Origin of the sequence: Algoriphagus yeomjeoni (genome assembly GCF_003259505.1) — a bacterium.
Classification (GTDB): Bacteria; Bacteroidota; Bacteroidia; order Cytophagales; family Cyclobacteriaceae; genus Algoriphagus; species Algoriphagus yeomjeoni.
In genome coordinates, this window is the sequence record NZ_QLLK01000010.1 from 1 (window position 1) to 115,343 (window position 115,343).

Below are 115,343 nucleotides of genomic sequence, written 5' to 3' on the forward strand. Positions count from 1 at the left end.
TAACTATAGGTCTGGTTACCGCAAAAAACCAGTAGTGCCAGCCAATGCATTTAATGACCCAAACCATCCAAGTCTTTAAAATAATACTCCACCTTCTCATTTCCTTTTTCTTTCAACCCATCCATCTGAACCAACTCCTTCACTTCCTTTTTGATCTCCCTGAAGGAACCGATCTCAAAGCCGATCTTGAGCTGAACCCTGCTTTTGTACAAACTTGACTTTTCGTCAAAAAATGGATCAACGGATCCCATCACCACAGAGCGGATTACCTTACCTATAGGGATGGCTCTACCAACCGCGAAGCTGGATGCCCAAGCTTTTCCATCGAAATTCCTTGATTCATATCCCGCAGGATTGGTGATGGTCACCTGATTGCGGTTTACCGTGCCCTGAGCAAACCAATTCCATTTACTGAAACGTAAGCAGGTAAATACACCGAACCCTTCTCTTCTGAGTTGTTCATCGGCATCAAACTGCTTTTTCCAAGAAACCCCTCCCAAAATGGATAACTGCTGGGAAAAGGAATAGGAAAGTCCATAATCAAACAGCAACCCATCCCCAAAGGAAGTCAGCGGATCATACCAGAGAACCATACCGACACGGTGAAAAAATGGTTGTCCAGCCAGTTGATTTGTTTCAAAAAATTCTTCCTTTTTCTTATTAATGTCAGATGAAATAGTCTTAATATTCCCAAGGGAATCAACTTTCAGTTTGGAAAAATCTTTACCTGCCTTTTGAATGTATTCTTCACTGATATGCCCAGCTTTCTCGGTTGCAAGTGCTTTGGCTTGATCAAAAGGCACTTCAGAAGGCAATCCATTTTTGGGCACAGCTCCCACAACACACCTCCAACAGAAAACTCAGAAAGCGCCGAGCCTCGAAGAAAAAACACATCGTACAACACCCCAGAGATGTGCGCCCACAGTGGGCACAAGACACACACAGGGCAGAGCCCCGAGAGATTCGCAGTACTCGGAAACAACAGAGACCACAGCACACACACACCTCAGATAGGCCAAAACCGCGCTGGAAACACACACACCCGACAAAAGGTGTTTTGCACAACATTCCAGATCGCCTCCCCGAAGATACCCACACACAAAAACACGCTCCACAGCGTTACGCTCCCCTGCCAAAAAACCGCTGCGCCTCTCACTTGCCACAAGGAAAAGACGCTAACACGCCGGACACTCTCACGCGATATCCCCCAAAGCTCTGAGAGCTCACACCACAGAAAAACAAAAGACTTCAAGAGAGTCAAGATCCGCGAGAGCTCACACATAAGGGAATCATGCGACGGAGGGAAAAGCAGAAACAGAATGAGAAATCCAAAGTAAGGGAAGCCTAGAATGCAAGCCACGACACAAATAGAAAGCGAAAAAAAAAGAGGAGGAAACCATGAAGGAAAGAAAAAAAATAAACTCTGAACGCACAAAAAATAGGACGAAACAAAGAAGAAAATAACAAAAATAAAAACATTAATCAGGACAGAATTGTCAAACCAAATAAAAATACAAAAATAATTTAAAAGAAAAGGGGAAAGTTATCTATCTGAAACGTAACAAATACGTCCAGCAAACCTTGAACTCCAACCGCAAAACACAAGATAAAGAAAAAAACAGAAACAAAAGACAATTGGAACACACTACACATACACCGATGCACGTACCCCTACACCAACAGGGAGAAATAAAAGCCTAAATTCACATCAAGGAAGAAAAAACACACCTACCCCAACGGAACGGAACAGATCGTACAAACAACGCATTATCAAAATCAACCAAACGACTAAAATAGGAAAACAGGCCAACATCAACTCAATATAAAAAGAAAAAAAAAAAACCCTACCCAATGCAAAAAAAACCAAAACAAAGAAAAAGAAGAAAACCAACAAAATCAAAACCAAAAATAACAAGGAAAAAACAATCAGCAGCTAAAGCGTTGGCCACTACACCAAAGACCAGAAAACCAAACCAAATTGATCGACCCTTTACATCAAATAAAAAAAATAAATTAGAGAACTCATCAAAACCAAATGCCCCCACAACAAAATACGCCATACTAAACAAAAGACCCAAAACAAAATCAACACCAACACCAATTGAAACATCAAAGGGCGCGCCATAAGTACAAAATACTATAACAACAATGACCAATATTGAAACCCAAAAAAAACAATCACCAACAACACCAAAAACCAACAAAAAGCATTCTAAAAAAGGACCACACAATAGGCCACTAAATGACACAGCATAACCCAACCAATCCACCAAACAGAAACAACTTAAAGCCATAGAATTAAAACCAGTCCAGACAAAGGGTGAAAAATTAGGACCTACAGCGCAAACTGATCCAGAAGCTCTACTACAACAACTCAACCTGCAAAGACTAACCCGAAAAGTATGAAAACCACCACAACCACCTCCACAAACACCATCACAAACACAAACCCTGAACCGCCCAAATATACCAAAAGCTGGCAAAACACCGCAACAGAAAAATCGCAAGGGGGAATAAAAAGAAGAACTGAACCCAAAAAGCCACCTCACCCGACCCCAAAAACGACCCACACCAAAAAACCAAGATAAGGTACAGTCACACCAACCCCACCTACTCCTACACAACTACCCAGCCAAAGAACACTTCCAAAATCACGTTGAAATGCAAGTAACAAAGAAAGAAAAAAAACACCAACTGCCCGGAAAAACCTGAACAAAAAAGCCGGAACAGAGGCAAAAAAACCCCCATCACGGCCCGCAACCCACATCAAAGAAAGATCAGTAAATACAACGGGGATATCAACCCCGAAATCGTAAGCGAGGAAAACACAACAAGAAAACACCAAAGGCTCAACAACAACCCAGAACACGAGAACAGAAACACAAACCCCAACCCCATAGACAAAATACTGAACAACAAAAAACTCAAACACTTCCTCCACAAAAAAGAAGAACCGATGCAAAGGAAAAGCAAAAACACAAACTAAACCAGCTATTCTCATCCCAAATGAATAACAACAAGTCAACTGAACAACAAGAACAAAAAGACAAACAACCACTAGAAGACCAAAAAAAACATTCGAAAAACCATCAATGACGACAAACGACTCCAGAAAACCATTTCTCCCGACCCACAGGGGCTTAAAAAAGAGAACATCACTACCCCCTGCAGCATGAAGCACCAAAAACACTACCCACTCAGAAAAGACACCAACAAAATCGAACAAAACCGAAACTAAGAAACTATCAAGAATCTTCCTAACGTTAATCCCTGCCAAAAACAACCTTGGCACCGACAAAAGCAAAAATGAAAGAATAAGAAACCCCAATAGAAAACAAATAACTAAACCCAGAATATGACCACCAAACAACAGGATAAACCCACCTATAAAAAAACTTACTCAAATAACAAACCCGCAGCATGCTCCAAAAAAGAGAACCACCAAACCCACCAACAAAAGAAACCCTGAAAGAACGAATTACACTCAACAAGGTCCCAACACCCGCACACGGCAACCCTCCAACCAAAACACCGAACCCCCCCAAAAAAGATCGGTGACCACAAAACCCAAAAGTCGAAACACAAAAATTGGCCAAAACTCCGTAAAGACTACTCCAGAAAGTACAGACACCAAAAGGCATATCACCAATCATGTCACCCAAACTCCCAGAACCAGACGGACCAAAACCAAACAATCCACCTAGAAAAACACAAAAAAAAATACCCAAATATCAAAAAACAACATACAACGAAACACCTCGGCAAAAAACGACAAGAACACACTAAATACATAAACAAACCCACCCAGAAAGACAATCAGAAAGAAAACACCAAGAGTGAAAGTCGTACAACAAAACATAACCCCCTCGGCATCAAAAAAGCACCCAATCAAATGCAAAACCACGACAAATCCAATCAAGAGGGGCAACTCATACAAAGTGGAAGGGAGAAACCCAATCCCCGAAGTCGCCCAACAAATCAAAAACACCCCATCATCAAACCGAAACACCATACATACAGACCCCCCAATCATAAAACCAGAACACCCCAAAGTAAAACAAATCCCATCCGCAATACAAGTAAACATATGCCCAGAAAAACCAAAACTCAAAACCCAAACCGGACAGTAACAACCACCAGAAGAAATAGTCCCTTTCCTACACAATCACAGAACACAAACGCATCAACAACAAAATGTCAAACCAAACGACCACCGAACCAACGCCCACCACAAAGAAGTGCAAAAAGCAGCAAAAGAAAACAGAAACAACCTCTTCCAAAAATCAAAACAAGACCCAAAAATTCTCTGAAAAGAATCCCTAGCACACTTCAAATCAACCCCAGAAATAATCCCATAGAAAATACAGCAACCAAACCCAAAAACCCAAAAAATCCACAACACAAAAGGACAGCAAAACCGAGAAAGGAAGGAAGCATAAAGAGGAGGCAACCAAACCACGCGAGTGGACTAACAACAAACAGTCCAAAGCGCACACCAGTCTTTCCTGACCAACAGCCCCAATAAAGCAGACGAAAACCGCACGATAGTTTGTGCCAGCCAAGAATTTACCATCTACCTGAAAGCACACAATCGCTCCCCAAGAGAATAACTAGAGACGTCAAGGACATAAAAAGCTGACCCTGCTCCCACACAACCAGGAAACATAACCTCAAAACTCTGTAACAAAATGCCACGAAAAGCACACTCCAGAGTACGATACCATCGAAAACCCCAGCGATTAAGCGACTGCATCCGGAGCATACATCCTCGACAAAAAAAAAAGGACACCTCCGGCAAACAATAACCCGCTCAAACTACCCACATGATCCTAAAAGTAAAACTCCCCCCAAAAACCATCGACGCCGGCAAATAAGCGCACAAATTAAAAGAAAAGGAAATACAGAACGCAGGCAAGCAACACCATATACAAGAAGGAACAAAGCCACTGGATCAAGCCGCCAAGGCTAATGAAAAACCGCTGAGACAATTTAGAACATGGGCCACAGTAGGCAAAAAGAAACTGCGCCAAACTCTAAAAAATAACCTCCCAAGGCAGACAGAGAGAGCCATAGCAAAGCACGGGAAAACCATCCACCACGAGCGACACCAAAGCCCCCCACTCATCGCAACCACAACCCGCCCTAACCCGGCACAAAAAAACTCGAGCAAGACAACGCCGACCAAGATCGTTAAACAGAACCTAGCACAACCAACGAAAAAATATATGAAAAAAAGACCCTAAACAATCAACAACACAACAGTCCAAGGAACAGCTGAAATACATACATTCCATCCAACAGACATTAACATAGAAACCAGACGTCATTCCCGAAACAAAAAATAGAAAGGCCACACCCAAGGCAAAAAAACTCGCCCAGGACAGCCTAAAAGCACGGTCATAAAAAGAATTGTAAGCCCTAAAAAAAAAGAGAACACCACAAAAAGCCTGCCATCCCCAGCAGACACGCGAGAAATAAACAACGAAGCATGGCCATAAACCCCCAAATAACTAGCAAAAAATCGTCCGGGTACAACCACAAATCAACGAACATAATAAGCGCTGGAACCAACCCCGGAAAACACGGTAACTCCTTTGTTAGATCCCGACCAAGAATTCCCAGGAGCAGAGTTTTTCAGTACCTTCCCAACAGGGGAATTCTCATAAGAAATTCTCTCAAAGAAATTGGCTTCCGATGAATAAATTGTCGACAATCTAGAGTTATAAGAAGACCCGGGAGTCTGAACAATTTTACCGGAATTTGTTGTTGAAGGATAGGGAGATAAACCATATTTGGACCTTCCATAGGCATCATATACAAATGGCCTCACCAAATCTTTTCCTGTTGGTGAAACCTGATAAAACACCTCTTGCAGGGGTTTTCCCAGCCCATCTGTATAATAAGTAGTAGTTAAAGCCTGCTCTTTAGTCGGGTTACTTAAAATCAATTCTATGGGAACTTTAAAGGCCCATTCTCTAACTACATTGATATTTGCGGTCGAAGAGATAGAAGGAATCGATAATGTCTCCGGACTTAAAGCAGTTGAGGTAGTAATGCTAGTGGGTAAATTCTGTCCAAGAATCAATCTAGGCAATAAAAGTAGAAACCCCATAATTAACTTTTTCATAATCAATAATTAAAAGCTGCTTTGTATTGATAAAAAAACTGTTTATACCGTTCATTAAAGCCGTTCTTGCTCATCACCAATCTTCTTTGACTATCGTAGGAGTAATTGCTTGGCAACATTTCCTGTGAATTTTCATACGCCAATCCTACAAAAGGAATATATCCAAACGTTTGCATTCGAGTGTTTGCTGGCTGTAACCTAACCTCATCGACTAAAATACCCGAGCCTTGAATCAGTACAGAAGTAACTCCGGTGAATTTATACTGATAAATCAACCAACTCGAGTTAATATCCGAATTGGAGATTCCTGAATCAGAAACGGTTGTAGTGCCCTTTTTAACAATTAAATTTGGGGTTTCACTTCCATTTTTCTTAACCGCAAATGTCAATACATAGGTTAATGAAGAGTTCAAACCAGATTTGGAGATTGAATTGGAAGAAATAGCAAAAACCGTTGAACCCGTGAATGCAGGTGTATTCAAGGGAGTAGAAGGAATAGTATATGTCCATCCTCCTTTGAAATTACTTTCGAAACTGGTATAAGCCAAATCTGTATCAGTAGCATTGAAATTTGTCAGGAATACTACCGGCTTTGAATCATAATGATCATATAGAATTTTGGTTTTTACCTGATTATCCCTAATTAAAGTAGGGTAATTTTTTGTGTTGTATGATAAAACTTCTGATACAAGCCTTATTCCTGTACTTAAAACCGGATTAGACAGATTTAAACTATAAGAGCTACTTGGATCTTGCAAATCAATAGTATAAGATTTAGAATGAACCCTTTTACTATTAATTGATTCAAGTGGAAAGTAACCTCCTCCAACAGTATATTCAGTAGTTCCTCTAATCTTTTTATCCAAAAATAAAATCGGCTCTTTATACAAAGTATAATTTCCTTGTGTTCCTATTTCATCCGTATAATAATAATATCTACTTTTTGCCTCTCCACTGGTATTAGTATCTCTGAATACTGCCTTGGTGGTTTGGCTATTAAGTGAATCTATCGAAAAGAAAACATTGGTTTCAAATACTTTCCCACTTCGGAATATCTTCTTTGTTTCTTTTGTCTTTGAGACTAAAGCTGATATATACCCATATTTGAAAAGATTATAAACAGCGGGCTTAAAAAGCCATTGTTGTCCCGGTTCCACTTCAGCTCGCTCCCTATTTAGTTTCATTCCAAAAGAATAAAAAGAACTTGGACCTGCACTTTTTTGAAACTGTGTATTATTGGTGACAAACGTTTTGTACTGATAAGCAGTCTCCTCAATTTTCTCCAAAGCCCCTCCATAACCTTTGAAGGTTTCAGTTTTTGTTGGGATTCCATAGGTCCAATCATAGTTAATGCTAGCAACAGAAACTGAAGGATTTGGTACGATATCACCAATTTTCGAAAAATGATAAACTACCTTGCCCTGAGAGCCGTCATTCATAATCTCTTCAACTCTCGAATAAGAAACACTATAGGTTTTTCCCATAAATTGGGATAACTGATCGTCACTTGATACCATAAAAAATTGACAATCCAGCTTGTAAGGTCCCGTGTCTAAGTCATGCTGCCATTGATTCTGAGCATCAATAAAATTCACAGAGCTTTGTAAATTATCAATGAGTCCTGAAGAATTCGATGTTCCTTCTGAAATATATTTATAGTCCTTATAATTAGCTAAAACGTTTGAATCGGTATAGGAATTAATTCTTTTTATCCTTACTCCAGGACCAACCTTATTTAAATTAGAAAAGTAAACTAGGTTCTGCTCATATTCAAATGTTGAATAACCACCTGTTGGATAATTTATTCGGTTCAACATCCCAGCTGTTACCCTACTAGCTTGCGGCTCCCTATTTGCCCCGTTGGGATTATGGGTAGAAACAGTCGGAATAGCACTATAAACATAATTGTAAATGTGATATCCGTAATAATCTTGGTCATAGGACAACCTAGGAGAAAGATTACCATTATACGCAAAAGAATAAATCTGATCAGTATCAACTGTTACCTGATCTAATTTCAGTCTTTTATCCCAGGCTGTTTGATGGTTCGGTCCCGTAGTACCTGAAGAAGAAGAATAGGAAGTTGAAAACTCGATTTTCTTAACCGGGCTTACATCACCCATATTATAAACTTCAAGATACTGAAGTGCTTTTGCACCTGGTAAATCTTCCCTGGTCCCATCACCGGTAGATTCAGTTTTATATTTAAAAATTACCTGCTCATTCTCAGAAGTCTCAATTCTGATAAGCCTTTTCCCGGAAACTGAACTTTCTTGAATGCAGTTAACATCAATTAAGTTATTATCTGCCTGGCATCCATTTCCTGTAATCCATGAATACTTTTGTTCTGTTCTGTTAATTGCATAGGAATAATTCTCATCCTCATAAAAGAAATTAATGACTCCACCTTCCTTTGATTCTACTTTTGATAAGTAATAAGAATTATTATAGATTCCAACATTGACACATCCTCCGGATTCCAAATAAAGAGAGCCAGGGCATCCAGGAGGCAGATAAGTAGTTTCAACTACATCAAAAGTATATTGCGTATAATTTTTATCAATTACCAGATAAGAATTCCCAAGATCCACTATAGTCAATCCTGTATAGGGCACTTCCCTATAAACGTCTTGATAAACTGGAACCATTACTCCAGAATGGCTGCCAAAATTAAAATTTATAACATCAGGTTCAGTATCGACACAGTTATTCAATCCATCATGTGCCCACATGTAATCAACATTATTCCTACTATCTGGAAAGGAAGTGGTAGTCGTATGAGGATTAAACGTTGAAAAATTAGTAGGAAGCTGAACATAATCCCCCCCAATTTTATTTGCAGTATTAGCTAACACACCAGAGGCATTCAGTGCCCACCCAAGACCTACATTTGAAGAAACCTGATTCACCTTGATCCCGCCACCGTGGTAAGAGAGTCCTATATTATGTGAATACCCATTTACAGTAACAGTATGAATAGGAATTCCGATGTTGGCAACCCCTGTAGAATGATTAACGGGGGTCTCACCAAACTGTCCCAAAGAAGCCATTTGAGGAGAGGGTGGGACTTGCATCTTTCGAAAAGGTTCTACTGAACTAAATGGCTCTGAAAACATATTCATTGTCAAAGCCTCTTGTTCTTTCTTTACTGTATCAGATTTTGCCTTATCAGTTTCTTGACTAGAACTTTGCGCCCAAGATGTGCTAACACATAAGCTAAATACAATAAAAAGTGTTGCAAAAGAAAACAGTATATTCCTATTCATATTTAGACTTTATTGTTATACATCACAATAGAAATCAAAATCCTGATTATAAAAAAATACCCTATACAAGGTATTGGAAGTGTGAGTAAATTTACATCAAAATATAAAATGTTAAATACTGTATATATAAGGCTAAAAAGGCACTTTATTTTTAAAATGACTGCAGACTGAATTATTACATAACTCATTTGTAATCAGCGTTAAAAATTTTAGCATTTTTTTTGTTAAATATTTATTTTCTGCCTAAAACTCAATTTTATCAAAACATTCAATTGGTAATTGAATCTCTCAACAAACTTTAGATACTTATTTTCGATTTTTCTAACTATAAAAAGCAGGAAGCTTGAGTTATACAAAAAAATTAGTTAGAGTGACAAAAATGACTTTACAAAAAATAATTGAAACCTCACAGCCCTAGCAAAAGTAAAATTGCAATAGCTACTCAATCACTTTTAATACTAAAAAGCATCAACAGAAGTGCCTATTAATTCAATAAAAAGAGAGCCTTAGAGCTCCCCTTCATCTGCAAAGGAATAATAGCCTTCAGTTGTAACAATAACATGATCTAGAACAGGCAGATCCAAAGCCTTACCTATTTCCACCAATCTTCTGGTCATTCTTTTATCCTGATCAGAGGGCAACAGGTTTCCGGAAGGATGGTTATGGCTTACAATAATCGACTGGGCACATCCTTTCAATGCCGCACCAAAAACCAGTTTGGCATCCACAACTGTGCCCGCAGTTCCTCCTTTTGAAATCGTACAAATCCCCAGTACCCTATTGGCTCGGTTAAGCAGCATGACCTGAAAATGTTCAGCCAGCTCCAGGGTATCCTTATCCCAAAAGCTATATAGCACTTCATACACCTGTCTGGAACATCCTACTTTTGGGCGTTGGGATGATTTTACTTTTGGACTATAGCCCAGTGTAATTTCTGCTACTTCATTGAGATTGATAATTTGATTTACAGCTTCCATGATAACTACGTTTAAGTTAGAAATTATTTAGGATGCCATACACAGGTGTACCGGGAGCAAGGAAGCAGGAAACGGAATAAATAGCGCAGCGCAGCAAGCGGCTTTATGCCGTAGTCTGCTGACCGCCCCGACCGGGACGCCTAGCTTTGTACCGAAATAATAAGAACCGGAACTTCCCTCCTATTCAACTCAGTAATTCTTGAAATCTCAAAAAAACAAGACACAAAAAAACCCGGTTTATAACCGGGCTTTAAAGTAAAACTTCACCAACACTTAAATTAAGGCTAACAACCCTACACCTTCACTCCCTTCGATTTCCTCTGGGCCTCGGGGATCTTTTCAGCCACAGCTTTAGCCTGGTTTTGGACTTCTGTCAAATCACTGTTTTTCATTCGCTTTCCTTCCCCATCATAAACATTCATTGTTTTGTACTTAGGATTGGCCTCCAGCAAAAACCTCGAATCACTGCCTATAATATCAACCTCGTGGCGGTTTCCTTTCTTCAGGCTGTAAAGTAACAGGCTAAGCTGGTCTGGTGACCCCATGTTATTTAAAGGAAGCTTCTGTACCGTATCCTCAAGTTTAAACCCATAATTCTGGTGGTATTGGGTGACCGGATGCTGTCCCTTCTCATCCTTACTCCCCAAATCCAACTGAAGCCAGGCATTGTATCGTTCCCCCTCTTTGTTGAACAGACTTTTATAAATTGCTCTTCCTTCCAATAGATTGAAGGCTTCTTTGGCTGAAACCCCCTGATTTTGGTAAAATCGCTGGGACTGCTCTTTCCCTTCAGGCGTACTTAATTTGGCATCAAAGCCATTATAATAATACCTGCCCTCATCCGACTTTCTAAAATGTAAGCCGTACTCTAGTTTTTTATCCCCAATATCCTTGGTCAGGTTCAGCTCAAAATCGCTTTTCTTAGCCTTGACCTGTTTCTCCAGTTCTTTGTTTAGAGTCTCTCCGAATCCTGAGTATTTCAGTCGGTCCTGTAGCTCCTGTATGTTTTCTTTGATTGTCATGATTGGGTTATTTTTGGTTTGAAATTAAAATGGGTTGAACCTGAAGTAGTTTCTTCCCTGATAGCTTCACGACCGGATTGCGGTCACCATTGCTTTCAAAAACCTGAATGGAAAGTTCCTTTGCATCAGCTATAGTAAACCGGGGAAATGCAAAAACAGCCACACCTGCAGATTTACCGGCAACGCCTTGAAAAGGACTGAATGAAATTGGCTCGATGGATACTTCTCTGATTGCCGTGCGTTTTGTCTGCTTTTTGTCCTGAACAGTAAACCTCCATTTTTTTGCCAGGTAGTCCACCCAACTTTCATTTTCAACTGCCAGTTGAAAAAACAGTAACCCGTCTTTTTCAATTAGTTCTCCCAATCCCAGCCGGACCATACCCCTCTTTTTTCCCCAGAACAATCTATTGGGAATCCACTGAGACATTTCATTGATCACAGCAGAAATATCAGCCGCATTCATAGCCGACCCTTCCAACAATGCATTGGCATATTCGACCTCTTGCTGCTTCCCGATATCTATAGGTCTGGCATCCGGATAGTCTGTGAAGTCCACTGTAAAAGGATACAGCTTTCCTTCGCTGGTTATCACATACATGCTGGTAGAACTAAAATACCTTATTCCAGCTTTCAGCTTCAGCACGTTGGGAGCGGCCTTATCCTTTTCAGAAAGCACGGCCGGACTTCCAAAATCCGCACTGACTACCTCATAAGGAAAAACCAGCACCGTAGTTTTGTCCCATCCGATCTGAATCGGATAGGTTTCCATCTGTGCCTCCTGAACGAATTGGGCACAACAAATCGGGGATAGCGCAAACGCTATCAATACCATAATAATTCTCATAGAAAATGCTTTTAAAGTGAACAGATTAATTAACAGCCTGATCAGCCAATAGCAGTGGGTGGCCTGCCTTGACCATTACCTTGACCAGTTTTGCTTTTTTAGACAGGATGCCTTTCACTGTTTCCATCCCGGCCATGGAGGCCTGCGCCTCCCAGGAGGCTGACATACCCATCCTATTCATGGACTGTATTCCATCACCTGCTCCCTGCTTGACTGCATCACGGGTGATGGCATTGGGAATCCTTATTCCGGGAAGTGCATCCAGATCCACCACTTCCATATCAACTGGAATGATCAAGTTCCCGGAACGGATACTCCGTACTGCTATATTCAGCCGTTCTCCGTTCAATGTGCAGACTCCGGTTATAGGCGTTCCTGCTGAAAACTCCACCCCATCTATGAATAGGGACTGGGTCAGTTCCATTTCGATGGAAGCACCCGATACCACTTCCTGATCTTTGGTCACTTGGGCAGCAATAGCAGGCCGAACGCTTGCAAAGGCTAAGGGCTTTTTACTATCCAGTGAATAGAACCCATTTCGTTCTCTCCCAGAATAGGCAGATTCCTTAGGAGAATCCGCTTGCGTACTATGTTCACCCAGACTGACAGAAAAAACAGTTTCCCCCTCCCGTTCATGTATCTGTGACATGCGATCATGAACCCGTTGCGGATGCTGTACATCCAGTAATTTATCCAGCATGGCATCAATCCGCTTCATCTCAGGGTCTTCTATTTCAGGGGCTGTAACGGTTGCCATCAGAGCTTCCAGCTTTTGTAGATCAGGATCGGCAGAAGCGCTACCCTGCTCCGGTGATTCAGCTGAGACAACCTCCTGACCGACGGGTTCCTGCTGCATATCCGGTTGGTTGAGTAGTTTTTCCAGGACAAGCAATTTTTCCTGCACCTCGTTTTCGGTTTCCTGAAGTGTACTTTTCTGTCCTGTGTATGCAGTAGAACGATATAAAGTATCCTCCTTCTCTATTGCACTATCAGCAAAGGGATCCATCCTCCTTTGTTCCCGTACCTGCGAAGCCCTTTTTTCCGCATGTTCATAGGATTCCAGTTTATTCAGCACAATCGATTCTACTTGGGCTTCCGGCAGCGTCATGTTCAGTCCTTTCTGCTGTTCTCCTATACTTGGTTCACCGGTACCTCCTCCCATAGCCCAGAAGGCTAGGCAAAGGAATGGTAGGGTAAGGATGGGAAGTACAAGCAAAAATTTGCGTTCTTTTTTCTGTTTTTCAGTTAGCTGTTGCATGGTATGGTTTAGTTATTGGTTTAAAGTTTTTGGTTCATAGTCAAGGGAGTCGAAGTAAATCAGCGGAGGTTCCCATGCGGGAATACGCAGGGAAGTGGTAGTTTCTATGGACATTTCCAGTATCAAACTACCCCCTAGCACCGCTATACAAAGCAGTATAAACAGGAGTATCAATCGCTTTTTAGCGGGCTCCGGGATTCGATTGACCTTTTTAGAAAACAGAGCAACATATTTTTCAAGAAAGGCACTTTCCTGAATTGCGGAAGAAACAGGTATCCCCAGTATTCTCATCGCTTTTTCACCGTTATCGTTTCGTTGGAAAGGGTTTCCCAGTTTTCAATCAGAAATCCATGGGGATTCTGATCCGTGCGGTCAATGTGCCGCAGCCTTCCTTTGGTGATTAGACTTCTGGTCACCACCGAAGTAGGCCGGATGATCTTTTGCTTTCCATAAAACCTGAAATCAAAAGGATAGGAATCAATCGAGATACTCACACTGTCCGTCTCCACGGTCTGATTCATATTGGCTGATACGATTTGGGTGTAATAGCCCCCTTCCCGCAGGTTGTCATAAACGCTTTTGGCAGAACCATCCGCCAGATAAAGGCTCTTGGACACTTGCTCCCTGATGAAGTTTTCATCCGGACTCAGCGTAAAGAAATAATGATGGAACATCCTCACGTGATCCCTTGCCTCTACCGGTATGTTTTCTTTTTTCGTAGCAGAAAAAGCCTCCAATGCTTTTCCTTCTGCCAGGATAAAAATCCGTTCCTGTGCTGCCTGGGTTGCCTCCATTGCCCTCATCCCCAGGTAGCCTGATAGGCAGAGTGAACCCAGGGTAACTGCATAGGATAGGTATTTGACATGGCGGAAAGCAGTATCCAGATTTTTGAGATTTTGAAACATAGTACCTTATTTGATGACTTGATGAATAACCTGGGTTCCACCCAACGCACTGGACTTGGCTGCCCCTGTGGCAGAATTAAGCAAACTATCCCTACCACCCGGCTGCACGATAAATCCAGCCACATTGGGAACCGTCATATAACCGATAATGGCAATAACCATGAAGATCAAGTAGCCTAACGAAGAAGTGAAATCCCCATCCAGTACCATCATATTGAGTTGGATTTTGGCGATGATTGCACCAAAGATATTGGCTACCGGGAGCCACAGGGACACATTGATGTAGCGCGCAAACCAAGCTGCCAGGGTATGCTGGAACCCGTCAAAGACAGAAAGACCAAAGACGAGCGGACCAAGAATGGACAGTACGATCAGCTGAAAGGTGCGGATGGTGTTAATACATAAGGCAGCGGCGAAAAACAGCACCTGCAAAAACTCTGATATCAGTTTGCTGACAATGGCTCTTAGATTAAAAACAAAAACCTCGTTTGCCAAGCGCTCAAAAAAGCCCATGTCTTTCAGGTTTTCAGGGTATTTTTGCTCACCACTATCGAGCAAGTGGTTGATATAAGGCTCAAGCTGTTCAGCCTCCATTTCATAGATATGATTGGAAATAGCTTCGTTCGTTCCTTCCACCATTTCAGCTGTAGCCCTGATGATTGGGCTCATGGTTCCATTAATCACCGCCAATACCTGCGGAAAGAGCATAATAGCCAACCCTATGGCAAAAGGGCGAAGTAAGGGATACATATCAATAGGTTCCGAGCGGGCAATATGACCCCAGACCCGCATGCTGATATACCAGATGGCCGCAAATCCTGCCACCGCTCTGGCAACGGTAATCAGCCCATTGGCCAATGGAATCATTTCTTCGTAGAGTTGATCCAATACCTCATGCAGGCCTTCGACACTTCCGGAAATAGCCTGTGCCTGGACAGATCCGGTGAGTAGGAATACCATTCCCACCAGTAAAATGGCTTGTTTCCTCATGGTTTTATTCCGTTTAATTCCAAGATTGACTTTCGTTCATTTCTAACCCTGTTCCGTTGAATTCCAAGTGAATTAATCTCTGTGTTTATATCCCGCAGAGAGACCAACAGACCTGACATTTCCACATGCAGGCGATCAATGGCTTCCAACCGTTCGAAGTCCGACATGCGCAGCTCCCCTGCGGTAAGAATCAGTACCAGCTCATCGAGGTTACGCAGGGAAGCCTTAAACAGCCCTTCATACATTTCTGCCAGATATGCGAGCTCAGCAGCAGTAAAAGAATCTCCCTTGCTAACCTTCGTATAGGTGGATTTATATTCGCCCAAAATCCGCTGCTGGTATTGGATGATTTCAGCTACACGGTAGTACGTTCTGACCTCAGGGCTGACTTTAAGGAGTTCATTCAAAAATGCCTCGTGGAGCTTGAAATTACCTTCAGCTATTCCTTTCACCCTAGAATATCCCTGCTCCAGAACAAAATACCCCTTATGCATTTGGTCCAGGATTTCCTTTAGCTGCATCAGCTTTTCGTAATTCAGCAAAAGCTGTGTAGCCTCATGGGTCTGGCTGTTCCCTGGAGAGGGATGCAGCAACCCAAGCAGCAGCATCCCCAGCCCAATGACCTGTTTGATTTTACCTGACATCATAGAAACTGTTTAGTTGTTGGTGTTGGGTTTCTTTTCGCTTCCTATGCAAATCCAGTGACCGGATTCTCCCGTTGTAGACATTCAAGCCTTGAAAAAGCTGTTGAATTCCCGCGTACAATCCATCTATCGCAGCCAGCCTTTCCCCATCATCCATAGCATAAGAATCCGAAGACAGTAACTCATGGAGCTCATCCATGAGGACATCCGCCTGCGCTTTACTTCCCCTATTGAATCTATTGACAGCCATTATCTCTCCCTCTTCCAGCATGCTTTGATCAGCCAGAAATCTATCCATCCAATCCACCTCCCTGTTGATCTGCCTATATACATTCGGTATTTCCAGCGCAATCGGGTAATCCCGGACTAGCGGATGAACTGCAACCAAATTCCCGAAGTAGTCGGTGTGCAGTGAGTATTCACCGGCCTGAATGTCACCGGCCAGACTCCATCCTGCCTTGGCTATTTCATATCCCTTTTTTGCCACCTCCAGATAGGCAGACAGTGCAGCTATCTGATTGAGTTTGTAGCTGGTCTGCAGCTTTTTCTGCTTAGTCCACTCCTCCAGAGTCTGGGCGGTTACACACGGTCCAACACTCATCATTACCAGCAGGAGAATCACCCTGCTTACTCTCCAGGAATAGTTATTTTCTATCCAAATCATAGTTCTGTTTTAGGTTGTTGAGTGGCAGTAATTCACGGGAACGGATCAGGCGCATATTCCTTGAATTATGCGACCTTAAATCCACGAGATTTTTGCGGATTCTGTCCTCTGCCAGATGAAGGGAAGCCAGCCGGTCAGCATCATTCATCTGGGCGGTAAATGAAGTCATCACCCCGCTCAGGTGGCTGAGATTCTGTATAGACTCCTCCAGGATTTGTTGATATATCCCTGAGATCAACTTCTTTTCTTCCCATGCCAAAGCAGGAGAATTGTTGATCATTCCCCAGGTAGTTTGATACTCCCTGACCAACTGTTTTTGCATAGCGGCAATATCCCGCACCCGTTGAAACTGTGCGATGATCCGCTTGACTTTCCAGAGTTCCTCAAAGAGTTCATCGTACTGCTTTCGCTGATTTTCATTCCACTCTGAAATCTCTGAAAGCCTCAGCTCACTCAGTTTATTCTCCAACACCTTCTGAGCATTCTGAAGCCAGATCGTCTGGTTCTGCAGGCGCTGGATTTTCAGATCAATTGCCTGGATGACCTTTTTCACCCCAGCCTTTATTACTTCCAAAATCACAGCGATGGGAACGGCAGCTGCTTGCTGCATGGGCAATGCAGTCAGACTGATGACCAGCGGCAGGACTACCATCACAATTCGTTTTCTGATTTTCATAGCTAGTTGATTTCAAGTTCTTTCGAGAGTACCTCAATCGCCCTTTTTCGGCTACCGTATTTCTTGGTCAATTCCTCAACCCTCATTTTCTCCCGCTCCTCGGTCGTATAAGTGAGGTATTCTTCCGGGCTCACTTCCACCCTGTACACCTTTTTATAAATACTGATATATACTTCCTTGTAATTCCTGCCTGGCTCTTTGGCTTTATTCATCGATAGAATAATTGCCTTCTCCTGATCAGTCAAACCCAACAACTCCTGGATGTCCTTAAACTTGTTTTGGTACTTGCTCTGATCCAGCAGGATCTTGACATCGGCATTGTTGATGATCGCATGTTTGATGATCGGGCTGGAGATGATGTCTTCCACTTCCTGGGTCACCACAATGGCTTCCCCAAAGAATTTCCTGACCGTCTTGAACAGGTACTTGATGTACTCTGCCATCCCTTCCTTTGCGATGGCCTTCCAAGCCTCCTCAATCAGGATGATCTTTCTGACCCCCTTGAGCTTGCGCATTTTGGAAATAAAGATTTCCATGATCATCAGGGTCACCACCGGAAAGAGGATGGGATGATCCTTGATGTTATCCAGTTCAAAGACGATAAAGCGCTGCTGCAGCAAATCAAGATTTTCCCGTGCATTCAGCAGGTAATCAAATTCACCACCCCTGTAATATGGGCGCAACACGTACATAAAATTGTCCACATCGAAGTCATGCTCCCTGACCCCATCCCGCTTTAAAACCTCCCTGAATTCCTTACTCAGGTAGTCATAAAAAGTATCGAAGCAGGGGAAGAGCTCCAGGTCATTTTCCAACAGCTCAAAATATCCCGACACCGCATTGGAAATTGCGACATACTCTGAGCGCCTGAATACCTCATCCTCTTTTTTCCACAATGCAATGAGCAGGGTTTTGAGACTTTCCTTCTTTTCGGTTTCCGGCCGCTTTCTTCCTTCCACATGAAAGGGGTTAAAGCGGATGGGATTGTCCTGCTCGTAGGTAAAGTAATATCCCCCGATCAGCTCACAGAGTCCATGGTAAGAATGCCCCACATCCACCAATACCACATGTGTACCCTGTTCATAGTAAGAGCGCATCAGGTGATTGGTGAGAAAGGATTTTCCCGATCCTGAAGGCCCCAAAACAAATTTGTTCCGGTTGGTGATCAGCCCTTGCTTCATCGGCTCATCGGAAATATCCACATGGATAGGATACCCGGTAATCCGGTCTCCCAGCCGAATTCCGACCGGACTTCGGGAACTCCTGTAGTGGGTTTCCAGATTGAAAAAGCAGGTAGCCTGTGCAATAAAGGTGTCGAAGGTTTCATTCACCGGAAAAGCAGCTTCATTTCCCGGAAGGCCTGCCCAGAAAATCTGCGGTGCACCAACGGTTTCCTGTTTGGGCACCACATTCATTTTGGCAAGCGCACCCGCTGCCAGATTTCGCAGCATCCCTACCTCCTGGGATCTATCAGTCCAGCACATCACATTAAAATGTGCCTTTACTGCCTTTCTTCCTGTGGCAATAGCCTCATTTAAAAACTCCGCTGTAGCATCCCGTGCAATGGCATTCTCCCTGGAATAGTTGGCCAGAGATTCCAGTCGTTGCCGCTTGGATTCCAGGGCTTTCAACTTCTTTTGGTGATCTTCAACAAACAGAAACTGGTTATAGATATGATTACAGGGTAGCAAGGCACAGACAGGCGTGGAAAAACCGATTGGAAAATCCGTCTGATCGGTTCCATAGGGTTCATAAGCTTTATGGGGACTTACTGTGGAAGGCAGATTATCCACCTCCCCCAAACTATAGAGCTGTACATACTTGCTTCCTATTTTCCACTCCGGCTTGAACTGAATATCCTGAAGTAGATCCACCTCTCCCAAATTCAGGTATTCCTCCAAAACACCCGGCTTCCACGGGGTTCCCGCCAGTTGTTCCCCATTCATGCGCCTCAACCCAATTCCTGCATCCCCAAGAATCTGGACAAGCTGGCCAAGTACATTCTGAAACTCCTCCAGTACATTAACTTCCAACAGTTCTATCGGAACAAGCGTTTTTCTCAGCAAATTGGAAACAGCCGAATTCCCCAGCTTATTTCCCCTGGGTCTTTTGGTGATATACAGTAAACAGCGGTGGTTAAGATGCGGCCGTTCCGCAAAGAAGCGCTCACTGGAAAGGGAATGGAAGGAATGATCCTGTCCTTCAAACTTTCCCTGATATGCGGCATCTGTAAACCAGTCCTGCTTGTGCAGCACGGTATTTCCTGGCAGTACCCCTACAGCCTTATTCCAGGCATGATGCACCCCTTCGAATCCCGCAGCACTCAGGGAAAACAGTTCAGGCAATTCCACCTCAAAGGCCGCTGTCATGTCCCCCACCCGGGAAAGGATCAGCTCATGCTCCACTTTGTAGATTGGAAATAAATTTTCTAAATCCATGCTCAGCGCTTGATCAGGTTATAAAAGATTTTTCTACTTCTGATGACCACACTGGCTGGCACCTGATTTTGGGCCATTTTCTTCATCAGACCATATTCCCCATAGGTAGCACTCAGGTGGAACACCAGTACAAAATCCGCTGTTGCCAACACTACAGCCACTGTCAGGCACAGATACATGGACACCCCTAGAACATACCCGATTGCAAAAGCAATCAGTGTAAGTCCCAGTCCTGCTGCCAGGTATCCGATGTACTGTGCTTTGAGTCCCTTAAACTCCATGGGCTTGTTGATGCCTCTATTGACAGGGTACTTGATCATGCTATAGCTTCTTAACTAAGGTTCAGAATAAGATAGAGTTGGTAATCGCAATGTGCTCAAGCGGAACGCCAGTGCTCAACAGGCAGCTATGGGGATTTGCGGAAGGTTATTTTCTGCGGATCTTGGAGGTCTTGTTGAAGTAGTTTTTGATTAGCCACAACAAACTCAGGCAGTCCCGATTTATCCAGTGAGGTAAGTGTAGCCTTACCCGCTTTTTCATAAGGATGCATCTTAAGGAAGTACTCGTCACTCAGTCCGTACTTTCTGGCCATCCCTACCGGATCCAGCCCCAGTTCATCCGGAATTTCCACCAAGACAGCATTCGTCGGCAAGGTTACCATGTCCGAAGAAGCATGCAGAATGGACCGGCTTTCAATATCATAGAAGAACAGGTAATGTCTTCCATTTGGAGCCGTCACCATTTCATCGAGTGAAAGCTTTTTGTTGGGCAACTCCACATTTCGGAGTTCATTGAGCCTCAAATCAACCGTATATGCGTGTCCTGCAATGTCAATTTCCGGAAGTATCCCCATTTTTCGCTGTTTGAGCAGATCCATATCCAGCATAGTTTCAGACACCAAAGAAACTCTGAAGTACTGTGGCTACCACGACCAGAAACACACAGGAACCAAACCATGCGGCAGCGACTTTTCCGGTATCCGGTTCCCCGTTATTCCATTTGTTGAAAACCTTGACTGCGCCAATGAGTCCAACTATGGCACCTATGGCATACATCAATCCTGTACCCGACTGAAAATATCCACGTACCTGCTGGGTGGCCTCGTTGATGCCCGCATTTCCGTCCTGGGCTTTCACCATTCCTGCGAGTAGCAAGAAGTACATAACACTAATCCATTTAGTAATCCTTTTCATCGAATGTGAGTTTAGTTGGTTTGAATAATCAGTTTGGTTAGGTATTGAACAGGGCCAGGAGATCCTCTTCTCCAAGATCTACCTGTTCGGCCTTGGCCACCAACAGCAGGTGGTTCAGCAGTATTTTGCGTGCCGTGTTGGAATCAGGCAATCCATAGTGCCTTACTTTTTGACGAAGGAGTTGAATCAATTCAGCTTTTGTCTCCGCATTGGCCATCAGTTCAGGGTCTATTTCATCCAACAACGCATACAGCTTATCGATGGAAGAGCGCTTACTTTCAGCCCTATTCTTACCCTGGTTACCCAGCAGTCCCATTCTTTTTCCCTTTAGCAGAAAACCGGAAATATCTGACCGGAAGTAGCGGAAAACTACAACCCCATAGTAGCAAGTCAGGACTATTCCAAGCAGTTTAAGAAAGACTCCCCATGAAACATTTTCCAGCATAAGCGTTTGATTTTGTGGTTACAAACCTGCGCCGGAATCAGAAAAAATGTTCACACCGAATTCCGAAGGGGGAGAAAAAAAAGATAAAAAATCAGTCTTCCCCCCTGCTGTTCAGATCTGTATTGTCCATCCAACGTTCCAGTTTATCCTTCATGCGGTCCAAAAATGTAGTCCTGCTGTTTTTTCGGATACGGATTTCCTGAAACGTACGGTAGAACTGGGAAAGATCCTGACCGAATACCCGCTCCAGGTGTGTAGCAATATCCCGGATGGAAGCATTGCCGTTGTTAACAGCCCCGGTAGCTTTCAGCGCATAGGCAAGTTCGACCAAGGCTGCCTTGGTAGCTGTCCATTTAAGTGTTTGGCTCTCCTTCTCTGTCTTGTTTTCCAGTCGGCTAATTTCCTTTTCCAGAAATCCGTCTAGCTCACTGTATGCACGGAATCTCGCAAAGACTTTTCCAGCAGGGGTACAATGGCTATCCCCAAGCGGTAGCGGAGTCACGATCAGCAGCGGAGCATCCACTTTATCCCGGGTAAAGAACTGAATATCAAAATCCGATCTTCCAAGACTCCAGTATTCATATAGCAACTGATATCTTCGGAAAAACAACCGAATCGGAGCATACTGCTTAGCAAAATGCCTGATTCTGTCCTTCCTTCTTTTTGGCAGAGTGGAAAGAATGTAATAGAGCTCACCAAAATATAGGAGCTCGGCTTCAAAGCCCGGTCTGATCTTCTTGAAAAACGCTACCTCTGATTCAGGAGAATTAAAGGTTTCTTCAGCTTTTACCTGGTCGCAGTAGTTACTGACAATCAGGTAGGATTGTTCTGCCGCACGAAGTGGGTTACTGGTAGATGACCCTATAGCCCCTACCTCCTCCTTCATCCTTAGATAAAGCAGGTTAAAATGTTCATTAGCTATCATGTTCTGACAATTTTATGGGAACTAATCCCTGGTTAAAACTGCCCGCGGGTCTGAAAATCAGTAGGCCTGAGTACCCATTCAGGTACTGTACAAACATAACTTCTGCACAAAATAAACTCAAAAAAACCCTATACAGAGAACATGAATCAGGTGATTAGCTGGATGAAATGGTATCACATCAGGATGAAAACTAAACTAGCATAGTTAATTAACTATAAAACCTCCACACATCCCAAACAACAAGCTTTAGAAACCCGACTCCTAAAGAATAAATAATGGCTTCCAGACGGCCATATCCCAAAAAAACCAAAGAGTTTATTAACTTATAAACTAGTACTTCCTCATCTTGGGAGGCTCACTATTGTTTATTCCGGTCTGCCAGGGGCCGCAACGCTGTTGATTTTGGCTAAAAAAAACATTCCCGTTAGATATAATGATCAGGTAATCCGGACTCTGCTATGCATAATCGCCGCATTTCTTGTGGGGATGTATGGGACAGGCGCACGTTACCTGGATTCACTTTCCAACACCTCCTTTTTCATTAAGTTGTTAGCAGCTTTTTTGATAGCTGGGTTCTTTATTGAATTTGTCCACAGGGTAACGGTACAATTGGATAAGAGCTATGATTGGAAGGAAAAACCTCTTGTCAGGTTGCTACTTCAGTTTGCTCTGGGGATGTTGCTTCCTGGGATCATCGATTTATTCTTTCTATCTATCTATCAGTGGTATTTTGGAATAAATACGATGTATAAAGATCCCAGTGCACAAAGCTCCTTTCCAGTAATGGCATTACCTGTCTTTCTATTCAATGTCTATTATCTTTTCTACTATCACATTTTAAGAAATAAGCAGGATAAAGAACAAACACCTTCATCCAATGAAATACTGTTGGTCCAACAGGGAACAAAAACGATCCCCATCTTTCTTACAGATATCAGGTTCATTTATCATCAGAATCGCATGAACTACCTAGTCACTTGCGAAGAATCAAAATTTTATCTCAATGAGACGCTGGATGAACTGGAGAGGAACCTGCCTCATAGGGATTTTTTCAGAGTAAACCGAAAAATGATTATCCATTACAGGGCATGCCTGAATTTCAAATCTAACGGTCATGGTAAATTAATTTTAAACCTAGAGCCCCCCTTTGCAGGAGAAGTGACAGTGAGTCAAAACCGATCCACCCAATTTAAAGAATGGATTAAACGATAAATACCCTGATACAAATCTCATATCAAAGAATTACCTAACTCCTGTTTTCTTATGAACTGTAAAATCATTTTTCTCAGAAGAAGAAAGAAAACAGAGAAAATCACTAATTTATATATCAAAATATACTTTTACTGTAAAAAAATAATAAATGTATATATTAATAGACAAAAATAAATTTTACAGGCATCCACCTAATCTAAAGAAAAAAGTAAATTAAAATAAACTTTTAATACAATAAAACGTATTTTTGCTTACAAAAATTAACATATTGATAAAAAAACAAACCCCAATGCTTACTTTCAATTTCATAAAAATAGAAGACCTGAAAAAGGAGCTAGGCAGTCTTATCAAGAAAATGCGAAAAGCAAATTCTTTAACCCAAGAAGGCCTTGCAGAAAATCTGAATCTCTCCCGGCTCACTATCCAAAAAGTGGAATCCGGTAAGAATTTCAACTTTGACACCCTGCTACTCATTTTTCAACATTTCAACCAATTGGAGAGCTTCTATTCCTTCCTAAAAGAAAAATCATCTGAATACAACAAACCAGACTCATTGTATTAATGCCAAAAAACAATCTTATCTCGCTTTATTGCTTTGGGCAGGAAATAGGTAAAGTTGGTTTCGATGAAACCAAAAACATTTCTTTTTTCCAATACAATCCAGCTTACCTCGAATCAGGTAAAATGATCAATCTATTCCCTGAAAAACTGGGAATTATCAAAAGAATAGTCCCAACTCAGGTATTTAAAAACTATAGCAATGATACATTCCGTGGTCTCCCTCCCATGATTGCTGATTCGCTTCCAGATATGTTTGGGAATATCATTTTTAAGGAATGGCTGGAAAACACAAAAAAAAACTTTTCCAAAATCACTGTATTGGAACAATTGGCATATGTATCCAATCGTGGCATGGGAGCCCTGGAGTTCAGGCCAGGAAAAGATATACCAAAGGATATTACAATTGACATTGACGAAATTGTTGAAGTACTTATAAAAGTTTTGGACACCAAGGAAAGAACTTCTGCAGTTATCCTGAACCATGAATCACTATTGACCTTATTTAAAATCGGATCCTCAGCAGGTGGAGCCAGACCAAAAATCCTGATTTCTGAAAACAAAGAAGATGGATCAATCATCCCTGGTGACCTTAATTATTCGGATCAATACTACCACTATCTGGTCAAACTCAATTTAGATGAGGTTCCTTATAACCGAGAACTCATCGAATACTGTTATTACTTAACAGCAAGAAAATGCGGAATTGAAATGATGGATTCCAAAATGATTGAAGGAAAGCATTTCGCAACCCAACGTTTCGACAGGGTCAATGGAACAAAGAAACATGTCTTGACCATATCAGGTCTAACCGGATGGGACTTTACCCAAATCAATTCAGATCAGTCTACTTACGAGAATATTTTCAACTTATTACACTATTTAAATTTACCTCAAGTAGACTCGGTACAGTTATTCATGAGAATGGTATTCAATATTATCTTCTGCAACAAGGACGATCATTTGAAAAACCAGAGTTTAATCTATAATGAAGAAAGCGATGACTGGAGGCTGGCACCAGCCTATGACCTCACTTATTCGCTCAACCCTCAAATCAACTATAAAAAGACCTATCGAGCCCTGTCAGTCAACGGTAAAAAATCAGACATTCAATTTAAGGATGTTCAAACGGTTGCAGAAAAATTCACGATCAAAAACTATAAGAAGATCATCCTGGAAACACAAGCATTGATTCCATTTTGGGAAAGCAAAGCCAAGGAGCTTGGAATCCCAGACTCAATTCTAACTAGAATTTCAAGGGATTTCAAAATCCTATTGTAAATACTGTTCCTGGGAACCACAATCTGGTGTCAACAGCTGCCTGAAGACGCAGCCAAAAACTCTAGGACATAACATAAATTGCCTTGGATAGAATTAATAAATCCATCTAATAAAATTGACTCCTCCAATTAAAAAACAGATCCATTTTTAAAACCACTTATTTAGGAATAATCTGTCAGCTTTTATCCCAAAAATAGAAACTTAAATATCCTACAGCTCCCTTTTCCTCTGTTAATTTCACCGAAAACCCCACCGTCTTCACCGGAAATGTCAGGCCGATTGCCAATTCAGCTAGGATTGAAGAAAATTATCAATCCACTATGTCATTTCTATACCGACTCCCCCTATTCCATTTTGATCATGAACAAGATGCTGTTTTAGATCAGCAATGGAATTTCATTCTCAGTGCCATTAAACTTTCCTCAATTGTTTTTCACAGGGAATTGGAAGGAAAAACAGTATCAGAGCTGACCCATAAACAACGGGTTAAACTTCGAAAATACCTGCTCAGAGGTCGCTATCGTCCTACCCCGTTCGGTAGGTTTGCAGGCGTGGGACTAGGCAGCTGGGCCAAAGAAATAACCTTAGATTTCCCGGTTCAGGCTTCTGAAATTACTCAGGGCCACGCAGATGAAAATAGTAAACCATCCGAATTTCCTGCAGATCCTTTGCATTCCAATTATAAGCTGATTCCTGGAATTCAAATTAAACAAAAGCATTATCATGCCCTTATTTTTGACCATAAAAGCCGTAGCTGGAAAGGATGCAAGCTTCCTGTCAACCCCCTATTTGATGCCCTGCTCAAAACAATGTCCACGGATTCTATAAACTTCACTAAATTCCAACAATTGATTTCTCCCAAGCAGTCTGGTATATCGGGCGAAGAGGCAAAGCTCCTATGGAATCAAGTCCTGTCTTCAGGTTTCCTTTTTCCAGAAAATCCAATCAAAGATCCTACTTCCGGTGTGGATACGGTGGTAAAAAACCGACTCAACTTACCCGAAACCCTAAGGGAACAGCTGCAGCTTTTTACTTCTTCAGTAGGAAGTCTATTTTCAAAGGAAGAAACTCGTTACATCAGGGATTTCAAGAAATTCTTTACCACTCAATTTGATGACAGACATATCCTTTTAAATGAGCTAATGACCCATAATGGCTTTCTGTCGGGCCAATTTTTGCAAGACGATACAGTTGGTAAAGAAGACGATATCATTTCAGCCATTTTGTCAAAGCATACACAGGCTTCTATTGACCTACAGCAGTTCTTTCCAGCTAAGGACCTTGATACCGACATCCACGATGTACAGCTCCTTTTCCGTTTAGATACTATGGGCAATCCTATTATAGAAAATATAGTCTGTAACCGCCCCTTCGTCTATACCGGGAGGTTTAACAGAAACCCTGAAATCAAAACACAAACCCAAAGGATCAAAAACAGAATATTTATAGATCCTGAGGTAATGTATGCCCATGTCCAGCTTCTCGAATCAGCACCGATCCAGCATATCTGCAATGTCGACAACATCTTTGCCTATGAGATCACCCCCTTTGAAGCAAAGGAGCCAAGCCAACTGGCGTTTAATGAACTCTACATTGGGATTCGGGATACCCGTATCCAACTTATCCATAAGCACACTGGCAGGCAGGTAGTCCCTGTTATTTTGCACCCGCTCAACGGTGAACAAATCACCCACCCTATCCTCAGGCTACTTTGGGAGACAGCCCATCAGTGTAGATTCAGATTCCTACCCTACCAGAGTAGTACCCTTTCCCAACTCCCGTATTGCCCACAACTGAATTGGGGGAAAATTTGTCTTCAAAGCAGAAAATGGAAACTGAAAAAGTCCAATGTTCCCAGTCTTTCAGCACTCGGGCAACGACTGGATCAACTACAAATACCACCTCAAGTACTGGCTGGCCATACAGACAGGGAACTTTTGCTAAACCGTTACATCCCCGAAGATCTAAAAATACTCTGGCAGGAGCTTCAACGGGATAAAATGCTTACCCTGAATGATCCGGCATGGTACCCCTCAGGCCTTTTCCATTCCGATGACGGTACCGCTGCCTTTCCACAGTTTGTGTTCCAGCTTTCCAGACCCCAGCCTTCGCACCAACCTTTAAGCTCATTTAATCCTATAACCCATACCCGGAAAAATTGCATTTGCTTTACAAGCACAGTAAACCCTACTGAACTCCCTGAAGCCTTAGAGCGACTAGTCTACTTCATGGGTGAACCTCAGGTCCATTCCCGATCCCCCCTGTGGTTCTATTTACTCTATGGGAAAAACGGAGCCACCGAAATCCGTCTACGGGTGCTGGATATAAATGAAGAAGATAGAAAGGTCCTACTCCTCCTTTTTTCCGAGTTCTTTTTCCAAAATGAACTGAATTGGAAAACAGCTCCTTATTTTCCTGAAACAGCTAAATACGGCGTTAAGGGATTGGAAACTTCGCACCAACTTTTTCACTTGGAATCCCTATTTCTATCCGATAAATCCAGCGGAATGCTTTATCTAAACTATCCGGCAAAGTACAGGGAAGATCTGCTTGTCCAGTTATGGAGAAACATATTTTCACAATCCCCTTATCTCTCCAGCATATTTGAATCGCTTAAATCGGATGTAAAACGCATGCCTTTTGAATCAGTAAAGGAGTATAAATCATCCTTTAACCCGTATAAAACGATGAAAACTTCGGAGTTTAATTCATTTAAATACCTTGAGATAATTACCGGCCATGAACATTTTCATGCCGAAGAAGATTCATCCCTATCCTTGGTTTTCAACCACCTGCACATGATGGTCAATCGGTTTTTTCCTCTGGAAACACTGAATTTTGAACGTAGAATAAAATATAGGCTTTACAGGGAAATTGGAAGAGAAATTTATGCCCATGAACAAGGTGTACAGGCAGAATAGATTCAGGTTAATAGTGAAGCCTCTCAGTTAATTCTTCTGTTTTCAAAAATCCGTCTCACATCTTCCTTATAACTCCTGCTCATGGCTATCCTATCCCCCGAAACAAGCTCACATTCCTCCGGGTAAAGGTTTTTAACTTTTAGAATATTGACTGCATAAGATTGGTGTACTCTAACCATATACCTGTTACGTAGCTTTTTGAGACTTTCCAAAAATGGGGAAGTCAGCACGAATTCACTTCCATCTTCCAGTTTAACTGTGGACTTTTTGTTTTGCTGCTCCATATACAGGATTTCCGACGGCTTGTATACCTGTTGCCTATAACCCAACTTATCCCCCACTACATTATAGTTGTCCTCCATCTCCTTTCTGACCCAATACAGGGAATCCAATTTCTTTTTAGCCTTTTCCAGCACTTCTGCTAGCTCAACAGATTCAGGTGGTTTGGTCAAAAAACCTAATGCATCCACCTTATACCCAGACAAAGCATATTTGGAATGTCCCGAACAGATAATCACCGGAATCCCGGAATCTATCAGCTTTCTGGATAATTCCAATCCACCCAGTTCAGGCATCAGGATATCTGTTATCAGGATGTCCGCCATTCCATCCCGGGCATATTCCAGCCCCACGAGGGGATCAACGGTAGCAAACCCTACCTCAAAACCCGGAAGCATGGAGATTTCTACGGCCAAGAGTTCCAGGACATGCTCCTCATCGTCAATCAGACCAATTTTATACTGTTGTTCCATAGTTTATAGTCAGTAAAAGGGAATAATTTGATTCATCCGATACTACTTTGTTATAAAATCCATCGCCGAATTCATGTCTCAGCACACGAAAAACAGAAGAAGCTCCAAAGCCTGTACGGGGTTTTTCCCTACTGTTTTGAACCTTATTGGTGATGCAAACTGTAAACAGCCAATTTCGGGTAGCTTTTTCCCGGACAAGCTTAAACTTAATCAAACAAGGATGCTCTTTATCGGTATAGTCCGCGTGAAAAAATACATTTTCAACCAAAGTTAGCAGGCATAACTTGGGCATGGGTAACTCCTCTGAGATAGGAGGAACCTCAATAGCTGCATCTAGTGAAAGCTGAGGGAACCGCATGCGTTGAATCTGAAGGTATTCTTCCACTGCTTTTATTTCTTCATTGAGAAAATTAGGCTCTTCAAATTCCTTGAAACTGTACCTGAGCAAAGATGTGAGCTTGGAAAATTCAGCGGCCAGGGAAGGAGAAAGTTTGATGATTTTTGACAGATAAATACTTAATGAATTCAATACAAAATGGGAACTCAGCTGCATGGATCTGTGCATAACCTTCAATTGTTCGTGCTTTATTTCTATTTCATATTTACTCTTACCCAGTTTAAGGATGTTATAAAACGCCCAGACCACGGAAGTTAAAATCAAGAAATTAAATAGCCGGTTAAATTCACCTACGAGAAAACCTTTGGTTAAGGGGAGGGTCCCCAAAAACACATTATGCACCAAAAGCTTTATCCCTACCAATAGGATAAGCAACAACAGAAAGTATATTATCGCCCTAATTCGCCTTTTCAGGATAAAGTACTCGGGAAGGACGAGTTTAAAATAAACTGCGCAGATCAGATATCCCGCTATAAAATGGTACTGAGCCATTAACCAACCGTCAACCTCACCAAATTCTATAAAGGTTGATAGCAAATCAAGCAGCGCGTAACTAAGAAAAATTAGAAAAAGTAAATAGAGTGGCTGTTTGCCAGGCTTGAAAATTAGGTCAATTACACCCAAAACCCTGCTCTTTTCACCTAAACGCCCAGAGTTCAGCTGGGATTTACTAGTTTCCATCGTACAAAAAATTACATCTTATGATCAACAAACAAACAATGGAGGAATGTCAAAAAGCACTGCTCTCCATCCGCAAAATCAGTTATCAGGAAAGTAACAACAATGCCCAAGGCCGCGTGACCGGTAGCTTCTTCAGGGAATGCCGTACCACCATTACTCGTGTATAATTACTACATCCTAACTGGATTGATTAAGAAAGACTTCAACTGAAGTCGCCAGCTGTACCGGAAATTTTGAAGGTAAACCACTATCCAAAAAATAATCCGGCCCTCAAAGACCTGCCTCAAGGCAGGTTCTTTTTTTACACGACCTTTAGCCCAGCTGTTGCCTTGCTAAAAATCCCCATATACTTTTAGACAGCAAATGGAAAAATCCAAAAGCATTTGAGTTTATTGTTTTGCAGCTTCATCCACCAATACAGCTTGATTCCGGCAGACATATCAACCTACTGCAAACATAACCACCTGATCATTAACTGGAAGAATCACGCTTCTATGAAATGACTAGTGCAAAAATGTATATGTGCTTTAGAGTAACTAAGTTAATCATTATAACTTAGTATGCAATACTACCTCCCCAATTCCTGACTTTTTACAAAGAACTAATCCACTAACCGTGAAACAATTACGAGTGCACCCCCGAAAACCGGACTTATCTCCCAAGCCATGAATTACCCTAAAAAACAGTTCAAATAGGAAGAAAGATGACCAATTGCCTGCAAGTTTCACCGATAACCCTACCATGTTCGCCAAATTCTTGCTTTTGAAATCTGATTCTCCCGACATTTATCATAGTACAAAAGAGAATAGACAAGCAGGTTTACTTATTGATTTACAGATTATTAAATCAGAATACAAACGTATAAAAACCTAGTATTCAAACCAGCCATCACGGATTATACCCAACAAAATGGACTTACTCTCAAAATTACCTTCGGCACTCCTCATTCTACTCTGGATCTATACCGGGCTGGACAAAGTCTTGCGTTGGGAGGCAAGTAAAAACGCTTTTCACAATCAGACCTTTCCTGTAGAGCTGGCAGATGTATTGGCCTATGCAGTACCAATCACTGAGTTGCTGATTGCCTTACTCCTACTCTTTTCAGTTACTAGATGGTGGGGACACCTCGCAAGTATCCTCCTCCTCACTGTCTTCACTACCTATGTGGGACTGATCTGGGTAGGGGCTTTTCCCAGAGTCCCCTGCAACTGCGCAGGGATTCTAGAAAGTCTGGGCTGGTTAGAGCACTTGATTCTAAACTTACTATTCATCGCATTGGCAGTAGTCGGACTCAAGCAGTCCCAAAACAAAAAGCCCGAGGCAGTTGCCCCAGGCCTTTAACAAGTTGTTAAGCTTTAACTAGTGCAGAAACATTAATTTCTGCGCAACAAATTTAAACTAAAATTCTAATAATCTATACATAACCACAAGAAAATTAGAACAATAAAGGGCGACGGTGCTGAACCCGCCGCCCACAGCCCACAAATTCTAAAGCACGGGCTGCAAAAAATACCAAAAAGACAAAACCTAGTACCACAAGTCAAAGGAAATTAAATCATTAGTACCGTACTGCTTCTTCCTAACGCAGGGAGCTGGAAGACCTGCAAACACTCGGCAGTACAGGGATCCGAACCGATTCCCAAAACCGGGACTACCCGGACGGTTCACAGACTGAACCGGAGTTCTTGGGTGGCTTCCTCATGGAGGATGATGCCCTCGGAAGGAACTCCTGATCAGTGGAACTGAATACAACCATGTTCAACCGGGAGGCAACTCCCTTAACCAACACGATTATGAAATCAATAACAAAAATGCTCCCTGCACTGGGATTAGTATTCGGGGCAACTCTGGCTATGGCCATGAATTTCGCAGATCCCTCCAATGCCAATGATCCTAAATTCGGATCGGCAAATGGTGAGGTTTATAATGTAACCACCCGGACTATGGGGCCGGGAGCGCTACAGTACCAATGCAATCTTTCGCAAAGCGATTGCCTCTATGAGGATTCTGATTTGATCACTCCTATTCCTAGCAGTGAAGGTCAGTTTGTTCCGGGTAGTGGTCTGACTCCAATTGAGGATTAATTCAATAAACAGCCATTGGATTGTTTCCAATGGCTGTTTCATTCTTTTATAGGGCTTCATTTCTTTCTTGTTCATTCAATGGAATTTCCAGGAAGTAATTTTCGGGTGAAGTTCCGAGATCATAGGTAACTCCCTCAACTACCCGAGGAGCAACCCCGGACCAATTTTGATCTTTCAAGAACCTTCGCATATCGGTCCATCTCAGGATTCCACGGTAGATCATTTCTTTTCTTCTTTCCTCTAATACTATTTTTAAAACAGACCCCACATTTTCAGCCGTGTAAGGGATAAACGTATCCTCATAAAACCTTGATTCAAGAAGGATATTAAGCGTTTGAAGTGCCTCTTCTTCCCTTTCCTTACGTGCAAGTGCCTCAGCTTTTATGAGATAAAGTTCCCCGGTGGTGATCCCCGCAAACACCAGATATTCCCCTGAGAAATTACCCGCAAAATTCACTCTTCCCAGTTGATCAGGAGCTGTAAAATAGAGGTATTTACGGATATCATTTTCGTCATAGGAATCATAAACCACCTGATTTACAAATGTTAAATTCGAATACATGTAGCTTTGGGAACCAGCTAAGATATGAAGTACGACTTCTTCATTAAATCTCGGTATGGGATAAGTATAGAGTGTAATGGGAAGATTCGACAAATACGAATTTGAATTCAAATTCATGAGATCAGATTTGATCGAAAGCGCTTGATTGGCAAAATTGAGCGCTTGATCGTATCCACCGAGCTGAAGGTAAATCCTTGCCAACAAGCCATAACTGGCCACCTTGGATGGGCGTAGGGCATCCACAGGAACTTCCGGCAGTAAATCCAGCGCCTTAATCAAATCTTCGATGATTTGATCATATACTTCCCCGACTGTTGATTTGCCTTTTGGTGCTGAAAAATCAGGCGTAAGCATCAGGGGAACTCCATCTTTCCCAAGATCTGCCTGAGAAATCAGAGGATGGGTAAAGATCTGAAGCAACTCAAAATAATTTTGGGATCTGAGATAAAGCGCAGCCCCTTTTATTCTATCCAGTTGGGATTTTTCAGCTTCATTGGCGGGAGTTATTTTTTCAGCTTCTTCCAGCACCACATTAAACTTGAAGATATTCCCATAAGCAAAAGACCAGGTTGGCATTGATCCCTGAGCATCACTCAGCTGCCTTTTCCACAGGTATCCATCCCTAATATTATCCGGTAAAGCCAACAAGCCATCATCCGTAATGAAGATATCGTCGGATAGTATCAACCCGAAACTATCTGAGATATTCACCCCATCTACTGCATTTAGAATACTTTGCAAGTCTTCAACAGATTTAGGAACTACAATAGTTTTGGAAGGTTTTTCATCCAGAAATCCCGAACAAGATGCAAAGGAAAACCCAAAGATTATCACTAGTAGTATGTTAAGTTTATACGTTCTCATGTTTGTAGTATTTAGATAGTTTGATCTGAAGCTGTGTCGGTTAGCAATCTTCATATCAGTAATTAAAAATTGACTCTAAGCCCAAAAGCGATACTCCTGGCCGGGGGAATATTCTGAAAGTCCGGGTCGATATCGTGTTCGGTTTTCTTCCAGATTATCCCAAGGTTATTGACATAACTGTAAAGTTCAGCGTTGAAAAAAGGTAACCATGGGTGTGTACCTCTATCAAGTCTATAAGCCAGGCGGATATCCTGAAGGCGTATATGATCACCTCTTTCGGCTAAGACTTCGGCGTTGTTATAAATGAATTGTCTGTTGGCATTGACTCTCAGGTCTGCAGGTAAACCGGGGATGGAAGTGGTTACTTCGTCACCAGCGTTCTGCCATCTCGTATCGAAATCAGCATGTGTTATTCTACCATTGAGCAAAGCGGAATAGTCAACCGAGTTTCGTCGGAAGTAGTACCCCAATCGATAGGAAACATTCACTGACAGGCTGATGCCTTTGTAGGAAAGCGTATTCCGAAGGGCACCAAAAGAAGTTGGTCTTGTAGACCCATGAAAAATTAAGTCTTCGGGACTAGTTCCCCTTCTGATTCCCCGATAATCGGTACTGGGTTCGTCGTCAAGAATTCCTCTGGGTTGCCCGGTATCTGGATCGAGTCCCCCCCATGGAAAGCTGTATAATCCAAAAAGCGGATTGCCAGTGACCGGAACAGTAAATAGACCCGAGACCATTTGATCGACTTGGGGTTGGATTTCATAGTCAGTTACTTCTTCCTTGAGGTGGCTAATAAAGAAATTGACATCCCATTGGATTGCTCTTTGAAGAGGCCGTGCATTAAGGGCAATGTCAAAGCCTTTGGTTTGGGTACTGGCAAAATTCCCTCTGAAGATACTCTCACCCAAGGAAGGCGCCACCGGGATATCTCCAATGAGATCAATCCCATCTTTGATGTAGAATTCGATAGACCCATCCACTACATCATTTTTGAGGCTAAAATCCAGCGCTGTATTCCACATCTTCACGCGCTCCCATCTCAGGTCAGGGTTGGGTGGATTCTGGATAACCGCTGCCCGTTCACCCGGGTTTTGGGAAAAAGAGGCGGTGATGAAATAATTAGCCGTAGTAAATGCCGAGGTGGACCTGTCCACGTTTCCATTGTATCCGAAAGTAGATCTAAGCTTCAGGTAAGGAAGGAACCCTGATTGAAAGAAATTCTCTTCCGATAGCACCCATCCCAAACCTGCTGACCAGAGCGGCACAGCCCTCATATTGGTATTGACCCCAAAGAGGTTTGAGGCATCCCTTCTGGCACTTGCCGATACGATATACTTTTTTTGATAACTATATGAGGCATTGGCGAATAAGGAAATAAACCGGTCAATGGTACCTGAATGGCTGTCCCCTCTTGGAATGGTTGAGGAGGAATTGGGATTAATCTGAAATCTGGTTTGGTAATCAACCGGTAGGCTTAACCCAAAATCATCATCGTAACCATAAAAAAGGGACCCGGTGGACAGGGTTGAAACGTCCTTCATTTCCCCACCAACAATACCATTGAGTTGGTGCACTCCATTCCAACTTGGGCTGAAGGTTAACTGCCCTCTTAAATAATTTCCGGTTGACTTTGTTAACCGTTGATTTAAAGTTCCTCCTAAGGGCACTGGGTAAGATGGGGATCCCGCATCATCAAATTGTGTGAATCGATTGATCAACCAACGCACATCATAACTATCACTTGGTTTCACCAGCCGGGTTTCTCCTGTATTGTTCCAATATTGATGCAGTAAACTCGCCTTTATCCAAGGGGTAATCCGGTATGCCAACGTAGTATTCAACCGAAGGTCAAGTTGGTCTCCCCTATCCGAGATTAACCCGATTTCATTGAGGGGAACAAAGCTGCCGTCCAAGAAGCCTTGTTCCGGAAGAGCAGAAACATAACGCGTATTGAAATCCCGGATTACCGGCAAAGGATTTCCCGATTCATCGACGAGTCTTTCATAAGGCCCCATGTCCGGTAGGGTATTGCCAGTTTGGCGGCTGGATTGTACCAGCGAAACGGAACTTCCTATTTCCAATTTATCCTTTAGAAGTTTCCAGTCATTTTGGGAATTCAGGGTAAACCTTCGGTCTTGGTTTCCCGGGATTTCGTGCAGGTTGAAATCGGTACCCAAAGAAATATTGTAGCGATGTTTTGCTGATCCCCCATTGATATTGAGACTATACTGTTGATTTTGGGAGGGTCTATAGAAATGGCTTAATAGCTGTTCCCTACTGTCATATGTATTGTAAGCTTCCAGGAAATTGTTTTTCTCCTGTTCGGTAATCTGGCCTTCCCTAAATGCCAACATAGCCTCTACTCCCGGAGAAAGAGGCGGTCGTGCTGACTGGTTAATTCTGCTGTTGTATGAGCCATTGTCAAAGAGTTGTTGCTCAACAGCAATAAAATCACCAATAGCCATCTGCGGTCTTGCAAAAAGGTCTGGCTTCTCTGTTATGTTGATATTGGCATTGAGGCTAATATTCATAGGACTGTTGAAGGCCCCTGACTTTGTTTTGATCACAATGACACCGTTGCCGGACCTAGCTCCCCAAATAGAGGCTGAAGCCGCATCACGGAGCACAGTGATGCTTTCCACATCGTTGGGATTGATGTTTTCCAGGGGTCCATCGTAAGGAAAATTGTCTATGACGATGAGGGGTTGAGTCTCAGCGAACAGGGTGCTTCTTCCCCGGATACTTATCGCATCATTACTGGATCTATTTCCCCTGTTGAAAATGAGACTGGGAGTAACATCCTCTAATCTGTCAAGTAGATTGGTGCTGACTTTCCGGTTAATCAGCTCCTTATCCACAGAAACATAGGAACCTGTTGCCCGCTCCTTGGGGATCTGTTGATACCCGGTGGACAAGACAGTGACCTGATCCATGTCGGTTATAGCGTTTTGGAGATACAGTATCCCGTCTTCCATTGCCTGGAGTTCGGATGCTGTCAACTCCACTGTTTCAAAACCTATAAAAGACACGACCAGCACGGAATTGGGAACTAGTCCAGACAATTCAAAGCGGCCATTTTGATCTGAAATGGCAGTCTTTGTCCCTTCTTTTTCTTTGATTACTGCTCCGGCAAGCGGGGTATTCCCTTCTAAAGAGAACACTTGGGCGACAATGTCAACCTGGTTTTGCTGAGCCCAGACGGCTCCCAGCAAAAAGGTCAATAGAATGGTGAGGTATGTTGTTTTCATCATATTTTAGCTTTTAAAATCCAACGCAGCCCACCAAGGGCAAACTGCGCTGCATCCTGTTTATTTGGATTGGTTGGGTTTTGATTCTGCATTGATGGACTCCAGGTAGTGGATTAGCTCCTCACTTAAATCAGGGATATTCCCGATATTTTGGACAGTTCCATCCTTGTCCACCACCATGAAGGTTGGGAAGTAGCGGATGTTGTAATACTCCATAAAAGGATGAGGTGGCCCAGGAGCATTGAGGTTTAGACTTTCTTCGGTGGAATAGTTGCCTGATTCAATGTTGTTGTTCCATCTTTCCGGAAGTCTATCATGAGATATGTACACAAATTCAATGTCTTCATCTTCGGTAAAGTACTGTTCGGTTGGCTTAATGAGCGATTGATATGCATTGGAGGAAAACTGACAACCGGGAAGCCAGAAGCTAATAAGTAGCGTTTTACCCTGAAGTGAGTTGAGCGAGATTTCATTGCCTTGTCGATCAACCAGCGGGATCTCAGAAATCGTCTGGCCTATGCCTTGGGCCGAATAAAGCCTGTTGATCTCCTCCTTTACCCAAGGCGTTTGAATCTGATCCAATGCCAATTCAAATTGCCTGTTGCTATTCTTAAACAGACGGTAATTTTTAATGATGTAGATGGCATAGACCTGGTCATGGACTTCCTGCGGCAGGTGACCCAAAAGATGCCGGAAGGGCTCTTTGGAAAGTGCCGACTCAATGGCAAGTTTCTGGTAGATATACTCAGGAAAATAAGCAGAGTGCTTTGCTGCTGCAGGTATAGGAATATTTTTGCCCAGGATCTTTTCCTGAAAGAATTCCCGATGGGAACTGTCTTCCATGTAATAGGTGCTGAATTTGAAAACCTGGTCAAAATGCAGTCTGCCTATCAGGTCAGCCCGGAGGATTTCAAGGAAATCTTCCCCTACTTTTCCCTGATAGAAATCCAGGATATCAAATCCCGGATGGGAACTGATGTCCATGGAGAATATATTTTCCAAATGGCTTAAGCCAACCGGCCCGGGACTGACAAACTCCATTTTCCTACGAATGGAAGACTGCTGATTTTTTATATTGAGAATAGAAAGGGAATCTTCCGTGCTATAGCCCCAGTAATCTGAATCCCCTGTAAACATGGTAGGATTCTGATCGTAGCGGTAATTTTCATAGGCATTGGCGAGTTCGTATTGAACCCTAAATTTCTCCGCAGCAGGACCGGAGAAAAGCATACGGGCATTAACAAAATCCAATCTGATACGAACGCTGTCACCCGGCTCGACCAGGAATCTATCCAAATAGGTAAACTTATTGAACCTGAGACTGAGTCTGCCATAGCCACTGATGGGTTTGGATTCCCATTGTCCCCGCATCGTAGCCCTGGAACCATCGTACATGGTGCCTTGACTTAGTTCAAGTTGGGCTACCTCAGGAAGCGGAAGATCATTCTCATTGAGGTAGGGATCCCAAAGCTGGAATAGCAGGGAATCAACAGACTCGATTCTCTTGGTTTCCACATAGACCACCACCGGGGCAGCTTCCCCCAAAGAGGCAGAAGAGCGAAAGCTCTCCTGCCCTGGGAATCCAGACTGATAAACCAAATCCTTGTCTGGGGGTGAATCCGCACCTTTACTTTGTGCTGTGAGTGTGCTTCCGTATAGGCATAGCGATGCCAGGAAGCATGTGAATAGATGTTTTTTCATGCTTTTACGATTTTAAGCTGGAAGACCGGAGACGGGAGACGGAAGCTTGTCTCGCTAAGCGGATTCGAAGCGGGTTAGCTCCTTTACGCAAGGATGGAAGTGGGAAGTCAGAAAGCTCAAGGATGAAAGCTGAAAGTAGATCTTCAAACTCTTGACTTTAGCTTCTTGGCTCTAACTTCTTAACTCTTGGCTCTAACCTCTTGATACCTGCTACTAGCTACTTGTTACTTATCACAAGACATAGTTTTTCCACCTTAGCCTAAATGGCCAACCAGCAATAAATAAATACTAAGAAATGTGTCAGCTCTACCAGCTATTCTAAGCTTGCTGACGTGAGTGTGTAGTAACCGATCTGCTCAGGGATGTGCACCTCCCCTTTCACGGTCTGAAAAATGAATCCTCAGATCGGATTCTTGGGCTTCAGGGGATACAGGCGATCTGATGCGATGATGCCCTGTACCTCTGGAAGGACGTAATAGGTATTCTCTCCAATACTGAGCCGGGGAGAACAAACTGACCCGCTTACCCTCAGAGCATACCCTTCCACCCTGTGGATCTTACAGGATACTGTCTGCAACAGAAAAGGAAGTAAATCAATCATGCTCGTTTTCATTAGAAATGAAAAATGGTAAAACGAGTCTTTGAAGATTGAGGGGAAGCTATGACGGGGCTCCTATCAACCGCATCGCAGGGTTCCGACACCTCATGAAACGGAATATCGATAGGTGCCCACAGTCATAGCTATGCAAATATAGCATAACAAGACTATGAGCAGTTACCTACCGTCTCGTTCATGATAACAAAGGTCGGAATTTGCGATCGAGACTCTTTAATAATTGCTCTTTTAATACTCCAAGAAATTGATTCTTAGAATTATGATGATCTAAATTTCTAAAAATAAAATTTATCAATCAAGAAAAAGTTTACTTTTTACAGTAAACTTTTTTATCCCTTCGGGGATGGGAAATAGTAACGAATTAACTCATCAACAGAAAAAAGAAAGATTATTGGAATTAATCGATCTTACTGGATTTACTTTCTTAGGATTTGAAGTGTTTCTCAAATACAAGAGCGAAGGGAAATATATGAGTGCGATAAAAAGTGGTAATAAAATAGTTTCCAAATTTCTACCTAAAAAAATTGAAGATGCTTTTGGCTTTGAAGAAGGAACATTTTTCGATTTAACTAAAGAATTTGATCAAGAAAAGATACAAGGGCCTATTAAGAAATTTTTAAAGAATCATTCCAAAGCAGATATTTCAAAATATTTAGCCACTGAAAAAGAACATGTAATGGTCATAAAGAGACTGATAAAGGAAGATTTCTTTAATACCAAAAGAACTTCTCAGGAAATTCTTCAAAAATTTGAGGAATTAGGATACTTCTATACCAGTAATGACCTGTCTTATAAGTTAGTAAACTTAGCCAAAGTAAAGATGCTCCAGGTAGAAAAATCTATCAAAACTCTTAAAAGTGGGGAAGAAGGTGATAGGCCTATAAACCATTATTGGGTGAAGAAGGAAAGGGAATAGGTATTAGTTCTTTATATCACGTGATTGGATAAATCGGGGAAATATTTTGGCACAAAACTGTATTTTAACCATTAAAAAGAAAATAATATTGGTAACTCAAATGAGTGCTTATGAACTTTAATCAAACACCTTTTTCAAAGATTTTTCCTATTTTTAAATAAAATGACTCTTCAAGAATTAATTGATCTCAAAGTAAGGTTTGAACCTTACTTAAATGATGGTGACTACACTTTTATTGGACCTAATGACTTAAATCTATTGTCTGGGTTTATTGCCAATGTAAATTTTCTCGCCCCTGCAAACTTTTTTGCAACCACATTCGGCAATTCCCTTAGAAACCAAGATGCAGTATTGATGGCTCTTTCACAACTTCAATCCCATACTCAATTTCGAATATTTGTGGTTCTTGGCGACATGGAAAAATCAGGAGTTTTAATACACTCTACAATTGAAGAATATTGTAACCGCAATAAGATCGAATTCCTATGAATTATTCTCAAATCTATTTTCAAAAAGACCTTGATGTTCTTACTGCTGAAGACTTAATCTATTTTTTCAGCACACCACAGAAGGAAACTCAATTCCTAGAATTTAAGAGCTCAAGAGAGCGGAATCCAAACAAGGTTTTCTCTAACACACTAAAGCCTGGAATTTGTTCTTTTTTGAATTCAGAAGGGGGTATCTTAATCTATGGAGCTCCAAAAGAGAACAAGAAAAATCCAGACAATCCATTTCAAGGCGAGATAGAGCCATACGAAAATGGATTTCTCGGCGAACACGATACTATTATCCGTAAAATATCCGGAGGTATTGTTCCTATGCCTGTTGGTGTCCGATTAAAAGAGGTGGAATTCCCTGACGGATTTGTAGGTGTTTTTGAGATTCAGCAAAGCCAAACAAAGCCTCATCAAACGGACAATGTTTACCAAATTAGAATCGATGGGCAAAAAACACCTGCTCCGCATTATTTAATTGAAGCAATGATGAAAAGAATTACATTTCCCGATATAAAAGCTTATTTAAAGATTGATAGTGCTATTCATCAAAAGGAAAACACCTTTATTTTTTTCAATGTTTATTTAATTAATTTTTCGCCATTCCAAAATGGAAAAAAAATAAGAATTAGAATAGGTGTGGCAGGAAGCGTATTTCTTTTAAAAGCCCCCGAATTCGATATAAAAAAGAGGAGAAAATCATTAGATTTCGAAGAATTTCAAACAGTAACACTAGGTGAACCAATTCAAATTTCTCACCAGATGATAACTAGTTTAAGGGCTCTCCAAGAGGAACCGAAAATTGAAATTATAATAACTTTTCATGGTGAAAATATCCCAGCTAGATTAACATCTTACATTTTAGACGCTTCAAATCTAATGAATGCTGAATCCCTTTCTCAAAAAAGCAGTCTTAAACTGGAGGTGAATAATATGTTTTTCTCAGATTATCAAAATTCTATTGGTGTTTCTCATGAAGAAGCCTTGAAAAAATCTCTCGGAATTGATTTCTAAAAAATCAATACAAGGGGAGCGTTCCAAGAAATTTAAAAACTGCTGGAATATAATTGAGAAAAAGCAACCTACGAGAGCCTAATAAGATAGTTTAAGAGATCTGTTCCACCCCGCATTTCCATATAGGGTTAGGTCGATTGAGGGTGTAATCTGAACTTTACTCATATTCAATTTCGTTTCTTTAAGTAGACCTTAAATGTTGTCGGCCTCATTAATACTTCTTCTTCCAACGCACTTATGACAAAGAAGTCTGCTGTATTGGTTTCTTCATCGTAGTTGTAAAGCCTGTAAATGAAATACGACTCTTGGTTCTGTTCGGCAAATGTCTTTTCATTGATTGTATAATCGAAAGGTGTCAGACTTTTACCCGATGTTGTCTTAACCTCAATGTATTTTGGTTTCCGCTTTTCGTCAAAAGAGAGAATATCATAGCCCTTTCCATCTTTCACAATTTCTACTTGTTCGGATAAATCCTTATAACCAATATTCTTTAGGCGCTGGATTTCATATTGTTTGACAAGTGATTCACCTGCATCACCGATTTCCTTTTTGTCAATGGACTCTTGAATAAAGTCTTTTTCAACTCCACCGAAACTTGGACTGTATTCCGGTAAAATTAAATGTCCATTTTTCGGAGGTTCTTGAGGTCTTAAAAAATTTGAGAAAATTTCTTCAGGTTGTGAATCACCCCAAGCTAAATTGATCAGCTTGTCGTAAACATGTAGGTGTTCGGAAATAAATGAAGCTGTTAAGTTTAACAAGGTATCCCAATCGTGGCTTTCTAATTCAGCAGCTGGAATAGATTGCCATCGTAGTTCCTTTGGAATGTTCTTGTCAACAATGTCTTTTTGCTTAGCACTTAAATGGGAATTCTTTTCGAAGTAATAATCTAGCTTGTAAACCAGTTCCTTATTTTTGCCATCAGCACCAATAGTGAAGAAAATGTCCTTATTATCGTCTCCTTTACGATAAATTCTAGCCCAAGTGTAGGGTTTGAAACGAGCAACACGAACTTTGCCATTTGGTGTGTCTTCCCAACCCTTCTGACTCCACATTCGCCAATTAAAAGTATCTAAGCCAGGAATTGACTTGGCTAAGTGATTAGACCAATATTGGGTTTTTGTACCGAGCGAGTTCATGATGTAATTCTTGGCGGCCACATGCTCTGTGTCGTCTTTGTCATAAACTCTATCTCTCCAATCTGCTAAGAAGTCAATTTCTGATTCTGTGAAAAAACTAAGCTCATGAACTATCTTTTCATCGGCTAATTCTGCAAAGGCCTTGTAGTTTTCTGGTTTCTGCCAAAAGCGCTTACATTCCTCAATCTGCGTGAAGCCGTAAAGTTCTTGACTGAGTCTAGAGGCTTTACCGATTTCTAGCTCTTCACACAGATTGTAAAATCCGTAACCGTGATCATTCTTTTGTTTGTAAATTGCAATAGAGCTGATTAATGGTCTACCATGTTCATGCTCAAAAGCCGAAATCTCGCCAAGCGTTTTACTTAGAATCTGTCGTTGTGACTCCAAATCCAAGTCCAACCCCAGTATTTGGCCAATTGCTTCATAATAGATTGGCTGTCCTTTAACGCATTGGTCAATTAAAAACTTCCTGACTTCCTGATTCATGAGCGTATGATTTTTTTCATTTTTTCAGTAATGAAGTACCCGCCAGTTTGAGCTGCAGATCCTTTAAACTCAATAAACCCGGCTTCACGTAACTGTTCTACATATCTTTCCATAGTTCTTTCGCTACCTAGTTTGGTAGTTTCTTTGTAATCAGGTATTCTTTTACCTTCATTGTTAACTATGGCTTGAAGAAGAACGGAAAGTTTACCTTTTGTAGCTTTCGTAGCTCCGTCAATAGCTCCGTCAATAGCTCCGTCAATAGCTCCGTCAAGTTTAGAATTGAGAGAATCGTCAAAAGCTCCGTCATGTGCTCCGTCAGTAGCTCCGCCAAGTTTCACATTAAGAGGAAAAGCGAGCTTTACACTTGTTTCTGTAGTAGTCCATTTAGGTACTTTAAGCCCGGCAGCTTTACAGGCATTCATAATCTTTATAGTACCTCTGCCAATCTTCTCTATGTAGCCTCTTAAAAATACCATGTGGGCTATGTCAGGGTTTACCGGAAGCGATAAGTGACTCTTTTTAAGCTCTGCCGCTTTCAATGGGGATTTACCTGAATTGAAGACTTCAATTCTGTCGCTGTAAATGATAACAGCCATAGAGGCTGAGGGAAAACTGTAATCCCGATGCACCAAGGCATTCATCACGGCTTCACGTAATGCCGACATTGGCACCACATAATCATCCTGCCGCTCCCATTCCTTTTCACTGAATTTTCTGGTAGTTCGTAAATGCTTCTCGAAGAAGTCCTGAACGTTCAAGATGTTCTTAAAAAGATTACCATCCAGAATTTTATCATCCACAAACTCATCAGCCGTTTTTCCTTTTTCGAGAAATGCTACTCGAACACGCGTTTGGGGAATAAACCGAGCAGGATTCTTAGCAAAAAGTACCACGGCTGCATTGGTAAAATGTCCATTTTGAAAAAGGCCGAAATGGCTTAGGAAGTCAATCGGATTCTTTTTGCTTTCATCCAATTTACTTTCATTGATGGATCGGTCAATTGTCTTTTGGATTTCGTTAATATCCAGATCTTCCAATTCCACACCCAATGCCATCTGGCGCTCCCAGTGCAATTCGTCTATCTGACGATTGTGGATCAAGTCTGAAATCTCTTGTGACGTGGCTTTAACGGTGCTTTGCCCTCTGCGGAAATAGATACTTCCGTCAAAAATGTAGGGTTGCTTCGAGCCAGCCCATACTTTTAGCAATAAGACTTGCTTGCCACCCACTTGCTCTACAGAAACCATTACCGGTGCTTCCGGAATGATGGTCGTGTTCAGATATTGGTTAAGTTCCTTTTCCCAATTTTCAGCATCAGTAATGCCGATCACTTTTTTATCGTCAGAAATCCCTATAACCACCTGACCACCTTCATGGTTGAGAAAGCCACAAATGCTTTTGCCTATAGCATCTTTGCGAACAACCTGTTTAAACTCAAGCTGATCGCTCTCCCCTTGTTTCAGGAGGCTTTTTATGAGTTGTTCGCTATTCATTGTTATTCAATTTATTCAATTCATTCATGCGTCTGCCCATATTGCTGAACTGGGTCTTTAGAAAATCATATGTCTCAGGTGTTTTAAAAAAGGGATGAGCCCAATGCGATCTCCTTTTGTCAGAGTCCAAGTGATTTTGAATGGCCTCATTGTACATGTCAATCACTTTGATACTATCTAAAACTGATGTACGCTGAATTTCAAAACCCTTTCGATTTCCTTCGGTATCAAACATGAATTGTTTCATTAATTGCCGAGTGTACTCGATGTAATGGTGTGAAATAAACCATCTTGGCTTATCAAGCTCTATGGCCTTTGAAAACTCCTTATGAGTAATGCCTGAGCCATATCTGGGAAAAATGATACCGAGAAACAAGTCACAATCTTCTACTGCTTGCAAGCAAGCTTCCTCATTAGAAACTCCGATTGGCACATAAACCGTCCCATTTTTTGACATCACCACTTCATAGCCATATCCTTTTAAAATGGCATGTATCTGATCCAAATCACTTTCTGAACCATATACCGTAGAAGACACCATTATTTTTAGTTGTGCTTCAGGCATGGCTTATATTTCTGTTTATTCATTCTCTTTTATTTCTGTCCAGAGTTGGCAAAAAATAGCTCTTTTGGCTTTTCTATGATGGCTTTCGTGTTGGCAAAAACCAAATGTGCTATTTTTGCGGTCGGCTTTTTCTGCATGGCCTACAATCGGGTCAGGCAAGGGAATTTCACCCTCACCTTCCCACAGAACCTTGCTTGAGACTCTCACCTCACACGCCTCTTCATGTTTATAAATCGCCTAGAACTAAAAGCACTTAAGGTTGAACCAATTTAAAATAGTTTAACAACCTTAATTTTAATTACCACACCAACATAGTGAAAGTTTTCTCTTATTAACTCCCCTAACTCAAATTGGTCTAAACCCTTCATGTCATAGGTATTTTCAAAATTCGAGAATTCGCCGATCGATTCACAAAAAAAATCGTAAGCTAACCTGCTTTTAATTTCATGGCTAAAATTACAAATCACATTTTTAGCTCTGACTTTCGCTGAATCAATATCCTTCTGTATCTGCTCTAAACTTTCAAATATATTTTTTTTGTAAATGTAGACAAAGTAGGCACTTGTGATCGAAGATCTATCAAACGCCTTTAGATAATCTAACAATCGTATCAAATCATCTTCAACTAATATCTTTTGTGGATTTATCAATTTGACTTCTATGGGGCAAATTGCCTTGAAATCCGAATTATAAATTGCGATGTCGATAAAACCAGATCTTTCTATTTCCCATTTGTTGTAGAAACTTGGTTCTGTTATGAAATCCCCAATTTCATAACTTCTCTGATGAAATTTTTCAGTTCTTGCTTCTAATTCAATCTTGTAGTCAGGAAAATCAGATTTGATTTGGGTTGCAATTTTATATTTTAATAAGTATTCTGGTTTCAGATTAGCATAATCAAAGCCTCGCAACTCAATATTTACAGTAAATGCATTCCTTAATCCTTTTAAAATAGACACTTCCATATATATTCGATTTTTAAGAGTTGGGATATTCAAATCGCAATAAATGGCGGAGTGGGATTTGTATTTCCAAATTGATATCCGAAGCAATTTGTAATTGGCTGTTCTATCCCATCCTATCCTTCTTCCCGATTTTCGGAACAAGCTCTGAAGAAAAGGGCACTTGTTTATTATTCATCAAGATATCAGAATCAAAAGGTATTTGATACTTCCCGGATTTAAGCCCGAATGTGAGATAAAAACTTGAGTAGTATCCACATCATTTCTTGAAGATATGTCATGTATTTGGAAATTTAATGTTCTTTGCGAGATGTGGGTACAAAGCATGAATTCTTTCCTTTTTTTCCTCTGTATCTGCCTTGTCAAGCATTCTTTGATACACATTAGACCTTAAATAGTGAGTATCGGCACCCATGTAATAATAGTCAGAAATAAAATCAGCAGTTAGTTCAAGCAGGTATGTCATTTCGATCAATTTTGGCACTTCGAATAGAATTACTGTATCATCTTGAGGATTATCATCATATTTAATGAAATGTTCTTTAAAGTCTCCTGGAATTTTACCAAGATGTTCTACAAAACTATAAAGTGGTTCAAGTACCGATATTTGAAAGAGCGAATCATTGTGGCTGTTGCTAATCATCGCTTCTACAGTTTTTTGGTATAACAAAGATAATTTATGGGATTTTGGAGCTTGGGTACCTGTTAACGATAAATAAGCCTTGCAGAAAACTTCCACATAGAAAGCTAAGTTGTGATAGATAGCTGGCGACAAATTGGCAAGAAGCCCAAAATTATAGGAATCGATATCATAAACCCTTTCGTCTTGAACGACTTCAATAGACTCTTTTAGAAGCATTGATATTACCGTATGTTGATTTAAACACGAATTTACAGCGCGGTTGGTAGTCGACTTGTTTTTTGCAATTAAACCCACGGTACTTATCCATACATAGCCAAATTCGCTTTCACTTATGTGAAGTTTTCTATTTGCATCGAAATGATAGTACTTGGTCGTAAAGTCTTCATAATTAATCCTTAATGATCCCAGTAGCTTAATAAAAAAATCTCTTTCGGAAAATTTAAATTGATATGCAAATTGTTCTCCCTCAGAAATTCTGGTAATTAATTCTTCCAAATGGGTTTGATCAGATACCAAAATAAATTCTTCTCCCTTTTCCGTTATGAACTCCATTTAATATAATTTGTCATGTGTCGTTACTCTTTACCAGTCAATGCCATATGCACACTCTCAGTCACAAATTCGAATTGAGAAATGGCTTTGTAAGCATTTACTTTAGTACCATAAGCATAATCAGCTCCATGGAGGATCTTATTCCTACTTAGAACATTTGGATACCTCAGGTATTCGTCGTTAGAGAAGCGAAGTCCAATAATGTCGCCATTGCTCACTGCATCAATAATATGGGTCATCATTGGAACGACTTTCAGTTCTTGACGCCGTTTAACTACTCCTGCCATCTTAGATTTAGGTTTTTTTGAAAAAAGGTCTTCACCGGTTAGCTCCCTAAATAGACCTTCCGACAATGTTAGAAAAAGTGGAATCGATGCCAAATAGTTGCCTTGCCAATGTGCGTTGAAAGCACTGTTGATCATCTTCCGTCTATGGGGAAATCGTTTTCCAGCTTGCCATTGGATTCTAAGAGCGGCCCAGCGTAGCTTTCTGACAAAGTATTTGTCCACCTCATCATCCCCGAGTTTAATAAAAGGGATCAGATCATTAGGATGCATCCATAAACGAATGTGCCAGCCATAATCTCTAAGAAGAACATCAGAAGCCTCACCCCATTCTTTAGGCCACTTGTGATGAACAGCGTTATGAAATAACAACAGGGTACTCTTAAAGTTGCTAATTTCCTCTTCAGTCAAAGTATCGTAGCCGTCTTTTTCTATTTGAGCAAATGTCCTACTCATATGTAATATATGGTTTTGAAGTTAAGGCCGGTGGGTAATAATAGTTAATATATCCTGAGATCTTAAAAACCTTAGAAAGGAGAGCTTTGGTAGATAAGAACAGCTACACGAAGGGGGAAATATTAAAGATTTGAAACCCTTTATTAAGGTATTTTTCAAAATCCAATCGCGGAATCATTTACTTTCCCTGCTTATGCTTATGTGGCTTCAATGAAGGGGTATTCCTAGGAGTATCCTTATTATCTCGTTGCCGTCTGTCGGGTTTTCCTGTTGAATCTGCGATTCTCTTTGGTCCTGGTTTGATACCGTTTCTAGTTTCCATGATTTGTGTGATTTGGTACAGTTTACCTTTCTGATAATGATAAAGTTATGGGAATCTGTAGAGGAATTTGTAACTCAATTCACTTATAATGACAATTACTGTCTCACAATCAGTTTTAAAAAAGCAGCTTTTCTACACTCAGGTATAATCCGGAGACCTTACCATTGAATGTCATACACTGCATCATCCTCATCCATATCAAGTTCACCCGGATCACATCCCAATTCTTTAGCTTTTACTATAAGTTTGTTTCTAATAGTCTTGTATGCCACAGTTCCCTTTACTCCCCCTTTCATCAGTTCCGGCAATTGATGAAATGCTCTTTTACCCCCTTTGAGCTCAAAAAATTTAAGATTGGCCAATCTCATAAAATAATATAGGTAGGGATTTGAACCATCAAGAGATTTGCCCACATAAGTCAGCATCAGTTGACCCGTTTTACCATCGTATTCAACTAAAGCCATCTCTGTCCAATATTCTAATTGAAGAATTATTGCGTCCACGAGTTTATTCATTGGATGGAGGGATTTCTTTTGATTGACAAAAGCTATAAAATATAGTAGCTGGACCCAAGAAATTTGACAACCAAAATGTGACTCTCTTTCAATAGAAAAATGGCTGTTCTCCCGGATTAATCTATCTCCTTGTTCCGCATGGCGAACTTCATATAAAAAAGCACTTAGAATATTCTCGGTTAATTTGTCATCATCCAAATCCCACAAGTCTGAAAAAACCTGGTACATTATCCTCAAATCAGCGGAAGTCCCCCATAGTTCTACACCTACACCTCTTTTGGTCGGATTTAAATAAAACATCTATCTATTAATTGAAAATTTAGACAACAATTTTAATCTGGAAAAGTACTTCTTCCAATCCTCGGTGCTCTTGGTTTTGGTAGGATTATTAAGATCATTATAAAAGAAGACCCGGCGAATTAAATCAGTATTATCCCTTTGAACCATTTCAAGGCCGCATGCCATCCCAATCAAGTCAGAATCCTCAAGACCAACAAACTTACAACCCAAGCGATGTTGTAATATGGGGAGAGAATCATGATCAACAAAAGTCAGTTTTTGATCCTCCAATGTCTTGAAATAATTATTGAATGATGTCCAATAACCTTGATCTGATTTTTCTATCCCAAAAGGCATATTACTTCTAAAGAACCGCGACTTCATAACACGTGTAAATTATTTAAGACCATACCGCCTGTGATTCAATTTTTCAAATACCTATTTTCTCCTTTCAATACAAAAAAATGAAGATACTTTTTAAATCTCTCTTTAAGAATTTCGGCGGGAAGCCCAAGCTGTATTAATAGGCACAAACTACAAATAAGCTCTATCCTCTTGGAGTAAACGCCTAATAAGCGCTGTGGAATAATTAGAGGATCATTATCTCTTGATTTTAAGTTATAGTGTGAAAAATGGTTTCTAGTCTCTATGACTTTCTTTAAAAAGATTTCATTATCAGGAATAACTTCCCAAATAATGTCATTAAGAATTACAAGCATTGATTCAAACTTCTTCCATAATTCACCCTTTTTTTTTCCACCTGTGGACTTTGGATCGATTTTGACTTTTATCTCCAAAATTTTATAAAACATTTCTACACCATGTATGGCATTCATAAAAATTTCACGTTGATTGACTAGCGTTCTCTCACCAGAAATCCTGTAATATTCATTAATAGCAATTTGATTTTCACTGAAAATTCTAAACCAATTGTCGAGAATTGAATTTGAATATGACATAACCACTTCCATATTCAGAAAAATATTGTGGTCATTGAAAGAATTGTAATTCAATTTCAATTTATTCTCGTAAGTAAAAATTTCCTGGATTTGATAATCCCCAGTTTTAACTGTTGTTTCTACTATCCCACATTCATTACCTATAAAGCATTTCAAAAGATGCTTAACCGCTTCTCTAAGTTCTAAAGCCTTTACCAAAAGGATCGGAGAACTAAATACTAATGCAAGCCTTGGCAATGGATAAAGAACCATTCTATTAACTTTCTGCAATGAGTATGAAATTTCATGACCTAAAAAAACTTCCATTTCATCAGACTGAAATAGAATCGTTTTCTCCGGCACATCTACTTGAATATCCAACCTTCCGAATGTACCATCATCAGACTGCTTAACATCAATTGGAGTTTTGTTACTCCATTCATCTATATATTGTTGCCTAATATAAAGAGCCTCAATTTTCTTCTCTTTTTCAAGTAAATGAATTCCTCTCACCAAAAATTTACCAAATAAGCAAACATATGGTATCCCACTTCCCAAACGGAAATTCTCAAGCTGCAAATAAAACAAGGAGAAGTCTCTTCCATCTTCGAATTGCCCATGCAAACAATCCACAGGATTATGAAAATTTAAATCAGAAAACAACTGACCAAATGCTGCGATATTCTTCCAACATTCAACCTTAATTGGTTTACCATTAACAACTGATATTGTACAGGGAGCTTTTTCTTCTGGATCATCAGGACTCCATAAGTAGGCTCGCCATTTTTTATCAGGCTTTTCGTAAGCCTTCGATAAATCAATCTTTGAGCTCATTTATTCAAATTATTAGAGTTAAACCCTCCCTCAACTAAACTTAATATACAGCCAACCTCTAATTAGAAGATTTCTAAACCTTAACTAAAAAGCTTCTAAAATTAAAGTCAATCAAAAAAGTATAGTCTCTTCTTACTTAAAACCAATTCAAATTCTTCCCTTAAACTTTTAATTTTTTGATTTGTAGTATGGAACATATCTTGAGCATAAATCAGGGGCTGAATTGTTCCTCCACGAACAACATCAGCTTTATAATTCGCATGGGACTCACGGTACTCTCTCCACCTATCCATACATTCATCAAATAAGTCATGATTAAAATCTAACATAGGTTCATCTTCAAAACTTTTAGATTTTATTTCCGAAATAAGTTCCTCCAATTCGACTTCCTTCTCCTCGAATCTTTGTCCGGATAGAATATTCATGTCCGTCTGCGTCTCTGGAGCGTCGGGATACAAAAACTCATTGATCAATGAATTAGATTGCTCTAAAAAAGCCTTACAATTTTGGTAGTCTTGGATTATTTCATCATAATCCACTTTGTAACCAGTAGGCGATTCATGGCAAAAAATATGTCTAATTTTATACACCCGATCAACGCTTTGAAAAATTTCACCCGCTCTATCAACAAAATCACTTCTAAATGCATTTTCTGATTCAAATCGCGATTTCTTTTTGAACTTTTTCAATTCCGAAATAAAATCCTTCCCTATCAAAGTAGTAATGTTTGAATTAACATCCTGCAAATTGTTAAACGGCAAAATATGAGCAATCAACTCACCTATGGTAAGAGATTTGGCTTGCATAGCCCCCAACACGTCAAAATCAAGTTTGATGTTTTGGGCTTGGTTAAATTTTTTAACATTATCACTGAATGGGCTGCCAAAATCAACCAAATCCCGAATTGCTGATTTAAAAAATGCTTCGAAACAGGCAACCATTGAAATAGGGATATAGCGAAGGAGTTCATTTTTAAATCTTCCATTATTTTCTTCTAAATCCTGTATTGCACCATCAATCCTAAATACCCTCTGCATATAGTCATATCTAGAATTATGAAAAGATCTAGATTTTACTGAATGAATCTCATTTATCAGGTTTCTCTTTGACATAAATAATTTTTAAAAAACAATTTCAAACTTAAACTCTACTTCTTAATTCTTACCCTTGAAATGGATAATCTCTTTGGACTGAAACCACTTAGTTGTCTAAATAAAATACTAGCAGCAAGTTGTTAGAGCTACTTTCCTCAATCAAGCCCATTCCTAAACGTCCCATCCAAATTCAATCTACTCTAACCTCCCAAATAATTTCATCTAGTCTATCAGCCAAAATTTTCATAGAAGCCAATACATCCTGTGGTAATGGAAAGTCTCCATAAACCAATCCGCTAAAATCTCTAGAATAAGTAGGCTCCAGTTCTTTCCATACCTCCTCTACATCCGCAAAAATCAAAGCCTCTTTAGGGTGAAGATTCAGCCAGGAATTGTTACTTCTATATCCTATCACATCGTCCTGCCCTACCCTATTGATCATCACTTCAAAGTCCGAGGATAGTATAAAAGCCCTGATATTTTCCTCCCCCAATATTCTATGTAAATCATAAAGATGACGAATCTTCATTTTCAGATCAGCTATGGGGTTTTCAGAATGGCTAAAGCGGACTAAACTCAATATCTTTTCGCACACGGTTCTTTTCACATCCAGTACTTGAACAGTAAATGGTTCTAGACGATACTGAGTAATCAATTCATTTTGATTAGTACTCCTCATCATATCATAGATAAAAGAGTTTATTGTCTGCTCGTGAAATGGTTCATAGTGACCTAGTGTAGAAGACTCCAAAATTACTTTGTCTCTGACCTGCCCAAATTTCCCTGAAAAAATCATCGGATATTCATGGGCAGTCTTTCTGATCATCCCCAGCTTATTGGTTACTCCCACAATCTCAACTTCAGGCATCACCCTCTCCACAACATTATAAATAGCTTTCAGTTTGCCCTTCAACTTACTGCCCGACTCCCCTTCTTTAGAAAGAACCACCAAATCTATATCCTCAGAGAATCGCTCTATCAACCCATAACATTTTGAAAGTGCAGTACCTCCTTTAAAAACCACCTCTGTGCCGATTGGATCAGAAAAAATAAGACTCAGTGCTTTAGTCACCCAGTAGTCTTTTTCCACATAGATATCCAATATCCCCATTTGCTCTGCTGTAAACCGAACAGCCTCTCGGAATAATGACGGATTTTCATGAAGATTCATATAATATTCCAATTTTGAGAAGTGGACAAAACATTTCCTGCACCAGGAAGCTGATATTGAGTAATCGGATTGAGCGATTTCTTAAGCATATTCAAATATTCAATACGTTTGAGTTGTTCCAAAATAGCCCCCAATAGCGCCCGGCATGAGGGAGGGTATTTTTGAGACAGGCGAACCAGTGTTTTCACTTCCGATTCATTCAATTGCGAAATCAATTCAATAAATCTGAAACAGGATTCAGAGATGGTGGCATCAGGGATTTTTTTGACATTGCGCATTGCATCCAATATCTGTAAAAGAGGGATGTTTTCCTTCGTAATGGTATTCCGCTGACGAACGAAGGAAATTTTATATCTCCCTCTTTTGAATTCAGGCCTCACCTCATTCTTACCGATCTGAATAAGATTTCCAATCTGGGTGGACAATCCGAGTTTCGCATAAATACTATACCCCGTCAGATACCCTGTGACCTTTCCGTCTTCCTCCAACAAATCTTTGACAATCTGATATTGAGGAGGTGCCAATTCTCCAAAAGCTGTTTTCTCGGGCTTGAAGTATTTTCCTTTCGATAGTTTGTTAATTCTACCTGCGGACACCATCCGATTCAATGCTTTGATGACAGCCTCTTTACTTTTCACCTCCCCCATAAAATCAGCATAGGTGAACACATACCCTTTAGAGAGCCTATCAATGCTATCTGCTATATAATCAGTGATTTTCATAAGTTTTATACACCATCAAAAATACAAAAATGTCCAGTTTTTTAATTAAAAAACTGGACATTTTAACATTACAATTAAAAATAAAAATCATTTTTGGAACTTTTTCCTCAGGAACATCTTTATACCGACGCAAGCGTCGGTATAAAGATGTTCCTATTGGTTACCAAACACCGGGCTGGTCTAGACCAGCCCGGTGTTTGGTAACCAATGAAGCTTAATTCTAAAAGTGTACGAGAATAAGTTAATATTTTTTCTCTGCTTCATCACTTGAAATCCTTATAAATCTTCCAACTCACCCTCGTAAAATTTCCCATTTATCCTTATAATCAAGAATTTTACCCTTCATTATTCGTTTTTGCCCACTGAAGTCTGTCAATAGTGTTACCACATCTTGGCTTGGAACAATAAATATTTCTGGAATTACTCCAACCTCATCAAACTTATTGTTATAAACTACAAACACTATAAAGTGATTGTCTCGCGCTATTACATTGTTGACAATTAATGATGAGTATCCTCTAACCGATTTAACATCGATAGATAAAGTTTTTTGATCGTTAAGAACAACTCTGATATCAATTGACTTTTTATTCCCTTGACTTAAGTGTGCCTCTAATCCTAGCCGATATAATTTATGGAGAACCAAGTATTCACTAGCAATTCCTGTATTAAATGCATTTGCTCTTTCTATCATCTCTGATACCTCTTAAAATTCTCCGCCTGCTCAAAAATCTCTTTGTAAACTTCATCCCGATCTACAGGAGGATAGTCGTTTTCTGCCAATAGAATAATCAGATCCACCTTCAGCTCTGCCTTGATATCATCCCGCTTGCTCCAGTCGGTGTATTTGGCTTTGTCATCGACTACATCCTTGACCAACTGAGCCAGGTGAACCAGCTTATCCTCGGGATAGACAAAATCATACTTTCTGGCCAATTCCTTGAGAATATCATAAAATGCCTTTTCCTCAAAGTCAATTCCCAGCTCGGTAAATGACTCCTTCTCCTTTTTCATGGCATAGTACAGGTCGATAATCTCATTGGTAAAGTCTTCCAATACTTCACTTCGCAAGACATCATCTTCCTTCCGCTCATTATATTTCTCCACCAGATGCTGCATCTTTTTGGAAAAGTCCACCCCCTTGATCTTATTGATCCGCTTGAAGTCATCTATGGCTTTGGCCAATAGCTTTTGCAGCAATTTGATCTTGGTATGGGGCAACTTGATCTTATCGATCTTAGCCAGGTAGTCTGCCTCAAAAATATCCACCTCTTTCTGCTCATCTTCTTCCAACTTAAAAATCTCTTCTACTCCTTCGCTCTGTATTGCTTCCTGAATCATTTCCCGCACTTTGGCATTCATCTGATCCGTATCCGGAGCTTCGCCCTTGGTGAGTTTAAAGACGATGGAGCGCACGGCGATAAAGAAATGAATCTTGTCTTTTTCTTCATTGGTAAAGGCTGCAGAACCTGAGCAAATATCATAAGCCGCCTTCATCCGCTTCACCAGATTCATAAAGCGCTTTTCCAGCTTTTGTGTCAACTGAACAAACTCAGCAGCTTTATTCAAAGTATGCAATTGCTCCAGCGGTGAACCACTAAAGTATTGCTTGTAATCAAAGGAATGAAAGATCGCTTCCAACAAGTCCACATGATCTTTCACCACAATGATGGATTGCTGTATATCCTCAAAGTTCTGGCTGTCAATCGTAGAATACTGCTTCAGGGCCAGATTCATCTGCTTCTTGATCCCGATGTAATCCACCACCAAACCTTTTGACTTTCCTTCAAATTTCCGGTTAACCCGCGAAATCGTCTGAATCAAACTGTGTTCCTGTAGCGGTTTATCGATGTACATGGTATCCAAAAATGGCACGTCAAAACCTGTGAGCCACATATCCACCACAATGGCAATCTTGAAATTACTCTTTCCATTCTTAAACTGACGGTCAAGTTCCTTACGGTAATCCTGCGTACCCAAAAGATCCCAAAGATCTTTCTCATCATCCTTGGTTCGGGTCATAACCATATTCACCCGAGCCATTGGCTTCAATTCTTTACGGTCTTTTTCTGTCAACTCCACTCCTTGCTCTGCGAACAAAACTTCTGCCCAAGCTGGTCGCAAACCAATGATCTGCTGATACAGCTGGTAAGCAATCTCCCGGGTGCTACAGACAAACATCGCTTTACCCAAAAGTGTACTTCCCTCTTCTATTCGAGTTTCGTAGTGTTTGACAAAGTCTTTTGCGATAGCTTCTATTCGTCCAGAATCACCGAGAATCGTCCGCATCTGCGTGATCTGTCGCTTGCTTTCATCGATCTGGTATTCGTTCGAGCCAGCTTCGGCGACACTGGCGTAGTAGTTCTCGATTTCCTGAAGCTTTTGATTTTCCAGCAAGACCTTCGCTGCTCTTCCTTCATAGACAATCCTCACCGTGATCTCATCCATCACCGACTCGGTCATAGTATAGGTATCCACGATCTCCCCAAACACATCCATCGTCGCATCGATTGGCGTACCGGTAAAGCCCACATAGGTGGCATTCGGCAGGGAATCATGGAGGTGCTTTGCAAAGCCAAAACTCTTCTTCACGCCTATCTCCGTCACCCGAACCTTCTGATCCAGATTGGTCTGACTGCGGTGTGCCTCATCCGAAATACAGATCACATTGCTTCGCTCGGTAAGCAGTTCGGTATCTTCATTAAACTTATGAATCGTGGTCAAAAACACTCCCCCGCTGTTTCTTCCCTTCAGTTCTTCCCGCAGCTCTACCCTACTGCTCACTGACTTGATCACATTATCTCCGATAAAACCCTTGGCATTGGTGAACTGTCCGCTCAACTGATCGTCCAGATCGGTGCGATCCGTAATCAACACAATCGTAGGACTGGCAAAGTCCACGCTCTTCATCAGCAGTCTGGTGAGATAAAGCATGGTAAAACTCTTCCCGCAACCCGTCGCACCAAAGTAAGTTCCTCCCTTGCCATCTCCATGGGGAAGCTGATGCAACTTGATATTCTCAAAAAGCTTAGTCGCCGCATAGTACTGGGGATAGCGGCAAACAATCTTCTCATCCTTCTTGGAGCTATCCGGCAGGTAAATAAAATTATGGATAATGTCACAGAGTCTATGCTTGTCCAGCATTCCCTGAATCAGCGTGTACATAGAATCTATACCATGCACCTTGGTGGAGAGACCAGTCTTGGGATCGATCTCCTGATCCAAACCTGCAATCTTCCGCCAGGCATAGAAGAACTCATACGGAGCAAAAAAACTTCCTGCCTTGGTATTCACCCCATCCCCGATCACGCAAAAGGCATTGTACTTAAATAGATCCGGGATATCCTTTCTATACCGAACCGTCAGCTGACGATAGGCTTCATGGATTCTTACTTCCTCCCGTATGGTTGACTTAAACTCAAAAACCACCAGTGGTAAACCATTTACATAGAGGATGCCATCTGGGATACGCTTCTCAAATCCCTGAATCTCCAACTGATTTACTATCTTAAAAATATTATTATCAGGATGCTCGTAATCGATCAGGGAGATAAAAATATCCTTCTGCTTGTGATCTTCCCGCTTCAGCAGAAAACCATCCCGCACCCAATTCATGATCGTCTTATTCGTCTCATAGAGATCCGAAGCTGGCAACTTCTCCAACTCCCGGATAATCCCAAAGATCTCCACCGGAGTGATCTTCTGATCTGCATACTTCTTCTGTAGAAATGCCTGCAAATCCACCCGAATCAGAACTTCCTCTTTGCCCCTGCTAATCTCCTCACCCGGCACATAGGGATAACCCTGCACTTCCAAAAGCGAGATAAAGGCCTGTTCAAGTTGGGATTCGGTGAATTTCATTATTTATTGAAAGAAAAGCTCCAGATATTAATAATTAGCAATAACTCGATATTTGTTTTTGTTCCAGCGACTAGTGTCAAAACTCCGTATAAAGGATCTTTTCTCTAATAATTCAAAGAATTTTTTGTTCAGTGGATGTATATCATATGTTGGTTTGTGTTGTTTTTCGAACAACTCAGAATAATACCCATCAGAAGTTAACAATTTAGAAAGCGAGCGAATTTCAGCTATATCGAGTTTTTCCATGTGAATGATCAATAATTTGATTTTTGACTCCCAATAAAAATTATATTTAAACATAAATTCAAGTTGAGAAAAACTTAAGGGATAGTACACGGAGTTAGCCAAAATATCACATGCTCTTCTAGCTATTTTAAGGTCTTCTATTAAAAGACTTTGGTCCATTTCTTTGATTATTTCAAATTTTATGCTTAAATCTAGATTATTTGATTCTAAAAGCTGTACAATTTCTTCTGAAGAAACATCCAAATCAGAATAGCTTTTTAGGAAATCAATTTGAGATCCTTCAAAAAGCCTTATTCTAAGCTCGGGATATATTTCAGACAATTTTTCAACTCCATCAATATCTAAGTATATTAATTTTGAATCAATTGCAAGTTTTACTTTCTCTTCAGAAAGACTCCCATAATCAATCCAAGAATATTTAAAAGGAATAGATTTCCTAATTGCCGCAAAACTTTCAAAACTTAGGTCTTTTGAATTAAGAATTGTTTCTGACAAACTTTCAATCTCATCATTTGTTACATTACTAACAGAGTTAATTTTTGTATCTGCTAATTTTTCAAATACAACTGGATTATTTAGATAAGTCACCAATACATCATCTAAACCTTTATCTTTTTCCAGAAATTTAAAATAGTCAAAAACATTTACCCAATAGGGAATTATTTTTAATTCATTTAATAATAGTTTCTTTACCTCTAAATTAGAAATATCAGAAAGTTGTTCAATAAAACCATTTTGTTTATTAATAACAATATGTTTTAAATCGAGATATAAATCAGGGTTATTTAAAAGATCTAAAATTGCAACCACAGATTCTTGAACAGATTCACTACTAATTATTAAAACATTTTTCACAAAACTATTTATATTCACCTTAACGTAATGCAACAATGAAAGCAAATTGGAATTAAAAATAGATGTATAAACAGAGTCTATATATAAATCTTTATCTAATAGGACTGAAATATTATAAATATTAATTTCATAGTAATTATTATCATAAATATAATCAAAAATCCATTTATTTTCCGAGCTTTGTTTTTCAATCTTAAGAAACTTAAAATCTAAATCATCTATAATTTTTTTAACTTTTTTCGTATTCTCAGACTCACTAACAAGCTTAAAAAAATTACCTCTTTCTTGAATATAGTCAATCAAATTATAAGACCCACTATTGAATCTTATTATATCATCTATTTCACCATACTCAATAATGTTTCCAAAATAACGATCTTTTGTTTCATAAGAAAAGTTACTACTTATTATATTATCCCAGAACCCTTTCCAGATTGCGCACAAATGATAAAAGAACTCTTTAAGGTATTTACCTCTATTTATATATTGATATATAAAGCTAATACCATCTTTATTCTCGCTACTTAAAAATATGAATATATTTGATCTTTGATTATCAAAATTATTCTTAGAAAGAAGTTCATCTAAAATTTCAAAATTTAGTATAGATACTCTTTTAAAATACTTAAAATTAATTTTTTTTATTAAATTTTCAATTTTATTTAATTTATAATCATAAGGAAGTTTTCCTCCGGTTAAAAGGGTATTGTAAAATTTAAAGTCACTTTCTGTTATGCTTACATCGTGAAAAATCGAAATGTAATTTTGATAGTTTTCATTTAAATATCCATTGATAATCAAATTCTTTACTAAATCATTAGCAGTGCATCCAAACAAAAAATCTTCTAAAGATATTTTTTGAAAAATATCTGCCAAACTTAAAGATTCAAAATCAATTATATCTTTATTTAATGTTTCTAGTTTATTCCTTAAATTGATAAGATTTTTATCTTTATTTCTAATTACTTCCATCCTCCCCTTGTAGGATTTCTCAGAGTTGATTGAGTTTTCAATCTCTGAGAATCTTAAGGCACCTCTTTTTTTTCTGTAATGAGTGTCAGAATGAAATTGAGTAAAATAATAGGACACTTCATTTGATTCAAGTAATTGGTTGAAATTTTCTTCTTTAAGTAAATCTCCTATTGGAATCAAAATTGACAATGATATCTCAGAAATATTTGGATAGGTTTCTATAATTTTTGAAAAATATAATCTTTTCAAATTCTCCACACTCTCAATTTTCTCCTTTTCTATTTCAATAATTTTGTTTTCAACAGATTTAATTTCGTTTATTACCTCTGTTTTTATAGAATCAAGATATATATTTTTATCCGTTAGTACTTGATATAGATCACCTTCATTTCTATATAATTTTGCAAAGTCTTCAGGGAATAGATTTTTATATGTCACCAAAGCGAACAATTGATCTTGATTTAAATCAGGACTCATACTTTCTTTAAATACATTATATTCTAAAAAGATATTTATCAATAGCCTCATGTCAATATCATTAATAAAAGTCATTACATCATCAGTAAATTCAGAGGAAAGTGAATTCTCCAATCCACTTTTCCGAATTAAAGTAGTTAATTGTTCAGAAGCATTTGACTGATTAATAAATGGGATTATTGGAATAATTAAGTCAAAAAATTTAACCCTTAAAGTTTTATCAGTTAGGACTTCGTCTTTAACTGCATAGATAAATTTTATATTTCTTTTGTTTTTAATAGATTCAAAATTATTTAAAAGTGTATTTATTTCTCTTAATTTTGTAAATATTTGTGTATTTTCAAATCTATCAAGGTCTTCGAATATTATAGTATTAAAGTTTGTTTTCTCAAAGAAATATAGAATTTCCTCTAAATGCTCATTAAATATTGATTTTATTGTTTTCTCTCCAATCTCAAACTCTCCTTTTATATTCACTTTATTTATCTTTGAATTCGACCATATTCTAATAATATCCTTCATTATAAATATCACACCTATAATAAAAATAGTATAAAATAGAAATGTTGTCCATTCAAAGTTATCATCAAATTTCCAGTTTATAGGGTTTAGCCACTTTAACAAGTCAAAGTTAACTATAGCAAACGCTGAATAAATCCAAAAAATTAACATCGATGAAACAAAGCTTAGTTTTCCCCATCCATATGTTTTAATTCTTTTAAATTTGGAATCTGGGATTTTTGACGGATCTACGTGATAAAATATTTGTTGTAGAATGCTTATTTCTAACTTTTTCTCAAGTTCATCTTTATTTGAATCCTCTTTAAATGAAGCTAAAGAAATATTCAGATATTTAAATTGTGGGTTTAAGTGTTGAAAAGTTTTAATTATTGTACTCTTTCCTGAGCCATAATTGCCTGTTATAGCAATATTTAATATATCCTTGTCCAACATTGCTTTCTTCAAATGCGACAAGTATGGATTAACTAATTTTAGTTCCTTTTCTTCCAATAGTATCTTTGGAGCCATTGAGAGGATTGGAGGATTTTCTTCGATCTCCTGTTTTAGAATGGGCTCATTTAGATTTCTTGCTATTTCAAAGGTGTTTGTCGCTAGAAATTTTCTTACATGGAAATAAAGGGTATTAAAAAATTTCTTCATATCTGACATTAGTTAAAATTTTGAACACGCAACCTCCCACTAATCAACTCAAGCAATAATCTATCTCGAAGTTGAGTAAGGGTTTCTGATTGGAAGTTGTTCCCCTCTTTTTTTGAAAAATACTTTGAAATTAATGCTTCGAATTCTGAAAGAATTTTTGAAGTAGGAAGAAGAATATCCATAGCATTTAATTGTGCAGTTGTCATACTCGGCACAGCGGAACCTTCATTCATTTCACTAAAATTCAGTTTATTCACTACGTAGAAAAAGTACTTCACGAAATCCTTCTGATTCATTTCAGTATAGAACATTGTATCAACAGACCAGAACGGTTTGTTGACATACATTACATTATCTAAGGTGCCTTTTCGAGGAATTAGAACTGATTCATTCTCAAATAATGCCTTTTCAACATATCTCATTATACCACCAGAACCAAAGCAAGGAATATCTCCTTCTTCAAGTTTCTTGTGATCTTTGCCATACTTGACTTTTACTAATTCTTGAAGCTTCTTCACCTCCCACCCCTCAGGAATCCATTTCCCCAGCGTTTCATTAAAGACAAAAGAAGACGGAAAGAGTGCGGCGAGCTCAGGGGACTTTGTGATTAGTTTCTTTGAATTTGGAACAAGCGCTCGCTTCTCCGCCATCGCCTGCAATTCATCAGGGATTTCTTGATTTGATGCCAGTGCATTATCCAGCACCGGATCGAAGTCCACAAACCAGCTTTTAAACAAGGCTTGCGCCATGGCTTCCAGCGTTTGATTCATCTGACGGTTTAGCTCAATCTTATCATCCAAAGTCCCTAAAATATGGGCTATGGCTTTTTGTTCGGGGAGAGGGGGTAATGGAACTTTTAGTGTCGATAAATCAGAACCTCTTATTCCAGATTGACCTGCACCTTGCTCTGTAATCGTATAAATTAACCCTCGACCATAAGGACTTTTAAAAAGATAATGATAGTATAGTGGGTATGCTTTTTCTTTAATTAAACGCACTCTTATTAGATGTGATTCAAAGGTAATATCTTCATCATCTCGAATAAAAATCGAACATTTTCCAGCCCCACTCAAGACCAATGACTGTCTGGCAAACAACAAGTCCCCTTGTTCTAAAAGAGAAGTTTCACATTCCTTTTCCGTAATAGGAACTCTATCCGTTGGAGTATTTACAAATTGGTCATAGGCAAAAATCTCGCCCATATTTATGAATTTAATCCCTTCTCCTCGAATTTTGGACGGTTTGGATAGACCATTCCTAGAAGGAACTAAGTAAAGCTCCCCGAATTTAATATGATTAGAAACTTCACTCATACCCCAATACCTTTAAATTCTCCCGAATAGCCAGATCTAATTCTTCAGCTTGAGCCATTTGCTTTTTCAGTGTTACAGTTAGCTCGGTCATTTTATCCTCGAAGTGTATGCCGTCGTCGTCTTCCTCGGCTACGCCTACATAGCGACCGGGAGTCAGGACGTAGTCGTTGGCTGCGATTTCGGAGAGGGTGGCGGATTTGCAGTAGCCGGGGATGTCTTCGTAGGATTCCGTCATTGCGAGCGCAGCGCGGCAATCTGTTCCATCGAGAGATTGAGATTGCTTCGCTCCTTCGTCGCTCGCAATGACGTTTCTCCAAGAATGGTAAGTAGAAGCAATATGCTCGATATCCTCTTTGGTCAGTTCTTTTTGGGTGCGGTCAATCATGCTGCCGATTTGGCGGGCATCGATAAAGAGGGTTTCTCCTCGCCTATCCCGAAATTCCTTTTCCGGATCTTCTGGATGTGGTCTTCTTGTCTTGTTCTTGGTCACAAACCAAAGACAAACCGGAATCTGGGTGGTATAAAATAATTGTCCTGGCAAGGCGATCATGCAGTCCACCATATCCTTTTCTATCAGTTCGCGTCGTATATCTCCTTCCCCTGAAGTATTGGTACTCATAGAACCATTGGCAAGAACAAAGCCGGCAGTTCCGTTTTCGGAAAGCTTGCTCAGCATATGCAGAATCCAGGCATAGTTGGCATTCCCAGCCGGTGGCGTGGTGAATCCCGCCCAGCGTGAATCATCTTCCAGTTCGCTTTTTTCCCGCCACTGACTTTGGTTGAAAGGTGGATTGGCCATGATGTAATCGGCCTTAAGATCAGGATGCTGGTCTTTGAAGAAGGTATTGGCAGGCACATCGCCAAGATTGGCAGAAATGCCACGGATGGCAAGATTCATCTTAGCCAGTTTGTAAGTAACTGCGGTATATTCCTGTCCGTAGATGGAGATATCCTTGGTATTGCCCTGATGGCTTTTGACGAATTGCACCGACTGCACAAACATCCCACCCGAACCACAGGCGGGATCGTAGATCTTTCCCTTGTAAGGTTCCAGCATTTCGGCGATCAGATTTACGATACACTTTGGGGTATAGAATTCTCCCCCGCCCTTTCCTTCTGCTGCCGCAAAGCGACCGAGGAAATACTCATAAATCCTTCCCACCACATCCTCTTCCTCGTCTCCTACGGTGTCGATGTTGTTGATTGTATCCAGTAGCGCGGCTAGTTTGCTGGGATCCAGATTGAGTCGGGAAAAGTAATTGTCAGGCAATGCGCCCTTCAGCGAAGGATTGTTCTTTTCGATGGTATGCAAGGCAGTATCGACGATCAAGGCGATATTATCCTGCTTGGAATTGGCTATGACATGGTTCCAGCGGCTTTCCGGAGCCAGAAAGAAGACATTCTTCATATTGTAGAATTCCTTCATCTCCAGGTATTTCTCCTTACCCTCAGCAATCAGTTCGGCCTTTCGTTCTTCAAACTTATCCGAAGCAAACTTCAGAAATATCAGGCCCAGTACTACGTGTTTGTATTCGGAACTCTCTACCGTTCCTCTTAATTTATTGGCTGAATCCCAGAGGGTTTCCTCCATGGATTTTTGATTCTTTTGGGCTGCTTTTTTAGCCATTGGTGGCATGGGTATTTATTAGGATACTACATTAGCATCGGAATTTCCGGTAAGCCAAAAAACTAAGCTCACAATTGATTTAAAAAATTCCGAAATTGATTAAGTATTAAAGATATAAAAGTTCGTCCCTAAGAAAAGGCAATTTGTCACTTTTTAAGCTCAATAGGATATTTAAAAGATTTCTATTAAAGAAATACGCCAGGACAAGTGATTCAAGCTTTCAATTGTGCACACGCTGTGTGCACAATCCTAAGGGTTGGGAAATTTGGACGGTAACATCAACTTTAAGAAAAGTTTTTCCTTGAAAGATTTCTTTAGGTTCTGCCCTACCCTGTAATTCTTGGCAATCTGCAATTGGTTTTCTTAACCTCTCCCAACCTTCCCAAATCACTTTATTGGTTGTTTTAACCCTTCCACTGCTACCGATATTGCTTTGCTTCCCGAATCACTTCGTTTTCGAGATTTAAACATCAGGACTGGCTCTCTCCTGAAGTGACAGGGTAATTGATCCTCCTTTTAATGAAGCTTAAGGACAAGAATTAGGTAAGTGGATCCCGAATTGCTATTTTCTCGTATCACTTTCCCGACAGGAATTATGTAAGTTAGATCAGCGGCAATTCCGCCCAATCATCCGGCCTCTAGTGATTGAAAAAAGGAAATCAAATCAGCTATGGTACAATAAGGGTTCCTCTCTGTGACGGTATTTTCCTCTTGCCTGCTATTCATCCTAGTGGCACGCTCCATGGCCAACGGCAGCTTTTCCTTCAACTCAGCAAAGTGGTTCAGTTTGGTTTTATGGTATTGAGGCCATAACCTTCTAAGATGACTAAGCGCATCTTCCCCCCGCTGAAACGCCCTTCCGCACTCTTCAAAATGAAGGATAAACCAATGCTCTAAGCAAAGCGCGGTAAAAGAAAATTTGAATTCCTCCGTCTCTATTAACCGGAATGCTTCTCTCAACTGCGGCCAATTGTCATGGTCAAAAAATATCCAGATGTCATCGTATGGATTCTTTTCCTTTCTGGCTTTTTTCTTTTTTGCGATAGCCTCCCTCACCAGGTCCAAAGGATTCTGTTGATCTCCCTGTGTTACCTCCACAGCTATACTCCTCTGTAGGTTTCTACCCAACTCTGCCCGAAGTGAGGTAGCATACAGTTTCTCAGTCACCCCCTCACATAAAATCAAAATCCGCTTATTCGGTCTCCTCAAGGACATCTTCCTGCATTTTAATCAAAAAATCCACGTCATTGATGATAGGTGTCGCACCCAATTTCCCTGAAGCATACCATTTATCCAAGGGATTTTCAGTCCGAATCCCCTTGATATCAGAACAGGCGTATAATTCTGTGGCTCCAAATTCATTCTTCTCCGTAAACCAAATCTGATCTCTTCTAAACGCCCCATTTGCAAGTTGGGTAATGTCATGTGTCGCAAAGATCAATTGCGCATTTTTTGGATTGGTCAGGGGATTATGGAAAAGGCTGATCAGGTAACTGGTAATGGAAGGGTGCAGGTTTTTCTCAAACTCATCCACAACCAACACTCTTCCTGTTTCCAATGAATCCAAAATAATCCCTCCGATCACCAACAAGCTTTTAGTCCCCGTAGATTCCTCTTCTACATCAAAAAGCTCCTGCCCTACCAGCTTCCCTCCATCGTACAAGGGATGGGAAGTCTTGATATCGTATTTATAGTCCTCTTGTATTTTTCGCTTGATCTCGTCGGGAACATTGTCAGGAAATTTAAAACTATGTGAATCCACTTCCTTGGAGGAAACTGACAAAATCCCAGTGTCTAATGCACAGATCAATGCATTCAGCTTTCTGGTAAATCCTGAATCCTGCTGTTCTGCCAAGCGCCTTGCATAGAGTCTTTTCAGATTGGATTCATGATCCTCGCTTAAAAACGGAAAGACCATCATACCCTGATCAAAAAAATGATAGGGAATCAATAAGGATTCAACGTTGTTTTCCGATGCTTTTGAAATAAACAGCTGATTGGGCAACAAGAGTTTTTCGATTGCTTTTTTAGCACCTTTATAACCTTCCCCAAACTTGATCTCTTTACCGAAACTACGCTGGTACAGGACAGACTGCACACCATTAGGGTAAAAATACATTTCTTCCTTAATCACCTTTTTTTCAAGAAAGGCTAGATTAAATTCATACTTGATGCTGTCCTGTCCATAAAAAACCACGTGTAGCTCCACGGCCTCCTCACGGAAACCTTTGTCTAATAGATGCGGCTCATAGGGTGGTATGGATTGGTCTGGCTTAAACCCTGCCGAATGAACCACCAAATATTCCAAGGCTTTGAATGCCTGGAGTACGGTACTTTTCCCTGATGCATTTGGTCCGTAAAGTACTGCAGTCTTTAACAGCTGGGTTTTAGCAGGTGCTGCAAAATAGTTTGAAGGCAACCCTTTTAATCCCGTCTTCTCAAAACTGATATCAACCCGATCCTTGATAGACCGGAAATTCTGAACTGAAAAATGAACGATCATGGCTTTACGATTTGAATACAATGCTACGTGAAAAAAATATATTTATGTGATTTTAGAGTAAAAATTTACGTTTTTTATGCAAATTTTATTCATAATTCACCTGTCCCACGTATTCTTCCACTGCTGAAAAATGAAATTCCCAAGCGGGATTTTATCCAGAGGATTGTCGGGATTATAGGTTTCCATTTGAAATCTGGCTCTGACAGACGGGTTAAGCAACCGCTTTACCGTACTTCTCAAGTAATTTAACACTAAGATTCTCACTTGCTCCCTCCCCATAATCCTCTCCTCCATTAGGATGATAATGAATAAACAACCTTCATCATCTTTCAGTCTAGCCCGGCTGTCAGTCCACTTTTCTTCGCCAGCGCAGTGATGAAAAGTAGAACCAAGGTCGGTGCAAAGTCGAAGCAGAGCCTAAGGACTAGAACCTTTGGTTATAAATCCTTAGCATGTATGTTATAGTGAGATAGGCAAATGATCTGGCTCGCTTACCTCTAGCCACTTGCTGGAATTTTGCCATAGCTCCTTTTCCGTAGCTTAATTATAGTTACAAGAAGTCCGTTACTACTACCTTCAAATCCCAATCAATCTCCGTAGCTTCTTCAATACCAGATCGTACCAGCATCGAAGGAGCATCGGAGAAACTAGGTATCCAGCTATAGGCAAAGTGTTTAGAACTCCCGAGTAATTCCCTTGCTGTTCCCTTATGTGTTTAGCTTAAAGATTCTTCCAACTGTTTTGATTTTACCCTGATATCGGTCCCTCTTTTTATCCCCTTTTTGTTGTTCTACTTAAGATTTTTCGAATTCTGACGCCTGAAGGCACCAATTAGTATACTTATTTTACAGGAATTCTTTTCTAAAAATTGAATTCCAGCGTTAGAAAGAATGTCCTACCGTCTGAAGGGATTATTCCCGGTCCCGGATATCCTGCTGCCCTCCGCGTGAAATACAGGTTATCAGTCAGATTATTGACACTGGCTTCCAGCTTAATAAACTTGTAACAATAACTCATCGAAAGATCCATGACCTGATAAGAAGGTATAATTCCTTCTACAGCAGATGGCGTCCTCACTGCATTCGAGGCATCTGTAAAATGTTCCTCGACAAATGAAAACTGATAAGTCATATTAAATGCCCCCACTCCAAATGTTGCACCCGATCGGATACTGAATGGAGGCACCAGTTCCACCCTGTTTCCTTCCAGTACTTGTTCCTCCGAGCTTTGGTAACGAGCATCAATCAAAGAAATATTAGTAAAGAAATTAAGCTTATATTTTTCATCCCATTCCAACACGCGAAGCAAATCAAATTCTCCAAAAGCCTCCAATCCTAAACTGTAGGCATCCGCAACGTTGGTTCTGTATCGGAATATCCTAAAACTCTCAGGGTCGGTTCGTAAAATAGCACCGATCCGATCCCGATATTTCAAATAGAAAAAGCTGACATCATAATTGAATTTCTTGTTTTGACTTCCCCTGATTCCCAAATCAAAATTATACCCTCTTTCATCCTGAATATTTTCATCAACCACCAAATTGGGATTGTTAACCCGGATATCATTGAAATTGATTGAGCGATAGTTTTGTGAAAAGTTGGCATAAAATTCATGGTTTTCTTTTGGCTTAAAACTGAAGCCCAAACCGCCAAAAACAAAACTTCTTTTCCTATCCAGCTTTTCAAACACTTTAAAAGTGGAATCTCTCGCAAACCCCGTAGCTGGATCTGGAACCAAGGTATTCCCAGCATAATAACCGTTGGCAGCTGTTCGGATATATTCCACTCGGATACCTGGTGTCAGGCTGATTTTATCACTCAGATTAAACACATTTTCGGCGAATACAGAAAAATTCCTTCCAGGGAAATCATAATCTGCATCCTCAAGATTTTGGGGATTGAGAAAACGGAAATCCGCATCATTCCCTGCTGAGCCCAATCCTTGTTTTCTGTCTGTAAATCCATTGTAATAGCGACTTCCTATCAAAAATGCATTTTCCTGCTTTCCAAGACGATAGTTATAAATCAGCCTGAGCTCCGAACCGAAGTTTCGGAAATCATCCACAAAGAGATTTCGCTCCAGACCATCATCGACCCTGTCAATTCTACCTAGATTTCCTAGTGCATCCCGACCTCCGATTAGCCCAAAATTCCTGAGGTTGAGTTTAAGCTGATTGTTGATTTTAAAATCCAATTGGCTAGCAAAAAGATTCCAGTTCACCTTGAACCAATTCCTAGACCGGATGGACTGTCTGGGATTTTGCGCAAACAGTGCATCAGTAAGGCCGCCCGCCTGCCTGGCAAGATAATCCATCACCGTGTACTCCAACTTCACCTTAAACCTTTCATTTGGTTTAAAAGAAAGTGAAGTGTAGGCCATCTTGGAATCAAACCCACTGTTTTCCCTCCAACCATCTCCTCTTTTATATTGGAAAAATGAGTAGTAATTCCATTTACCCAAAGTGCCACCAACGCTGCTGAATGTATTCAAAAACCCATAAGAGCCAACCGTATTCCTAAGTACTACTTTAGCCTTTTTGTCCTCCGGACCATCCTTCATTACAAAATTCAATAATCCCCCAAACTGAGTTCCGTATTGTAAAGATGCCGCACCTCGCACCACTTCAATGCGCGCCACTCCCTCGGTAGCTGGAGTATAGTAACTTTCGGGGTATCCCAAAGCATCAGCACTGATATCATAACCGTTTTGGCGAACGTTGAAATGGGAAGTCCTATTAGGATCCAAACCTCTTGCCCCTATCCCCAACTGCAATCCAGCACCATCACTTTCATAGATATTCAGTCCCGGCACTTTAGCATAGATCTGCCGGCTGTTGTTTGTAGCCAAATTTGCAGTGATATTATCCAGCTGAATGACCTCATTTTTTTTAGCTTCATAGATGGCCGTGCCTTCTACTGAGTTTAGCCTTATGATACCATAGGAATCCGAATTGTTACCCTCGACAGTTACCTGATTCAATTCACCGCTGATCTCCTCCATTTGAATTTTTAGCTCAATGACCTTGTCTTTAGGCCCAATAGTTAGGTCTCGGGAGAATGTTTTATTTCCCAAGAAAAACACGACAAGGGTATATTCCCCTTGAGGAATTGAGGAAAGCGTAAATGCTCCTTTCTGATCACTTACCGTCTGAAAGGCTGTTCCCTTCAGGTAAACATTGGCTCCGGGGAGAGTTTCACCCAAACTTTCCACCGAACCTTTTACCAGAACCTGCGCATGCAAAGGCAGATTGATCAAAATGAAAAGAAGGATAAGCAAAAAGAATTTCATAAATTATTTAGTAAGGTAAAATCCAGGTTTTATGACCAAAACTGTCTTTGATCTGGGTTAGGTCTATATTGGAATCAACCAACAAGCGATTCACTCCGCCATTTAAGCTGACATATACTTCAGCGCGTATCTCTACATCTTCATACCCTTGGTCAGCCCATCTTTGCTTTAAGTAATGAACAAACTGAAGAATCAGATCTGGCTGTGTTGACATTTGTTTTGTCTGCATCGCACTCAGATGATCGCTTGCATAATCTTCCCATTCTCTGCCTGTCTTTTTGTCCTTGATATGGAAGATGGCATATCCGGCCTTTTCTATCAACATGACCCTCCAGGAAAAGCGATATCCCTGCTCTGTCCAAAAAAGCTTGCCCGGATATAAAAAAGCTCTTAGCGGCAAGGCCATCTGTACGATTAGAAAAACAGTAAAAATGCTCCAGATTAGTTTCTGATAGTTTGTTTTATATAGGGTACGTCTGGAAATGGGATTCAAAAATCCTTTCTGCGAAAAAATACTTTTCAAATGGGACAAGACTTTTTTGTGACTCTTGGGGGAAAAGAAAATAGTTGTGGCAAGAATCATGATAAAGGGAAACATGCCGATCGGAAATAGCAACCAAGTGGAAATATGAAAGACCACAACTGCAATGAATGCATACGGCCTCGTCCTACTGTAAAAAAGTAAAAAAGGAATGCTTAGATCGTAGATTGCACCAAACCAACTGAAGGCATAAGCCATCCAAAGCTCATTCATCAGTCCGCCAACAAGCGGTAAATGGCTATACATGGGGAGCCAAATTCTCAATGGAAGCGCTTCCAACATCCATTCTGGATTCAATTTGGCAAGTCCTGCATAAAAATAAACCATGCTCAAAAGCAACTGAATAATCAATACATACCCATAAGGGATCTGAGTAATTGAGAAACCTTTTCTCCTTGAATCAAAAGAAAATCCTAAATGTGCAGGCATCCATATCATCAAAAATGCAACTAGGCTTACGAAGTAATAATGATTGAGGTAATTGGTCACATCAATCAATTCCACATAGGTAAAGGAAATAAAAAAAAGCACTGCCGATATCCTGTAAAACAAGCCTAGGGTAACGCCCAATGATGTCAATGCCATGATGGTAAAAAGCAGATAAATCCCTGCTTCACCAGGGTTGCTGATCCAGAAAAACCCATAGTAGCTGAAATGGAATTCGGGATCAATGTATTGGGTTTTTATCCAGCCATTTAAGACAAACCTGATAACGCTGATAAACATAATCAAGCCAAAAAGCACCCTGAAATGAATCAAGGGTGCTATTGAAATCGGCTTGTTTATACAACTGTTTATCGATGGCTTCACTTTAACCTAATTAATCCCCATCATTGTCTTGATAAGTAATCAGTACACCTAAAGCAGAGGAAAATTCTGTTTTGAATAGGATGACCAGTTTTTGTAATTCCACGTGGGCAGCCTCTGCAGGAGCCGGATTGGTTCGGATAGTTTCAGCGAGCGGTGAAGGTACCTGATCCAATCTACTGAGGATCAAATCGAATTGATCCGAAATCCGCTGAGCCAACCGTTCATCTTCTCCTGCTTTGATTTCCTGAAGAAATTCATAAAAACCCTTACTATCCTGACTCCCGCCTTTACCATGATAATAGTCCTTCATTCCCGAGACATGTTCCTGGAAAAGAGGAATTGACTGACTGCTGTAATATGCCTCCACATTCCTAGGGATAATCACTCCCTGAGAGCGTTTGCCCAATGGAATGCCTATCCGTGCATCTCTGGTGAATCGTTCCAGATATTGTGACATCGAATTGACCATTTCACCAAAGGATGATCCCACATCAGTACCATCGCTTTGGATAAATTCTTCCTGATAATTACCGCCGGTAGGAAGCCATTGATTATAGACCAAATCCACTTTAGTCAACATAAGCTGACTCACTGTCAAAAGGTATTGCTTTCTATTTTCAGCGTTGGAATCAGTGGAGTATTTCTCAAGGATTCCTTCATCAGAATCTGCAACTCCGTATAGCAGATAATCCATGGCTGGCAAACCTCTTCGGTTTTGAGTGCTGAATCCAGTGAAGGAAAATTCCCCGGATTGAACAGCATTATCAATAGAAAAATTATCCGTTGGGAAAGTATTGAGCTCGGCTCTTAAGGTTTGGGAAAAGGCAGGGCCGAATTCCAAAAAAGAAACTTTTTGCCATGCTGCGTAAGCATCCATAAAATCCCCCCTAAGTGATGTCAAGTTTTCGGCATTCGGTCCGGCGGTGAAATTTTTCACTGACTGATCTAACTTAGAAAGCAAAGAATGCAGGTTTTCATAGCCTGGAATGATCACAGTACTTGCCAGATTCTCCAAAACAGGTCGTCTAGCGGTAGTCTGTTCTATTTTTTCCTCGGCATTGTCAACACAAGAAAGTAACATGCCCAAAAGGCATGTTACCATCAACATAGATCCAAATGAAGAAATATGCTTACAACACATCGGCGTGATCGTTTAGTTCAGGATAAGCGGTCGTCAATTTATTCTTGGCATTTTGCAAACTTTCATTGCTTATTTTCCAAAAATCCCCATCGGTTCCGAAATCGCTTGTGAGAATCTCTGTAATATCACTTTGAGTGATTTTTTTGCGTGGGCTAAACTGGAGAGCACTTACAAAAGTATAAGCTTCAGACAGGGAGTGAAAAAGGTTACCCTGATCGCCTGATGATAGATAGTCCATAGCATCATTAATGTAGTGAACTGCTGTTGCGGCAGATACCAATTCATGGAGATCGATGATTACCTCGACTTGTTCTTTTTTGACAGTATGGTCATTTGCTACAATTGCAGCCCTTCCTAAAATATAGGCATCCATCAGCGGTTGGTTTACATTAAGTAACCCATCTCTGCCGTTGGTATAGTTAGCCCAAAATCTTTTGTATTCAGGCGTTAAAACGGGGTCACCTTTTGGAAAATCAGTAGGTACTCCCCAATAGCCGAAAGCTTCATCCCAATGATGCTCCATCGTCGTGTAATTTTTCCCTTCGACAAGATTATCGTTGTCCACAGCATCGCCGATTTTTGCATCGGTGAGATAAGAATTAAAGATCTGATCGTAAAAAACAGCTCCCATCAATCCTTTTTCTATTAGCTGGGTAAATTCCCAACCCTTCTCGTTTACGTTGACAAAATTTCCGGTATTACCCCTTTCGATCCTTCCTGCAATTCCCTCACCGGCAGCAGTACTATTTGCGGCTACGTCCTCGCTGACTTCAGCTGCATTTGCCATTAACCCCTTGAAAAAATCAACCTGAGCTGCATTGGTTTTGTTTTCAAGCTGTTTGGTTGTAGCCTGATTCAATTCTTGGCTGGAAAAAGGGGAATTGGTATTAGAGTACATGTCCAACAATTTCTGAAGGGAAAGTGCTTGACCCTGGTCTCCGGTCACCAGATAGCTTTTCACTTCAGAAAGCATATTCAAGCGGTCTGTTTGGCCTTGATAATTGACAGTAGATGCTCCATCTCTTTCGAAAACATAAGTAGCAGGTGCATTGATTACTTCATTCTGAGGAATATCATCTTCGATACACGAAAAAGCCAAAATTCCTGAACAGACTATTAAGGAAGCTTGTTTTAGATTCATTGGATTTAGTATTGATTTTATTTAGATTAATTACAAGTTAGCACAAATGTAAAATCCAAAGATCTAAATTCAAATATTATCTAGATTAATTATAAATAAAATTTGGACATACTGAGTTTTGTCAGGAATCATAGGAAATACCCATGTGAAAAATCAAATGCAACCATTTGAGCTGAATGGACAGCAGGAAAAAATGTGCCTAAATAAAATTGTGAACATTACTCTGGACAAAGATTTTTAGCAGAATAATAGCCCAGAATAAATCAACTAAGAAACATATTCTTAAAGTAAAATAAGGGGCGTTCAATTCGTACATTTCATATCCCTCACACACCTCATACAGTTCGAAGATTCAAATTCGATTCAATTCAATTGAATTGAAATTTTGAGACAAATTGAACCTGTCCTCTAATTCTTCCTAACTGCATTGTAAATAATTGAAAAATAGCAGGATATACCACTTGATTCGCATCCAGTTCGATGATAGGAACCACCAAAGCCTCGTCTTGATAGTCTATTCCGATGCAGAACCAAGCCAGAAAGAGGAATAAACCGTGCGTTTCGATTTTTTTGTAGAAGTACATAAAGGGAATGTTGCTACATGCTCCGGGTTTCCTCAGCATACAATTGTCAGGCATATGACACCTTTCAAAATTCTCCACGAAGATGATAAATGGAATAGAAAACCTTCATCATCATTCGGTCTAGCCCGGCTGTCAGTCCACTTTTCTTCGCCAACCTAGAGATGAAATATAGAACCATCGTCAATCTATTTTCGATGCAGTGTCGAAGGTATAGAACCATTGGTCTACTTCGCAAGTAAATTGAAAGATAGGAATATACCTTAGCAGGCTACGCTACTGTAACTGGCTGGAATATTGCCATAGCTCCTTTTCCGGAGCTTAATTATAGTTACAAGAAGTCCCTTGCTTCTACCTTTTAATCCCAGTCAATCGGCGATGCTTCTTCGATACCAGATCGGACATGCATCGTAGAAGCATCGAAGGAGCATCGTAGACACACTGCATCTACCTTATAGCAAAGGGTATAGAACTCCAGAGTAATTCCTGTCCTGTCCCTTTATTGATCCAGTACTCCTTCGGAGAATTAAGGGCGCTTCAAGGGAGTGATTTTAGTGCCTTAATCAAAGATTTACCGAGTGTTGCCATCGCCTAGCAAAACTTTCCTCACCAATTTTCTCTTTTTATTTTAACGCTACCCAAATCAAATGAAATCTGATTTGCCGGAAGCTCAAACTATTTGGCTTTGCTTCAATTTCTTATTCAAACTGTTGATAAAATTCCTTCTTTCCATCAGCTTATCAAGTTTTGCCTCAAAGGCTTGGATTTCGCCAAGTTTTGGAAAAGTCAGTTTACCTTTTGCCAGGGAATTGGCACATACAAGGTTGAAGTAATTGTATATCAAAATAACTTTTTGCAAAAAATCAGTCTGAACTACCTGAAAGCCGATTTTGCTTGCTGTTCTCTTATTGAGGATATAGCTAGTCCCACGGATAGTAAGGTTATCCGAATTGTCTTTTTGCAGGTGATCAATCAGGTTTACCATGCCTTCGAGGTATTGCTCCATAATCAACTTGCTTCGTTCTCTGCCGTTGAGACTCCGGTCTATCACAAAAACATAATCAAACAAGGTTCCTCCATGAACATTTATTTTTCCATTTTTTGGCTTTTCAGCCAGAAATAAAGGGGAATAATAAACCAAATCCCCGCTCTTTTTCAGGGCAGGCACATCAAAAAAGGGAGCTACTAGTGGCAGGGTGATGGGAAGGCCTAATATTAAGGGAAGAAAAAAGCCAGTGTTCCAGCAAATCAGAAAAACCAACAGGAAAATGAGTAAAGCAATAAATCCTATTCTTACCTGAATCCAAATCCGTTCTTTTTTTGACTTCAGGTAAAATCCATGTTCCAGCTCCAATATCCAAAAGTTTACAATGGGGAATAATTCAATAACAGCCCAAAACTAGGAAAGAAGTTTCAAAATACCTGCATCTTCCCTTCTATTCTATAGTCCGCTCTTCCAAAAGCCAAGTACCCAGGCGGATCAGCACATATACAAAACTGATCAAGGCAAATACGAATGTCCACCAATAGGTCTTATAAATCCTCTTGGTATTCTTGACATCAAATTTCAATTTTTCGAGTTCCAGCTTTTTCTTCTCCTCCGTCTCCAACCTTTCTTTTTCCTGACTTTCGAAAATAGCTGTAAACGACCCCTCGTAATAAAAAGCAGGCAAATAATCACTTGCCAAAAACAATTCAGGACTTGGTTCTGGCTCTGGAAAAAACAAACTAGGACTATGGCTTTTCAAGTGATGAAATAGAGCCATCAAATACGCTTCAGGTTTATCAGGAAAAAGAACTGACTTCATATCTTCTATTGAAGCAACTTTTGAATTATCCGCAACCAACTCTTTAATTAAAAGGTCTAGATCGCTTGCTGTCTCTTTGGTAAGTTTCATCAGATTGAAGTTGATTGGTTGCTTTCCTGAAAATAAACAATCAGCCTATCTTTAGCTAGATCGCCATGACCAAAAAAGGGGATCTCTCCCCTAATTCTAAAACGGAGGTTCCATCAGGATGTAATCCACCGCCTTCTGGGCTTTGCTGGCAGCCTCTATCAGTAAGTGCTTGTCGTTGCGAAGTTCGCTTAGCCAGTTTTGAATGTAAGCTGCCGAGTTCTCCAGCAGGCTCTGATCCAATATCCCTGTAAGGTTGTTCAGGTACCCTGCTCCCATCTCGGCGATCAACTCCTCACGACTGTAAAATTCTGACGCAAATTGCTGAGGTTCTGAAACTCCTACCCTGTTTAATCTGGATGGGTGCCCTGTAGAATGGCAAATTTCATGGTACAATACCCCGAAATATTGTTCAGCGGAGTCAAACAGTTTTTTCTCCGGCATGGTAATCTGATCCAGGTCTGCCCTGTAGTAGGCTGAGGAACCAGAATGAATCAACTCAGGAGCCCGGAGCATTTCCTCATAGATCTTACGGCATTGTTCATTATCAGGCAGTGGTTCTTCTTTGCTGATTTCTGGAAACTCCCATTCTATTCCCTCAATCTGTTCTATGGGAAACACCTTAAACTCCTTGAGAAAACCGGATTTACTCACCAGTTTCAGATCATATTCTCCTATCCTATCTTCTGGAATCACCTTGCCCGTCTTTTTGTCCCGAAAGGCAAAGTTCCAGTAGCAGATCGGAAGTGCCTTCGCTCCCTTCTTGATTTTGCCTCCAAGTGAGTTCGCCTGCTTAAAAGTTAAATAGTAGGGATACTGATGTCCACAGGATAATAAAAGCCATAGATTGATCCCTTTGTAAGGCTTCCTTGTCAGGTAGTTGGAGGGCATCCCCATCTGATGCCAAGGCTGCTTCCAGGGAATCACCCCCTGCTCCAGTTTCTCGATGATCAGATCAGTAAACTTCTGATAGATATCCGGTGAGCCTTTTGGGCTTTGTGTACTGCGCCACTTGTTTCTTGCTAAGTCATTTCCCCCTTTTCTCTTAGTGGATGTTTTTGCTGATTTTTTTGTTTGCGTCTTCATAGTCTTTTGTGTTTTGGTTTGACAAATACTTATGAAGCTGCACCAGCCTGAGACCGGCACTAAGTGCAAGAGGAAACGGAATAAACCAGCAAAGGCAAGCGTGAGGGCTTTATGCCGTAAGCTCTTGCCTCGTGTGACGGGGTCAGGCTAAATTGGCGGAAAAAGGAATGGAAAAAATAAGAAGTCCTGTTATTGGCCTAGGAGAAATTCCTAACCGGCAGTCTGATTTATCAAAGCTTATAAATCCCATATGCAACAGCTAAAAAACATACAGGTAGCTACAGAATCAGGAATCCTCAATATTGGAAATACGCCTTTATAGCAATCTGTCATCAATCGCAATTTTAAAAAAATGAATGCCTACGAATAGTTTCCATGAATTTTCCGTTTCGGAAAATTCATGGAAACTAAAAAAAGAAGAAGAGCCCTAAAGCTCTCCTTCTTCCGCAAAAGAATAATATCCTTCGGCTGTCATAATCAAATGATCAAGTACCAGGATATCCAGGGTTTCACCTGCTTTTTTGATTCGCTGGGTTAATATTTTATCCTGTTCTGATGGTAGTAGATTCCCAGACGGATGGCAATGGGCTAAGATCAGGGAACTTGAATTAGCTTTGATGGCAGCTGCATAAACCAGCTTTACATCCACTACAGTGCCTGCTGTAAAATCCAAGGGAAATAGCCAAAAAACAGCATATAGAACTCCTTGAAATAGGAGGTCCAGTTTCTCTTTTTCTAGACAATCGGCTTATTTGGATTGTGCTCTTCGATCCTCTGATCTTGATTTATGGATTGATTTTCCATGTTCAGTCGAGTTTATATTCTGAATGAATCAATTCCAGTAAGCGAACTGCGTCAGACTTTAAGGATTCCGCTCGGAGGCTATTGCCTTTGGTCATTTTGGATAGGTAGTGGATCTGAAAAGCAATCTCATTGATGATCCCAAAATCATCTGTAATCAATTGAGGATTGGTCGTTGGCATCACGAATTTCATATTTGAATCCATCGTGGCATTCAAATCCGAGGAATGGAAAACCCTTCCTCCCATTTCGCGAAAAGTGGATTTGGTTCTGTTGTCATTTTCATCCCATTCCTCCAACACCTTTACCTTTTTCTCATATTTAAGCAATTCATTGACGACATTTCTTTTGCGAAGTAGCCGAAGGTTCCCGGCATTTTTAAGCTGCTGAATGGTGCCGTTGGAATAGAAAAACGGTTGATCATTGAAGACTTGTCTGGCTAAAAAGTAAATCTGATTCCCCAACAAACTCCGCTCTTCTGATAGGATCATTCCTGCCAATGAATCCATGAGTACGCTTTTTTCTTTCCGGAAGGAGATATACCCGCTAAGATTGGTCGTATCCGTTTTTAAGTCCTCTACCAAAGAGACGATATACTCTTTTTCAATTTTTTGGGCACTGAGAGATTCCCGATAATTCTCTGCCAGAAATCCGCAAAAGACCGCCAGAAAAAGCATAAAAAATTCCTTGAAATAGGATTTCCAGTTTGTCTTTTTCAAAGATTTAATTACCTCATTGTTGGAGAGATCTTTTTCAGTTTCGGGGGCTTGATTTTCTTCCATTATTTGCCAATGATTTCAATACTTTAATCCGGTTGAAAATTTAAACCAAAATCAGGTAAGGTCAAATTATCTTCCGTCTCCGGTGTTCCATCTTCCGTCCAACCAAATAGGATAAAGAATTGGAATCTGATACCCTTGACCTTAGCTAGATATTTTAGCTTTTCCTCCATTTTCTATAAACCTTTCCCAAGAAATAGACCGCAGTCAGAATCCCTATCAAGAGCAACATTCCCTTTATCTCAGATCCTGTCAAATTGGACAGAAAAAAAAGAATGATTCCTGCAGAAAGCAGAGGAACAGTGTAACCAAAAGGGATTTTGAAACCTCCTTTTTCCAAATGCTTTCCTTTCCGAAGACCGATGACCGAGAGCGATACCCCAAAATAAACCAATAGTACGCTTGAAGCAGCAATCACTGCAAGCTGCCTAAATTCACCTATTGCCGCGAGCGTGAAGCCCAGCCCAGCATAAATCAAAATCGCTAAATATGGGGTTTTGAACCTATGGTGAATAGAAGCCAACTTGCTGAAAGGGATCACGCCATCCCGGGACAATCTAAATATCACTCTTGGATTGTTCAGGGTTTGTCCACTGATCATTCCAAACATGGATATGCCTGTGCCCACAAAAAGCAGGGTATAGCCTATTGGGCCGAAAACAAGTTGAGCTGTTTCTGCCAAAGGAGCTTCCTTGAAATTTGGCAGTTCACTTCCCATGACTCCCTGAGAAACCAATTGGATCAGGACATAAAGCAATAAGACACCAGAAATACCGATAAATATCGCACGTGGAACAGTCTTTTGGGGATTTCTGATTTCCCCTCCAATGGCCAATCCTGCATCCCCACCCATAAAAGCAAAAAACAAAATCAGGGATGTTTCTCCCAGCTTTTGGATAGTCGGTTCTGATTCCCAAGCAAGATTGACCCATTGCACATCCTTCCAACCAATAGTGATCAATAAAACAATCGGAATCAATTTGGCAATAGTGGTGATTTTGACCAAACCGATCCCCTGTTTGACACCAATGACATTGAGAATGGCCAATCCAGAAAAAAGGAAAAATAAGGAAAGCACTCTGACTGTCGGATTTTTGAAAACAGGGAAAATCAAAGCTAAAATTTCCACGAGGGCATTGGAAACTGCCGCATCCGCAAAAATGGATCCTGTCAGAAAAAACGCCGAAATCAAAAATCCGGGAAATGATCCAAATGCGGTCTCCACATAGGCATAGGCCCCTCCTGAATGGGTGACTTTACTACCCGCCTCTGCAAAGCATAGCATCACCAAACCGATCAGCAATCCGCAAAAAAGGTAAGCCAAGACCCCTGAAGCCCCCATGGTTTCGGCGATGATGGCAGGCAAAACAAAGATGCCGGCCCCTACCATGATATTGACAATATTGGCTGAGAGCCCCCATACGCCGACTTCTCGTTTTAATCCTTCTTGGGTGGTTTTCATAGGTTTTTTAAAAAATTTATCTCAATGATTTTTCATTAAAATTTGATTTAGGAGATGCTGGAAAAGATAAAAAAATCAAAAGCCACTATGCCTCCACTTAGGACGAACTGCCTTGATTTATTCCCCAACAGACCAGATTATTCTTCAGGCAAAGTGGGATTGGTGGTTTTATCAAGAATATTTTCAAATTCAACCCCTTCGAGGTCGGGAAATTCGGGGCGGAAGGAGCAGTCCTACTTCTCCAGAAACCGGACTCCGGTTTGGATTAACAAACTGCTTCTGGAAAAGCAACTTAACGACATTTTTCACAATTATTCATTCAACCTTATTGTATTTCCTCAGCAAGTCCACTAGCAATCCATGAGGTAATGCATAAGACTTATTTCCATTGATTCCTTCCATAGTTTCTGCTGCGATCATGGCATTGATAATGGCTTCTTCGACAGACTGCACCGTCGCTTCCAATAGCGGATCGATCAAATCATTTGGCAGCATGTCAACACCTGAGAAATCATAGCGCTGAAAAGCATTTGGATTTGCGGTGGAGAATGCTACAAAAATATCACCCGAGCCATTTGTACCTATTCCACCTGTCAATCCAATTCCGATCGGAACACGATTGGCAATCCGTTTCAACTGATGAGGCAGCAAAGGCGCGTCGGTCGCGACCACCACGATGATGGATCCGTCTCCTTCTTTCCTGTATGATTGAGGAGGCAATTTCAATTCATTATTTAAGGTATCCATTAGTTCTTTTCCTACAGGGACTCCTGCAATCGTGAGGGAAGGTTTCCTGCCAAAATTAGCCTGAACTAAAACACCGACTGTGTAAGTGGAATCCATAATCTTTATCATTCTTGAGGATGTCCCGGTTCCACCTTTGAAACCCAAAGCCATCATTCCGGTGCCTCCGCCCACATTTCCTTCGGCTATTTGACCACCAGATGAATTGTTGATAGCTTCCAGCACATGTTCCTCTTTGACATGAAATCCATAGATGTCATTCAAAAACCCATCGTAAGTTTCTGCCACTACCGGATAGGTGTACCACCACTCTTCGCCATTATACCAGTCAGTATCTACATACCACTTCAAAACAGCATCTCGAACCACTCCAACACTGTTGGTATTGGTAATCATAATTGGTGTTTCCAAAAAGCCGGATTCCGTGACCCATGTGGTCCCGGTCATTTCCCCATTTCCATTCAGGCTATACCAATTGGCAAATACAGGACTAAATTTTTGAGTTTTGCCCCGTGGAAAAATGGCAGTGACCCCTGTTCTTACCGGACCTTTTCCTACAATGTTTTCACCACTTCCAGAAATGATTGTGCTGTATCCGACTTCCACACCTTTTACATCGGTGATGGCATTGAATTGACCAGTTGTGCCATTAAAGGGAACTCCCAAATCTCTCGCTCGTGGTTTTTGGGCGTAGGATGGCGAACAAATAAGCAGTATTATAAAAGTTGAGAATAATCGGATTATATGTTTCATTTTAAAATGTTTAGCTCTTCTTTTTTCGTTTAATTGATAAATCTTTTGGCCATCAGATCATGGTTATGGGTAAGCTTCATTGGTCAGCCATAAATTCAGTGAAGACAGCACTATTTTCAGTTTCCATTTCACAAGTCCAACTATCAATCCACCATCTCCCATTCTCATAATGGAGCTGAATGCTATTCAGTCCGCGTAGGGTTGATTCCTTTTCGGGCTCAGTTCTTATTTCAAAAGCACTCCACACCTGCGCCATATTACCAAATTGGCTGACTTTTCTTTTCAGTTCTTTTTCATAAAAATCTTCTTTTGGAGCTAGTGCAAGCGGAATGTATTCAGCTTCTAGGGCATGGGATTCTGCTTGCCCGTTTTCATCAATTCTTGTTATCACAGCATTTGGGGAATGAATGTAGCGGTCTCTTTCAAATTGCCAAGGTTCCTGACTCGAACCTGAGACTACATCATAATATGCATTGATAATGGCATCGATGGATTGAATATCTTTGGCATATTTATCTTCAGCTTTTTGGCCGAAAACCAGTGAATAACTCATGAATAAGGTTACAAATAGTATGTATTTCATCTAGATTTATTTTCTGTCAGTCGGTATTTATTATGCTTTTGATTTGTAATCCACCACTCAATAAGTTGTAAACTTATTTCTCCAATAGAGGATTTGGACCAATTTCTTGATAGCTAGTGTTGTTTTCGGGTAATATGCCCACAATATTTATTGGAGTTTCCCCTCGATTCATAAATGCATGGGGAGCGCCTGCTGGAATTTTCACAATGTAGGGTCCAACTGCCGTAAATTGCTTTTCATTGATCATGTACTCCACAGTGCCATCATACACTATATGTAATTCTTCCATGCCGTGTGAATGCAATGGTGGCCCTCCATTTGGCATTGCCATTGCCATTATTACTGAAAGGGATTTAAAATCATAATCTTCACCCTGAGCTATGTAACCAAGTTCACCAGGATGGTCATAATATTTCTTTAAATGCTTAGGATCAATAATATAATCAGATGTGTCAAATCGTATCTGTGACTGTATCACAAAGCTTGAATCAGGAATTTCATCGAATCCAAAAGCTTTAACAGGTGAGTTAAATTTTTCATGTTTCTCAGAACATCCAAGCAGGCACAAATAAGTCAGAAGGATTATTTTTCTATTCATAGGGTCATTTTAATTGGGATGAGGTTACTCTTCCATCTTCAAAAATCTCGCTGCATTTCCATAAAATATCCCTTCTTTATCCTCCTCTGTCAGGAAGTCAAGACTATTCAAAAAATCAATAGACTTCTCGATTGCGTAAGGCCAGATCATCTGATCAGAACCAAACATAACTCGATCCAAGTAGCCTGCATGCTTAATGTTTTTCAGAAATTCTGTGATATAGCGTTGCGTATTGGGTTCCACCCACAGCATGACACCTAGGTCAGTGTAGAGCTGTGGATAATAGGCCATCAATCTGATGGCATGCTCGGGCCAGTCTTCACCACCTGCATGCATCATATAAATTCTGAGTTTCGGGTAGTTGACCAGCACATCTTCAATCAGGTAGGGATCACCTAATTGAAGTCTTGCTTTGGGAGCCCATGTTTGGGTGCCTAATGGTTCACCTCCACCAGTATGTACGGCTACAGGAATATCATATCTTTCGCAAATCCTCAGGTAAGGTTGCCATTCAGGATCACTAAGTGTGGTGCCACTATAGTAAGGTCCCAATTCCCCGAAAATTTCAATTTCCCCGTCCTTTATCATTTGCTCAAAGCGGATGGTATCCATGTCGTAACTATCCGGAGCAAACTGTAATATCCCTTTAATCACCCGATCGGAATTATCCTTATCTGCCCATGTTACTACGCTTTCAGGATTTCCGCTGACCATCGCTTTCACAATATTGAATTGCTCAAAATACTTAAAAGTCACTAGGCGATGTTCTTCTGCATTTGTTGAACCTTTGATTCCATAATGATCTGTGGCTGGTTGTCTATCTCCGAAATCACTTGGTGAATAAGAGTGAACATGCATGTCTATTATTTTCGTTTGCGCCTGGACGATAAAGATTTCCAGTAGTAATGTGAGTAAGAGAAGAAGTTTTTTCATAATTTATTTTAATTAGGCGCTTATGGCAGATATAATAGAGGTTGAATAAATTCAGCAGTGAGCGTTACTATTTCTTTTGAGGATTATAGGCCCAGCATTCCATTTCTACCCTAGCACCCAGGGCAAGGCCATTTACTCCCATTGCTGAGCGTGTAGGATATCGGCCCAGCTCGAAATAACCTGCATATATTTTATTGAAGGCCTGCCACTCGGACATGTCAGCCAGCATTACTGTGCATTTGAAGACATCCTCCAGACCCAGGCCGTGGCTGGCAAGTGTTGCCTTAATGCGCTCGAACATGCGGTGTGTTTCAGGTTCTATGCCTCCCGGCACGGGGCCAGTTCCATCTCCAGCATCTCCGATCTCACCTGAAAGAAAAAGGATATCCCCTACCTGTACTGCACTGGAGAAAGGATAGGGAAGTTCGGAAGGAGTAAATACCGGAGATTGATTTATCCCACCAATCGCTATTCCTGTTTTTTGATGGTTATTATGCGATTCAGTAAAACCGGCCGTCTCCTTTTGATTATTTGTACAGCCCATGATGAGCGCAAAAGTAATTAAAACAGGTGCTGATAAATTTTTCATAGTTATGGTTGACTATTTAATAATAAGATGACTGGCTTTTGTTGTCGTTCTTTATCCAATTCTGGGGTTCGTATTTTGTCCGATATTTCATGATTTATCAAGGGAATTTGTGCAATCCGACAGGTATTGGATTTTCTTTATAAGCCTTCTAAAAAATTGAATATTTCCACATAGGCATTGGCTAGTTCTTCCTTTGTAGGACTATGCTTTCCGTTAGGGATAAACATCCTGGTATCTTTCCCCTTCCTCATCAGGGAAACAAACTGCTCGAAAGTCGCAGGTGGAATTTGGTCATCCAGGCCTCCATGCCAAAGAAAAACCGGGGGGTCATTATCATCAAAATAGGTTACAGGTTCGTAAACCGATAACACCTCTCTGCTAGCGTAGCCATCTGAGGGAAAGAGCGCATTACCGGCTTTACTAAATAGCTCGTATTCGTGATCTACAAATATTTTTTCTATAACATCTAAGTCATCTACAGGGCCAGAGACGTTTATAACTCCAATAATCTCAATCTCATCTTCCAGCTTATCAGGAAACATAGGGTTGTTTTGAGCTAATCCTACATTCGTGGCAATTTGTGCTCCCGCAGAAAAGCCTGTTACAATAATTTGAGAGAGATTTAAATTGTATTCACCATTATTAGATTTGAGAAAGTTGAGTGCATTGGTAAGGTCACTTGTCGCTAGTGGTATTCCTCTTTTTAATCTATAATTGAGGTTGACTACATGGAAGCCTTTTTTGAGGTATGGCTCAATATATCTTTCTTCCTGGCTTTTGTCACTTAAATAATAGGCTCCTCCATGAAGGAATACAATAGTAAAGCCTTTATTTCCATTGGCTTTTTCCTTTTCAGCAAGATAGATGTCCATCTTCTGTTCCATGTCTTCACCATAAGGTATGTCTTTAAATACCTCATATCCGGCTATTTGTTGTGCAAATAAAAGATTGCCCGGATTGAGATTGAACAACAATATTAGAATTACAAGTATTCGGTTCAATAAGTCTGATGATTTTTCCATTGTGCTATTTTTATATCCAATGCCTACTCTAACCGGTTTTTGGCTTTTCTAATTATAGATTTACTTGGTATCAGTGCGATTTTGATCGACAAATGCATGTAATAATTGCGCATAAATGAGTTGACCTTTTTTAAAGCTAGCAATTCTCATAAATTCATTATCGGCATGAAAATTCTCATCACTTCGCTGAAAGCCAATCGAGACCAAATCAGGCCCACCTGCATCAGGGATAAAAGATAGGGCTGGGACAGTTCCACCTATGTAGAGAATTTTTGGGGAAATTCCGAAGAAGTCAGTTAGCACTTTTTTTCCAATCTTATACCCCATATCATCTTCATTTAAGACAGTAGCGGCTGCCATTCCACTTGCTTTAAATTCTGCTTGGATTCCCCAGGGAATATTTCTTTCGATATGGCTTTTAATCAAGCTGTTAATTTTTTCCGGGTTCTGACCTGGCCCCAATCGTGTCATGATCCTGAACCAGGCTGTATGCGGTATAATAGAGGCTTTTCCGTCAGTATAACCTGATTTGAGACCAGTGATATCCATGGATCCACGAATCCATGTTCGTTCAGTATAGGTGTAGTCGGCTTCTCCAATCCATTGATCAATTTCAAATTTCTTCAATTCATCTGCTTCTTGGTTTTTGTCTACAGAAGCAGCGATTTCTATTTTTTCCCCCTCAGAGAATATTTTTAAATCATCATAAAATCCTTCAATGGCGACTGACCCATCATCATTATACATAGAAGCAATTACTCTGGAGGAAGCAACTGCAGCATTGGGTGCAACTCCTCCATAGATGCCTGAATGTAAATCAGTATTGGCGGAGGTTAAAGTGACTTCTATATCCGAAGCACCACGAAGGCCTTTCCATATCAAACCCTGCTCATCACTATACATGGCGGCATCTACATTGATGCCGAAATCTATATCTTTTAACCAATCTTTGTGATCGGCTAACCAGCCTGGTAAATGCGGGCTCCCGATTTCTTCTCCTCCATCCAAAAGGATTTTAATATTTACTGGAAGCTTCCCATCTATAGTCATTAAGGCTTCAAGAGTGCTTATTAAGGCTATGATAGGGCCTTTGTCATCAGTGGCTCCTCTACCATACAATCGACCATCTCTGATTTCCGCTTTGAAGGGATCATTCTGCCATTGCTCGCTATTGACAGGTTGCACATCAAAATGTCCATAAAAAAGGACAGTAGGCTGATCTATATGCTGATTGTAATCCGAAATGACTACCGGCAAGCCATAGGAGAAATTTATTTGGCTTTTTTCTAAGCCAATATTGATTAGTTTATTTTTAAGGAATTCTGCTGCTTCTATCAAATCATTTTGATGATCAGCTTGCATAGATAAAGAGGGGTATGAAATTAAAGCTATCAATTCATCAATATGCCTTTCATAATTCTGGTCAAAATAATTATTGTAGGCTATAATTTGATTATCAGTAGGTCTAGTGACTTTTAAAGAATCGCTTGTATTTTCCGCCTTCTGTTTGATTTGACTCAGACAGATTTGATTGTAGCCGGTAAAGACAATAATCAAATAGAAAAAATGGATTTTAGATTTTTTCATCATTGTATTAAATTGTGTTTTGCCTACTTTGATAGGTTTTCGGTTATCTCTTTTTACTATGAGTTTATTTTGTATTCGCCCATAGCCAATTTATCATTTTCCATTCCCCACTTATCTTTCCTAACTGAACATAGTCAAAGAAACTATATTTATTTTGGGTTATTTTTATAGTTGCGATATCTGATGCAATATCAAAGATTATAACATCCGCTTTAAAAGGTTCTTCTGGTTTTTCATCATTGGGCGTTAAAGTTTTTGTGTAAAACAGTAATTCTGAATACCCCATATTACTTAATCGATAATTCCCTTTGTCATCTTTTCTAATTACCCTTTTTGCCAATTCTGGATGTATTGCTTTTTCCATTCTCTCATAATTATTTGTCCATAGACCTTCAATATAGTTTAGAGCGGTTTCTTTGATTAATAAAGAATCACTCTTCGTCTGTCCAAACAGAGAGCTGGATGATACCAACATTATCACAACACATATAACATGAGATATTTTCATTATTTCCCTTATTTAATATTGCCTACTCTAGATAGTTTTCGGCTTTCCTGTTTTTTATCGAAATAATATTGTTTCTGCAAACCATCGCCAGCGAGCAGTTTCACTTGCGTTGTTGTTGATCAGGAAAACAATGGTATAAAGACCAATCACCACCAATACAGGTTTGAGCGAGAGTTGCTTGGACCATTGAAAAATTGCTAAGGCAACTAACAAGATCATGGCAAATAATTGGGAAGCATAAGTAAGGAAGAAGTTGGGCTCGAGTTCAAAGGAATTGGACCAAAACCCAATCAGTCGGTCTAAAGCGGGGTCAATGGAGGTAAAAATAGCCCCTATCATGTAGGTGGCATGTGGAAGGATTTTTTTGCGATGGACAATGGCAAGTACGTAACAGATGATGAGTAAAAGCAAAAACAGGATTCCGATGCTTTGTAAACTTGCTACTCTTTCAAGCACCTCCTGAGGAGAAAGCTGAAGTTCACCGGTTTCCACTCTGTCCTGTACACGTAGAAGCACTCTGTCATATCGTGCCTGAATTAGTGTATATCCGGAAATTACTATTAGAACTATCAACACATAACTTATTTTGCCTATCATTTTATGTGCGTGGATCTTCTTTTTTAAAATCAAATACGGCTGCACAATACTCATGATTACCCATAAGCACATAAAGAAGGCATGAATATGCTGTACAGTTGTTTTATTATCTGTCAACTTACTCCAATAACTTGGGTAAAAGCCAAAGAATATTAAAGGTATCAATAAGAATAACCATTTTTCGATATGTGGGAATAAGGTTCTATTCACTGATTTTTAATTTTTGCGCATGTTGATTTTCGAAGTTTTCATTTTCTTACTTTCAATTTACCTGACAATTAATTCCTGCTATTTAAGTCCCGGCAGCCTGCTTTTAATGTATTTGAACTGCCCGTTGTGGTTGGACTCATGTTCGCAGACATGGAACCATTTGCAATAGTTATTGGTAGGTCCCCATGGCCATTCTTCATCGACTGACATCAGCCATTCGTCGTCTCTTTTCTTAAATTCCTTTATGGTGTTTTCTCTCACTTCCTTCATAATATCCAGATAGTATTCAAGATTATTGCCCTTGATTGTTTTTCTGGCTTCCTCTCCAAGATTCATCGCCACATCAAACCGATCTAAATCTTGCTTACTAAAATCTCCCCATTCCTTCCCATCGAAAGTATGGACTTGATAAAAACGCTCTGTAGCAGCTAAGTGAAGCAGCATAGCCCCGATGGAATTGGAGTTTTCATCATGGATATAATCCAGCTGATCCACAGTCAGGCCCATGACAGGCATTAATATTACTCCCCGCATCCAAGTCATCATAGATAAGAGTGTACCGACTTGGGGAGCAAATCCATCGCGCGGACCGATGACATTGACACGTTCATCGGACTTAAAGGCAGTTGCAAGGATTGCGTTTGGAATCATTGACAGGCCTAATGTACCTGAACTCAGGACCATGGAAGATTTCATAAAATCTCTGCGGGTAGAAGGGTTGTTATTTTTCATTTTCTTAGGAGGAATAGTTATTCAAAGGATTGCTGACAGGCTTAAATGCTATTCCCAAATCCTTTATTGCCAAAACAGAACTATAGACGATTTCAGGGGTACCTGCAGGAGGTTGATTGTTGAGCATCAATGTCACATCCGATACCCTGTAACTTTCCCCTGACAAGAGATAGTTTTTTCCATGGATGTTTTTGGTTGTAGTCGCTTTGTAAATCGCTTCGGCAACATCTTCTACATCTACCAATGCCCATAAAACATCCACGTCATAGATCATTTGTATGAAGGGGTTGGGAGCAATTTTATTTTTAAACAGAAATTGTATTCCCGTAGAAGTGGAATCCTGTCTGTTTGATAAAGATTTGCCCATCACTCCCACCGGTGAAACGGATGTGATTTCAAAACTTAAATCAGAGTTGTCGGCGATGAATTTATTAACCGCCTGATTGGCTATAAACTTAGCTTGGGCATAGGGAATGCCTTCTTCGCTCATAAATGGCGCATCATTTTCAGTGATTTGCTCACCTTCTGCTTTTCCAGCAGGTAAAAATGGAAAGTTGGTGTTAAAAGCAGCTACGGAAGCAATGAACACGACTTTCTCAATCCCGGGAGTCTTAAGAACTGCTTCTAGAAAGTTTTCCGTTCCCTTGATGGTCGGGTCAAACAGCTCTTTCTGGAGGTCTTTCACATCCAATTGAAATGGTGTTCCTCCGTGGATCACTATGTTACAGTCTTTCAGAAAATCCAAAAGCTCCTCTTTGTTTTCCACATCCAATTGAGCGATTTCCAGATTCCCAGCATTTTTGAGGCTGAGCAAATGTTCATACTTTTCCTTTTTGGAAAGGTCTGTGGTAGATACTTTTACCTGGTATCCTTCATTTAAGAACTTTTGGGTGTTGTAGCTTCCAATAAAGCCTGAACCCCCGATGATACCTACTTTTTTCATGACTTCCTGGCTTAGTTTTATATTGGATAAAGTAGTAAAACCAATGTTTCAAAGTCCCAAGCTTTGGACAAACTGTACCAAAACATGTCCAAATGCAAGGGAATACTTTTCGGAGGAAGGATTGGCAGAAAAATGGTTCACTATAAAACTTCACTTTACCACTAGTTTATAATTATCGAATGCTAAAAAGCCGTGAGAAACTGACTATCTCGACAAATACAATTATGTTTGGAAGATGCGGGTTAGCCTCCAAACGCCACTTAAGTTCAAAATTTCTAGATGTTTTTTCAGCTGTTTATCCGCCTTCCTATTCTTCTTTTCTGAGACGTTAGATTCCTATGGCCAAAATCCAAATTTGGATAACAGCCAATTTTAGAAAGGGTTACTGGAGTTAAAATTCAAAGAAGCTTGGCACTATCAACTTGGATATAATTTGGAGTGGGCCACCCAAATTTTTAAGATTCTGATTGGCACAAAATTGACCCAAATGGCTTAATAGCATATCAAATGCCTGATAGCTTGTAGAAAGGGCTTGGGTGGCGGAGGGTTACTTTTACAGCAGATCCATATACATTAGAAGCAATTGACAGGATATATTTTTCTTCTTGGCAGCAGCAGAAAAGTATTTGGATGGAGTTATCATTCTTCCGCCAATGTAATTTCAACTCCATTAGTGAAAGACGATCACGTCTTTTTTTGGAAAAGTATAAGGAAATTCGAAGCATTGGATGCAGGAACTAGCCAAGTAAACTGGCCTTACCAAACTTCTGCAGGTATCTTTTACTCTACTACTGCAATGGATGGCTTAGTCATTTTCAGATATGGACATGGTAATATTTATGCTTTAAACACTGAAAATGGAGATTTAGAATGGAAAGTAACAACTGGAGCTGCCGTACTGGGATCACCTATCATTGAAGGTGATTCAGTACATATAGGAGGAAGCGATGGCAAATTCAGAGCTTTATCTGCATCGATTGGTGAAGTCAATTGGGAATTTGAAGGACTTCAGCGAGTGGTAGTAAGCAAGCCTCTGCTATCAGAGGGATTCGTAATTTTTGGGGCTTGGGACAAAAACCTCTATGCGCTTGATCAGAATACAGGGCTATTGAAATGGGCTTGGAATAACGGTTCCCCAAACCGAATCTACTCCACGGTCATGTACATTCCAGTGACAGACAACGGTATTGTATCCATTGTTGCTCCAGACCGCTATCCAACTGCACTTGATATTCATTCTGGCAAAGAATTATGGCGGAGCAATGAGGCAACTGTCCGAGAATCATTTGGTATTTCTTAAGACAAAAATTGGATCAATGGCAAAACCATGAATGATGAAATTGTGCCTTATGCCACCAGCAAGGAATACTTACCGATTGCTTGGAAAATGGACGCAGCCTTTTGCTATGAACATATACCATCCATGGTAACAGAGAAAAATGGTAATATATATTTTGGGGTTCTACCCTTAAGTTAGTGGAAAACATGGTTCTTGTTAGCCTTAAATATCAATGGAGAAAAGGCCAAGAGCATTTTAAGACTGAATATTAGGCTCCTTTAAGCGTTATTCAGCAAGGAGGTAGATTTTCTTACCGGACTTCCATTAAATTCGTGGTAGAACCACAATTATAAATACCACTTTTCCGAATACTGAATCTTCAGAAAATAATGTACCCCGTCTAGCTCGAGCCACGCCTGGCTGTGGTCAATTCGTCATTTTGACTGGGTGGGATTTGCTGCTCGTGCTCCCTGGCTCAAGTCTAAAGTCTTCCAGAGGAAGACTAATTAACGCCATGTCCTACCCTCCAATCCTTACCAATTTAAATTTGGTCCCCTTCCTCACCTCAACCCTCTTCCCGAATTCCTACTTATCCGATTGCGTCTAGGGCGCATCACTGCCATTGGTCTTTGGATTTGGCTAAATTAGTTTATTATGGATCAGCGTGAGTTCCTTTACTCGGGTCATATTGTGGCACAGATCAGAATTCCACCATCCAATTTCCTACTTTTCGCCTTTGTACTTTTTCAACCTTCTCAATAGCGAATGCCCCACATCCAAGCTTGCTTCCTTTCCATAGAAGTCTGGATAAACTCACTGACTAGTTCTTGATATTTAATACCCGAAACCTCCTTCCCTTTCATTTTTTTTGGCAGAGTAATGATTTCCTCCGGTTCCCCAAAAGTGATTTTCTCGGCCTCCACGATAAGCATGCCGTCGTTGATGTCGTAGGCCAAAATCAAACCCGGAAGCCCGAATTGCTCTTCAGGACCGACTGAAACTGGAATATCAGAGGCGAACCAAGCAGTGATCTTTTGGCCTTTAATGCTGTCTTCAGCCACGGCTTTCATACACATGTGTCCGAGAATATCTCGTATTTCGTTCATAACCCTCCATTTTGGACTATTTAGGCTGTCACGAACGATGTAAGTTTTACCCATTTGATCCATGTATTTAAGATAGGTCTGATCTTCTAAATTATTTTCAATAAAATAGTCTTGCACTTGCCAAGAGTAACTGCTTACCTCATAAGGTTCCCCGAAAGTGTAGATACTTTTTTCTGGCCAAAACTGGAGTTTCATCCGGGTACTATAACCTTCAGGGTTACTCCAAGTTAGTAGAATTCTATCCTTTTCCTGTTGAGTAATGTGGGGTAGGTTGGAATAGATTTTATCATAGAAAATGCGGTATCTGTATTCTACCTCACCAACTATATTTTGGGCTCTAAGTCCTGTGGAAATCAGAATTAGCGCAAGGATTATAAGATATTTTAATTTCATGGTTATTAAGGTTGGCTGCTAGTTTAAACTATCTTCTATTTTTCACTTCTACTCCCCGCATATTGTAGGTCACTCCAAGTAGGAAATATCTTGATAGCGTTTCAATCCTTCCTGTGGAAACGTAGTTTTGGCCTGCATACTGGCTGATGGTTTGATTTTGCTTAAAGATGTCGTAAGCGGATAGTCTGACTTCCCATTTTTTAGCCTTGCCGAGTAATTTATAGACAAATGCATTTAGGATAGGGACTTTCTGATCAAATCCAAAACTTTCGTTTTCGTATCGGTTGTAGTTGAATTTCACGTCTAAGTAAAAATCTTTGGGAAATTTTATGTTCATATTACTATAAGCACTCCAATTTATGATATCCTGGTTTTGGGAGGGGTTTTGTTCGTATTTGGTTTTGCTCAGACGAAACGATGACCCTGTATATAGGCTGAGCCATTCTAAAGGGGTCAAGTTTAAGTTTAGCCCAAAGTTATGGCTTAAAGTCTCGGTCTCTGTCTCTATGGAGTTGATGAGGGAAAGGCTTTTTGAATAGGATGGATTTGCAGATAAGAACGCGGTGGCCTTGGTTTTTACGATGGGAAAACCAAAACTTAAATAGGGGTAATAACGCTGTCCGCCTGAAACATTTCCTGCCTTGTAAGTCGTAACAAAGGTTTCGGGGTCTATGGTTTGATTTTGAACGACTTGATTCTGATAGAATGTTGAATTGAATGAAAACTGCAAACTTATAAATGTGGCAGGATCATACATACTATATCCTGTATTGAAAGAATGGGATACCTGGGGCTCCAGATCAGGATTTCCTTCACGTATATACAATGGATTTGATATGTCCTTGAATGGCTGCAAATCCGCGATATTTGGGGGAGTGACGGCCATTGCATAGCTTGCGTTGATACGCTTGTTGCCTTTCATTGTTTTAAAGTAAGACACATTAGGAGTGAGATTGAGATAACTCTTATCCACTCGGCCTAATATCTCACTATCTTCTACCACTGAAAACTGTCCATTCAACCGGTAATTGGAGGCGGCTAAACCCAAGCTTAAGTTAGAGCCTTTGTTAGCATATCGGATGCTGGAGCCAAACCTGTTGTAAGTAATTGTGTTGTCAAAAAATCGACTGAGGTCTGGATTTAGTTCTTGGGTGTCACTTGATTCCACATCGTATACTTGTCGGTTTGTTTCGCTCTTTGACTGGCTGAAATTGTAGAAAGTCTCCCAGAAAAATATTTTTTTGATAGGCTCAACAAAGAGTAAACTTGATTTGATTAGGTTAGAGCCATTCAGTGCCTGGTTTAATTGATCCAAGTTTCGGAAATAGGTATTTGGGTCTGTTGAGTTCATCAGATCTACCACGGATTTTTGTGTGCCCTCCTGGTCTGCCTTGCTCCAAGTGTCACTGATGCTGGCAGCAAAGTTTCGTCCGTTCTTTTTGAATTTATGCCTATAGAGTGCTGTTCCCTGAAAGGCTCCTGACCATCTATCCGATTGGTTGTCCCGATCCATTTGACTTTGCTCGGTGCTACTTCGAATCAGCTCCTGATGGCTGAACAATGATGTAGTGAGTGAACTTAGCCTTCCCTTTGCATTAATGGTGATGGTGTTGGCGCTGTCTAATTCGTTTTGAAAACGAAGGTTTACCCGATGGTGACCTGCCATGTTATTTTGTAAGCTTTGGTCAGTGGAAGTGAAGGAGGAATTGTCCTGTAAGAAGTTTGTCCTGCTGTTAAAGCTCTCTACCGTTTGATCACTGCGGCTATAGAAGTAGTTGCTACTGAAATCCTTCTTGTCCTTCAGGTAATTATAATTGATGCCAATGGCTTGGTTGTTGGAGTAGCCGGAGTTGAGGTTGTTGAAGGGGATTTCGAAGGATTCTCCATTATCCCCACCTGAAATCGAAATAATATTCATCCCACCGCTTCCATTAAAACCAAAGTCCCCAGTGTCTCCAAATTGGAAAGCACTGCTCCCTCTAAACTCCTGCAAGTCATCCCAGCTCAGACCTGATTGGTTGACATTATTGCCATATCCGATCACCGAAAATTGGTTTACTTTGTCAAATTTATTGAAAGAGGCATTTGTAGTCCATCTTCCGTCTGTACCCCCTGCCGCTGAAAGCTTGCCAAAACCTCCCTTTTTTGCTTCCTCCTTCAGTTCAACGTTTAACGTTTTTTCCTTCACTCCATCTTCCACACCTGTGAGCTTGGACTGTTCTGACTTGTCATCGTATAGCTGAAGCTTGCTTATTGACTCTGCATTCAGGTTTTGCGTGGCCATTTTGGTGTTTCCTCCAAAAAAACGCCTTCCATCTATTGTTACCTTTTGCACTTGTTGCCCTTGAGCAACTATATTTCCATCCTTGTCAATCTCTATCCCCGGTAGCTTGCGGAGCAATTCTTCCAGGGTTGCTCCAGGCGGTACTTTGAATTTACTAGCATCGTACTCTATTGTGTCTCCCCGCATAATCAAAGGTGCTTTGGCAGCCTTCACCACCACCTCGTAAAGTTCCTGTAAGATGGGCATCAACTGAATCTCTTCCACTTCCAAGTCCCCTGTTTCGGGCAGAACAAGTTCTTTTTGGACAGGAAGGTAGCCCATATAGGTGGCTTTGACGAGCAGCGGTTGCCTATCTACGTTTTTAAATTGGTACTCTCCTTCTTTATTAGTCAGCGTATATGCCACCAAAGCCGAGTCTTTTGGGCTAAGAAGTAACACTGAGGTGTAATCTAGCGGAGTATCAGTGGTGTCTTTCACCACACCCCGAATAGTAAGTTTGGATTGGGCATGGGAGGCAAAAGTGATGGCAGCCAGGAGAAGGCATGAAATGAGGAATTTCATTTTTTTCAGTTTTATATTTTTAACAATCATTTCCATGACTAAAAACTATCCCATTAATCCCTACCAATTCATCTTCATATGTTGAATTGGTAGTATGAGATGATAGGCTCAGCAATAATTGAATTGCTTTTCAATCCAGCTAAAAAAGTTGAAGAAGAGTGACTTTTACTGTATGCACGCTTTAACGACCTTCTTAAATAGTACTATTGAGCCTCAAATTTTACTTGTATATATCCCCTTCACTTCGCTATCCTTCGAATAGTTATCTTTTTAAACAAATCAAAAATTCCTTCAATCAAGTAGTGCCATGTAATAAAAAATCAGCAAATACTTAATTAGTATTCTAGTTTCTATTATTTTACTACTGCTAGTTTAGTGATAATTTAAATAATGGCAAGAAACTAATTTGTTAAATATTGTTATTAAGCTTAGTTGCTGTGAAAATATTTCAGGTAAAAAAGTAACAAATGACTCCTGTTAATAGGTGAATTTTTCTCTAGGGTGACCTGGTCTTACAGGAAAAATTGTAGTGTTGTAATGCCCGGCTAAAGTATCATAGCTCTCGCTCAGAACAGGCGAATATTTCCTGCCTTTGGTAACTGCTATACAGCAATTGTCTGGTATAATTACCCAGAGTCATCGCTAAAGAATTCCAGCACCCTCCTACGGCTTCCAATCCAATAAAGGTTGAAATTTCAAATGCGGGAAAATGTGAAGGAAATGCGGTGTTTTCTAGTCTGCCAGCAGAATTAGCTTATAAGCTAAAGAAAATAGAGGCTAACAACCAAAGCTATCGTCAGAGTGGTCAATCCCGATATTCGGGAGAGGCAATGCGCTGGAATATCCTCCATTTGTTAGATATTGGATTTGTTATAAAGAATTATCACTCAACTCAGTTGTTGAGAGTTGACATTGCTCCCAAACACCCATTTTTAATCCGTAATAGGATCCCATCAGTGTATATAGCGAAATTTCTCGCAGTTATAAGGAATTCTTATCTGACAATTCTTTTGTTGATATTTTTCAATTACTTCATCAAACAGAATATTGCATAATCGATTCTTGGGATTAAAATAGGGAGGTGGGTAGTGCGTAATTCTATGGCATAATCTATCCGATGGATCCCATTTTCAATCATAGTGCTTTTTGTAGAATAATCCCAAAAAAGAAGTGGCGGATCAATAGGTAAATCAACCGTCCACCTGTCTTTAATATTCTCAATTTTATCTTTGCTCAGATATGGATTAAACAAACCTTCAGAATTAAACAGTCTATTATAGGAGCTGTGTAGCAGCTTAATTATTTTTCCCACGGGATAATCAAGAATCAGCTGATATCTTTGATGATCTTCTACGCTCCATACCTCATCATAGGGCTTGAACAATTTCGGGTTTAGAGTTTCCCATACAGGTTTCATTAATCTTTTTTTTAGTTACCAATCCATCTACTTGTCAACAATCTTTAGTTGAAGGTCAAAACCTGACTGACGTAGTTTTTCTATCATTCCAAAGAAAATATCGTTTACACCATCAGTGATCAAATTATTTTCATCTGCAAAACCTTTAGGTATGATTTGGTACATCTTCTTTAATTTGCTGGGATTGTAGTCTGTCTGTAAGTATTTTAGAAACTTACCATAGACAGAATCAAGGTCGGAATACACATTCTCTAAATCATTGTATGCTTCCCGAAATTCCCTTTCTCCGGAATCCTCCAAGTCAGTCCTTATACTGTTTCTCAAATCAAGCATTGTACTGACCAGTTGTTGGCGCTTAAGCGTATGCTGAATTACCAAAAGCTTCCCCTCATTGGAAATATCATCCTTGCCTTCATTACCAAAGTCGAGATCCGGTATTTTATACATTTCGTGGGAAAGCGGATAGAGTTTTAAAAGGTTGGCCATTGCAGAGTATAGATGATCACCCTTCATCTTAAGATGGGTTTTCCTTTGTTTATGATACAGAAAATAAACTAGAAGAAAAACTATCAAGCAAATCAATACAAACTGAATAATCTCTAGATATGTGCTCATCGGTATTAGCTTTAAAAATATAAACTGAAAGAAGTGGTTTGAAATGCGCCTATTGAGATTTGGATGCAGTGAAATTCAATACCAATAAAAAACCCAACAGAACAATAAAAACCTAAATTACTTTACATCATTAATTAAAGAGAAATAAATTAAAGGAACAAATGAAAACTACTATTTTAACCCAAAGCCGAATTATACTTTTAATTCAAAACTTTCCATTCTCCGGCTTTTGTAGATCCAACACGCATTATTTTCTTCTCCTTTTTCAGTTTGCTTATCTGATATTCAACGCCTCTCCTTGTCAGTCCTTTCCTTTCTTGTAACTCTATAGATGTTATCTTAGGGTTTGATTTCATAGCATTCAGTATTATCTCCACAGTTTCTTCCACAGTCCTATGGAGAACTACTGAAAACATCCCTTAAGTCTTAAATACAGGTTCAGGAAGATTGGCTTTTTTCATCAAATCCCTAATCCGGTCAATCCCGGAGCCCACCTGTTCCACCATATGAATACGGAGAAACAAACCAAAAATCAAGGGATTTCTGCTGTGGCTTTTGGTACCAAAACCAACTAAAGAAATAGCACTGCTCAATCCACCCGGATCACTGACCTCCACACGGTCTTTAAAAAGCTCAACGGTTATTTTCGCCTCCTTGTCGTAATAGTCTCGGTGTGAGATTGCATTAAGGATAGCTTCTTTCAGAGCCGTTTCGGGAATCTCCCAAATTTCCTTTCTTGGCCCTACTCCTTCAATTTCACACCTAATATAAAGCTCAATTTATTTAGTGTCTTTTTTATTTAAACTCAATCTCTTTCGGGATTTTAAGCTGCTTAACTCTATCTATATCTCCTTCGTAGACTAAGTAGACTCAATCTTCAAAACTCTTTTTTTGCTAAATTGGACGAAATAACAATTGTTCAACCTATTGCATTAAAAATTTATGAAAAATCCCCTATTAAAAATTTTTGGTATTGTCGCTGGAATGATGATTACTTATACTGCCCACTCCCAGTCTAATTTCAGCAGTAATTTAATAGGCTCGGGTGTGGTGGTATCTGACCTAGATCGTTCCTTAGATTTCTACATGGATGGAATCGGTATGGTCAAGGCATATAACTTCACCATCAACGAAGAGTTTTCCAAACGTTCGGGCCTTTCAAATGGTGTGGCCGTCGAGGTAAGTGTCCTGAAATTAGAGAATAGCCCAAATGCAAATGAATGGAAGCTAATGAGCTTTGGCAATGAACAAACTGAAACTAAACCGGAATATATCCAAGATGGAACGGGCGTTCAGTACATCACCATCAATGTAAAAGCGCTAAACCCCGTGATCAAACGATTAAAAGAAAAAGGGGTGAAATTATTGGGAAGTACACCAACGCCATTAAATGAAAATTTACATTTTGTTTTGGTACAGGATCCAGATGGTATCTTTATTGAATTGATAGGGCCATTGGAATAAAGTCACAACTATAACCATATAGTCATTATTAGTGGCTCAAGTGATGTGCAAATCCTTTACAATATAGGAAAAAGGGCCTTATAGACCGCAGCGTTACCGCCATTGTTATCCTTACATCAACAATAAAAAAATCAGGATTTACCAATTCCTGATGGTGTGATTTAAGTAGGCTGCCTACAAAAGCTGGTTCTTTTTCATAAAAGTTAGGGAAAGGAGATCATCGCCTATTAAAATCCATTTGTCTTCTGATGGAACAGGATTTGGATAAAGATGCTGAGATGATCCTGAGAATACTGTTAGAAAAAGGAGTCAAGCTGAAATCTGTGAGGGAATAGTGCTTAATACAAGTTTGATGGGTGTTTTCCGCCTCAGAGAAATATGGTTTAAGGTAAACTGGGGAGGACAACTTGGGGAGTATTTTACATATTTGCAGCAGAGAAGTAGAGACGCATGAGAAAATTAACCGTCCATTTTATAGAAAAGGACAAAAAAAGCAAGGAAGCTATCAAGATCCTGAAGATCGGGGGAGTAAACAATACCGGTCAGCGATGGGCGATCAGCACCAAAGAAGCCATAGAAGGAATCCGGTCCGGGCAGTGGGAGCTGTTTATTTTGGCCAACAACAATGAAATCCCGGTGCGGATCAGGCAAGAAGAAAATCAACCCCCGGTATTGATCGCCCAGGGAGACGGATACCTCCATAACCTGTTGGAAGACCTGCCAGAAATTAATTCAGAGGAAATTCTTTAATCTGATTATCCTAAATAATGCCAATAGCCGTATTTTCTTGCTGAACCGCAGGGAAGACAGAAAACGGAAGAAGCCTAGTGCCGCAAGTGATGTCCGAATGGATACACTTTAACATCAATTGGATTTAGTTACTATAGCTACTTTACACTTAGCCAATAATCCTCAATTTACCCTCCGTATGTTCCAAAAAGGCATTGCTTTGTTCCAACAATGCCTGCATTTTGTCCATGTCCTCGCTTACTATTGTGGCGCTGAATTCATGGGTACGGGTAAGCATTCTAATGTATGGTTTAGGATCACTTTGCCTGGTTAATTTTCTTAAGGATCCCAAATAATCCTCCCTATACACAGTAGGTACTATTATTTTGGATTGCATCGCTTTTGTCAGCTCAGCATTCATCATTACCCTGGCCACACGGCCGTTTCCATCCAAAAACGGATGAATCTCGCTTACAACGAACATAATATAGGCTGCTTTCGCAAATGGGTGCTTGAGTGCTTGGTAAAATTCAAAACTTTTAATAAGTGTTCCCCTCACAAGTGAAGCATCAACAAATTCAGTTTGACCTGCATAATTATTTATATGTTTAAAATTTCCGGGATTCTTATCTACCCTAGCTGACAACAATAGCTGGTGTCTGTAACTCAATATGGTAAGCAATTCTTCCGGAGAGTTGGGGGTTGTACTCATTTCACTCTTATTTGAGACAATCTTATAGGTGCCCAAAACGTCATGCGAATCTTCATTTCTCTTTACCAGTGGTTGTTGGGTCTGGATAATCTGCTTTGCCTCCGCCACTTCAAACACGGTACCCTCGATGTAATTAGAAAAATAACTTTCAAAAAATGCAAAACTCCGGTAAGACTTGTTACTTACGTTTTGCTCTTCCCTGAATTTGAATTCCTGTTGAGTCAATTCCTGAAACAGCATTTCGAATAAACTAATCCTGGCAGGATCATAAGGATTACCAAATGCCCGTGCGGCAGCTATTGGAGATTTTATTATAGTAGATGGATGCGTGGTGAGTAGTGCACTGATTATCTTGTTCAGTTTATCAAACTCGGGTTCCATATTTAATTCCTTGGCTATGATACTAGCCCGGTCTCTTACTTTATTCAGCTCCTGTTCTCCGTTTACTCTTATAATTTGTTCCAGACGATCTTCGATTTCAGGAAATGTTAGCGTTTTTGAATCTGGACCCGGCTTTCTTGAGACTTGCAGGTTCTCCAAAAATGCCCGTTCGCGTTGGGAAGCATATAACTCCCCAGATAATGGGTTATCTCCTTCTATTGGCCCATTGCCTTTCAAAAAGTGGATCATTATGCCCGGAAGTTCAATTTTTCTGGTGTATTTATATGTCAGGAATATCTGATCGGCTTTCGTAGGTTTAAATTCCAGCGCAGAACGATGGCTTAACACCGCTCCTGGATATAATTTTCCAAGAACAGAAAACAGGTTTCTTCTTATGATAGCTGCCGGACTATCGTCGAAATTAGCCGAATATAGTCTAGGCGCTATCTTTCGAATTGCTCCTTCTTTTTCCAGTTTTGAAACATACCTGGAGATAGTTGGGTCAGAGGAACTATATATAATTTCCTGTAAGTGGATTGGTATATTTTTTTCCATTATAAAGCAGATTCAAGATCAATATGACAAATAATTTCTATTTTGAATGATATTTCTACAAATATTTTCTATGATAGTGGAAGTCATTTTTCGCAAATATTTTCCATTACAAGTGCTCTGAAAATCGAAAAAGATAAATATTTTCTATTATAAGCCTCAGTATTGACAATATTTTCTATTAAAAAATAATTTACAGAATTGAATTTTACGTCCTAAAGGCTTCCATAGTACACACTTCAGCAGGTACATCAAATGTTCAATTTCTTCATTTTTAAATGCTGAGTTTAGACAGACCAAAACCTGTTTAGCATTCAGCCATAACCAAAAAAGGGGATCTCTCCCCTAGTTCTAAAACGGAGGTTCCATCAGGATGTAATCCACCGCTTTTTGTGCTTTGCTCGCAGCCTCTATCAGTAAGTGCTTGTCGTTGCGAAGTTCGTTTAGCCAGTTTTGAATGTAAGCTGCAGAGTTCTCCAGCAGATTCTCATCCAATATCCCGGTGAGGTTGTTCAGGTACCCCGCTCCCATCTCGGCGATCAACTCCTCGCGACTGTAAAATTCTGACGCAAATTGCTGAGGTTCTGAAACTCCTATCCTGTTTAATCTGGAAGGGTGCCCTGTGCTGTGGACGAGCTCATGGTACAATACCGCAAAATATTGCTCAGCGGATGCAAAGAGTTTTTTCTCCGGCATGGTAATCTGATCCAAGTCTGCCCGGTAGTAGGCTGAGGAACCGGAATGTATCAACTCAGGTGCCCGCAGCATTTCCTCATAGATCTTCCTGCATTGTTCATTATCAGGCACTGGCTCTTCTTTGCTGATTTCTGGAAACTCCCAGTCTATTCCCTCAATCTGTTCTATGGGAAACACCTTGAACTCCTTGAGAAAACCGGATTTACTCACCAGTTTGAGATCATATTCTCCTATTCTATCTTCTGGTATAACTTTCCCAGTCTTCTTGTCCCGAAAGGCAAAGTTCCAGTAGCAGATCGGCAGTGCCTTTGCACCTTTCTTGATCTTACCTCCCAGTGAGTTGGCCTGTTTAAAAGTCAGGTAGTAGGGATACTGATGGTTACAGGATAATAGCAGCCAGAGGTTGATCCCTTTGTAAGGTTTCTTAGTCAGGTAATTTGCTGGCATTCCCATCTCATGCCAAGGCTGTCTCCAGGGAATAACTCCCTGCTCCAGTTTCTCAATAATCAGGTCGGTAAACTTCTGATAGATATCCGATGAGCCTTTTACTGGTGGTGTCCACTTGTTTCTTCCAAGGTCATTTCCATCTTTTCTCTTAACCGATGGTTTTGCTGATGATTTTGCTAGTGTCTTCATAGTCTTTTGTGTTTTGGTTTAACAAATACTTATGAAGCTGCACCAGCCTGAGACCGGCACTAAGTGCAAGAGGAATCGGAATAAATCAGCAAAGGCAGGAGTGCGGGCTTTATGCCGAAGTCTCTTGCCTCGTGTGACGGTATCAGGCTAAATTGGCGGAAGAAGGAATGGAAAAAATAAAACATTTTGAATTAAAGAAGCGATCATATTAAAGGCCTAATTTTCTTTGACTCAAAGGCTGGAAAAATAACGCGGGTCCGAATTAGTGAGAGATTGAAGCAGCAAAAAAGATCTTGGAAATCGCAATGACACGGGTCAACCAACTCAAATATGATGTGGGTTTTGCTTACCTAAAAGCATTCATACAGGTTTTCAAAAAAATCACGCTAAGTGCGTCAACGTATTTAAGTCCAAAACCAAACCCAACTAGGAACGGATCAATAAGTTGTTTCAAAAAGTATGGAGGTATTCACCATGCACCCATTCGCACATCCCACTCGCACTTAAGGGACAAGTTCTTTTTTGAACTTTTAATCCTCATCATTCCTATTTCCATTGCTACTCACTCTTCAAACTGTTCACCGGATTCATCAGTGCTGCTTTGATGGATTGGAAACTGATCGTAATAAGAGCCATAAACCAGACTAGAACCACGGGTAACGCTAGAAGCCACCAATGGAACTCCATCTGATAAGCAAAATTTTCAAGCCATTTTTTCATAAAAAACCATACTACCGGGAGTATGACTATACTGGCTATACCTATTAGCCCGATAAATTCCCGGGAAAGCAGAGACATGATGGTAAACACTGAGGCTCCCAAAACTTTCCTTATCCCTATTTCTTTTGTGCGCTGCAATGTCATGTAAGAAGATAGCCCAAATAAGCCCAGGCACGCGATCAGGATAGCCAAACCAGCAAACAGGCTAAACACTTTTGCGAATTGCTTGTCAGATTTATACTGGTTATCAAAATAGGTATCAAGAAAAAAGTAATCAAAGGGACTTCCCCGAAAAGCTTCACTCCAATTAGCTTGGATTTGTTCTAATGCAAAGGGGTAGTCAGCTGAAGTGATTTTCAATGAATAATATTCCCCTGCCCAAGGAGCGTTCAGGTATTCTTTCAGTGCAAAAACCATAGGACCTACTTCATTATGCAGAGATTGCTGGTTAAAATCGCTGATCACACCCAAGATTTCCTTTTCATGTTGATCATTATCAGATTCATCCCAAATGATTGTTTGACCGACTGCACCTTCTGGACTGTTGAATCCTAGTTGGCGGATGGCTGTTTCGTTGAAAATCACCGCTCCTCTATCAGAGGTGATTTCTGGGGAAAAGTTACGTCCAGCAAGAAATGTTCTGCCATATAATTCGAAAAAATCTTCATCAACAGCGACTATTTTCACTCCCTTCCTGAATTCTGGGTTTGCGGGTGGATAAAAAGACCTTCCCCAGCTAAGTTGTTGTCCCGGAATATTGGAAGAGACACTTACAGATTCAACCTCAGGTAGCATTTGCACTTCATTTTTGAAAAATGTAAGCTGGCTCTGATAGGTAGAATCTTTAATCCCAGGTCCTTTAAGGATAAGCGTTTGCCCCAAATCCAAACCCATGTCCTGATGTTGCATAAAGTCAAGCTGCTTACGTACACCAAATGTTCCGGCAATCAGGGCAATCGATGCAGCAAACTGGAACACAACAAGTGCTTTCCTGAGCTGTACACCCTTGGTTTTTTTTAAATTCCCCTTGATCAACTGCACCGGCTGAAATGACAGTGCTATCGCAGGGTACAATCCCGAAATAAGGATACCGAATAAAAACAAGCCCATGATGCCAAGCCCCATTTCTAAATCAAACCCCTTTGCAAAATGCCCCTGTGTGAGGTCATGAAAGGGGGTCATCAGCAGATTTGAAATTAGCAGGGCCATCAGTGCGGCAACCAAGTTAATCAAACATGATTCCGTCAAAAACTGGACGATCAACTGTCCCCTATTTGATCCCACTACTTTCCGTATTCCAATTTCTTTTGCCCGCTCAATAGCTTTCGCAGTGGTCAGGTTTAGGTAATTGATCCAGGCAATAACGAGGATAAAAAAAGCAATAAGTATAAGAAAAGTTACGGTACGCCGGCTGCCATTTACTTCCGCCTCCGCTTCCAGATTTGAGTCCAAATGGATTCCTTGGATGGGTTGCAATTCAAACTCCTCGTAATAACCATCTTTACGCCATTCAGCTAGTGTCTCCCCTCTGTATTTTTCCAGTACCCCATGAATTTTTTGCTTTACTATCGCCACATCGCTACCTGGCAAAATCTCGATGTAATTGTAGAAGTTCCCCCAATCCCAATCTTCATTAAGATTCCAAGGCAAGGAAATGAAGGAGATAAGAAAATCTGATTGCAGGTGGGAATTATTAGGAATATCTTCAAAAACCCCGCTGATAAGCAACTGTGTCTGACCTCTATCTCCCATATAAAAATTTAGAGACTCTCCTACTGCATCTCCGTCGGGAAAATATTTTTTTGACATCGATTCAGATAAGACTACACTACCAGGTTGGGTAAGTGCCGTCTGGATATCCCCCCGCAACACCTTATAAGAAAACATGGAGAGGAATGAAGAATCCGCATAATAGATTTTTTCTTCATGAAAACTCCGATCACCTACTTGAAAAACGGGATCTGACATCAATGGAGCAGTGTGCACGATACGGGCTCCATGAATCACCTCTGAAATATCCCTTTGAAAGGCAGGTGCCAGCGCAGGAACAGTCTGGGCCCGTTTCCCCACTAGTTCCCCGTTCATATATGCATTACTCGAGACACGATAAATCGTGGGCTTTCGGAAGTCATCGTAGCTCAGTTCAAAATCCACGTACCTAAAAATCAGTAGGCAGGCAGCCATGCCGACTGCCAATCCCATAATATTTATCAGCGAAAACACTTTGTTCCGCCAAAGATTCCTATGTGCGATTTTGAGATAATGGTAAAACATGATACTAGCCTTTAAAATTTAATAGATCAGCCCCAGCGTTTCCCACTATTAGCTGCCAACCTTTAATGCTCATACTCCTCTTCACTTTTGCGTGCCTCACTCATTCTTTAAACTATCAACTGGGTTTACCAGTGCCGCTTTGATCGCCTGAGAGCTCACTGTAATAAATGCAAGAACCATTGCGACAATTCCTGTCCATAGAAATACTTTCCAATCAATTGATATTCTATACGCAAATGTATCCAGCCAGGAATCCATCAGGTACCAGGTCACGGGGATTGCCAGCACAACTGAAACCAAAACAAGCTTGGTGAAATCGGAAGAAATCAATCGAATCAAACCTGCCACAGAAGCTCCAAAAACCTTCCGCACGGAAATCTCCTTACTTCTCTGCTCTGCCACAAATGCCGACAATCCTAATAGCCCCATACAGGAAATCAAAATAGCCAATCCAGTGAATAGAGCAGCAAGCTTGGCGGTGCGTTCCTGAGAACTGAATTTGCGGGCATGTTCCTGATCCACGAACTTATAATCGAAGGGAGAGTCTGGGTTGAACTTATCGAAAACAGCCTCCACATTTGTCAAAGCATTCACATAATTACCTCCCTCGGCAAATCGGATATGGATGAAATTTAAGTTACGCTTAGGTCCCATTACCATGATCGGTATGACATCATCGAATGGTGATTCCATAATAAAATCCTTTACCACGCCCACAATAGTAAACTCAAAGGAATCATCCTTAATCACCTGCCCAATCGGATCATCCAATCCCATTACCTCCACCGTTTTTTCATTGACAATTGCCGAGAGACTATCGCCTGCATATGTGTAAATATCAATATCCCTACCTGCTATAAGCTCCATTCCAGCAGTTTTCACCAAGTTAGCGTCAGTTCCCATTCTGCTAATCATTGGGCTGTACTCGGGATCTTTCCCCTGCCATTCCATGCCGTCTGTATCACTATGTATATTTGTCAATGGAGAAAAAGTATAGCTCACTTCAGCTACTTCTGGCAGAGCCAATAATTCGTTTCGAAGAGCTGCTTTATTATTTCGAATACTTTCTGTGACCTGGTGAAAAATCAAGTTGTCTTTGTCAATTCCCAAGTCTCTATTTTGCACGTAACTGAGCTGATCTCGCACAATCCAAACACTAGAGATCAAAATTACCACTATCACAAATTGAAAAACCACCAAAACTTCCCGCGGCTTGATTCCAAAACTTCGATTGGAATTCATCTTTGATTTCATTGCAATCGCAGGTTGAAACGAACTCATCAAAAATGCAGGGTAACTTCCGGCCAAAATTCCTGTGACAAAAACATACCCAATAGAAATCCACCAGAAATAAGGTTGGTTAAATGGATTTTCCAGTTCCTGTCCCACCAAATCCTTGAACCATGGAAAAGTTAAGTTAACCATAACAATTGCTACCAAATAGCCAGTAATAGCTATTAAAATCGATTCCGCCAGAAACTGACCAATCAACATTCCTCTCCCGGCTCCTGAGATTTTTCTAATCCCTACTTCTTTTGATCGCTTGTCACTCTGAGCAGTGCTCAGGTTGACAAAGTTGATGGCGGCTATGAGCAAGACGATAATGGAAACTACCCCAAATAATCGGATCATTTCAATTTTCCCCCCTACGGACTTACCATTTTCAAACTTCGAATACAAATGAAGATCCCTGATCGGAAAGAGGAAATCAGAGACCTCAGCCATTTCTGAGTTTTTGGCCGTGAAATCCTTAAACTTCTCATTAAAAGAAGTAATGTTAGTTCCTTCACTTAGCATGGTAAAGGTTCGAAACGAATTATTTCCCCAATAATCATCCACCCATCCCATTGCCTCCAGTTTTTTGAAAGGCAAAAAGACGGTAAAAGGAAAGTCTGTATTCTCAGGCAAATCCTCAATTACCGCTTTTACCTCAAAGTCCCATTGCTTTTCCACCGAGACGGTTTTACCCAGAGCTGAGGCCTCTCCAAACAGCTTTTTAGCCACAGAGGATGTCAAGACAATATTCCCCGGTTCTGTCAAGGCTGCTACCGGATCCCCCTCCAATGCTTGGAAGCTAAACATCTCGAAAAATCCGGGATCAGTAAAGGTAGTTTCCTCGTAAAAATTTCTCTCCCCTACTGTCAAAAGTGATTGATCCCACTCGGTGATTCTTGCCACCACTTCCACTTCGGGAAACTGTTCTTTTATTGTAGGTGCATAGGTCGCAGGTGTATAATCCCAGGTAAACATATCACCCTGCATTTCAGTATTTCTCCAGTTTGCATAGACCCGATCCGAATTCTCATGAAAGCGGTCTACAGATAGTTCAAATTGAACCCAGATAAGGATCAAGATCGACGCCGCCATCCCGATTCCAAGTCCAGCGACATTAATCAAAGTAAATCCCTTACTTCTTTGAATGTTTCTCCAAGCTATTTTGATATAGTTTTTGATCATTGCGGTTGAAAGGTTTATAGGTGGTAAAGTTGGAAGGTTGTTCCCCCAACTAGGTTATTACTTAATTTTTTGGTTCTTATTTCTTATGTCTCAATTCTTATCCCCTGATAATGAATACTGATGTCTTACTTCTTGAGTCTAAAAAAGTATTTCCACTTTTGTGCCACTAAAAAGAGCCTCAGAACAATTCGAAAAGCATATTTAGAAACAAAAAAATCTACGGCTCGGACAATTTCGTCCGTGATCGGACAAATTATTCGATTACGTCTGTGAAACAAAAACAATTAACTAAGTACTACCTGTTCGTGTGAAACGAGTAATCGACAGAAAATCAATTCCCATAAAAACCTCTTCAATTTTCCCGAAACGCTTAAATTTTGGGGCAGGAAGCTTGTCGCAGGATCTCCAATGATTTCGGGGTCGGCTTTGCTAGCTTATCCCCGGATGTGTTGTGGCCATTATCTTCCGATTGCGCTCCTTACTTTTATTGTCATAAAAGTAACTACCTATTTTCCATATCGTAGTTTGCGAGAGAGGCTTCTTCTTTTTAAAGACCAGTTTGTTGATGTTTTTAATTCAGTCTTCATAGTCTTTTGTGTTTAGGTTTTTACAAATACTTATGAAGCTGCACCAGCCTGAGACCGTCACTACCTGCAAGAGGAAACGGAATAAACCAGCATAGGCAAGAGCTCTGGCTTTATACCGAAGTCTTTTGCCTCGTGTGACCGGATCAGGCTAAATTGGCTGAAGAAGGAATAGAAAAAATAATATGTTTTTAACTATCTAAGAATATTTCGAGCCAGTATGATTATAAAATTGAGCAAAAGCAAAAACCACTTACTCCTACAAGGATTGTTCTATTAGAGTTTCAATTATCCCCTCTAAAAATCACCTTAGTTTTTTGTCACAAATCTTATTACTATTTGTGACAAAAAACTATCATTAAATTGATGTTTCTCTACTGATTAGTGTCATAAACGCGTCAAGTTTATAGATTTCAACCCCTAATAATCAAATGTCCCAACTCGGGCGTATCCAACACCCTTTCCATTTCCATTCGGATAATCTCTTCCACCTCACGCTTAATACTCCGGTAGTTCTCCTCCACATCCTCCTGTGAGATATCCCGCACTTTAGGGATTGGGCGATAGCTTTCTTCCTCCTGCTTCAAAGCTTTATGATCATTGATGATTTCGGAATGAAACGCTTTCAGTTCAATCTTCTGATCTGGAGTATCCGCTACCATTCCCACAAATTCACCAGAAGAGAGTGACGATATCCTTGATGACGGAACCGCCTGATCCAGTTGCGTGGATTTACTTACCGATGTCTCTGAACTGTTGATCGAGATACTCTCCCGGTTTTGAATAATCCTACCAAAACGCTCTGAAAGTTGTTTGGCTGTATCACCCAAAACCTGACCACTGATGAAATTCCCCACGGTGTTCATAATCACATCCGCCTGTTCCCTGCCATAATCCTTTCGAAGCTGGCTATAATCCTGTACCCCCAAACAGGTAGCTACCTTGTTGGATCTTGCCGTGGCAATCAGGTTATCAATTCCGTTGAAATAAATCGTGGGAAATTCGTCAAACACCAGACTGGATTTCAGCTTCCCCTTCTGGTTGACCAATTTCACTATTCTTGAAATATAAAGCGATAAAACTGCCCCATGGACCTGCTGCTTTTGGGGATTGTTTCCCATGCAGATGATTTTAGGTTCATCAGGTTTATTCAGGTCAAGTGTAAATTCACTCTCTGAAAGCACATAATACAGTTGGGGGGAAGATAGCCGTGCCATGGTAATCTTGGCACTTGCCACCTGACCTTCCAACTGATCAAATGCCTTTTTAACCAAAGCAGAGACAAAAGGATTCACCAGAACTTCAATTTCCGGTTCGGTTCGGAGCACAGTAAACAGCTTTTCATATTCGACTTGCATTAACTCAATCACATGGGGTAGCGTACAGTATTTTCCTTGCCTGTGCTTTTTGAGAAACCAGACAATAGCTGTAAGAAAATTAATCGGACTTTCTACGAAGAAGTCTCCCTGCTTTTTGATCCACTCCCTATTCAGTCCAAGCATAATAGTACGGGCTGCTTCGGAGGCATCTGTAATGTCCAACATGGTATCCGGCTCTAAGGGATTACACCGATGGGTATGTGACAGGCGGTCAAAATTGATAGTATAGAATTTAGGCTTTATACGGTAGGCAGATAAATTCTTTTGAAGCGTATTGTAGGCTATTCGGGAGAGGTCATCGTATTTGAAGTCATAGACAAACATGGAAAACCCTTTACTGATGTGTTGGGTAATCACATGTCGGATCACAAAGTAACTTTTTCCAGAACCTGGCGTACCTGCCACCAATAATGCTCGGAAGGGATTGATGATATTGATCCATGATTTTCTGACCTTATCCTTCAGTCGGTATTGTGCAGGAAGATTAACCGAGTATTCATTTTCCAAGCAGCGCTCTTCCTGAGGAAATGTCTCGTTCAAATGATTAAACACCCCCTGATCAAATCGGTTCTTCAGCAACCGGCTGAGAAGGGCTCCTCCCCTCAGAATAAGAATGAACCCAAGACTGGTGATAGCTATGTAAATAATACTTACCGTATCCTCATTATAGGGTAGCAAAAAGACAAAAAAGCTGCCCGCATAAATTAACAAGCCACAGATCAGTGGCCAGAGTATCTGAGCTATTCTGAGTTTATCATCCTTCTTGCCTTTCGCTCCGATCAAGGAAATCAGCAAAAGGCCCAACGCAAAAGCTTTGGTAATATAGAATTCATTAAACACGCCCGTATCCCGAATATTGACCAGAAGTCTTTCTGAAACAGGATGCGTAAGTCCCCATTGATCGAAGGAATGATAACAGTAGTAATAGCAATGCAGACACAGCATTCCAATACTTGCCTTCCTGGTAAGATCAATGATCTTTCTTAACCCCTCCGTATTTTCTCCGGTTTGCATAGACTCGTTTATTGAATTCGCTTTTTGCGCCTTTTCTTTTTCTTTTGCCTCAGCTCATAAGGGGTTGGGCCTTCCGGTTGGTAAGAATCCAAAGAAATATCCAGACTGGGAATTCTTGTGTCTGGCTCACTTTGCTGCCCACTTATTCTTACCTCCTGCTGTATTTCCGGTCCATTGGGAAGAGCAGAGTCCATCGAAAATCTAACAGCAAGCGCATTAGCAGCTAATTCCTTACCCAAAGCCGAACCATTGAACACCGAACGACTGACATTGTCCACATAGGTTATCCCATACAATCTACCCTCTGAATTGACTCTGAATACCGGTCGGATGCCTTTACTTCTGAGTCTGGCTGTAAGGTCTTCCTGAGATTTACATGCACCCAATGCATCGAGCACAGCTTCACGGACGGCATTTCTGAAAGGCTTACGGCTCTCTTTGTTTCGCACAAAACTTAATTCAAGCTTAGCCAAAGTAGGTTTACTGTAAATAGAACTGGCTTTGATGGGAATTCCGATTCTATTCCCCTCTGGATCGAGAACTGCATAGACAAGCCCCTTATTCTTAAACATTTCACTATCCGGTTCACCCCGATAGGCACCTACATTAAATTGGCCCAAAACCACATTCAGTTCCGGTAAAGAAGTGAAACTATAGGTTCTAATTACCTCTGACACTATATTGGAAATAGCTGCTTTTGTTTCCCGGGCTCCATAACTCGCTTTTTCCAAAGGCTTAAGCAGATTGACTTTTTGCTTTCGCTGCTCTTCCGCTTTTACAAGATGGTATCGGCGCTCAATTTCCTTTCGGGTCTGTTCTGACAGCACCTTGCCTAGGTTATGCGTTTCAATCCGCTTTCCATCCCTTGAAATATTGGTAGTAACAACGTGCACATGGGGATGGGCTGAATCATAATGCTGATAAAGCAAATACGGCTGTTCCCCAAACCCGATTCCAATCAGGTAATCAGACGCAATCTGCTGCATTTTCAATTCGTCCAACTTATCCCTTGAGGAGAAGTTTAATGAAATATGAACTGCATTGGTTTTTGTTCGAGAATTTAGTTTCTGCAGCTGCTCAAAGTTTCTGATCTTCTCGGCCACTGAAAGTTCTTGGAATGCAAAACCTCCCATCTCTAACAAGCTTGCCTGTCCGGATGACACCTTCTGTTCATTATATCGGATCACTCCTCCTATTGTCTTTCCAGTTATGATTTTTGCAACCAACTTATTTGATCCTTTTTAACCCTTCAATCAAAGCATAGACTTCGCCTATCTTACGTTTGGTAAGCTCCAGGTGTGGAAGCAATTCGGCAACAAAAAACTTTCTCTCTTCAGGCTCAGCCTTCATATGAAAATAGTGTGTAATCTGGTTGATATTCACTCCGATTTTGTTGAGCTCATTCCTAAGTATACCTAACTCATTTTGGACTTGATCAAAGGACTCATTCCTAGAATTTATAGTCAGCCTTCTTTTAAAAAGCATTGCCCTGACCAACTCACTTATTGTCTGGCAATACGCACTTTTTTTCAAAAGGCCTTCCAACTTTTCAACCTCTTCTGACTTAAATCGAATAGTCTTTCTTACCGGATAGTGAACCGTTCGTTTCTTCATGAGACACTCATTTAAAATGCGACTTCGGAGTATTTTATCACCACTGCAACTCCGGCAGCTGTGGGCAAGATCGGATTGGCGTCAGACAATCCTACATCTTGCTCATTGCCAACACGCAATGCATACTACTATCAGCAGGATAGCATTTGATTGTAGATGGAGAAAATTATTTACGTGTTAAAAAGAATCAGTTTTCCAGGTTCCAAACCCAGTCGTCAGCGGCCATTATCCAATCACGGATAGCTGACCCCATTTCATTACGCCAGTCCATTCCCTGGTAATAGAAATAGAAAACCTCTGCTTCGGTAACAGGGACGTGAAGAGAGTTAAAGTAGGCTTGTACTTGTTCCAGCGTCGGTGGAACGTTTCTTGAAAAATTGAGATTCTGAGTTTCGAGATTCATAACGATTATCGTTTTTGATGAAGCTCAAAAGTGTGGTAGTGTGTGTTGGAAAGGTCACACTGAAATCAGAAAGGGGAAGGAATTTTTCACGCTTAAAAGACACTAACTTTAGCACTATGAAGAAAGAAGGTTAAGTGGTGAATTCTAACTATAAAAAAATAAGAATAACCTGATTATCATTATTCAGAAATGACACTATCAAATAACGTCGAGAATATTTAAGAGTACTTCTTGTCAACTTCATAAAGGTTAAAAATTCTCCTTACTGCAAACTGCAAATTTTTTCTTATCCCCTTCAATGATTTTGTAGGTCAAACTCAAACTACTACAAAAGCTCTCCATAATTTCAAAATCCTCCTTTCTATTAATATCATCAAAAATATAAACACTATCGAGTGACCTAAAAAGAGAAATATGATTTAAAATCCCACTTCTTAAATCCCCAGGGGGGCCATCGACTAAAACAAAGTCATATTTTTTCTTTATTAGAACTGATTCTACCTGTTCAACTTTATACCACCCATTTTCTATCGGTGCTAGAAGACAATGATGTCGTTCTGACCTTTGCGTGCAAAATTCAATATTATGCTCAATACTGGTTACGTTATGATTCTTTAGAAGAGCCTCAGTACCCATTCCAGATCCAAATTCAAGAATAGCTAAGGGTTTTAGCGAAAGTTCATTAAGATAATTCAGAAGGGTCTTTTCTATAGACCAAATACCCAATTTATTATTTTCAATAGCTCTTAGCCCTAGATCAGCAAAAAATGTATATAAGAGATCACTATCATAAATCTTTCTTACTTCATTGGCCTCTAATATTTTATTGATCCAGTTCTCAATCTGCGAGATTTCTACATCATCTAAATACCCTCGGCGTAGCAAGGTAAGATGGAGGGACAATTCTTGTTTTGTAAATTTGAATTTAAAATTTTCAAGTTGCCTTCTTCTGATATTATCACCTGAAATAGTGCGCTTACGACTTTCATGAATAGATAATTGTTCCTTGTGAACCCGATATTTCACAAGGAAGTCAGGTAAATTTTGAACCTTAAAAAATTGCGAAATTGAAACTATAAAGTTATACCCATCCGAGTATTGAAAAAAATTCTTGAATAGACAATGATGTTTATAAAGGAAAGGATTTCTAAAAAACCAAGTATGCTGATGAATGTAATTATCTGCAAGTAAAAAAATTTTTACCATTTCAAAATCCAAGGGACGTATTACTTTATCTATTAAATCCCCTTCCTTATCAATACTTAAATATTGGGATCCAATGCAAAAAGCATCTGAATTCTCCATAAAATCGTACTGAGTCTTCAATCTTTCCGGCAAAGAAATATCATCACCATCAGCCAGAGCTATATACCTTCCCTTTGCCTTACGAATTCCAAAATTTTTCGCAAAGTTACTTCCCATATTTTCTTCTAATCGAAAATAAAAAATCCTATCATCATTGAAACTATGAATTATATTCGTAGAACTATCACAAGATCCATCATCAATAATTAGGAGTTCAAAGTTTGAAAAGCTCTGAGAAATAATGCTTTCTATAGCTGAATCGAGGTAATTTTCGGCATTGAAGCAAGGCATTATAATGG

The 115,343-nt window shown here is 40.3% G+C and carries 95 protein-coding genes (1 of these 95 running past the window's edge); 13 read left to right on the forward strand and 82 right to left on the reverse strand.

Going from position 1 to position 115,343, the window contains the following annotated elements:
- Positions 1-50 precede the first annotated feature (50 nt).
- From LV83_RS16050 to LV83_RS16160, 20 genes are all read right to left on the reverse strand, one after another.
- Positions 51-830: a hypothetical protein gene (locus LV83_RS16050; RefSeq protein WP_146613737.1), complete on the reverse strand. Its 780-nt coding sequence runs from the start codon at positions 828-830 to the stop codon at positions 51-53.
- Between the two features lie 1,014 nt (positions 831-1,844).
- Positions 1,845-2,294, reverse strand: coding sequence for a hypothetical protein (locus LV83_RS16055; protein ID WP_111612580.1), 450 nt, complete (start codon positions 2,292-2,294; stop codon positions 1,845-1,847).
- Between the two features lie 251 nt (positions 2,295-2,545).
- Positions 2,546-3,328: a hypothetical protein gene (locus tag LV83_RS16060; RefSeq protein WP_146613738.1), complete on the reverse strand. Its 783-nt coding sequence runs from the start codon at positions 3,326-3,328 to the stop codon at positions 2,546-2,548.
- 2,214 nt (positions 3,329-5,542) lie between these two features.
- Complete coding sequence (locus LV83_RS16075; RefSeq protein WP_111612584.1) at positions 5,543-6,127, reverse strand: DUF6443 domain-containing protein; 585 nt, start codon at positions 6,125-6,127, stop codon at positions 5,543-5,545.
- 2 nt (positions 6,128-6,129) lie between these two features.
- On the reverse strand, positions 6,130-9,393 hold the full coding sequence (locus tag LV83_RS16080) for a hypothetical protein (protein WP_111612585.1): 3,264 nt from the start codon (positions 9,391-9,393) through the stop codon (positions 6,130-6,132).
- A gap of 506 nt (positions 9,394-9,899) precedes the next feature.
- Positions 9,900-10,370, reverse strand: coding sequence for a JAB domain-containing protein (locus LV83_RS16085; protein ID WP_111612586.1), 471 nt, complete (start codon positions 10,368-10,370; stop codon positions 9,900-9,902).
- A 293-nt stretch (positions 10,371-10,663) separates the two neighbouring features.
- On the reverse strand, positions 10,664-11,392 hold the full coding sequence (locus LV83_RS16090; RefSeq protein WP_111612587.1) for a hypothetical protein: 729 nt from the start codon (positions 11,390-11,392) through the stop codon (positions 10,664-10,666).
- Positions 11,393-11,399: 7 nt separating this feature from the next.
- A complete protein-coding gene (locus tag LV83_RS16095) occupies positions 11,400-12,236 on the reverse strand; it encodes a DUF4138 domain-containing protein (protein ID WP_111612588.1) in 837 nt (278 codons plus the stop codon).
- A 25-nt stretch (positions 12,237-12,261) separates the two neighbouring features.
- On the reverse strand, positions 12,262-13,494 hold the full coding sequence (traM, locus tag LV83_RS16100) for a conjugative transposon protein TraM (RefSeq protein WP_111612589.1): 1,233 nt from the start codon (positions 13,492-13,494) through the stop codon (positions 12,262-12,264).
- A 287-nt stretch (positions 13,495-13,781) separates the two neighbouring features.
- A complete protein-coding gene (gene traK / locus LV83_RS16110) occupies positions 13,782-14,399 on the reverse strand; it encodes a conjugative transposon protein TraK (RefSeq protein WP_111612591.1) in 618 nt (205 codons plus the stop codon).
- A gap of 6 nt (positions 14,400-14,405) precedes the next feature.
- Entirely contained in the window at positions 14,406-15,389 is a 984-nt protein-coding gene (traJ, locus tag LV83_RS16115; RefSeq protein ID WP_111612592.1) for a conjugative transposon protein TraJ, read from the reverse strand.
- Positions 15,386-16,036, reverse strand: a complete 651-nt coding sequence (locus LV83_RS16120) for a TerB family tellurite resistance protein (protein ID WP_111612593.1) — start codon at positions 16,034-16,036, stop codon at positions 15,386-15,388. The genes traJ and LV83_RS16120 overlap by 4 nt, the downstream gene beginning before the upstream one ends.
- Positions 16,023-16,697 (reverse strand): hypothetical protein, encoded by a 675-nt coding sequence (locus tag LV83_RS16125; RefSeq protein WP_111612594.1) that lies wholly within the window; start codon positions 16,695-16,697, stop codon positions 16,023-16,025. The genes LV83_RS16120 and LV83_RS16125 overlap by 14 nt, the downstream gene beginning before the upstream one ends.
- Positions 16,678-17,373 carry a conjugal transfer protein TraI gene (locus tag LV83_RS16130; protein ID WP_111612595.1) on the reverse strand — a complete coding sequence of 232 codons (696 nt, stop codon included), beginning with the start codon at positions 17,371-17,373 and terminating at the stop codon, positions 16,678-16,680. The genes LV83_RS16125 and LV83_RS16130 overlap by 20 nt, the downstream gene beginning before the upstream one ends.
- Before the next feature lie 2 nt (positions 17,374-17,375).
- Positions 17,376-19,811, reverse strand: a complete 2,436-nt coding sequence (locus tag LV83_RS16135) for a TraG family conjugative transposon ATPase (RefSeq protein WP_111612596.1) — start codon at positions 19,809-19,811, stop codon at positions 17,376-17,378.
- Positions 19,812-19,813: 2 nt separating this feature from the next.
- Entirely contained in the window at positions 19,814-20,131 is a 318-nt protein-coding gene (locus tag LV83_RS16140) for a DUF4133 domain-containing protein (RefSeq protein ID WP_111612597.1), read from the reverse strand.
- An 86-nt stretch (positions 20,132-20,217) separates the two neighbouring features.
- Positions 20,218-20,688, reverse strand: coding sequence for a hypothetical protein (locus LV83_RS16145; protein WP_111612693.1), 471 nt, complete (start codon positions 20,686-20,688; stop codon positions 20,218-20,220).
- A 13-nt stretch (positions 20,689-20,701) separates the two neighbouring features.
- Positions 20,702-20,974, reverse strand: a complete 273-nt coding sequence (locus LV83_RS16150; RefSeq protein WP_262510742.1) for a DUF4134 domain-containing protein — start codon at positions 20,972-20,974, stop codon at positions 20,702-20,704.
- A 67-nt stretch (positions 20,975-21,041) separates the two neighbouring features.
- Complete coding sequence (locus LV83_RS16155; protein ID WP_111612599.1) at positions 21,042-21,449, reverse strand: hypothetical protein; 408 nt, start codon at positions 21,447-21,449, stop codon at positions 21,042-21,044.
- Between the two features lie 91 nt (positions 21,450-21,540).
- On the reverse strand, positions 21,541-22,374 hold the full coding sequence (locus tag LV83_RS16160) for an RteC domain-containing protein (protein ID WP_111612600.1): 834 nt from the start codon (positions 22,372-22,374) through the stop codon (positions 21,541-21,543).
- A gap of 402 nt (positions 22,375-22,776) precedes the next feature.
- Here LV83_RS16160 and LV83_RS16165 point away from each other — a divergent pair, with 402 nt between their 5' ends.
- From LV83_RS16165 to LV83_RS16180, 4 genes are all read left to right on the forward strand, one after another.
- Positions 22,777-23,586 (forward strand): LytR/AlgR family response regulator transcription factor, encoded by an 810-nt coding sequence (locus tag LV83_RS16165; protein ID WP_146613739.1) that lies wholly within the window; start codon positions 22,777-22,779, stop codon positions 23,584-23,586.
- Positions 23,587-23,875: 289 nt separating this feature from the next.
- Positions 23,876-24,148: a helix-turn-helix transcriptional regulator gene (locus tag LV83_RS16170; RefSeq protein ID WP_111612602.1), complete on the forward strand. Its 273-nt coding sequence runs from the start codon at positions 23,876-23,878 to the stop codon at positions 24,146-24,148.
- Positions 24,148-25,425: a type II toxin-antitoxin system HipA family toxin gene (locus LV83_RS16175; protein ID WP_111612603.1), complete on the forward strand. Its 1,278-nt coding sequence runs from the start codon at positions 24,148-24,150 to the stop codon at positions 25,423-25,425. Before LV83_RS16170 ends, LV83_RS16175 begins: the two co-directional genes overlap by 1 nt.
- A gap of 320 nt (positions 25,426-25,745) precedes the next feature.
- Positions 25,746-28,346, forward strand: coding sequence for a lantibiotic dehydratase (locus LV83_RS16180; RefSeq protein ID WP_111612604.1), 2,601 nt, complete (start codon positions 25,746-25,748; stop codon positions 28,344-28,346).
- A 23-nt stretch (positions 28,347-28,369) separates the two neighbouring features.
- Here the strand turns inward: LV83_RS16180 and LV83_RS16185 are convergent, their stop codons facing one another.
- Positions 28,370-29,098 (reverse strand): LytR/AlgR family response regulator transcription factor, encoded by a 729-nt coding sequence (locus LV83_RS16185; RefSeq protein WP_111612605.1) that lies wholly within the window; start codon positions 29,096-29,098, stop codon positions 28,370-28,372.
- Positions 29,082-30,176, reverse strand: a complete 1,095-nt coding sequence (locus LV83_RS16190) for a histidine kinase (protein ID WP_111612606.1) — start codon at positions 30,174-30,176, stop codon at positions 29,082-29,084. The genes LV83_RS16185 and LV83_RS16190 overlap by 17 nt, the downstream gene beginning before the upstream one ends.
- A 20-nt stretch (positions 30,177-30,196) precedes the next feature.
- Here LV83_RS16190 and LV83_RS21425 point away from each other — a divergent pair, with 20 nt between their 5' ends.
- The 3 genes from LV83_RS21425 to LV83_RS16200 all read left to right on the forward strand — a co-directional run bounded on the left by LV83_RS21425 (position 30,197) and on the right by LV83_RS16200 (position 32,260).
- On the forward strand, positions 30,197-30,343 hold the full coding sequence (locus LV83_RS21425) for a hypothetical protein (protein WP_158530603.1): 147 nt from the start codon (positions 30,197-30,199) through the stop codon (positions 30,341-30,343).
- A 742-nt stretch (positions 30,344-31,085) separates the two neighbouring features.
- Positions 31,086-31,517, forward strand: coding sequence for a MauE/DoxX family redox-associated membrane protein (locus LV83_RS16195; protein ID WP_111612607.1), 432 nt, complete (start codon positions 31,086-31,088; stop codon positions 31,515-31,517).
- A 452-nt stretch (positions 31,518-31,969) separates the two neighbouring features.
- Entirely contained in the window at positions 31,970-32,260 is a 291-nt protein-coding gene (locus tag LV83_RS16200; RefSeq protein WP_146613740.1) for a hypothetical protein, read from the forward strand.
- A gap of 46 nt (positions 32,261-32,306) precedes the next feature.
- Here the strand turns inward: LV83_RS16200 and LV83_RS16205 are convergent, their stop codons facing one another.
- The 4 genes from LV83_RS16205 to LV83_RS21305 form a co-directional block, all read right to left on the reverse strand.
- Positions 32,307-33,686, reverse strand: coding sequence for a RagB/SusD family nutrient uptake outer membrane protein (locus tag LV83_RS16205; protein WP_158530605.1), 1,380 nt, complete (start codon positions 33,684-33,686; stop codon positions 32,307-32,309).
- Between the two features lie 62 nt (positions 33,687-33,748).
- Entirely contained in the window at positions 33,749-36,937 is a 3,189-nt protein-coding gene (locus LV83_RS16210) for a SusC/RagA family TonB-linked outer membrane protein (RefSeq protein ID WP_111612610.1), read from the reverse strand.
- 57 nt (positions 36,938-36,994) lie between these two features.
- Positions 36,995-38,635 (reverse strand): TlpA family protein disulfide reductase, encoded by a 1,641-nt coding sequence (locus LV83_RS16215; protein WP_111612611.1) that lies wholly within the window; start codon positions 38,633-38,635, stop codon positions 36,995-36,997.
- A 400-nt stretch (positions 38,636-39,035) separates the two neighbouring features.
- Entirely contained in the window at positions 39,036-39,248 is a 213-nt protein-coding gene (locus LV83_RS21305; protein WP_146613741.1) for a hypothetical protein, read from the reverse strand.
- A 346-nt stretch (positions 39,249-39,594) separates the two neighbouring features.
- Here LV83_RS21305 and LV83_RS16220 point away from each other — a divergent pair, with 346 nt between their 5' ends.
- From LV83_RS16220 to LV83_RS16230, 3 genes are all read left to right on the forward strand, one after another.
- Positions 39,595-40,167 carry a hypothetical protein gene (locus LV83_RS16220; protein ID WP_111612612.1) on the forward strand — a complete coding sequence of 191 codons (573 nt, stop codon included), beginning with the start codon at positions 39,595-39,597 and terminating at the stop codon, positions 40,165-40,167.
- A 162-nt stretch (positions 40,168-40,329) separates the two neighbouring features.
- The gene (locus tag LV83_RS16225) at positions 40,330-40,656 is read left to right on the forward strand and encodes a hypothetical protein (protein WP_111612613.1); all 327 of its coding nucleotides are present in this window, start codon (positions 40,330-40,332) and stop codon (positions 40,654-40,656) included.
- On the forward strand, positions 40,653-41,675 hold the full coding sequence (locus LV83_RS16230) for an ATP-binding protein (RefSeq protein WP_111612614.1): 1,023 nt from the start codon (positions 40,653-40,655) through the stop codon (positions 41,673-41,675). Before LV83_RS16225 ends, LV83_RS16230 begins: the two co-directional genes overlap by 4 nt.
- Before the next feature lie 167 nt (positions 41,676-41,842).
- On the opposite strand, the gene LV83_RS16235 is transcribed toward LV83_RS16230, so the two are convergent.
- The 41 genes from LV83_RS16235 to LV83_RS16445 form a co-directional block, all read right to left on the reverse strand.
- Complete coding sequence (locus LV83_RS16235) at positions 41,843-43,300, reverse strand: DUF3883 domain-containing protein (RefSeq protein ID WP_111612615.1); 1,458 nt, start codon at positions 43,298-43,300, stop codon at positions 41,843-41,845.
- On the reverse strand, positions 43,297-44,793 hold the full coding sequence (locus tag LV83_RS16240) for an RNA-binding domain-containing protein (protein ID WP_111612616.1): 1,497 nt from the start codon (positions 44,791-44,793) through the stop codon (positions 43,297-43,299). The genes LV83_RS16235 and LV83_RS16240 overlap by 4 nt, the downstream gene beginning before the upstream one ends.
- A complete protein-coding gene (locus LV83_RS16245) occupies positions 44,786-45,358 on the reverse strand; it encodes a DUF4062 domain-containing protein (RefSeq protein WP_111612617.1) in 573 nt (190 codons plus the stop codon). The genes LV83_RS16240 and LV83_RS16245 overlap by 8 nt, the downstream gene beginning before the upstream one ends.
- 269 nt (positions 45,359-45,627) lie before the next feature.
- Entirely contained in the window at positions 45,628-46,323 is a 696-nt protein-coding gene (locus LV83_RS16250; RefSeq protein ID WP_111612618.1) for a hypothetical protein, read from the reverse strand.
- A 274-nt stretch (positions 46,324-46,597) separates the two neighbouring features.
- Positions 46,598-47,515, reverse strand: a complete 918-nt coding sequence (locus LV83_RS16255; protein WP_111612619.1) for a hypothetical protein — start codon at positions 47,513-47,515, stop codon at positions 46,598-46,600.
- A 23-nt stretch (positions 47,516-47,538) separates the two neighbouring features.
- Positions 47,539-48,255, reverse strand: a complete 717-nt coding sequence (locus LV83_RS16260) for a hypothetical protein (RefSeq protein WP_111612620.1) — start codon at positions 48,253-48,255, stop codon at positions 47,539-47,541.
- 178 nt (positions 48,256-48,433) lie between these two features.
- On the reverse strand, positions 48,434-48,577 hold the full coding sequence (locus LV83_RS21480; protein WP_170124577.1) for a hypothetical protein: 144 nt from the start codon (positions 48,575-48,577) through the stop codon (positions 48,434-48,436).
- A gap of 158 nt (positions 48,578-48,735) precedes the next feature.
- Positions 48,736-49,392, reverse strand: a complete 657-nt coding sequence (locus tag LV83_RS16265; protein WP_111612621.1) for a DUF6904 family protein — start codon at positions 49,390-49,392, stop codon at positions 48,736-48,738.
- A 401-nt stretch (positions 49,393-49,793) separates the two neighbouring features.
- Positions 49,794-51,143: an ApeA N-terminal domain 1-containing protein gene (locus LV83_RS16275; protein WP_111612623.1), complete on the reverse strand. Its 1,350-nt coding sequence runs from the start codon at positions 51,141-51,143 to the stop codon at positions 49,794-49,796.
- 107 nt (positions 51,144-51,250) lie between these two features.
- Entirely contained in the window at positions 51,251-52,255 is a 1,005-nt protein-coding gene (locus LV83_RS16280; protein WP_111612624.1) for a HEPN domain-containing protein, read from the reverse strand.
- A gap of 172 nt (positions 52,256-52,427) precedes the next feature.
- Positions 52,428-53,408, reverse strand: a complete 981-nt coding sequence (locus tag LV83_RS16285) for a nucleotidyl transferase AbiEii/AbiGii toxin family protein (protein WP_111612625.1) — start codon at positions 53,406-53,408, stop codon at positions 52,428-52,430.
- Positions 53,405-54,130: a DUF6088 family protein gene (locus LV83_RS16290; RefSeq protein ID WP_111612626.1), complete on the reverse strand. Its 726-nt coding sequence runs from the start codon at positions 54,128-54,130 to the stop codon at positions 53,405-53,407. The genes LV83_RS16285 and LV83_RS16290 overlap by 4 nt, the downstream gene beginning before the upstream one ends.
- A gap of 292 nt (positions 54,131-54,422) precedes the next feature.
- Positions 54,423-54,824 carry a hypothetical protein gene (locus tag LV83_RS16295; protein WP_111612627.1) on the reverse strand — a complete coding sequence of 134 codons (402 nt, stop codon included), beginning with the start codon at positions 54,822-54,824 and terminating at the stop codon, positions 54,423-54,425.
- Positions 54,821-57,991: a type I restriction endonuclease subunit R gene (locus LV83_RS16300; RefSeq protein ID WP_111612628.1), complete on the reverse strand. Its 3,171-nt coding sequence runs from the start codon at positions 57,989-57,991 to the stop codon at positions 54,821-54,823. The genes LV83_RS16295 and LV83_RS16300 overlap by 4 nt, the downstream gene beginning before the upstream one ends.
- 27 nt (positions 57,992-58,018) lie before the next feature.
- On the reverse strand, positions 58,019-61,711 hold the full coding sequence (locus LV83_RS16305) for a YobI family P-loop NTPase (protein ID WP_111612629.1): 3,693 nt from the start codon (positions 61,709-61,711) through the stop codon (positions 58,019-58,021).
- Positions 61,711-62,904 carry a restriction endonuclease subunit S gene (locus LV83_RS16310; protein WP_211320492.1) on the reverse strand — a complete coding sequence of 398 codons (1,194 nt, stop codon included), beginning with the start codon at positions 62,902-62,904 and terminating at the stop codon, positions 61,711-61,713. Before LV83_RS16310 ends, LV83_RS16305 begins: the two co-directional genes overlap by 1 nt.
- A gap of 103 nt (positions 62,905-63,007) precedes the next feature.
- The gene (locus LV83_RS16315) at positions 63,008-64,651 is read right to left on the reverse strand and encodes a type I restriction-modification system subunit M (RefSeq protein ID WP_317046693.1); all 1,644 of its coding nucleotides are present in this window, start codon (positions 64,649-64,651) and stop codon (positions 63,008-63,010) included.
- A gap of 618 nt (positions 64,652-65,269) precedes the next feature.
- Positions 65,270-65,857, reverse strand: a complete 588-nt coding sequence (locus LV83_RS16320) for an RloB family protein (RefSeq protein ID WP_111612631.1) — start codon at positions 65,855-65,857, stop codon at positions 65,270-65,272.
- Entirely contained in the window at positions 65,835-67,145 is a 1,311-nt protein-coding gene (locus tag LV83_RS16325) for an AAA family ATPase (protein WP_111612632.1), read from the reverse strand. The genes LV83_RS16320 and LV83_RS16325 overlap by 23 nt, the downstream gene beginning before the upstream one ends.
- 861 nt (positions 67,146-68,006) lie before the next feature.
- Entirely contained in the window at positions 68,007-70,433 is a 2,427-nt protein-coding gene (locus LV83_RS16335; RefSeq protein WP_111612634.1) for a TonB-dependent receptor, read from the reverse strand.
- Positions 70,434-70,440: 7 nt separating this feature from the next.
- Positions 70,441-71,784, reverse strand: a complete 1,344-nt coding sequence (locus tag LV83_RS16340) for an HTTM domain-containing protein (RefSeq protein WP_111612635.1) — start codon at positions 71,782-71,784, stop codon at positions 70,441-70,443.
- 10 nt (positions 71,785-71,794) lie between these two features.
- Entirely contained in the window at positions 71,795-72,865 is a 1,071-nt protein-coding gene (locus LV83_RS16345; protein WP_158530607.1) for an imelysin family protein, read from the reverse strand.
- Positions 72,866-72,914: 49 nt separating this feature from the next.
- Entirely contained in the window at positions 72,915-74,066 is a 1,152-nt protein-coding gene (locus tag LV83_RS16350; protein WP_111612637.1) for a DUF4856 domain-containing protein, read from the reverse strand.
- Positions 74,067-74,434: 368 nt separating this feature from the next.
- Positions 74,435-74,650, reverse strand: coding sequence for a hypothetical protein (locus LV83_RS16355; RefSeq protein WP_111612638.1), 216 nt, complete (start codon positions 74,648-74,650; stop codon positions 74,435-74,437).
- 667 nt (positions 74,651-75,317) lie between these two features.
- Positions 75,318-76,001 (reverse strand): hypothetical protein, encoded by a 684-nt coding sequence (locus LV83_RS16360; RefSeq protein WP_211320493.1) that lies wholly within the window; start codon positions 75,999-76,001, stop codon positions 75,318-75,320.
- A gap of 82 nt (positions 76,002-76,083) precedes the next feature.
- A complete protein-coding gene (locus LV83_RS16365) occupies positions 76,084-76,545 on the reverse strand; it encodes a hypothetical protein (RefSeq protein ID WP_111612639.1) in 462 nt (153 codons plus the stop codon).
- Between the two features lie 96 nt (positions 76,546-76,641).
- Positions 76,642-77,628: an ArdC family protein gene (locus LV83_RS16370; protein ID WP_111612640.1), complete on the reverse strand. Its 987-nt coding sequence runs from the start codon at positions 77,626-77,628 to the stop codon at positions 76,642-76,644.
- Between the two features lie 427 nt (positions 77,629-78,055).
- Positions 78,056-78,301: a JAB domain-containing protein gene (locus tag LV83_RS16375; protein WP_245947079.1), complete on the reverse strand. Its 246-nt coding sequence runs from the start codon at positions 78,299-78,301 to the stop codon at positions 78,056-78,058.
- Between the two features lie 133 nt (positions 78,302-78,434).
- Positions 78,435-79,211 (reverse strand): hypothetical protein, encoded by a 777-nt coding sequence (locus tag LV83_RS16380; protein WP_111612642.1) that lies wholly within the window; start codon positions 79,209-79,211, stop codon positions 78,435-78,437.
- A 154-nt stretch (positions 79,212-79,365) separates the two neighbouring features.
- Entirely contained in the window at positions 79,366-80,670 is a 1,305-nt protein-coding gene (locus tag LV83_RS16385) for an APC family permease (protein WP_111612643.1), read from the reverse strand.
- A 315-nt stretch (positions 80,671-80,985) separates the two neighbouring features.
- A complete protein-coding gene (locus LV83_RS16395) occupies positions 80,986-82,167 on the reverse strand; it encodes a DmpA family aminopeptidase (protein WP_111612645.1) in 1,182 nt (393 codons plus the stop codon).
- Positions 82,168-82,243: 76 nt separating this feature from the next.
- Entirely contained in the window at positions 82,244-82,750 is a 507-nt protein-coding gene (locus LV83_RS16400) for a hypothetical protein (RefSeq protein WP_111612646.1), read from the reverse strand.
- Positions 82,751-82,823: 73 nt separating this feature from the next.
- Positions 82,824-83,348 (reverse strand): cupin domain-containing protein, encoded by a 525-nt coding sequence (locus tag LV83_RS16405; protein ID WP_111612647.1) that lies wholly within the window; start codon positions 83,346-83,348, stop codon positions 82,824-82,826.
- 24 nt (positions 83,349-83,372) lie between these two features.
- Positions 83,373-84,281: an amidohydrolase family protein gene (locus tag LV83_RS16410; protein WP_111612648.1), complete on the reverse strand. Its 909-nt coding sequence runs from the start codon at positions 84,279-84,281 to the stop codon at positions 83,373-83,375.
- Positions 84,282-84,348: 67 nt separating this feature from the next.
- The gene (locus LV83_RS16415) at positions 84,349-84,870 is read right to left on the reverse strand and encodes a RidA family protein (protein ID WP_211320494.1); all 522 of its coding nucleotides are present in this window, start codon (positions 84,868-84,870) and stop codon (positions 84,349-84,351) included.
- 137 nt (positions 84,871-85,007) lie between these two features.
- Positions 85,008-85,892: an alpha/beta hydrolase gene (locus tag LV83_RS16420; RefSeq protein WP_111612649.1), complete on the reverse strand. Its 885-nt coding sequence runs from the start codon at positions 85,890-85,892 to the stop codon at positions 85,008-85,010.
- Positions 85,893-85,952: 60 nt separating this feature from the next.
- Positions 85,953-87,482, reverse strand: coding sequence for a M20/M25/M40 family metallo-hydrolase (locus LV83_RS16425; RefSeq protein WP_111612650.1), 1,530 nt, complete (start codon positions 87,480-87,482; stop codon positions 85,953-85,955).
- A gap of 61 nt (positions 87,483-87,543) precedes the next feature.
- Positions 87,544-87,987 (reverse strand): nuclear transport factor 2 family protein, encoded by a 444-nt coding sequence (locus LV83_RS16430; protein WP_111612651.1) that lies wholly within the window; start codon positions 87,985-87,987, stop codon positions 87,544-87,546.
- 54 nt (positions 87,988-88,041) lie between these two features.
- On the reverse strand, positions 88,042-88,794 hold the full coding sequence (locus LV83_RS16435) for a hypothetical protein (RefSeq protein ID WP_146613742.1): 753 nt from the start codon (positions 88,792-88,794) through the stop codon (positions 88,042-88,044).
- Between the two features lie 78 nt (positions 88,795-88,872).
- Positions 88,873-89,526 (reverse strand): DinB family protein, encoded by a 654-nt coding sequence (locus tag LV83_RS16440; protein ID WP_111612653.1) that lies wholly within the window; start codon positions 89,524-89,526, stop codon positions 88,873-88,875.
- Positions 89,527-89,530: 4 nt separating this feature from the next.
- A complete protein-coding gene (locus LV83_RS16445; protein WP_111612654.1) occupies positions 89,531-90,469 on the reverse strand; it encodes an NAD-dependent epimerase/dehydratase family protein in 939 nt (312 codons plus the stop codon).
- A 583-nt stretch (positions 90,470-91,052) separates the two neighbouring features.
- Between LV83_RS16445 and LV83_RS16455 the strand changes: the two genes are divergently transcribed.
- Positions 91,053-91,769: an outer membrane protein assembly factor BamB family protein gene (locus LV83_RS16455; RefSeq protein WP_111612656.1), complete on the forward strand. Its 717-nt coding sequence runs from the start codon at positions 91,053-91,055 to the stop codon at positions 91,767-91,769.
- 734 nt (positions 91,770-92,503) lie between these two features.
- Here LV83_RS16455 and LV83_RS16460 read toward each other — a convergent pair.
- The 6 genes from LV83_RS16460 to LV83_RS21810 all read right to left on the reverse strand — a co-directional run bounded on the left by LV83_RS16460 (position 92,504) and on the right by LV83_RS21810 (position 98,903).
- The gene (locus LV83_RS16460) at positions 92,504-93,247 is read right to left on the reverse strand and encodes a GLPGLI family protein (protein WP_111612657.1); all 744 of its coding nucleotides are present in this window, start codon (positions 93,245-93,247) and stop codon (positions 92,504-92,506) included.
- 28 nt (positions 93,248-93,275) lie between these two features.
- Positions 93,276-96,092, reverse strand: coding sequence for an outer membrane beta-barrel family protein (locus LV83_RS16465; RefSeq protein WP_111612697.1), 2,817 nt, complete (start codon positions 96,090-96,092; stop codon positions 93,276-93,278).
- A 1,027-nt stretch (positions 96,093-97,119) separates the two neighbouring features.
- The gene (locus LV83_RS16470) at positions 97,120-97,509 is read right to left on the reverse strand and encodes a hypothetical protein (protein WP_111612658.1); all 390 of its coding nucleotides are present in this window, start codon (positions 97,507-97,509) and stop codon (positions 97,120-97,122) included.
- A 27-nt stretch (positions 97,510-97,536) separates the two neighbouring features.
- On the reverse strand, positions 97,537-98,022 hold the full coding sequence (locus LV83_RS16475; RefSeq protein WP_111612659.1) for a hypothetical protein: 486 nt from the start codon (positions 98,020-98,022) through the stop codon (positions 97,537-97,539).
- Positions 98,023-98,324: 302 nt separating this feature from the next.
- Positions 98,325-98,540: a winged helix-turn-helix transcriptional regulator gene (locus LV83_RS16480; RefSeq protein ID WP_111612660.1), complete on the reverse strand. Its 216-nt coding sequence runs from the start codon at positions 98,538-98,540 to the stop codon at positions 98,325-98,327.
- Between the two features lie 3 nt (positions 98,541-98,543).
- Positions 98,544-98,903 carry an ATP-binding protein gene (locus tag LV83_RS21810; protein WP_111612661.1) on the reverse strand — a complete coding sequence of 120 codons (360 nt, stop codon included), beginning with the start codon at positions 98,901-98,903 and terminating at the stop codon, positions 98,544-98,546.
- 163 nt (positions 98,904-99,066) lie between these two features.
- Here LV83_RS21810 and LV83_RS16490 point away from each other — a divergent pair, with 163 nt between their 5' ends.
- A complete protein-coding gene (locus LV83_RS16490) occupies positions 99,067-99,588 on the forward strand; it encodes a VOC family protein (protein WP_111612662.1) in 522 nt (173 codons plus the stop codon).
- Between the two features lie 450 nt (positions 99,589-100,038).
- Positions 100,039-100,338, forward strand: a complete 300-nt coding sequence (locus LV83_RS16495; RefSeq protein WP_111612663.1) for a DUF3892 domain-containing protein — start codon at positions 100,039-100,041, stop codon at positions 100,336-100,338.
- 148 nt (positions 100,339-100,486) lie between these two features.
- Here LV83_RS16495 and LV83_RS16500 read toward each other — a convergent pair whose 3' ends face one another.
- The 9 genes from LV83_RS16500 to LV83_RS16540 all read right to left on the reverse strand — a co-directional run.
- Positions 100,487-101,965 carry a Fic family protein gene (locus tag LV83_RS16500; RefSeq protein WP_111612664.1) on the reverse strand — a complete coding sequence of 493 codons (1,479 nt, stop codon included), beginning with the start codon at positions 101,963-101,965 and terminating at the stop codon, positions 100,487-100,489.
- Positions 101,966-102,313: 348 nt separating this feature from the next.
- Complete coding sequence (locus LV83_RS16505; protein WP_111612665.1) at positions 102,314-103,294, reverse strand: ArdC family protein; 981 nt, start codon at positions 103,292-103,294, stop codon at positions 102,314-102,316.
- A 558-nt stretch (positions 103,295-103,852) separates the two neighbouring features.
- Complete coding sequence (locus tag LV83_RS16510; protein WP_111612666.1) at positions 103,853-106,288, reverse strand: ABC transporter permease; 2,436 nt, start codon at positions 106,286-106,288, stop codon at positions 103,853-103,855.
- A 96-nt stretch (positions 106,289-106,384) separates the two neighbouring features.
- Positions 106,385-108,745: an ABC transporter permease gene (locus tag LV83_RS16515; RefSeq protein ID WP_111612667.1), complete on the reverse strand. Its 2,361-nt coding sequence runs from the start codon at positions 108,743-108,745 to the stop codon at positions 106,385-106,387.
- Positions 108,746-109,742: 997 nt separating this feature from the next.
- Positions 109,743-111,722, reverse strand: a complete 1,980-nt coding sequence (gene mobC, locus LV83_RS16520) for a conjugal transfer protein MobC (RefSeq protein WP_111612668.1) — start codon at positions 111,720-111,722, stop codon at positions 109,743-109,745.
- 8 nt (positions 111,723-111,730) lie between these two features.
- Positions 111,731-112,948 carry a relaxase/mobilization nuclease domain-containing protein gene (locus LV83_RS16525; RefSeq protein WP_111612669.1) on the reverse strand — a complete coding sequence of 406 codons (1,218 nt, stop codon included), beginning with the start codon at positions 112,946-112,948 and terminating at the stop codon, positions 111,731-111,733.
- 1 nt (position 112,949) lies between these two features.
- Complete coding sequence (locus LV83_RS16530) at positions 112,950-113,336, reverse strand: plasmid mobilization protein (RefSeq protein WP_111612670.1); 387 nt, start codon at positions 113,334-113,336, stop codon at positions 112,950-112,952.
- A 187-nt stretch (positions 113,337-113,523) separates the two neighbouring features.
- On the reverse strand, positions 113,524-113,739 hold the full coding sequence (locus tag LV83_RS16535) for a hypothetical protein (RefSeq protein ID WP_111612671.1): 216 nt from the start codon (positions 113,737-113,739) through the stop codon (positions 113,524-113,526).
- A 249-nt stretch (positions 113,740-113,988) separates the two neighbouring features.
- Positions 113,989-115,343 carry the 3' portion of a glycosyltransferase family 2 protein gene (locus LV83_RS16540; RefSeq protein ID WP_111612672.1) on the reverse strand. Its footprint extends 19 nt past the window's final position, so the window shows 1,355 of its 1,374 coding nt (coding positions 20-1,374); the start codon falls outside the window, past its right edge; the stop codon is at positions 113,989-113,991.

Coding starts and splice junctions, on each gene's coding strand:
- LV83_RS16200 (WP_146613740.1), top strand. CDS start 31,970: ATGAAATCAATAACAAAAATGCTCCCTGCACTGGGATTAGTATTCGGG.
- LV83_RS16265 (WP_111612621.1), bottom strand. CDS start 49,392: ATGTTTTATTTAAATCCGACCAAAAGAGGTGTAGGTGTAGAACTATGG.
- LV83_RS16145 (WP_111612693.1), bottom strand. CDS start 20,688: ATGGATCTGCTCAAACAGCGAAAAATGGGGATACTTCCGGAAATTGAC.
- LV83_RS16245 (WP_111612617.1), bottom strand. CDS start 45,358: ATGCCTGAAGCACAACTAAAAATAATGGTGTCTTCTACGGTATATGGT.
- LV83_RS16215 (WP_111612611.1), bottom strand. CDS start 38,635: ATGAAAAAACATCTATTCACATGCTTCCTGGCATCGCTATGCCTATAC.
- LV83_RS16155 (WP_111612599.1), bottom strand. CDS start 21,449: ATGCTGGAAAATGTTTCATGGGGAGTCTTTCTTAAACTGCTTGGAATA.
- LV83_RS16125 (WP_111612594.1), bottom strand. CDS start 16,697: ATGATTTGGATAGAAAATAACTATTCCTGGAGAGTAAGCAGGGTGATT.
- LV83_RS16225 (WP_111612613.1), top strand. CDS start 40,330: ATGACTCTTCAAGAATTAATTGATCTCAAAGTAAGGTTTGAACCTTAC.
- LV83_RS21425 (WP_158530603.1), top strand. CDS start 30,197: ATGATCAACAAACAAACAATGGAGGAATGTCAAAAAGCACTGCTCTCC.
- LV83_RS16055 (WP_111612580.1), bottom strand. CDS start 2,294: ATGGCTTTAAGTTGTTTCTGTTTGGTGGATTGGTTGGGTTATGCTGTG.
- LV83_RS16325 (WP_111612632.1), bottom strand. CDS start 67,145: ATGATCGTTCATTTTTCAGTTCAGAATTTCCGGTCTATCAAGGATCGG.
- LV83_RS16285 (WP_111612625.1), bottom strand. CDS start 53,408: ATGAATCTTCATGAAAATCCGTCATTATTCCGAGAGGCTGTTCGGTTT.
- LV83_RS16335 (WP_111612634.1), bottom strand. CDS start 70,433: ATGAAATTCTTTTTGCTTATCCTTCTTTTCATTTTGATCAATCTGCCT.
- LV83_RS16385 (WP_111612643.1), bottom strand. CDS start 80,670: ATGAAAACCACCCAAGAAGGATTAAAACGAGAAGTCGGCGTATGGGGG.
- LV83_RS16275 (WP_111612623.1), bottom strand. CDS start 51,143: ATGAGCTCAAAGATTGATTTATCGAAGGCTTACGAAAAGCCTGATAAA.
- LV83_RS16350 (WP_111612637.1), bottom strand. CDS start 74,066: ATGAATCTAAAACAAGCTTCCTTAATAGTCTGTTCAGGAATTTTGGCT.
- LV83_RS16420 (WP_111612649.1), bottom strand. CDS start 85,892: ATGGAAAAATCATCAGACTTATTGAACCGAATACTTGTAATTCTAATA.
- LV83_RS16170 (WP_111612602.1), top strand. CDS start 23,876: ATGCTTACTTTCAATTTCATAAAAATAGAAGACCTGAAAAAGGAGCTA.
- LV83_RS16255 (WP_111612619.1), bottom strand. CDS start 47,515: ATGGAGTTCATAACGGAAAAGGGAGAAGAATTTATTTTGGTATCTGAT.
- LV83_RS16460 (WP_111612657.1), bottom strand. CDS start 93,247: ATGAAATTAAAATATCTTATAATCCTTGCGCTAATTCTGATTTCCACA.
- LV83_RS21305 (WP_146613741.1), bottom strand. CDS start 39,248: ATGAAAACGAGCATGATTGATTTACTTCCTTTTCTGTTGCAGACAGTA.
- LV83_RS16315 (WP_317046693.1), bottom strand. CDS start 64,651: ATGCCACCAATGGCTAAAAAAGCAGCCCAAAAGAATCAAAAATCCATG.
- LV83_RS16370 (WP_111612640.1), bottom strand. CDS start 77,628: ATGAAGACGCAAACAAAAAAATCAGCAAAAACATCCACTAAGAGAAAA.
- LV83_RS16415 (WP_211320494.1), bottom strand. CDS start 84,870: ATGAAAAATTTATCAGCACCTGTTTTAATTACTTTTGCGCTCATCATG.
- LV83_RS16295 (WP_111612627.1), bottom strand. CDS start 54,824: ATGATAGAAAGAGCAAATGCATTTAATACAGGAATTGCTAGTGAATAC.
- LV83_RS16345 (WP_158530607.1), bottom strand. CDS start 72,865: ATGTTACTTTCTTGTGTTGACAATGCCGAGGAAAAAATAGAACAGACT.
- LV83_RS16220 (WP_111612612.1), top strand. CDS start 39,595: ATGGGAAATAGTAACGAATTAACTCATCAACAGAAAAAAGAAAGATTA.
- traM (WP_111612589.1), bottom strand. CDS start 13,494: ATGCAACAGCTAACTGAAAAACAGAAAAAAGAACGCAAATTTTTGCTT.
- LV83_RS16160 (WP_111612600.1), bottom strand. CDS start 22,374: ATGATAGCTAATGAACATTTTAACCTGCTTTATCTAAGGATGAAGGAG.
- LV83_RS16190 (WP_111612606.1), bottom strand. CDS start 30,176: ATGGAAACTAGTAAATCCCAGCTGAACTCTGGGCGTTTAGGTGAAAAG.
- LV83_RS16075 (WP_111612584.1), bottom strand. CDS start 6,127: ATGAAAAAGTTAATTATGGGGTTTCTACTTTTATTGCCTAGATTGATT.
- LV83_RS16515 (WP_111612667.1), bottom strand. CDS start 108,745: ATGATCAAAAACTATATCAAAATAGCTTGGAGAAACATTCAAAGAAGT.
- LV83_RS16095 (WP_111612588.1), bottom strand. CDS start 12,236: ATGAGAATTATTATGGTATTGATAGCGTTTGCGCTATCCCCGATTTGT.
- LV83_RS16085 (WP_111612586.1), bottom strand. CDS start 10,370: ATGGAAGCTGTAAATCAAATTATCAATCTCAATGAAGTAGCAGAAATT.
- LV83_RS16395 (WP_111612645.1), bottom strand. CDS start 82,167: ATGAAACATATAATCCGATTATTCTCAACTTTTATAATACTGCTTATT.
- LV83_RS16260 (WP_111612620.1), bottom strand. CDS start 48,255: ATGAGTAGGACATTTGCTCAAATAGAAAAAGACGGCTACGATACTTTG.
- LV83_RS16195 (WP_111612607.1), top strand. CDS start 31,086: ATGGACTTACTCTCAAAATTACCTTCGGCACTCCTCATTCTACTCTGG.
- LV83_RS16535 (WP_111612671.1), bottom strand. CDS start 113,739: ATGAATCTCGAAACTCAGAATCTCAATTTTTCAAGAAACGTTCCACCG.
- LV83_RS16300 (WP_111612628.1), bottom strand. CDS start 57,991: ATGAAATTCACCGAATCCCAACTTGAACAGGCCTTTATCTCGCTTTTG.
- LV83_RS16495 (WP_111612663.1), top strand. CDS start 100,039: ATGAGAAAATTAACCGTCCATTTTATAGAAAAGGACAAAAAAAGCAAG.
- LV83_RS16185 (WP_111612605.1), bottom strand. CDS start 29,098: ATGGAACAACAGTATAAAATTGGTCTGATTGACGATGAGGAGCATGTC.
- LV83_RS16405 (WP_111612647.1), bottom strand. CDS start 83,348: ATGAATAGAAAAATAATCCTTCTGACTTATTTGTGCCTGCTTGGATGT.
- LV83_RS16120 (WP_111612593.1), bottom strand. CDS start 16,036: ATGATGTCAGGTAAAATCAAACAGGTCATTGGGCTGGGGATGCTGCTG.
- LV83_RS16510 (WP_111612666.1), bottom strand. CDS start 106,288: ATGTTTTACCATTATCTCAAAATCGCACATAGGAATCTTTGGCGGAAC.
- LV83_RS16410 (WP_111612648.1), bottom strand. CDS start 84,281: ATGAAAAAACTTCTTCTCTTACTCACATTACTACTGGAAATCTTTATC.
- LV83_RS16465 (WP_111612697.1), bottom strand. CDS start 96,092: ATGAAATTCCTCATTTCATGCCTTCTCCTGGCTGCCATCACTTTTGCC.
- LV83_RS16135 (WP_111612596.1), bottom strand. CDS start 19,811: ATGGATTTAGAAAATTTATTTCCAATCTACAAAGTGGAGCATGAGCTG.
- LV83_RS16490 (WP_111612662.1), top strand. CDS start 99,067: ATGAAAAATCCCCTATTAAAAATTTTTGGTATTGTCGCTGGAATGATG.
- LV83_RS16530 (WP_111612670.1), bottom strand. CDS start 113,336: ATGAAGAAACGAACGGTTCACTATCCGGTAAGAAAGACTATTCGATTT.
- LV83_RS16440 (WP_111612653.1), bottom strand. CDS start 89,526: ATGAAAAATAACAACCCTTCTACCCGCAGAGATTTTATGAAATCTTCC.
- LV83_RS16355 (WP_111612638.1), bottom strand. CDS start 74,650: ATGTACTTCTACAAAAAAATCGAAACGCACGGTTTATTCCTCTTTCTG.
- traJ (WP_111612592.1), bottom strand. CDS start 15,389: ATGAGGAAACAAGCCATTTTACTGGTGGGAATGGTATTCCTACTCACC.
- LV83_RS16150 (WP_262510742.1), bottom strand. CDS start 20,974: ATGTACTTCTTGCTACTCGCAGGAATGGTGAAAGCCCAGGACGGAAAT.
- LV83_RS16080 (WP_111612585.1), bottom strand. CDS start 9,393: ATGAATAGGAATATACTGTTTTCTTTTGCAACACTTTTTATTGTATTT.
- LV83_RS16140 (WP_111612597.1), bottom strand. CDS start 20,131: ATGATCAAGTACCCTGTCAATAGAGGCATCAACAAGCCCATGGAGTTT.
- mobC (WP_111612668.1), bottom strand. CDS start 111,722: ATGCAAACCGGAGAAAATACGGAGGGGTTAAGAAAGATCATTGATCTT.
- LV83_RS16175 (WP_111612603.1), top strand. CDS start 24,148: ATGCCAAAAAACAATCTTATCTCGCTTTATTGCTTTGGGCAGGAAATA.
- LV83_RS16320 (WP_111612631.1), bottom strand. CDS start 65,857: ATGTCCTTGAGGAGACCGAATAAGCGGATTTTGATTTTATGTGAGGGG.
- LV83_RS21480 (WP_170124577.1), bottom strand. CDS start 48,577: ATGGAAACTAGAAACGGTATCAAACCAGGACCAAAGAGAATCGCAGAT.
- LV83_RS16400 (WP_111612646.1), bottom strand. CDS start 82,750: ATGAAATACATACTATTTGTAACCTTATTCATGAGTTATTCACTGGTT.
- LV83_RS16445 (WP_111612654.1), bottom strand. CDS start 90,469: ATGAAAAAAGTAGGTATCATCGGGGGTTCAGGCTTTATTGGAAGCTAC.
- LV83_RS16210 (WP_111612610.1), bottom strand. CDS start 36,937: ATGATGAAAACAACATACCTCACCATTCTATTGACCTTTTTGCTGGGA.
- LV83_RS16180 (WP_111612604.1), top strand. CDS start 25,746: ATGTCATTTCTATACCGACTCCCCCTATTCCATTTTGATCATGAACAA.
- LV83_RS16365 (WP_111612639.1), bottom strand. CDS start 76,545: ATGAAACTTACCAAAGAGACAGCAAGCGATCTAGACCTTTTAATTAAA.
- LV83_RS16205 (WP_158530605.1), bottom strand. CDS start 33,686: ATGAGAACGTATAAACTTAACATACTACTAGTGATAATCTTTGGGTTT.
- LV83_RS16250 (WP_111612618.1), bottom strand. CDS start 46,323: ATGGAAGTGTCTATTTTAAAAGGATTAAGGAATGCATTTACTGTAAAT.
- LV83_RS16235 (WP_111612615.1), bottom strand. CDS start 43,300: ATGAATCAGGAAGTCAGGAAGTTTTTAATTGACCAATGCGTTAAAGGA.
- LV83_RS16290 (WP_111612626.1), bottom strand. CDS start 54,130: ATGAAAATCACTGATTATATAGCAGATAGCATTGATAGGCTCTCTAAA.
- LV83_RS16090 (WP_111612587.1), bottom strand. CDS start 11,392: ATGACAATCAAAGAAAACATACAGGAGCTACAGGACCGACTGAAATAC.
- LV83_RS16505 (WP_111612665.1), bottom strand. CDS start 103,294: ATGAAGACACTAGCAAAATCATCAGCAAAACCATCGGTTAAGAGAAAA.
- LV83_RS16130 (WP_111612595.1), bottom strand. CDS start 17,373: ATGAAAATCAGAAAACGAATTGTGATGGTAGTCCTGCCGCTGGTCATC.
- LV83_RS16240 (WP_111612616.1), bottom strand. CDS start 44,793: ATGAATAGCGAACAACTCATAAAAAGCCTCCTGAAACAAGGGGAGAGC.
- LV83_RS16425 (WP_111612650.1), bottom strand. CDS start 87,482: ATGATGAAAAAATCTAAAATCCATTTTTTCTATTTGATTATTGTCTTT.
- LV83_RS16310 (WP_211320492.1), bottom strand. CDS start 62,904: ATGGGCGAGATTTTTGCCTATGACCAATTTGTAAATACTCCAACGGAT.
- LV83_RS16470 (WP_111612658.1), bottom strand. CDS start 97,509: ATGAAACCTGTATGGGAAACTCTAAACCCGAAATTGTTCAAGCCCTAT.
- LV83_RS16500 (WP_111612664.1), bottom strand. CDS start 101,965: ATGGAAAAAAATATACCAATCCACTTACAGGAAATTATATATAGTTCC.
- LV83_RS16230 (WP_111612614.1), top strand. CDS start 40,653: ATGAATTATTCTCAAATCTATTTTCAAAAAGACCTTGATGTTCTTACT.
- LV83_RS16380 (WP_111612642.1), bottom strand. CDS start 79,211: ATGGAAGAAAATCAAGCCCCCGAAACTGAAAAAGATCTCTCCAACAAT.
- LV83_RS16480 (WP_111612660.1), bottom strand. CDS start 98,540: ATGTTTTCAGTAGTTCTCCATAGGACTGTGGAAGAAACTGTGGAGATA.
- LV83_RS16475 (WP_111612659.1), bottom strand. CDS start 98,022: ATGAAGGGTGATCATCTATACTCTGCAATGGCCAACCTTTTAAAACTC.
- LV83_RS16305 (WP_111612629.1), bottom strand. CDS start 61,711: ATGTCAGATATGAAGAAATTTTTTAATACCCTTTATTTCCATGTAAGA.
- LV83_RS16430 (WP_111612651.1), bottom strand. CDS start 87,987: ATGAAAATATCTCATGTTATATGTGTTGTGATAATGTTGGTATCATCC.
- traK (WP_111612591.1), bottom strand. CDS start 14,399: ATGTTTCAAAATCTCAAAAATCTGGATACTGCTTTCCGCCATGTCAAA.
- LV83_RS16280 (WP_111612624.1), bottom strand. CDS start 52,255: ATGTCAAAGAGAAACCTGATAAATGAGATTCATTCAGTAAAATCTAGA.